Genomic DNA, 94,150 nt, shown 5'->3' with positions numbered 1-94,150 from the left:
CTCGGAGATGTGTATAAGAGACAGACTTCGACCAGGTCGTCTTCGCGGTGCTCGACCGGACGGCCGATTCGGCCACGCTGGCCGCTTTCCACCGCACGTTCGCGGACGACCTCCCGGCCGGCTCCCGGGTGCCGGCTCAGCGCCAGCCGTAACGCTCCCGCAGCCGTCGTACGACCCGGTCGAACCGCCCCCGGTCCAGCGCGCACGCCTCCCGCCGCATCCCCGCGTCGTGGATCCGCAGCACCCGGTCCAGATCCACCCACGACTCACGGCCCCGCCGGTCCCACGGCCCGACCCCGATCGGCACCCACTCGTGGTCGCGGTCGTGCCGCTTGCTGGAGAGCTGGACGGCGAGCAGGGTGCCGGCCGGCTCACGGGCCACCACGAGCACCGGCCGGTCCTTGCCGCGCCCGTCGTTCTCCTCGTACGGCACCCAGGTCCAGACGATCTCGCCGGGATCCGGGTCGCCGTCCCGGTCGGGCGCGTACGAGGTGCGTACGGGCCCGACCTCACGGGGCTCGGCCTCGGTGGTGGCCGACGGACCGCTCCGGCCGGGGAGTTCGGGCTCGGGGGAGTGGTCGGGGGCGCCGGAGTCGGTGAAGGGCTTCATCCGACCGAAGGTAGAGCCTGGGCACCCCCGGCCGCCCACCGGGTCCGTCCCGATCCCCCGAACGAATCCCCGCTCAGACCCAGCCCTTCAGCACGGCCATGAACGCGTCGAAGTCGTCGCGGTGCGCCGTGTGTCCCGCGCCCTCGACCGTACGGACCTCGAAACCGCGCGACCGCAGTTCCGCCGCGTCGGCGGGCGAGACCATGGGGCTCGGATCGGCGGTGGTCACCAGCGAGGGCACCACCGGCCCGGCCGGCCGCAGATCAGCCCCGAACGCCGGCGCGATGCCGTACGCCGTCGCCTCGTCCCATACGGCGAGACTCGCCAGCTCAAGGTCCACGTCCACCTCCTCCCAGCGGGGGTTGAGGGCGGATATCTCCTCGCGCGAGAGGGACTTGGCCGCCGCGAGCCGCGCGGGTCCCGCGCTCTCGGTGGCACCCTCCTCCGGGCCCGGCAGATGCCACGCCGGGTCGCAGTAGACCGCGCGGCGCGGCACCAGCCGCTCCACCGCGAGCGCGAGCGCCATCCCGCCCAGCGAGTGACCGATCGCCACCTCGGCCCCGGTGGGCAGCGTTTCCACGAGGTCGTCGGCGAAGTCCCCGGGCGCGTACGGCCCTTGGCCGCTGGAGCCGTGACCGCGCAGATCGACGGCGATCACGCGCAGCCCGCGCGCGGCCAGTTCGGGTCCCACCCGCCGCCAGGTCCGGTGGTCGGCCATGATGCCGTGGATCAGGAGCGCGACACGGTCGCCCTCGCCCCAGGTGTGCGTATGCAGTCGCAAGACGATCCCTTTCGTACGAAGGTGCGTTCCCTGTGCGGTGATCCGGACGGGACGACAGGCCCCGGCCCGGCCACCCACGACGTGTCTGGAAGGATGCGGGGGGCGATGAGCCAGTTACCCGAAGATCCCGCGCCAGAGCCCTTCCCGCAGCCCTCCCCGGCCCGTGTCGAACGTCCCGTCCCCACCAGCGCCGACGTCGCCCGGCTGGCCGGAGTCTCGCGCGCCACCGTCTCGTACGTCCTCAACAACACCTCCGCCGTACGGATCAGCGAGCCCACCCGCCGCAAGGTCCGCGAGGCCGCCGAGGAGCTGGCGTACGTCCCCCACGCCGCCGCGCGGAGCCTGCGCGCGGGGCACACCAGGATTGTCCTGCTCCCCACCGCGCACGTCTCCGTCGGCCCCCTCTACAACAGCTTCCTCAACGAACTCCAGTGGGCGCTGCGGCGGTTGGACTACACCGTCGTCCAGTACGGCAGCCTCGGCCTCGACGGCGACGAGGCGGCGCGCGCCTGGGCCGAACTGCGCCCCGTCGCCGTCGTCTCCCTCGGCGAGATCGCCCTCACCCCACAGGGGGTGGAGATACTCAAGCGCTCCGGCGCGAAGGCCGTCATCACACTCGGCCCGCAGGGGGTCGACGGCGCGCACGCCCTCGTCCTCGACCAGCGCGAGATCGGCAGCCGCGCCGTGGACCACCTGTTGGAGCGCGGCCGCCGCCGGATCGGCGTCGTGCTGCCCGAGGAGCCCGGCCTGGAACTCTTCTCGGCGCCCCGGCTCGCGGGCGCGCACGCCGCCGCGGCGGCGTCCTCCACCGGCGCCCACGTCGAACCGCTGCCGCTCTCGTACACCGAGGAGTCGGCCGCCGGGCTCGCCGCCCGCTGGGACGGCCTCGGCCTGGACGCCGTCTTCGCCTACAACGACGAGTACGCGATGCTCCTCATGCGGGCCCTCCAGGACGCGGGCGTCGACATCCCCGGCGCCACGGCGGTCATCGGCGCCGACGACCTGCTGCTCGGCAGGCTCCTGCGGCCCCGGCTCTCCACCGTGCGGATCGACCTCGTCACCGGTCAGCGGCTGGCGGCCCTGGTCGACCGCGTCGTACGCGATCCCGGCGGTGAACCGGAACGGCATGACCTGATGGGGGCGCGGGCCGTAGCACGCGAGTCGACCTGACGGCCGGGGCCGCGCGGACGACATGCGCGCCGTCCGCCTGTTGTCTAGCGTCACCAGCATGAGCACTCATTGGCACCCCTACCCGCGGCGCTTCGAGATCCTGCTGGTCCCGGAGCACACCGACGGCCGCGAGGGCCCGCCGGACGCGGCGACCGCCCTGCGCTCCGCCGTGGTCGAGGTGACCGGAGAGATCGGCGAGTCCGGATACCCGCGCTACGCGGGCGGCGGCATGGTCGCGGACATCGACCCGGAGACCCGTACCGTCGAAGGGCTGCTGATCGACGACCACGAGGTGGACTACGGGCTGTCGGCACGCGTCGTGGACGCCCCCGACAGCCCGGACGCGCCCGACGTCGCGGAGCCCCGGACGCGCTGAACGGTCCCGCCCGGACGTTCGCCCCCTCGGTCAGGCGCGCGCCTCCCATGAAAGAGTGCGCGAACGAACAGCTGACCGAAGGGGAGAGGGCCGATGAGTGATCCGATGACCATCCGCGACGTCTACGTCGTCGACGCCGTCCGCACACCGATCGGAAAGTTCGGCGGCGCGCTCTCCTCCGTACGACCGGACGATCTCGCCGCCCATGTCGTGCGGGCCCTCGTCGACCGGACGCCGGAACTCGACCCGGCCAGGATCGACGACGTGGTGCTCGGCGCGGCGAACGGCGCCGGCGAGGACAACCGTGACGTCGCGCGCATGGCCGCGCTGCTCGCCGGACTGCCCGTCTCCGTCCCCGGAGTCACCGTCAACCGGCTCTGCGGCTCGGGCCTCGAAGCGGTCATCCAGGCGGCGCGCGCCGTCGCGCTCGGCGACGCGTCGATCGTCGTCGCGGGCGGCGTCGAGTCCATGTCCCGCGCGCCGTGGGTGCTCCAGAAGCCCGAGCGCGCCTTTCCCGCCGGGCATCAGCAGCTGCACTCCACCACGCTCGGCTGGCGCATGACCAACCCCCGGATGCCCGCCGAGTGGACGGTCCCCCTCGGCGAGGGCGCCGAGCTGATCGCCGACAAGCACGCGATCACCCGGGAGGCCCAGGACGCGTTCGCGCTGGAGAGCCACCGCAAGGCGGCGCGCGCGTGGAGCGAGGGACTGTACGACGCGGAGGTCGTGCCGTACGCGGGAGTGGAACTCGCACGCGACGAATGCGTCCGCGACAACACGTCCCTCGAAGCGCTCGGCAGGCTCCGGCCCAGCTTCCGTAAGGAGGGCGAGGGGACCGTCACGGCGGGCAACGCCTCACCGCTGAACGACGGCGCCGCCGCCCTTCTCCTCGTCGACGAGGCGGGCCTGCGGGCGACGGGGCGCGAACCCCTCGCCCGGATCAGGACCTCCGCGGTCACCGGCATCGAGCCACAGCTCTTCGGCCTCGGCCCGGTCGAGGCGGTACGCCGGGCGCTCGCCAGGGCGGGCCGGGACTTCGCCGACCTCACCACCTTCGAACTCAACGAGGCTTTCGCCGCCCAGTCGTTGGGCTGCCTCGCCGAATGGCCCGAACTGGACCCGGCCCTGGTGAACCCGCGCGGCGGCGCGATCGCCATCGGCCACCCGCTGGGTGCCTCGGGCGCGCGCCTCGCGGGGTCCGTCGCCCATCAACTGGCGGCGGCCGGCTCGGGAACCGGTCTCGCCGCGCTGTGCATCGGCGTGGGCCAGGGCCTGGCCCTCGTGCTGGAACGCTGACGCGCGGGCGTCAGGCGCCGCCTCACGCGCTCTGCGAGCCCTCGCCGGCGCCGCCGCCGGCACCCGGCGCCTCCGCCTTGGCGGCGGCCTCCGCCTCGGCGACCGACTTGCGGACCTCTTCCATGTCGAGCGCGCGTGCCTGTCCGATCACGTCCTCCAGGGCCGTCTCGGGCAGCGCACCGGGCTGGGCGAAGACCGCGACGTTGTCCCTGACGATCATCAGCGTCGGGATGGAGCGGATCTCGAACGCCGCCGCCAGCTCCTGCTGCGCCTCCGTGTCGACCTTGGCGAAGACCAGGTCGTCGTGGCGCTCGGACGCCTGCTCGTACACCGGGGCGAACTGACGGCACGGACCGCACCAGGAAGCCCAGAAGTCGATCAGGATGAAGTCGTTCTCCGACACCGTCCGGTCGAAGTTCTCCTTGGTGAGTTCCACAGTGGCCATGACCTGTTACCTCTTCCTGTTCTCTCCGGATGAAGCCGCCTCGCACAACGGTGGTTACCACCGCCGTATTCCTCGCCCATTCCCGAAGATCGTGTGGCCATGCGGCGGGCACCCCACCAGACTGTCCCCATGACGGAAGCCATTGAGTACGACGTTGTGGTGCTGGGCGCGGGACCGGTCGGGGAGAACGTCGCCGACCGTGTCAGGGCCGCCGGGCTGAGCGCGGCGATCGTCGAGAGTGAACTGGTCGGCGGCGAGTGCTCCTACTGGGCGTGCATGCCCAGCAAGGCCCTGCTGCGCCCGGTGATCGCCCGTGCGGAGGCACGCCGTGTCCCGGGGCTGAGCCCGTCCGTACAGGGCCCGCTCGACACGCGTGCCGTCCTCGCGCACCGGGACGAGTACACCTCGCACTGGAAGGACGACGGCCAGGTCGCCTGGCTCGACTCGATCGGCGTCATCCTGCACCGGGGCCAGGGCCGGCTCGACGGCAAGAAGAGAGTGACCGTCACCGACGCCCAGGGCGGCGTACGGGTCCTCACCGCCCGCCACGCGGTCGCCGTCTGCACCGGCACCAGCGCCGTCGTGCCGGACCTGCCGGGCCTGGCGGGAGCCAAGCCCTGGACGAGCCGCGAGGCGACCAGCTCCCCGAGCGTGCCGGACCGGCTCGTGGTCGTGGGCGGGGGAGTGGTCGGCGTCGAGATGGCCACCGCCTACCGAGGGTTCGGCTCCGACGTCACCCTCCTTGTACGGGGCGACGGTCTGCTGCCACGTATGGAGCCATTCGTGAGCGAACTGGTCACGGAGTCGCTGACGGAAGCGGGCGCCTCCGTACGTATGGGCGTCTCCGTCGCCTCGGTCGAGCGCGACGGCGGCAGCGGACCGGTCACGGTGACCCTCGACAACGGCGAGCGGATCGAGGCGGACGAGATCCTCTTCGCCACCGGCCGGGCGCCGCGCACCGAGGACATCGGTCTGGACACCGTCGGACTGAAGGCGGGCTCCTGGCTGACGGTCGACGACAGCTGCCGGGTGGAAGGCAGCGACTGGCTCTACGCCGTCGGCGACGTCAACCACCGCGCGCTCCTGACCCACCAGGGCAAGTACCAGGCCCGTGTCGCGGGCGCCGCGATCGGTGCCAGGGCGCAGCACGTACCCCTGCTGGAGACCGACCGCTGGGGCGCCCACACGGCGACCGCCGACCACGACGCGGTCCCGCAGGTCGTCTTCACCGACCCGGAGGTCGCCTCGGTCGGTCTCACGCTCAAGGAGGCCGAGGCCGCGGGCCGCCGGGTCCGCGCGGTCGACTACGACATCGCGAACGTCGCGGGCGCCGGCCTGTACGCGGACGGCTACCGGGGCCGCGCACGGATGATCGTGGACCTGGACACCGAGACGCTGCGGGGCGTGACGTTCGTGGGCCCGGGAGTCGGCGAACTGCTCCACTCGGCCACGGTGGCCGTCGCCGGGGAAGTCCCGATCGACCGCCTGTGGCACGCGGTGCCGTCCTACCCGACGATCAGCGAGGTGTGGCTGCGGCTCCTGGAGACGTACCGCGGCTGACGGTCGCGCCGCGACATCCGGCCGATGACCGAGGCCGTTCCCTGCGCAGGCCCTCGACCACGCGGTGGGTTCGGCCGGATCGACGTCCGTGTCGACGAGCGCGCGGAGCGCCCCCTCCAACTACGCCCCCGTACCGACGTACTCCCGCAGATGCCGCGCCGTGACCGTGTCCGAGTGGGCCACCAGATCGGCCGGCGTCCCCGTGAAGACGATCTGCCCGCCGTCGTGCCCGCCACCCGGTCCCAGGTCGATCAGCCAGTCCGCGTGGGCCATCACCGCCTGGTGGTGCTCGATCACGATCACCGTGTTGCCCGCGTCCACCAGCCGGTCGAGCAGCGCGAGCAGCTTGTCCACGTCCGCCATGTGCAGCCCGGTCGTCGGCTCGTCCAGGATGTAGACGGAGGACTTCTCGGCCATCTGGATCGCCAGCTTCAGCCGCTGCCGCTCGCCGCCCGACAGGGTGTTCAACGGCTGGCCGAGCCGCAGATAGCTCAGCCCCACGTCGTTGAGCCGGCCGAGGATCGCGTGCGCCTGCCCCGAGGTGAAGGAGTCGTACGCCTCCGCGACCGACAGGGAGAGCACCTCGCTGATGTTCCGGCCGTTCAGCCGGTAGGTGAGCACCTCGGGAGTGAACCGCTTGCCCTCGCACTCCTCGCACACCGAGGCGACGCCCGCCATCATCGCGAGGTCGGTGTAAACGAGCCCGAGACCGTTGCAGTTGGGGCAGGCGCCCTCCGAATTCGCGCTGAACAGCGCCGCCTTGACGCCGTTGGCCTTGGCGAAGGCTGTCCGGATGGGGCTCAACAGCCCCGTGTACGTCGCCGGGTTGCTCCGTCGTGAACCCCGGATCGGCGACTGGTCGGCCACCACCACGCCGTCCCTGTTGGAGAGATAGCCGTGGATCAGTGAGGACTTGCCCGACCCCGCCACCCCGGTGATCACGCTCAGCACACCGGTCGGGACGTCGACGGCCACGTTCTTCAGGTTGTGCAGATCGGCGCCCTCGATGGACAGCCGCCCGTTCGGCTCACGCACCGACTCCCGCAGCCGCGCCCGGTGTTCGAGGTGCCGCCCGGTCAGCGTGCCCGACGCGCGCAGCCCCGCCACGTCGCCCGTGTAGCAGATCTGCCCGCCCGCCGTACCGGCCCCGGGACCCAGGTCCACCACATGGTCGGCGATCGCGATGACCTCGGGTTTGTGCTCGACGACCAGCACCGTGTTGCCCTTGTCCCGCAGCCGTAGCAGCAGGTCGTTCATCCGCCGGATGTCGTGCGGGTGCAGCCCGATGGTGGGCTCGTCGAAGATGTACGTGGCGTCGGTGAGGCTGGAGCCGAGATGCCGCACCATCTTCACGCGCTGCGCCTCACCGCCGGAGAGGGAGGACGAGACGCGGTCCAGGCTCAGATAGCCGAGCCCGATCTCGACCAGCGACTCCAGCAGGTCACGCAGATTGCCGAGCAGCGGCGCCACGGCCGGGTCGTCGATCTTCCGCACGTACTCGGCCAGATCGCTGATCTGCATCGCCGAACACTCGGCGATGTTCACTCCGTTGACCTTCGAGGACAGCGCGGCGGCGCTCAGCCGGCTGCCGCCGCAGGACGGGCACTCGGCGAAGACCACGGCCCGGTCCACGAACGCCTTGACGGGGGCCTGCATCGAGTCCCGGTCCTTGACCAGGACCGTGCGGTTGACCTTGGTGACGAGACCTTCGTACGTCATGTTGTTGGAGCCGACCTTGACCTTGGTCGCGGTCCTGTGGAGGAAGACCTCCCACTCCTCGGGTGTGAAGGCCTTGAGCTTCTTGTCCGGGTCGTAGAAGCCCGAGGCGACCATGATCTGCCAGTACCAGGCGCCCACCTGGAAACCGGGAACGGTGATCGCGCCCTCGTTCAGGGAGAGTTCGCGGTTCACGAGCTGGTCGATGTCAATCTTCGACACCTGACCGATCCCCTCGCACTCGGCGCACATGCCGTCGGCGGCGTTGAAGCTGAAGGCGGTCGAGGTCCCGATGTGCGGGGTGCCGAGCCTGCTGAAGATGATCCGCAGCATGGTGTACGCGTCGGTCGCCGTGCCCACCGTGGAACGGGAGTTGGCGCCCATCCGCTCCTGGTCGACGACGATCGCGGCGCTCAGATTGTGGAGCGAGTCGACGTCGGGCCGGCCCATGCTCGGCATGAAGCCCTGGACGAAGGCGCTGTACGTCTCGTTGATCAGGCGCTGCGACTCGGCGGCGATGGTGCCGAAGACGAGCGAGGACTTGCCGGATCCCGAGACACCGGTGAAGACCGTGAGCCGGCGCTTGGGGATGTCCAGCGAGACCTCTCTCAGGTTGTTCTCGCGAGCCCCGCGGACCTTGATCACGTGGTGACTGTCGGCGGCTGGGATGTTCACGGACTGCTCCTCGTGCTTCTCGGCGAGCGGCTAGCGTACACCGTACTCAGAGGGAGTCGCACATACATTCGATAATGTACCTCAGCCTGTCCTGGTCGGGTGCGCGGTGCGCGTTGTGTGATGGGCGGCCGTAACAGCAGGCCGTAACAGCAGGCCGTTACAGCCAGCCGTTGCGCCGGAAGCTCCGGTGCAGGACGTAGCACGCCGTGGCCATGAGAGCGATGGCGGTCGGATAGCCGTACGTCCACCCCAGGCCGGGCATGTGCTCGAAGTTCATCCCGTAGATCCCGCAGACCATGGTCGGCACGGCGATGATCGCGGCCCACGCGGTGATCTTGCGCATGTCCTCGTTCTGCACGACGGTCACCTGGGCGAGATGGGCCTGGAGGATCGAGTCCAGCAGGTTGTCGAAGGCCGCGATCTGCTCGGTGAGCCGGGCCAGATGGTCGGCGACGTCGCGGAAGTACGGGCGTACGTCGGGGGTGACACCCGGCAGCGTCCGGTTGGCCAGCATGTCGAGCGGCCTGTCCAGCGGCGCCACGGCCCGCTTCAGCTCCAGCAGCTCCCGCTTGAGCTGGTAGATACGCCCGGCGTCACCCTTGCCCGCCCGGCCCGCCGATTCGTTGAAGACGGCGGTCTCGACATGGTCGATGTCGTCCTGGACGGCGTCGGCGACGGCGAGGGAGTCGTCGACCACTTGGTCCGCGATCGCGTGCAGCACGGACGACGTCCCCATCGCCAGCCGCTCGGGCGCGGCCTCCAGCCGCTCCCTGAGAGGGCCGAGCGAACCGTGCCTGCCGTGCCTGATCGTGATCACGAAGTCCGCCCCCGTGAAGACCATCAACTCGCCCGTGTCCACCACTTCGCTGGTGGCGGTGAGCGCCTCGTGATCGACGTAGCGGCAGGTCTTGAAGACCGCGAACAGCGCCCCGTCGTAACTCTCGACCTTCGGCCGCTGATGCGCGTGCACGGCGTCCTCGACGGCCAGCGGATGGAGCCCGAACAACTCGGCGAGACCCTTGAACTCGGCCTCGTCGGGCTCGTGCAGACCGATCCACACGAAGCCCCTGCCGGACTTGCGGACCCGCCGGACCGCTTCCTCGGCCGGCCAGTCGCCCGGCTGACGTATGCCGTCCTCGTAGACCACGCAATTCACTACCGCGCTGCCGAGCGGCGACCGGGCCGGGTGGCTGAGGTCGACAGTGCTGCGGTAGACGCGCCGCACCGCCCGGCGGAGGCGACGGATCATGGGCACGAGGAGGCTCCGTTCGATGGATCGGCGGCCAGTCTGCCACCACCCACGGGGCGCCGTCCCCGGTCCCCGGCCCCTGGTGCCGGAGGGGACCGGGAAGGGCCTCAAGAGCGCGGTGGGCAGGGGCTGTTGGCAACGGCCGACTGCCGTGGCCGACTGCCGTGGCCGGCGTCCTGCGGGCCGGTGTTCGGCCACGGCGGACGTCGGCCTCGCAACAGCGCGGACCCGCACCGCTCGGCCGACCGCATCACCGGGCCCAGCCAGGCTTACGCGCCTCCCTCCGGCGGGGCCTCCGTGATGTCGAGGAAGACCTGGTCGGCCTCCGGCCAGGTCTCGACCACCGAGCGCTTGATGCGTACGCAGATCAGCTCGATGTCCTCGCTGTCGAGCCCCGGCACCAGATCGATCCGGGCCGCGATGAGCGCCGAGTCCATGCCGAGCCGCATCGTCAGCAACTGGGCGACGTTGTCGATCTCCGGCTGGGCGTCGAGGAGCGAGGCGATCCTGCCACGCAGCTCGGGATCGACGGACTCGCCGACGAGTTGAACGCGCGCCTCGGCGCCGAGCCGGTACGCGACGTACACCAGCAGCAGACCGATACCGAAGGACGCGCCCGCCTCCCAGACCACCTCGCCGGTGATCAGATGCAGGACCATGCCCGCCATGGCGAGCAGCACGCCGAGCACGGCGGTCGAGTCCTCGGCGACGACGGTCCGTACGGCGGGGTCCTTGGCGCTGTCCTTCTGCTTGCGCAGTTGATGGAGGGCGCGGAGCAGCGAGCTGCCCTCGGCGACCAGTGCGACGGCGAGGACGATCAGGCCGACCGCGTAACCGCTCGGCTTCTCCCCGTCGTCCGTGACCAGGGCGTGATAGCCCTGGTAGACGGAGAAACAGCCGCCCATGACGAAGATCCCGACCGCCGCGAGCAGGGACCAGAAGTAGCGCTCCTTGCCGTAGCCGAAGGGGTGACGGCGATCGGCGGGGCGCCTGCTGCGGCGCAGCGCGGTGAGCAGGAAGATCTCGTTGGTGCTGTCGGCCACGGAGTGCGCCGCCTCGGAGAGGAGCGCGGGCGATCCCGAGAGGAGACCGCCGATGGCCTTCGCGACGGCGATGACGATGTTCGCGGCGAGGGCCACGAGGATGGTGACCCGGGTCTTGGCGTCGGATTCCTTCTGGTTCAAGTCGGCCCACCGTCGATGAGAGTGAAGCGGAAACCGGCGGTCACCTGTGGAGACGGTGACCGCCGGCGGTGCGGAACGTGGATTGCGCGTGCGGACTGAGCGCACGGGTGTGGCGTCAGTCCGGGCGGGCCGGTCCTCACGGACCGGCCGCTGCGGCGCGTGTACCCCGCCCGTCCCGGCCGAATCGGTGCCGGGATCAGCCGTACGGCTCTGGCGGGCCGCCCCCTCTCCCGGAACCGGGCGACATGCGGGCCGCGCGCTCTGCTGGCACAGTCGTCAGGGAGCGGAGGGGAGCGCGGGGGCATCCACTGGCACGACCGGAGTGAGGCGAGCGGCCATGGCGGCGAGGCATCCTGTGTTCGGGGCCCCGTGCTGGGCGAGCCTGCTGGCCCGCGACCTGGCGGACGCGCAGAACTTCTACGGCGCCGTACTCGGCTGGACCTTCCGCCCGGCGAAGCTCGGCGACCAGTTCGTCGTGGCCGAGACCGACGGCGTACCGGTCGCGAGCATCGGCGCGCTGGCCCCCGCCCTCCAGGTGGCCGTCGCGTGGACGCCGTACTTCGTGGTGAGCGACGTGGACGCGACAGCCTCCCGAATCAGGGAGCGCAGCGCGACGGTCGCCGTGGGTCCCCTCGCCTTCGAGATGGGGCGGGCGGCGCTCGCCGCCGACCGGGACGGGGCGGTCTTCGGCTTCTGGGAGGGCGAGCCGCTGCCCGACGCCACCGTCGAACTCGGCTCACCGCCCTTCCGGCTGGAACTGCGTACCTATGACGCCATCGCCTCGGCGATCTTCTACGGCGAGGTGCTGCACTGGGCCGAGGACCGACCCGGCGGCATCGACGTCAGCTACGAGGAGGACCATGTCGTGCTCCGTACGGGGCACGGTTCCGGGTATGTCGTGGCGCGAATAAGCAGCGGCGGCATCGAGGCGGCGGTGGACCCGCATCTGCGCCCACGCTGGCACGTGTCGTTCCCCGTGGACGGCGTGAAGGCGGTCAGAGCCGCTGTCGAGGCCGCCGAGGAGCGGGGCGGCGTCGTGGTCGCGGCGGAGGAGACGGCGTACGGCGACGGGGAACAGGTCACGCTGCGGGATCCCGACGGCGGGCTTTTCACCCTGACGGACCGCTGACCGACAGCTGATCGGGCCGCTGCCCGAGGGGCCCCGGATCAAGGCCGGGCCCGCCCGGTATCCAGGCCCGCCGAGTGGGTAGGCGGCGAGGACATCGGCGAGGACATCGGCGACGAAGGGAATCACGTGAACCAGCGACATCCGGACGACTCCGAGGGCAACGGCTCGGCCGTGCCGAGGGATCTGCCCGACCAGCACGCCCGGCCCGGAGACGATCCGCTGGACGTGGACATCGAGGGGCTGGACGACGCCGGGGACGCGTATGACGACGCCGATGACTCCGACGGCCCGGACGAGGCCGGTGCCGGCCGGCGCGGCAACCCCCACACGGGCGGGGTGCACCCCGAGCAGCCCGTCCCCGACGAACCTTCGGGCTGACCGGCCCGGCACCCACTTCCCAGTGGAGGAACCCATGGCGAAAAGCACGCAGAAGCCCACGCGGAAGCCCACGGCGGCACACAGCGCCGACACAGAAGTGACGGTGGAAATCAGCGGCTGCGAGTCCTCGGACGCCCACGCCGTCTTCGGCGCGCTGCGCACCGCCTTCGCCTCCGACCGCGCGTCCGACGACAGACCACAGGAAGTGGCCGGCGCCCGCCCGACGGTGTGGAGTTCCACCTTCGACGTGTCGGAGGTACGGGACCAGGCCGCCCCGACCCCGCTGACCAGGCCGGTGACGGCGGACATCCAGGGCGGCTACTGGGCGGTCGCCAGACTGCAAGAGGCGCTGACCGGGGCATTCGCCGTGGAGGTGCTGGGTACGGCCGCGGGTGACCAGGAGCAGGAGGCCCAGCTGCGGCTGGACACGCGTCGCCCCTGAGCCGCCCCAGGCCCCCCCCAGGGGCACTCCTGCGGTAAACGTGGCCTCCGGCCTCCCGGAGCACCGTCCCGCTCGGTGTCCGGGAGCGGCCGTGAGCACCGGCGGGAATCCGAGAAGTTGCGCATTCGGCTCCGTCGGGTCAGTCTTTTCAGTGACCCAGAAGTGGCAAATGCTCACGCTTCGTATTCGGGGGTCGTTGCGACAACGTGGTGAAGCACGTGGGCCTCTGTGTGTGAGGAGCCTCGACCATGACGATTCCACTCGCCCGTTACTACGTGGTGGAATTGCACGCCTCTCCGGAGCGCGTATCGCAGATACGGCGCATCGTCGCCGCACACCTTCGGCACTGGAATCTCGACCCGCACGTCGACCCGGTCTGCTCGGGCATCGACGAACTGCTGACCAATGTCCACCGTCATGTCGGTGGGGACAACAAGTGCATGGTCGAACTCCGCTGGACCGGCCGGTATCTCACGGCCGCCGTCTCGGACAACGGTCCCGAGCTGCCCCGACTGCCGTCGGCCGGTGGCGGTGGACTCGCCCGCCTGGCCTCGGTCAGCGACACCTGGGGCACATGTGGCACGGCGGAGGGCAAAGTCGTCTGGTTCACCAGGAGCGTCGAGGCGCCGCAGAACGTTCCGCGCCTGCCCGTTGTCCCGGTGGGCGGGACCGACGCCGCGGCGAAGGAGCCGGTGTCGGCCCTGGCCCTGGTGCCGACGTTCGCGCCGTCACTCGCATCGGCCTGACGGCGTTCACGCCGTAGCCCGTAGCCCGTAGCCCGTAGCCCGTAGCCCGTGTCTCGCGAATCGTAACTCGCAACTCGTGCTGGGCCGGGTCGCTCGGAGCCGTATCGCCGGCCCGTCCCGGCTCGCGCTTTTCGGCCCGGGGACGACGGGTACGCGCTCGGGTGAGATCCCGCGCCCCTTGCGGCGCGGAGACAAGGAGTCAGAGATGAAATCCGACCGGGGCCCATCAGGCGCCCGCAGCCGATCGGCCGAGCACGAGGGCCAGTTGCGTACGTGCCTGCCGGCGCGCGTCACCAGACGCGAACGCGAACGCGAGGCGAGAGACGCCGGCGCGGAACGTCAGGAGACGGTGGATCAGGACTGGAATGTGGTGCGGGGAGAGGACTGAATGACTGCGCGGCTGCACATCGATCAGACAGGTCAGACAGGTCAGACAGGTCAGACAGGTCAGACAGGTCAGACGGGACAGACAGGAACGACGGACGAGGGCTGGACGGGCTCCGGCGCGGACGCGTGGGAATGGCTGCGGGACGCGGCCTGCGTGGGCGCCGATCCCGAACTCTTCTTCCCGGTGGGGGATTCCGATCCCGCCGCCGAGCAGGTGGCGCGCGCCAAGGCGGTGTGCCACAACTGCCCGGTGGAGAGCCAGTGCCTCGAATGGGCGCTGAACACCGGCCGTACGTCCGGGGTTTGGGGCGGTACGGACGAGGAGGAGCGCCGCAAGCTCCGCCGCAACGGCCGGCGCAGGGTGCCCGCGCCGCGCGGCAGGCAGCCATCGGGGCCGGGCGGTACGCGCCGTCCCCGTACCCACTAGGCCGGCGCGGCCCGAGGAGGCGTGAGTGCGATGAGCGCAGGCCCCGCGGGCGCGGAGGCGGAAAGCGTACGGGCGGGCCGCCGGACCGTACAGATCCACCGGCCGCGGAAGGTACTCTTCCCGCGCTCCGGCCGATGGGCGGGGTTGACGAAGGCGGATCTCGTCGAGCACTACCGCACCGTCGCCCGCTACATGCTGCCCGAACTCAAGGGCAGGCCACTGATGTTGGAGCGGCACCCGGACGGTCTCGACGGTCCGCGCTTCATGCAGAAGAACATTCCGGGGAACTACCCCGACTGGGCGCGGCGGGCCGAGATGGCGAAGAAGGGCGGGACCGTCACGCACCCCGTGTGCGAGGACACCGCGACGCTCGTGTACCTCGCCGACCAGGCGAGCATCACCCTCCATCGCTGGCTGTCGCGGGCGGACCGCCCGGACTTCCCGGACCGGCTGGTGTTCGACCTGGACCCGGCGGAGGACGACTTCGAGCCGGTACGAGCTGCCGCGCTGCTGCTCCGCGAACTGCTCGACGAGTTGAGCCTGCCCGCCATGCCGATGACGACCGGCTCCAAAGGGCTGCACGTGATCGTCCGGCTGGACAGACGTACGGCATTCGACGAGGTACGGGCCTTCGCCACGGACGTGGCGCGCGTACTGGCGGCGCGGGACCCGGACCGGCTGACGACGGAGCAGCGCACGGACGCCCGGGGCGGCCGGCTCTATCTGGACGTCCAGCGCAACGCGTACGCGCAGACGGCCGTCGCCCCCTTCTCCGTACGCCCGGGGGAAGGGGCTCCGGTCGCGACGCCGATCAGCTGGGACCAGGTGAAGGACCCGGCGGTCACGGCGCGGCGCTGGACGGTGGGGGACGTGCTGGAGCAGGCGCGCACCCGCCCCTGGTCCGATGTTCCGACCAGGGGCAGGTCGCTCGCCCCGGCACGGCGCCGGCTGGACGCCCTGCGCTAGATGCCCCGCTTCGGACGTCCCGCTTCGGACGTCCCGCTTCGGACGTCCCGCTTCGGACGTCCTGCTTCGGACATCCCGCTTCGGACGTCCCGTTTCAGACGGTCGTGGGGAACTCGCCCGCCAGCGCGGCGGCCATCCGCAGATGCGGCGCGGCGTCGCCGGCCCGTCCCTGCCGCTCCAGCGTGCGGCCCAGCATCAGGCGCGCGTACTGCTCGACGGGGTCACGCTCCAGTACGGCGAGCAGTTCCGTCTCGGCCTTCCGGAGGCGGGCGGAGTGGTAGTAGGCGCGGGCGAGCAGCAGCCGCGGCCCGACCTGCTCCGGTACTTCGGCCACCAGCCCTTCGAGGATGGCGGCGGCCGTGACGTACTCCTGGGCGTCGAAGAACTGCTGAGCACGCGCCCAACGCTCCGCGGCGGTTCCGAAGTCGAAGTAGTCGCTGTTCACTTGCCCTCCCTGGGTCCCGGTGATGTCCGGTGACTGCTTTCACCACCCCACAACACCCCAAGATTGTTGAACATTCCACTACTGCTCCGACCGTTATCGCGTGGATGCTGCCCTCGGGCACCTGGCGGGATTAAGTTGGGCGCCATGAGCAATCTTGATCGTCAGGCGACGCTCTCCGTCTGCGGCGGCCGTGGCTTCGTCGTCGCCGAGCCGGTGCGTGAACTCCTCAGCCCCCGTCACGTCAAGCTCGGCGAGTCCACGGAAGTGCGCCGGCTGCTGCCCAACCTCGGACGCCGCATGGTCGGCGCGTGGGCCTTCGTGGATCACTACGGCCCCGACGACATCGCCGACGAGCCCGGCATGCAGGTGCCACCCCACCCGCACATGGGCCTGCAGACGGTCAGCTGGCTCCACGACGGCGAGGTCCTGCACCGAGACAGCCTGGGCAGCCTCCAGACCGTACGTCCCCGAGAGCTGGGCCTCATGACCTCGGGCCGCGCGATCAGCCACTCCGAGGAGAGCCCCCGCCCACACGCCCGGCTTCTGCACGGCGCCCAGTTGTGGGTCGCGCTCCCCGACGCCCACCGCGACGTGGACCCGCACTTCCAGCACCACGCGGACCTCCCCGAGGTCACGGCCCCGGGCCTGACGGCCACCGTCATCCTGGGCACCCTGGACGGCACCACCTCGCCGGGCACGACGTACACCCCCCTGGTCGGCGCCGACCTCACCCTCACCCCGGGAACCGACGCGCGACTGCCCCTCGACCCGGACTTCGAGTACGCGGTGCTGGCGATGTCGGGCGAGGCGAAGGTCGACGGCGTCCCGGTCCCGGCGGGCTCGATGCTCTACCTCGGCTGCGGCCGCACGGAACTCCCGATCCGCACGGACTCCGCGGCGGGCTTGATGCTGCTGGGAGGCGAGCCGTTCGAGGAGGAGATCGTGATGTGGTGGAACTTCATCGGCCGCTCGCACGAGGAGATCGAGGCGGCGCGCAAGGACTGGATGGAGGGCCCCCGCTTCGGCGAGGTCACGGGCTACGACGGCACCCGCCTCCCCGCCCCGGAACTCCCGCCGGTAGCCCTGAAACCCCGCGGCCGGGTGCGCTGACCTGCCCTGATTGATCCTGCCGCAGCCCACCGCGTGGCCTTCGCCGTGCCCCCTCACCAGAGTGGTGAGGGGGCACGGTTGTGCCCGCTGTCGGGCGCTCTCTTGGCGGAGGCTGCGGTTGCAGGTGTCGGCACCTGTGACCAGGACTGATCAGACACTTGCTGACCCTTTGCTGACCTTACTGATGAGTAATCAGATCCCGCGCTGAGAGATTCAAGCGTTTCCTCAAGCCAGGCCCACCCGTTCTTGAGCAGGTCGGGCGTGAAGCCGGGATCGAACAGACGCAGGTCGTGTGAGCGCCGGTCGAGCCAGGAGTCGCCCGGCGTACGAGTGTCGGGCAGCAGCACCTGGACCACCCCTGGGGGCAGTTCGCCCGACCAGCATGGGTTGCATCTCGGAAGTGCCTTGCCGATCGTGCCTGATGTGGTCCTAGAAAAACCCCACCATCGCAGGCCGCAAGGCACTTCTTCATTTCTGGGTGAACCATCCACCGGCATCAAGCCGGTGGATCCGGACTCAGCCCACTACGGAAGGGGGGTTCTGACAGTACCTGTATCACCAGGGTCTCCCGGATGAGCACAACGCCTGTCAACCTGGTTGAGTCGAAAGCGCCGACAACACTCCATGGACACGTACTGCAGCTTTACCCCCATCAGCTCAATTCAGCTGCTGCCCCGAATGCGTGACCGTGTCGGCGCATTCTGACACGACAGAAGGAACGGATACCAATGACGGACAACCAATTCACCACTCACACAGAACTTTTCGATCTGAGTGGGAAGTACGCACTTGTCACTGGCGGCACCAAGGGCATTGGGATGATGATTGCGCGCGGCCTTCTCCAGGCGGGCGCCCGCGTCGTCATCAGCTCACGCAATGCGGACACGTGCGCGGAGGCACAGCGGCTGCTATCCGAATTCGGCGACGTCCAAGCAATTCCCGCCGACCTGTCCAGGCACGACGAGTGCCAGCGCCTCGCTGGTCTTGTCATGGCCGACTCGGAACGTCTGGACATCCTCGTCAACAACGCGGGAGCGATGCGTAGCGAGCCGCTGGAGACGTTCCCGGACGAGGCCTGGGACTCAGTGATCGACCTCAACCTCAAGTCGCCGTTCTGGCTGGTGCAGGCGCTGCTACCCGCACTTCGCAGGGCGGGAACCGCTGATGATCCGGCACGGATCATCAACATCGGCAGTATCGCCGCCATCCACGTCGCCCAGGCGCCCACCTACTCGTACGCCAGCAGCAAAGCGGCACTCCATCAACTCACCAGAGTGCTTGCCCGGGAGCTGGGCCCACAGCACGTCACGGTGAACGCGGTAGCACCGGGAGTCTTCCCGTCGCAGATGATGGGGGCCACGCTCGATGCCATCGGCGACAAGATCGCGGCGGCGGCCCCACTGCGCCGGCTCGGCCGCGACGACGACATGGCGGGTATCGCCGTGTTTCTCGCCAGCCGGGCTGGGTCCTACCTCACGGGCGCCATCATCCCGGTGGATGGCGGCACCGCGACGACTGCAACGGGTACACCCCCCGTCAGGGGCCACTGATTAGTACGGCTGAACGGGCCTATGGTAGGGGGATGGCCACGATGGATCCACGCACCGAGATCCGGGAGTTTCTCAGCTCGCGTCGCGCCCGCATCGCACCCGCGCAGGCGGGCCTGCCCGCTTACGGCGGCAACCGTCGGGTCAAAGGTCTGCGCCGCGAGGAGGTAGCGCTGCTCGCGGGGGTATCGGTCGACTACTACGTGCGCATGGAGCGCGGCAGCCTCGCAGGTGCCTCCGACGGCGTGCTCGACGCGTTGGCCTCTGCGCTGCAACTCGACGAGGCCGAGCGCGACCACCTGTTCCACCTCGCCCGCCAATCCAGGACGCCGAGCGGTCCGCGCCGGCGTAAGACTGCCGTGACGGTGCGCTCGACACTGCAGCGGGTGCTCGACGCGATCTCCGACGCGCCGGCCTGGATCGGTAACGGCCGTTACGACGTGCTCGCCATGAATCAACTCGCTCGCGCGCTGTATTCACCGGTGCTGGCCGATTCGCGACGGCCCGCGAACACAGCGCGGTTCGTCTATCTGAAGCCCGAGGCGGCCAGAGATTTCTTTGTCGATTACGACCAAGTCGCCGGTGCCGTGGCTGCGAAGCTACGCATGGAAGCCGGCCGCAATCCGCACGACGAGGAGCTGATCGCCCTAGTCGGCGAACTGTCAACGTGCAGTGAGCTGTTTCGGCAGCGGTGGGCATCTCAGGACGTGCGGCTGCACCGCTCCGGCCGCAAGCGTATGCGCCATCCGATCGTGGGCCGGCTCGACTTGGACGTCGAGTCCCTGGAACTGCCCGCCGAACCCGGCCTGCACCTCAACGTCTACACCGCACCCGCGGGCACACCGACCGCTGACAATCTGGCGCTCTTGGCGTCGTGGGCGGCCACCCAACAGACGCTGGCGACCGAGCTCGAAGCACACAATGGATAGTCCAACCCCTTTAGCCGTACTAGGGTCCGTTTCCCCGACCAGCGCGGGCAGACCGCACCGCTCGGCCAGCCGCACCCGGCTCCAGCCCGCCGTACGCGATCAGGTTCGGATCATCGAACGCGGATGAGACCGCCGCCGCGGCAGGGGAACTTCGCATCTCGGAAGTGCCTTGTCGATCGTGCCTGATGTGGTCCTAGAAAAACCCCGTCATCGCAGGTCGCAAGGCACTTCTTCGTTTCTGGGTGAACCATCCACCGGCATCAAGCCGGTGGATCCGGGCTCAGACATCACAACCGCAGTTCGCGACCGGTTATAAATCTGAGAGCGTTCCGCCGCGTGACCGGTTTCTCGCCCAAACATTTTCGGAAGGCATCAAACCGTGCGGGGTGACACCCGGCTCCGCCGACGCGGCAACACGCTTGGACACCAGACGCTCGGGGACGGCGAACAAGGCCGTGAGCGGCCATGACCGTTTCGGTGGCCCGGAAGTGCGGGGGAGGGCGAAGTCACAAGGTTGACGCGCTCGGTCCACGGGCCGGTGGGGCTGACCGGCGCGGGCGCGCCACGCCATGGGTACTGGTGGGGCGTCGTCGCCGCGCGGTGCTATCAGCCCGCAGCGAGGTGACATCGAGCGGGTACGGGCGCGCTGGGGCGCGTCGGAAGGCGCCGGGGCCGGAGATCGAGATCTCCGGCCCCGGGTCCCGTACTCCATCAGTGGGTCGGGTGCGGTTGAGGCCACCGATCAGCCCGTCCTCTGGACGACCCCGAACCCCTGGCCCGCCCATCGGTGTTCCGCCGGTCGATTTCCCCGACCGAGTTCGGGCAGCCCGTGTGGTGATCGGCGGGGACCTGTGATCGCCGCCGCCGATCTCCCACCCGTCCGGCTCGCTCTGCCCGCCATACTTTGATCTGTCGGTGAACGCGTACCGGCCCCTCCTGGGCGGAAGGTGATCCGGCGCGGACGCAGGGGCTGACGATGTTCACGCCCCGCACTTGAGGCGCTTGGGTATGAGGTGGCGTCAGGGGCGTACGGTACAGACCGCCAGCAGGCAGATATTCGCCCCCTGCGTCTGGCTGGAGCCGCCGCTGCCCGCGGAATCCCCGACGGTGCAGTGTGCCAGCAGGCACAAATTCCCGCCCTGTATTCCGCGGTAGACGTTCGACAACGGTCCTGTCCCGGTGCCCTGTTGGCCGCTCTTCTCCGATATCGCCGTGCCACGGGACGAATCCGAGGCGCTGAAAGCGTTCGCGCCGGTCGACGCCGACAGCAGCAGGGCGCCGGCGGCCGCCGTCGCGACGGTCAGGCGGGTGATGGATGCGGGAATCTTCAACTGCGCTCCAAGTCTCGTACGGAACTGTTGCGTTGCGCGGAGATTCGAGGCCGAGTGCTGACGGGCTTGGTGTCCCGCCGATCTGTGACGCAGGTCTCACTCGGTGAGCTTTGTGCAGTTGTGAAGTGCGAATGGCCGGATGGTGTGTGCTGGGTCACACCGGCAATCCGGTTGATCCACGACTCCGAACCCCTTGTTGTCAGCGCGATTTCGGCGATGTCCATCACAGAGGGCGGTGTCTGTGTACTCGAACGGCACATCTGCTTCGCGAGCGTGTACGGCGATCGGAGCGCTTTCAGGGTGGTGGGGGCCGGACTGAGCGGCCCGTGAACGACTCCCTGCCCCGGCGGCTGCCGATGCCATCCAGCCGCTCCTTCAGGCCCAGCGCAAAGGTGATACCGGCGTGACCGCACCGCACACCCCCACTTCGGCGGACACTTCCACCCGCACTCTTCCTCTTACCGCCGCGCAGCGGGGTTTGTGGTTCGCCCAGCAGTTGGATCCTGCCAATCCGGCGTACAACATCGCCGAATACGCGGATGTGCGAGGTGATTTGGACCAGGCGCTCCTCGGCAGGGCCGTGCGGCATGTCTGCGAGGAGTCAGAGGCGCTGCGGGTGACGTTCGGTGAAAGCGACGGCGTTCCTTTCCAGGAAATCCACCCGGACATTCGAATAGATCTTCCCCTGGTTGATCTCTCCGCCCATCCGGCCCCCTGGCGCGAAGCCCTGCGCCTGATGGAGGCGGATCTCGCGCGGCCCGCCGACATCGCCACCGGACCGCTTGTGCGGATGACGCTGTACCGGCTCGCAGACGCGCGCCACCTCTTCCACCAGCAGGTGCACCACCTCGCTCTGGACGGCTACGGCGCGGCCCTCGCGCTCGCCCGGATCGCTGAGGTCTACACGCACCTGGTGACCGCCCCCGGCGAGCCCGTCGAGCACCGTGCCGCCCCTCTCGGTCCCGTCATCGACGACGAGGCCGCCTACCGGTCCTCCGAGAAGTACGCGGCCGATGGGCGCTACTGGGCGGATCACTTCGACGGTGCCCCCGCTCCGACGAGCCTGCACGACGGCTCGGCGGTGTCCGGACCGGGGCGCCGATTCCTTGCCGTACGCCGGGAGTTCGACGCCGGCGGCAGTGAGCGGCTGCGTGCCGCGGCCAAGGCCGCCGGTGTGGCGTGGCCGACCTTCTTCATGGCCGCGATGGGCGTCTACCTGCACCGCAGCCGGGGACTGGGCGAAGTCGTCATCGGGCTGCCGGTGACCGGCCGCCGCACCGCCGTTGCCCGCACCACCCCCACCATGCTGTCCAATATTCTGCCGATGCGGCTGGAGATCTCTCCCTCCGACCGGGTGGCGGACGTCGCCAAGCGCGCCTCCGCCGAGGCCAGGAGCGTGCTGAAGCACCAGCGCTACCCCTCGGAGAGCCTGCGCCGCGACCGCAGGCAGGACGACGGAGCCGCGGGAGGATTCGACGGCGGACTCGGGACCTCACGCCGGCCGTTGACCGGCCCGTCCGTCAACGTTCTCGCCTTCGACGACCGGCTCCTCTTCGGCCCGCACACCGCGACCCTGCACAACCTCTCCATCGGACCGGTCGAGGACCTGGCGGTCGCCGTGCACGCGTCGTACGCGGACGGAGGTCTGCGTGTCGATCTGCTGGGCAACCCCGCTCTGTACACCGAGCGCGAGCTGGAGCGGCACCACGACGCCTTCTGCCGGCTCGTGGAGGCGTTCGCCGACGACCACACCCGTCAACTCGGCTCACTGACCATTGTTCCCGAGGACGAGCACCGGCGGATCATCGGACTCGGCGCGGGGGAGCCGGTCGCCGCCCCGCAGGACGGAACGCGACCTGCCTCGCTTCCCGAGCAGTTCGCCGAGCAGGCCCGGCGGACGCCGCACGACACGGCCGTCGTATGCGCCGACACCCGTCTGACCTTCGCCCAACTGGACACGCGTGTCTCGGCGCTCGCCACCGAACTCGCCGGGCACGGCGCCGGACCGGGTACCCGCGTGGCCGTCGGACTGCCCCGGTCCACCGACCTTGTGGTCGCCCTGCTCGCGGTGATGCGCTGCGGCGCCGCCTACCTGCCGCTGGACCCGTCCTACCCGGCCGACCGCGTCGCCTACATGCTCGCCGACTCCCGGCCGGTGGCGCTGGTGGCCACGGCCGACACGGCGGCCACCACCGATCCGGGACGCACCCTGCCGTTGGTCGACCCCGCCGAGTCGGCATCCATGGCGGGCGGCGCGTACGTACATACCGATCCGCCCGGCCCCGGCGATGCCGCGTACGTCATCTACACCTCCGGATCGACCGGCCGTCCCAAGGGCGTCGTCGTCGAACACCGTTCACTGACCAATCTCCTGGAGCACCACCGCGGCGAGGCGCACGCGCACGCCGAACAGTCCCTCGGGCGCCGACTGCGCGTCGCACTCACCGCCGCGACGTCGTTCGACGCCTCCTGGGACCCGGTGCTGTGGATGGTCGCTGGACACGAACTGCACATCGTGGACGACGACACGCGCCGCGATCCCCAGGCACTGGTGGAGTTCCTGGTCGAGCGGCGCATCGATGCCATCGAGACCACCCCCACCTACATGCGGCAGATGATGACCGCCGGGTTGCTGTCCGCGCCCGCTCACCGGCCCCGGGTCATTGCTCTTGGCGGCGAGGCCGTCGACGACGCGCTGTGGAACGAACTCGCCGCCCACCGCGACCTTGTGGTCTTCAACTTCTACGGCCCCACCGAAACCACCGTGAACGCCGTCACCTCACGCATCGCGGGCGGCACCCCCGTCATCGGCCGCCCCGTCGCGGGCGCACGGGCGTACGTGCTGGACACCGCACTTCATCCGCTTCCGGTCGGCGCCCCGGGGGAGTTGTACGTCTCCGGCGAAGGCGTCGCGCGCGGGTACGCCGGACGCCCCGGGCTCACCGCCGAGCGATTCCTGCCCGACCCGTTCGGCCCGCCGGGACGGCGGATGTACCGGACCGGCGACCTCGCGCGGTGGAGCGAGAACGGCATGCTGGAATTCCTCGGGCGCGGCGACAGCCAGGTCAAGATCCGGGGCTACCGGGTGGAGACCGGCGAGATCGAGGCCGCGTTGCGGTCGCTTCAAGGCGTGGCGGACGCGGCGGTCGTTCTCCACCCGTCGCGCGGGGGCGTGGAGCGGCTGGCTGCTTACCTCGTCACCGAAGGCGGGTCCGGCAGCGACGCGGACGCGCCGGAGATGTCCGACCCGTCCGGCCTCCACGCCTTGCGTGAGGCGCTCGCCGAGGTGCTGCCCGAGCACATGGTGCCCAGCGCTTACGCCGTCCTCCCGCGGCTGCCGCTCACTCCCAACGGCAAGCTCGACACGGATCTCCTCCCGGCCGCGACCCCCCTCGCCGCACGTGGTGGCGGTGTACCGCGCACGCCCGAGGAGGAGTTGATGTGCACGGTCTTCGCCGAGTGCCTGGAGGTGCCGGCCGTCGGCAGGGACGACAACTTCTTTCTCCTGGGGGGCCATTCACTGCTGGCGACACGGCTGGTGAGCCGCGTCAGGGACCGGTTCGGCTCCGAGGTGCCCATCCGGGCGCTGTTCGACCACCCGACTCCAGCCGGGCTGGTCACCGCCCTGGACATGAGCGCTCCGGTACGGCCACCGGTCGCTGCCGTCGAGCCACGCCCCGCGCGTGTGCCGCTGTCCTTCGCACAGCAGCGGCTCTGGCTGCTGGAGCGGATGGGAGAGGTGGGCGCCGCCTACCACTTGCCGATCGCACTCCGTCTGTACGGCAGCCTCGACCGTGCCGCGCTGGCGGACGCCCTGGGGGATCTCGTCGGGCGGCACGAGAGCCTGCGGACGGTTTTCGGGGAGGACGAGCACGGGCCCTACCAGCGCGTACTGCCCGCGGAGCAGGTCCGTATCCCGCTGGTGGCAAAGGCTTTCCCGGCCGGTGGTGGTCCGGTACGTCCGGACGACTCCGCCTTCGCGCTCGGCTCCGAACCGCCCCTGCGGGCAGAGCTGTTCACCGCCGGCCCCGGCCCCGGCGCTGGCCCCGGCGCTGGCCCCGAACTCGGCGCCGACGGACCCGTCGATGAGCACCTGTTGGTGCTGACGCTCCATCACATCGTGGCCGACGGCTGGTCCATGCGCCCGCTGATGCGCGACCTGTCCGACGCGTACGAGGCACGCCGCCGCGGTACCGCTCCCGCCTGGGCGCCTCTGGCGGTCCAGTACGTTGACTACACCCTCTGGCAGCGGGACCTCCTCGGGGATCCCCGCGAGGCCGGCAGCCTCGCCGAGGGGCAGCTCACCCACTGGTCCGCCGTTCTCGACGGCCTCCCGCCCGAGGTGACCTTTCCGGCCGACCGGCCGCGCCCCGCCCGGCACTCCGGCAAGGGCGGCGCCGTACCGGTCCGGATCGACGCGGTCACCCATCAGGCGCTCGTACACCTCGCGGCCGACTCGGGCACCAGCACCTTCATGGTCCTGCATGCCGCACTCACCGCACTGATGACCCGGCTCGGCGCCGGTGACGACATCACCGTCGGCACACCGGTCGCCGGCCGCACCGACGACGCGCTGTCCGACATGGTCGGCTTCTTCGTCAACTCCCTGGTGCTGCGCACCGACACCTCCGGCGACCCGGACTTCCACGAACTACTGCGGCGCGTCCGCGCCGCCGACCTGGCCGCCTACGCCCACCAGGACCTGCCCTTCGAGCGACTGGTGGAGGAACTGCGGCCGTCCCGCTCGTCGTCCAGGCACCCGCTGTTCCAGGTGATGCTCAGCCTGAACAACACTCCCGGCGCTCGCGGCTCGCTCGCGGATCTCACTGTCCGACACGACACGTCGATCGGCCGGTCGGGCGCGAAGTTCGATCTCACCTGGGACCTGGCCGAGCGCCAGGACGCCGAAGGAGAACCGGCCGGTCTCACCGGCGAGCTGGAATTCGCCGAGGACCTCTTCGACCGGCGGACCGCCGAGCGGTTCGCGGCTCACTTCGCCGCGCTCCTGAGCACCCTGGTAGGGCGGCCGGACCAGCCCGTCACCGACTCGTCCTTCCTGTCAGGAGAGGAGCGCGGGGCAGCTGTCGACGAACTGCCGAGGGCGACGGCCGAGCCGTCCACCTCCGGGATGCTCGTCAACTCGGGAGGGCAAGGACCCGACTGGACCATCTCGGACGTCTTCACCTCGCGGGCCACCGCCGATCCCGGCCGTACCGCCGTGGTCGACGCGGAAGGCTCCCTCACCTTCGGTGAACTGCTGGCACGGAGCGAACAGGTGGCCAGGACGCTGTACGAGGCGGGTGTCGGGCAGGGCGACCGGGTGGCCGTCGCCCTGCCCCGGACCGCGCACTACATCGCCGCGCTGCTGGGTGTCCTGCGTGCCGGCGCCGTCCACGTACCGCTCGACCCGGCCCACCCCCACTCCCGGAACCAGCTCATTCTCGACACCGCCGACCCACGGCTGGTGCTGACCACCCGGGCGACCGACGACGCGCTGCCCGCGACGGGGCACCGCAGGCTCGTCCTGGACCACCCGGCCCCTCGCGGCCCGGTCGGCCGGCTGCCCGAGCCGCCGCGCGCCGGGGATGCGGCGTACGTCCTCTACACCTCAGGCTCCACCGGCCGACCCAAGGGTGTCGTGGTCGAGCACCGCTCACTGGCGAACCTGTTCGCCGGTCACCGGGAGAGGCTGATGGGCCCGGCGGAGGCCGCGAACAACGGCCGTCCGCTGCGCGTCGCCCTCACGGCGGCCACCACCTTCGACGCGTCCTGGGACCCACTGCTGTGGATGGTCGCGGGCCATGAACTGCACCTCGTGGACGACGTGACCCGGCGCGATCCGGAAGCTCTCACCGCCTTCCTGCACCACCGCGCCGTCGACGTGGTCGAGACCACCCCGTCCTTCCTCGAACAACTGCGCGCCAGTGGGCTGTTCGCCCACGGCAGGCCGCGCCTTCGCGTGCTCGCTCTCGGCGGCGAGCCCGTCAACGACGCCCTGTGGGACGAACTCGGCGCTCTGCGCGACGTGGCTGTATGGAATCTGTACGGGCCCACCGAAGTCACCGTCGACAGTGTCATGGGCCGCATCACGGCGGGCACCCGCCCGCACATCGGCCAACCGGTCGCCCACACCCGCGCACGGGTGCTCGACGCCCGGCTCCAGCCGGTGGCGCCCGGCACGACGGGCGAGCTGTACCTGGCGGGAGCGGGTCTGGCCCGGGGCTACGAGAACGCGGCGGGCGCCACCGCCGCGCGGTTCCTGCCCGACCCCTACGGCGCCCCCGGCACCCGTATGTACCGCACCGGCGACCTCGTGCGGCGCCGCGAGGGGCGCCTCGAATTCGTCGGCCGCGCGGACGGCCAGATCAAGGTGCGCGGCTTCCGCGTGGAGACCGGCGAGGTCGAGGCGGCGCTGATCCGCCACAGCGATGTCGCGCAGGCGGCTGTCGCCGTACGGCCCGACGCCGGCGGCACGGGACGGCTCGTCGCCTGGGTCGTGCCCTGCGACGGACAGCAGCTGAAAGCCCGCGCGCTGCGGGCCTTCGCCGCCGACCGGCTGCCCGAATACATGGTGCCGTCACTGATCGTGCCCGTGCCGGGGCTGCCGCTGACCGTGCACGGCAAGGTCGACTTCGACGCGCTGCCCAGGACGGCCGAGGACCGGGCGGGGCTCGAAGACCGAGGCGGCGCTCCGCGCTCGGCGCGCGAGGAGATCCTGTGCGCGCTCTTCGCGGAGTGCCTGGACCGCGAAGAGGTCTTCCGCGACGACGACTTCTTCGAACTCGGCGGTCACTCGCTGCTCGCCGTCCACGTCATCGGCCGTATCCGGGGTGCCTTCGGTGTCGAGCTGCCGGTGCGCACGCTCTTCGAGGCGACCACCCCGGCCGCGCTCGCCGAGCGGCTGGACGAGGCGGGCGCCGCGCGCCCCGCGCTGCGGCGCGCCAACAGGCCCCTGCGACCGCCGCTGTCACCGGCCCAGCGCCGGCTGTGGTTCCTGCACGGCATGACCCCGGACGAGACTGACGCCGCCTATCACATCCCCATCGCCGTACGGCTGTCGGGACTGCTGGACCGCGACGCGCTGCGTTCCGCGCTCGGCGACGTCGTCGCCCGGCACGAGAGCCTGCGCACCCTGATCCGCGAGAGCGAGGGCGAGCCCTTCCAGGCCGTGCTCGACCCCGGCGACGCGCGCCCCGAAATGCCCGTGACCCCCGTGACCCCCGTGACACCGGCGCCGTCGGCCGGCGACGAACCGATCGACGGCATGTCCGACGAAGCCCTCGGCGCGGCTCTGCGGGCCTCAGCCGGACGCCGGTTCGACCTGGCGGCCGAGATACCGCTGCGCGCCGAGCTGTTCGCGCTCGCCGCCGACCGGCACGTACTGCTTCTGACGGTGCACCACATAGCCGCCGACGGCTGGTCGATGGGACCCCTTGCCCAGGATCTCGCGGGCGCCTACGCCGCCCGTACGGGGGGCCGTGCCCCCACCTGGGAGCCTCTGCCGGTCCAGTACGCCGACTACACGCTCTGGCAGCGGACCCTTCTCGGCGCCGAGGGCGAGCCCGACTCCTTGGCGGCACGGCAACTGGCCTACTGGGCCTCGCAGATGCGGGGGGCACCGGAGGAGACGGTGCTGCCCGTCGACCGGCCGAGGCCCCAGTGGTCCACCGGCCGCGGCGGCACCGTCGGCATCGACCTTCCGGCCGGCACGACCCGTGCCGTCGCCGTGCTGGCCAAGGAGTCCGCCACCAGTACCTTCATGGTGCTGCACGCCGCACTGGCGGCGCTGCTGAGCCGGATCGGTGCAGGGGACGACGTCACGATCGGCACTCCGGTCGCCGGGCGTACGGACGAGGCACTGGACGGGCTGGTCGGCTTCTTCGTCAACACCCTTGCGCTGAGGGTCGGCTGGGACAGCACGGCGAGCTTCCGTGAACTGCTGGGCCGGGTACGGGAGACGGACCTCGCCGCATACGCGCACCAGGAACTGCCCTTCGAACGGCTGGTGGAGGAAGTCCGGCCCAGCCGCTCACTGAGCCGCCACCCCCTCTTCCAGGTCATGCTCACCCTCAACAACACCCGCCCGCCCCGGCTCGACCTGCCCGGACTGCACGCCACGATGGACGGCGTCGAGACGGGCGGGGCCAAGTTCGACCTGTCGTTCAGCTTCACCGAGCGGCCCGGGGACGACGGCAGCGGTGACCGGCTCGGCGGCACGCTGGAGTTCGCCCGCGACCTGTTCGACGAGCCGACGGCTCACCGGATCGCCGACTGGTTCCGCCACCTGGTGGACGCGGCGGCCACCGCGCCCGGAACTCCGGTACGCGACCTGCCGCTGTACGGCCCCGCCGAAGAGGCGGCACTTATCGGCGACACGGAGGCACCGTCCGCGGTCGAGCACACCGTGCTCGACCGTTTCGCCGCGACGGTGGCACGCTCGCGCAGCGGCGACATCGCCGTGACCGCGCCCGACGGCCGGCTCTCCTTTCCCGAACTGGCCTCCCGCTCGGACCGCATCGCGTCACTGCTCACGTCGGCGGGAGTGGCGACCGGCGACCCGGTCGCTGTGCTGCTGCCCCGTTCGACGGACTCGATCGCGGCGCTGCTGGGCGTACTGAAGGCGGGCGCGGTCTACACGCCCATCGACCTGAGCCTCCCCGCGGCCCGTATCGAGACGATCCTCGACGACGCCCGCCCGCCCCTGGTCCTCACCGCCGCGTCCACCGACGACCGGATCCCACCGGACCGGGCCCGCCTGGTCCTCGGCCCCGACTCGATGGCCGGTAGGCCCAGGGGCGCGGCCGACGCCGGGAGCCCGGGGAGTGACGCCACCACCCCCGCCCCCACGGCCGGTGATCCCGCCTACCTCATCCACACCTCCGGATCCACCGGGCGGCCCAAGGGCGTTCTCGTCGGACACCGTTCACTGGCGCGGCTGCTGGAGCATCACCGGCGGGACCTCTACGCCCCCGCGATGCGCCGCACCGGCAGGAGCCGGCTCACCGCCGCCCTCACCGCCACTCTCTCCTTCGACGCCTCCTGGGACCCAGTGCTCTGGATGATCGAAGGTCACGAACTGCACCTGGCCGACGACCTGACCCGGCGCGACCCGGAAGGGCTCGTCGCCGCCGTCCGCGCCCGCCGACTCGATGTACTGGAGACCACGCCCACCCACGCCCGCCAGCTCCTCGACGCCGGACTCCTCGACGGCGACCACCGGCCCGCCGTTCTGATCCTCGGCGGAGAGGCCGTACCGCCCGCGCTCTGGACCGAGTTGCGCGAGGTCCCCGGCCTGGACGCCCGGAACTTCTACGGGCCCACCGAAGCCACCGTCGACACCCTGACCGCCCAACTCGGGGACTCCGAGAAGCCGGTACTCGGCACGCCCGTCAGCGGGACGCGGGTCCGGCTCCTCGACGCCGGACTGCGGCCCGTACCGCCGGGCGTCACCGGAGACCTCCACCTCGCCGGCGACAGCCTCGCCCACGGCTACCTCGGCCGTCCGGGCGAGACCGCCGCCCGCTTCCTGCCCGACCCCTACGGTCCGCCCGGCACCCGGATGTACCGCACCGGGGACCGGGCGCGGCGATCCGCCGACGGCGCACTGGAGTTCGCCGGACGCTCGGACGGCCAGATCAAGGTGCGCGGCTTCCGGGTCGAGGTCGGCGAGATCGCCGCCGTACTGCGCAGACACCCGAGCGTCGCCGAGGCGGTCGTCGTCCCGGTGCCGGACGGCGCGGACGGTGGGGTGGGCATCCAGCTCATCGCCCACGTCGTACCCGCCGAGGCCCCCGGAACGGGCCCAGCCGACCTCGAAGCCGTCCGCGCCCACGCCGCCCGCCACCTGCCCGCCTACATGGTCCCGTCCGCCTGGACGACCCTGCACACGATCCCGCTCACCCCCAACGGCAAGCTCGACCACGCCGCGCTGCCCACCCCCGTCACCACGCGACAGACGGACAGCACCGGCCGCGGGCCCCGCAACCCCCGCGAGGACATCCTCTGCACCCTCTTCGCCGAAGCCCTCGGCGTCGAACAGGTCCTGATCGACGACGACTTCTTCGCGCTCGGCGGTCACTCCCTCCTCGCCACCCGGCTCATCGCCCGGATCCGCGCCACCCTCGGCGTGGAGGTGAGCATTCGCGCGCTCTTCGAGGCCCCGACCGTCGGCGCCCTCGCCGAACGCCTCCAGGAAGGAGGCGCGAACGCCACCGAGGGCAGCTCGCTCGCGACGCTGCTCCCGCTGCGCACCACCGGCGCCCGGCCGCCACTGTTCTGCGTCCATCCGGCGGGCGGCCTCGCCTGGTCGTACGCGGGACTGCTGCCCCACCTGGACGCCGACCAGCCCATGTACGGCCTCCAGACCCCGAATCTGGACGGAACCGCGCCCTTCCCCGACAGCATGGAGGAGATGGCGGCGGTGTACGTGGCCGAGCTGCGCCGGGTACAGCCCCACGGCCCCTACCATCTGCTCGGCTGGTCCTTCGGGGGCAACCTCGTTCAGGAGGTCGCCGTCCAACTCCAGGAGGCGGGCGAGCGGGTGGCGCTGCTCGCCATCCTGGACGCGTTCCCGCTCGCGCCGCTCGATGACCTCGACAGCGCGGGGCGCGACACCGTCTTCCGGGCGCTGCTCAGCAACCTGGGCGTCGACGCCGGCGCACTCGACGGCGCGGCAGCCGTCGACGCGGCCTCCGTACGCGACGAGTTCCGCCGCATCGGCAGCCCGCTCGGCGCACTGGAGCCGCTCACCATCGACGCGATGGTCGACAACTTCGCCGGCCAGGCACGGCTGATGCGGATCTACACCCCGCGCGTCTTCCAGGGACCCGCCCTCTTCTTCACCGCCACCGAAGGCCGTCCCCGCGACACCTTCGGCCTCGACCTCTGGGCCCCGTACATCACCGGCCCCATCGAGAACCACGACGTGGCCTGCACCCACGCGCAGATGATGCAGCCCGCCGCGCGGGAGCAGATCGGCGCCACCGTGGCGGCAGCCCTGCGCGCCCCCCACCGCACCACACAAGGAGAACTGTCATGACCAACCCCTTCGACGACCCCCGCACCCAGCACCGCGTGCTCGTCAACGACGAGGGACAGCACGCCCTGTGGCCCTCCTTCGCCGCGCTCCCGGCCGGCTGGGAAGAGGTCTTCGGGCCGGCCGACCAGACCGCCTGCCACGACTACGTCGAACGGAACTGGACCGACCTCACGCCCAGGAGCGCGCGCATCGCGGCCGTATGACTCCCGCGACCGCCGCCCGTCGCCTGCCGCACGCCGCCGCCCGCTGAAAAGAGGCTGAGATGACGTCCTCACCGATGCCCCCCATGTCACCGATGCCACACCCGCACAACCCGGCGGGACAACCGCCCGGCACGGACCACGGCCCCGCGATCCGCGCCGAGGGGCTGACCAAACGGTTCGGCGACAAGCAGGCCCTGGCCGGTGTCGACCTGGAAGCGCAGCCCGGGACGGTCCTGGGCGTACTCGGCCCCAACGGCGCGGGCAAGACCACCACCGTGCGGATCCTGTCCACTCTGCTGCGCCCCGACAGCGGCCGGGCCTGGATGGCGGGCCGCGACGTACTGAAGGACCCGGAAGGCGTACGGAAGAATCTCGGCCTCTCCGGGCAGTACGCGGCCGTCGACGAGAAGCTCACCGGCCGCGAGAACCTGTACCTCGTCGCCCGCCTTTACGGCATGCGCCGCACCACCGCGAGACGCAAGGCGGCCGAACTCCTCACCCGCTTCCGGCTAGAGGAAGCGGCGGACAAACCCAGCGGCACCTTCTCCGGCGGCATGCGGCGGCGTCTCGACCTGGCGGGCGCACTCGTGGCGCGCCCCGCCGTGGTGGTCCTGGACGAGCCGACCACGGGCCTTGACCCCCGTGGCAGGGCCGACACCTGGGTATCGATCCAGGAACTTGTCGCGGCCGGCACCACCGTTCTCCTCACCACCCAGTACCTGGAGGAGGCCGACCAACTGGCCGACTGCATCGTGGTGATCGACCAGGGCAAGGTCATCGCACGAGGCTCGGCAGCCCAGTTGAAGGCGCGGGTCGGCGGCGAGCGGCTGACCCTGACGGTCAAGGACCCGCAGACGCGCACCAGGGCCTACGAAGTGCTGGACGCACTCGGCCCTCACCACCCCGAACTCGACCCGCGGACCGGCCGGTTCACCGTCACGACCCTGCACGGCGTGCGGACTCTGGAATACGCGCTGAGCTGTCTCCGGCTGGCGGACGTGGCCGTGCAGGAGATCGAACTCGCGCCCCCCACGCTCGACGACGCCTTCCTGGCACTGACCGGACAGACCGCCGGTCCGCAGAAGCCGGCGGAGACACCGACCGGGAAACCACCCACCGCCTCGCCGCCCGACGCGTCTCCCGAGACCCCGGCCGAGCGGACCGTGCCGCTCCTCGTCACCGGCCCGCGCCCGTGAACCGGGTGGCGCGCGACGCGTGCATCATCGCCTGGCGGAACCTGCTCAACCTGCGGCGCACACCCGGCTCGGTCATCGCCGCGCTCGTCCAGCCGGTCATGTTCGTCCTGCTGCTCGCCTACGTCTTCGGGGGCAGCCTCGGGGGCGCCGACTACCGCACCTTCCTGATGGGCGGCATCTTCGCCCAGGCCGTCACCTTCAACGCCGCCTTCACGGCCCTGGGACTCGCCAACGACATGGACAAGGGCATCGTCGACCGGTTCAGATCACTGCCCATGCCACGCATGGCCGTGATTCTCGGCCGGACCCTGTCCGACCTCACCATGAGCGTCGTGACACTCGCCGTCACCTCACTGTGCGGCCTACTGGTCGGCTGGCGCATCGGGACCTCGTTGCCAGAAGCCGCACTGGCCTACCTCCTGATCCTGCTCTTCGCCTTCGCCATGTCCTGGGTCGGCGCCACCATCGGGCTGATGGCACGCAGCGTCGAGGTGGCCCAGAGCGCCGGGCTGATCTGGCTGTTCCCGGTCACGTTCGTCTCCTCCGCGTTCGTCTCAACAGCCACGATGCCGGGCCCGCTGCGCACGGTCGCCGAGTGGAACCCGGTATCGGCCACCGCGACGGCCGTACGACAGCTCTTCGGCAACCCGCCACCCGCCGGCATCCCACTCGGCGACGCATGGCCGGTCGTGCACGCACTGCCGTACGCCCTGCTGTGCGCGGCCGTCATCACCGCCACGTTCATGGCGCTGGCACTGGGCAGATTCCGCAGGATCGTGGTCGGATGAGACTGCGGCGGGCGTCGCGTGTTCCGCCTTCAGGTGTCCGCGACTCGCTGCAGCGTCAGGGCGCGGTCATGATCCCGATCCCGAGCGGCGTTGCCACCGAGGTCGATGCATTCTCCAGGAGCCGTCAGGTCTTCGACGTCGCCCTGCCGCTCGCCCAGCGTGGAAAGGCGACGACAGCAGCGGGGGCGGGCTGCTCGGGGGCATGCTGAGCGGCTGGTCCGGCACCCAGAACAACGGCGGCCCCTCGTACGCGGAGACCGGCCGCATGGTCGGCCCGGACGGTGCGTCGTCCGGCTTCACCGCCAGCGGCGTCGACGCACGCGGCGAAGCCTTCTATGCCAAGGGCCACCAGCACGCCGGCCCCGACGGAGCCGGTTCAATGACGGTCGCCTCCCGCTCCTGACACCGCACCCCTCCCGTACCCGGGTACGCGTAGAGCGGGAGCGCGTGTCCGTTCCGGACCGGGTGCTTGCCCGCTCCCAGCGGGTCACCGGCGTGAAGGCCCTGAACTTCCCCAAGTCAGGGCCTTCACTCATGTGCTGAAGAGGCGAGGCGGCCCGGTTTCTGTGACCGTCGTTGAAGTGACGGGTGATGGGGCTTGAGAGGTAGGACGGGTCGAGCGAGGAGAATCCGCCATCACGGGGCCCCCGTCCGTCCGCGACTTTCTCCTGAAGACCGCAACAACCCTCTACCGCCTCGAAGAAAGACAACCGGTGAACCGCTGCGGCAGGCCGCCTGAGTGCACTGCGGTCGTTGGCCGTACGTCGGGCAGCCGCGTCAGTGGTGCGCCTCTTCGCGTGACGGGGCGCAGTGGGAGTCCCCCGGCCGGGTGTCCGGCCTTCGGCTGAGTGCTCCGGGCCACCAGGCGGTGGGGCCGATGTCCCTGACCAGCGCGGGCACGAGTAGCGAGCGGACGACGAGGGTGTCGAGCAGTACGCCGAACGCGACGATGAACGCGATCTGGAGGAGGAACGCCAGCGGGATGACTCCCAGCGCGGCGAAGGTGGCGGCGAGTACGACGCCGGCCGAGGTGATGACACCGCCGGTGGCGGTCAGCCCGCGCAGGACGCCCAGCCGGGTGCCGTATGCCAGTGACTCCTCGCGGACGCGCGACATGAGGAAGATGTTGTAGTCCACGCCGAGGGCCACGAGGAAGACGAAGCCGTAGAGCGGTACAGACGAGTCGGTGCCGGTGAAGCCGAACAGATGGCGGAAGACCAGCGCGGAGACACCGATCGTGGCGAGGAAGTTGAGGGCGACCGTGGCCACGAGGAGTACGGGCATGAGCAGTGAGCGGAGCAGCCCGACCAGGATGATCAGGATGATCGCGAGGACCACGGGCACGATGAGGAGCCGGTCGTCCTCGGCAGTGCTTTGGGTGTCGTACCGCTGCGCCGTGTAGCCGCCGACGAGCGTGTCCGAATCCGGTACGGCGTGTACCGCGGCGCGCAGCCGGGCCACGGTGTCCTTGGCCGCGTCGCTGTCGGCGGCGCCTTCGAGCGTGGCGTCGATCCGTACGCGTCCGTCGACGATCAGCGGCGGGCCGCCGGGCCGGCCGGAGGCCGTCGCGGGGCTGACGTCCGCCACACCGTCGGTCCGTTCGATCGCCGCGCTCACCCGGGGCAGCGCGGCGGCATCGGCGATCACCACGGCCGGATTGCCGGAGCCGCCGGGGAAGTGCCGACCGAGCGTCTGCTGCGCGGCCACCGAGGGGGCGTCGTTGACGAAGATCTCGTCCAGGGGCACCCCCTTCGCGGTGAGCGTGGGGGCGAAGGCCGCGCAGACGATCAGGGCGGCGAGGGTGCCGGACCACACCTTGCGCGGCGCTCGGTCGACCAGTGCGGCGACCCGCGTCCACACGCCGTGGCCTTGGTAGCCGGCGCGCTCGTCCTGGCTGTCGCTCGTGGGACGGGGCGGCTTGGCGGGCCAGTACGCGGCGCGGCCGAGGAGCACCAGGACGGCGGGCAGAAAGCTCAAGGTGCTCATTACGGCGCAGACGATGCCGATCGCGCCGACGGGGCCGAGCGCACGGTTGTTGGTGAGGTCGCTCAGCAGCAGGGCGAGCAGACCGAGGGCGACGGTGGCGGCGCTCGCCGTGATGGGCCCGGCGGACTGCCGCAGGGCGGCACGCATCGCGGCGAACCGGTCCGGCGTGTGCGCCAGTTCTTCCCGGAAGCGGGCGGTGAGCAGGAGGGCGTAGTCCGTGGCGGCGCCGATGACGAGGATCGAGAGGATGCCCTGCACCTGGCCGTCGACGCGTACGACGTCCCGGTCGGCGAGCGCGTACACGACGGCGCAGGCCAATCCCAGGGCGAGGACGGCGCCGAGAATGATGATCAGTGGGAGGAGCACGCTGCGGTAGACCAGCAGCAGGATGACCAGGACGGCGAGGAGGGCGACACCGAGCAGCAAGCCGTCGATTCCGGCGAACGCGTCGGAGAGATCGGCCTGGCTCGCGGCGGGCCCGGCCAGTTGGACGGTGGTGCCCGGTACAGCCGCCGCCGCGTCATGGATCCGCGCGAGGGCGCCGGGCAGTCCGTCGCCGAGACCGGGCCGGAGCTGGACGACTCCTTGGAGTGCTTCGCCGTCCTTGGACGGCAGCGCGGGGGACGCCGTGCCGACAACTCCCGGACTGCCGGTGAGGGTGGCGAGGGCGCGGGTCGCGGCGGCGCGGCGGTCGTCACCGAGCGGCGTACCGGCTTCGCCGTCAGCCGTCCAGACGACGACGGCGGGCAGCGTCTCCTCCTGGTCGAACGCCCGCTGTGCGTCGATCACTTGGGTGGACTCGGCGTTCTGCGGCAAGAAGGCGGCCTGATCGTTGGTGGCGACCTCGCCGAGTTTCCCGGCGTAGGGGCCCAGCGTGCCGCCGATGCCGAGCCAGGCGATCAGAAGGACGGCGGGGGCAAGCCATCGGACGACGCGGTTGGTGGTGGGCATACCTCTCCCTGAGGAACGGGGACGGACAGACTGACCAGATATCTCGATGATGAACAATCTCAATTGTCAAAGTACTTTAGATGATGGCTCGCCCGACACCCGGGTGGCTGATGGGGGTCGAAGAGTGACGGCCTGCAGGGCTCAGCGGCGGGGCGAACGCACCTCGGTCAGTTCGTCGTTCACCGAGACGAGGAAGCGCAGGACCACGGCCAGCTCGGGCTCGCTGAAGCCCGCCCGCGCGTGTTCTGTCGCCTCGGCCAACGGCAGGAAGTGGCTCCGGGCGACCGACCTGGCGCCCGCCAGATAATGCAGATGGACCACCCGGCGGTCAGCGCTCTCCCGTGATCTGCGGATGTGCCCCGCCCGTTCCAGCCGGTCCAGGCACGCGGTCACCGCGCCCGACGTCAGACCCAGATGGTCACGGAGCCGACCGGGGGTGAGAGGCGTCTCCGCGTCCAGAATGGCGGCCAGCGCCTGGACGTCCGTCGCGTGCAGACCCTGGTCGGCGGCGAACCCGTGGACCAGTCGGTTGATCTCACCGTTCATCCGTCGCAGTTCGACCGCGAAGGCCCGCAGGTCCGCGCCGGGCATCGGCGCGCCATCATCTGAACTGGTCACGCCGTCAGCCTATAGATAGCTCCAGAGGTGCGGACTGCCGTCGTCCTGGAACACGATCCCGGCTGAGGCGGCGGAGAGCCGTGACGGCTGCCAGCTCAACCCTTCCGGTAGTGGGCCGTCGGCCTCGATCCGGCGGACGGTGTCACACCTGCGGCGAGGCCCTCCTCGATGCGGCACGGGACTCCCCTCAGGTGGACGGCAATCGCTTAGCTCGTCGGTGGCCGTTGGCCGAGGCGTGAGACTCCGGTGCCTCCGCGTGGACCGCGCGGCGGCCTGATGCGTGTCCGCGCCCAGGCGGGCGCGAAGGTCACCCTCTCCGGCACCGGTTTCTCATCGACCCCAGCCTCGAACTCGGTGAGTTCGGTACGGCAGAGGCAATGGTCACCTCTGCCACCGCGACCCGCTTGGTGGTGACGGTCCCGGCCGGCGCGGGCAACGGCAAGGTTTCGGTGACTACGGGCGGCGCGACGGTCCAGTCGCCGGAGTCGTTCACCCTGGCCGCACCGGCGCCGTCGATCACGACGGTCGCCCCGGCCTCCGGCATTGCCGGTGCCACGGTCACGCTGACCGGTGGGCGGTTCGCCACCGCGCTGACCGACAACGTGGTGGGCTTCGGCGGGGGCATCGTGGTCCGGGTGACCGTACGCACCGCCACTACGCTGGTGGTGGAGGTGCCTCCGGGCGGTCACCGCACCGGTCGAGGTCGAGGTCGAGGTCGAGGTCGAGACGGCCGACGGCCGACGGCCGAGGCGTGTCGGCGGGCACCTTCCGGGTGACCTCGGGCAGTGGGGCGGGCGAGATCGAGTCGTCGCTGGTGACGTGGCTGACGGACGAGACCCCGCCGACAATCACGGTTACCACACCCGGCAACCGTGCGGAGATCCGTTTCGACGCCGACGCCGACGCCTTCGACCGCACTCCCTCCACCTTCGCCGCCACCGGCTCCTAGCCTGTGGCAGCCGGGGCCGGAACGCGGTGGTGCGGGGAGAGGAGGGCAGGGTCCGACCGCGGGTGCCGCTTCCGTGGTCGGTTCGGCCGGGGCGCCGTCCTCAGCGGTGGGCAGGCGCCTGGCAGCGGTTCAGCCGTGTGGCGAAGTCGCGCAGGTACTCGTGGCGCCATTGGCTAACATGCTTCGCTCCGACCCAGACGCCCTCGGTGAACGCCGGATCCTGGTCATCGGTCCACCAGTGGGGGTGGACAACCGACGGCCTGGCGGCGCGCTCGGCGGAAGGCGGGCTGGCGGTGACCGCGCCGGACAGACCGTCGAGGGCGGGGTGATCGCTCTGGATCACGTAGGGCCACACCTTCGGATCACGCGGCGAGAAGCGGAAACGCAGGATTTCTCCCTCCTTGACCGCGGTGGGGAATGGGCCGCCGGTCCGGTTGTCGATCATCATCCTGGCAGTGTTGTTTGCGCCGTACCCTTCAGGGACCGGAAGCGCGAACTCGACGACGCCGTAGACCTCCGCGGTGTCCTCCGCTGTGGTCAGACGGTTGAAGACCGTCTTGCGCTCGTCCCACACGCGGACGTACTTCCCGCCCCAGCTCGGCCGCTCCGGATTCTGAGTGCCGTTCAGGTACCAGGCCACGGACGGGGTGTCGCCCATCTTGACCTGCGCGGCCTGTGCGGCGAAGAGGTCACCGAGTGCGCCGTGACCTGAGACATAGTCCGCCACGAAGGCCGCGTTGCCCCACTCACCGATCTGGTTGCCGCCGGTGAAGAAGCCGCGGTAGGTCGAGTTGGACTCGATCATCCACAATTCGGGATGGTGCGTCTCGATGTAGTTGTAGGCGTCCACGGACCACAGCTTGTTCGGCCCGCCGATGTAGTGGACACGCAGCTTCGGCAGGATGTCGGGCGCGTCGTGCAGTGCCTGGGCGAGATCGTCGATGCCGCCCCAGATCAGGACGTTGAGCGGCCGGTTGTTCTTTTTCCGGGCGCACTTGACGATCCACCGGGAGCCTTCGGTCGGCTCGGCGAAACCCTTGCTCGGTGCCGTGTCCGGCGCGCCTTGCTTGCTGATCAACCGGAGCCGCTCCGGGGACGGGTAGTGCGGCGAGTAGGTCTTCAGGTTGCGGTAGTCACTCTCATAGGCGTCGATGACGCGGAGGATGTCCTCCTTCCTGCCCGGGCCCCACGGCGAGGACACCAGCCCCTCGATCTCCAGTCGGTCGGCGTACAGGAAGAGATGGACCATGGACTGGAAGTCGTCGAAGTCCGAGCCGCCGATGTCCGTCGACACCAGTACACGCGGGCGGAGCCCGCCGCCCCCGGTGCCGCCGGGGTGGGCCGGCTTCGTCGCTGCGGAAGCTTCCGCAGCGATCCAGAGTCCGCCCCCCGTCAGGATCAGGGCGCCTGCCGTCGATTGGGCCGCTTGGCTCAGGAACGTGCGTCGATTGGTTGCCATGCCAACGCCTCTCCGAGATCGGAATAATGATTCGCGAATGACTGGGCATTCGGCAAGGTAGTGGGCCCGGGAAACGGCGTCAAGGAGTCCGGTAACAACCTCCGCTCCGCATTCCCCGTGGGCCACCATGCGGACGCCGGGGATGTTGCCGTATCGCCCACCCAGACGGAGAACTTGCGGCAGGCGGTCTCCTCACGTCTCCACCAGCCCTGCGCCACCAGACGGGCAGTCGCTATCAGCGTCAGGTGAAAACGCCCAGAAGCCGTGTACCGATCATGGAACGTGCAGGTCGAACTAGGTTCCTGGTCGGGTGAACTTGCGGTGGTGCGGACACGAAGGCGGGGCCTCTTGGTAGCTCGGTGGTGCGAAGCTGACCGAGCGGTCCAAGGAGGCCCCGTTGTCGTTGTTGTACGGGATCTCCTAGCGGTCAATGCCCGTGGACTTCCCCGGGTGGAACCGCGTCTACGCCTTCTTCCGCCGTTGGCGGCAGCACGGACTGATCACCGAGTTCCACGACCGGCTTCGTGACTGGGTCCGGGTCCGCGAGGGCCGCGAGGCGGAACCGACGGCCGGGATCATCGACGCGCAGTTGGTGAAGGCCGCCGGTGAAGGCCGCCGCGACAGTCCCCGCCGGCTCACGCGCCTACGACGGAGGCAAGCAGATCAACGGGCGGAAGCGGTACATCGTGACCGACTGCCTCGGCCTGCTCCTGGTCGTCGCGGTGACCGCCGCGAACGTCGGCGACCGCGAGGCGGCCGTGCCCCTGCCGCAGTGGTTGCGGAACGTGCACCGGGACATCTGCCTCGTCTGGGCCGACGGCGGATACTCCGGCCAACTCGTCGACTGGTGCCGTCAGAAGCTCGTCTTCGCCCTCGAAGTCGTCAAGCGCACCGACGACATGGAGGGGTTCGTGGTGCTGCCGAAACGCTGGGTGGTGGAGAGAACACTGAGCTGGCTGATGCATTCGCGCCGTCTGTGCCGGGACTACGAGACGCTCACCGCGACCAGCGAGGCGATGGTCCTGTTCTCGATGATCACGCGGATGAGCCGCCGCCTGGCCCGGCCACGAGCCGACGGCCGGCACTGAACGCCCCCGACGCCTCCTGGAGCAACCACCCGCGCTCGCCAAGGCGCCTGGCCATCGACCGCACCCCTTCGACCTTCGCCGGACGGCGTCATCCATGCCCAGTGCCGCCGCGATGTCCTTGGCCCGTGCCGGCTCACGGTCCGGTCGGTCCTGGAGCACGTTCAAATCCGCTGGTTGTCGAGCGAGAGCACCGACACCGACAGCCCCTCCCACCACGGCGGCACGATCGATCCCGGCACAGACGCGGACACAGCAACAGACGCTTCCTTGCCTTCGGCCTCCACCGCGACGGTGCTCTCTTCGGCAGACGCGGCCAGGGCATCTACGAGCTCTTCGCGTGCGATCACTCGCCGGTCCAGCTCAATCTCGGCGGCCTCCAACGCCGCAGCCGCACGGGCCGCCGCCTTCCCGCAGGCCCTCCACCCGCTCACGGGCGGCCGTTTCCCGTGCCTCCAGCAACCCCAGCATCAGTTATGAGGTCGTGCGGGTGATCCGTTTCGCGACTGAGTTGTGGGACAAGGACTCTGTCGATGAGCAGGTGCGGATTATGGGTCGCCGGCGCGATGGGAGATGGCTGGACGGGACGCCTGTCGGTGAAGAGCCGAACTTCGCCGCTTACCCGAACGGGCGGCGGACGCCGCTCGATTCGCACGTGCGGCTTGCCGCCCCCGACCGCCGCAATCCACCCCAACTCGTGCGCCGCAGTTACAGTCATGATCGCGGCAACGGGGACTCCGGCATCGTCTTCAACTGCTTCCAGCGGGACTTGACTGAAGGCTTCGAGGCAGTCCAGAAACAGCTGGAGGGCGAGGCGCTGGCGAAGTACGTTCTCACCAACCGGCGGTGGCTACTTTTTCGTACCCCCACCCGGCGACTCCTGGATCGACGCCCTTAGCTAGTACTCCAGTCGTAGATCGCGATCATGGATGCGAGGTTCGCTCATCGGTAACCTGCGCGTGTGGTTGAGACCTGGGATGAAGTGCAGTTGATCGCGGACGGCTTCGAGCGCGTGTACGTCGAGCTGGAGTGGTACGACGGACCTCGCGTCGGGCTCACTGCCATCGACGGGAAGTCCCACTACTTCGACGGCTACGGCCAATACTTTGGCGACGAGGCCGATGAGTTCCGAGTCTGGCCCGCGAGCCCAGCTGCTGTGGAGTGGGAACGCGAGCAGTGGGCGCTCTACGTCGGCTGGAACGAGCGCCATGGTGCGGGGACGGCTCATCCGGACTACCCGGGCCAGAGCGGAATCGACGCCCGCTATGACGAACTGGACGCGTTGCTGGCGCCGCACCGTCAGGTACCGGACGCCGCCGCTCGGCTTGTGGGTGAGCTTCGGCATTGCGGCACTGGCCACCAGGTCGAAGGGACGGGCTACTGGTTCCGGTGGCGTCCGAGCACGCGAAGCCGCCGTTGATCATTAGGTGTTGTGCGGACAATCATGATCATGCGACAGCCTCAGAGGCCAGGGTAGGGCCGGTACTGTGGCAGGAAGGCTTCGACAGCCTGATGTGCCGAATCGCGGGCCGCTTCTCCCGAGTTGAACCCCGCCGCCGGGTGCGGCGGTTTGTCTCCGGACTACTGGCTGACCTGCCACGCAAGAGCTGCTGGACCCTGGCCGAGCACGTAGGCGACACCACTCCCGACGGCATGCAGCATCTGCTCCATCGCGCGAACTCCGCCGCCTGTGGACACGCTGCCATCGACCGAGCCCTGGTATGTGCCGCGCTCGTGGACCGAGGACCCGGACCGCTGCCGGACGCGGGCATCCCAGCTGATCTGGCGTTCGCTGCGGCGGCGGGAGGTGTTCGCGAAGAACTCATCCAAATGGGGCGACCCGCGGGTGAAGCTGCTGGCCGGTCAGGCGTGGGAGCAGGCCAAGCCCACCGTCCTTGCGTCCCTGGGCCCTGCCCGGAAGGGCGGGCGAGCACCTGGCGGCGCGGGCCGCACTGCTGGACGGCACCTACCGGGAGGTCGGGGGCAGCCTGCCGGCCAACACGCAGATCACCTTCGACGACGACGGCCGTCTGCACTTCGCCGCGGTGGAGCCGGAGCCCGAACCGGCCTCCCTGCGGGAGCCGCGGGCGGCGGTGAACGCAATGCTGCCCCGCGTCGACCCGCCGGAGGCGCTGCTGGAGGTGTTCTCCTGGACCGGCGCCGACCAGGCATTCACCTCGGTCACCGGCGGTGAGGCCCGGCTCAAAGACCTGCCCGTCACGATTGCGGCTTCGCTCGTGGCACTGGGCTGCAACGTCGGCCATATCCCCGGTGATCGGCGGGATCGATGCACTGAAGTACGGTCGGCTGCCCCACGTCGACCTGACGTATCTGCGGCTGGCGACCTACCGGGCCGCGAACGCCACGCTGATTCAGGACCAGGCGGCGATCGGTCTCGCTGGCGCGTGGGGCGGCGGCCTGGTCGCCTCGGTCGACGTGATGCGGTTCGTGGTGCCGGTGCAGTCGGCCTACGCACGGCCGAATCCAAACTTCTTCGGGCGGCGGGGCGGTGCCACCTGGTTGAACATGATCAATGACCAGTCGGCCGGGCTCGGCGGGAAGGTCGTGGCGGGCACCCGCGCGACTCGCCGTATGTGCTGGACGTGCTGTACGACCGGGACGGCGGCAGGCGTCCCGACAGATCGTGACCGATACCGCCTCGTACTCCGACATTGTCTTCGGGCTCCTGACCTTGGCGGGGTTCACCTACGCGCCGCAGTTGGCGGACCTGCCGGAGCAGAAGATGTGGCGCATCGACCGGACGGCGGACCACGGCGCGTTCCAGGACGCGGCCCGCGGCCGGGACGACCTGGCCCGCATGCTGGGCCGGTACTCCTTCCAGCTGCCGGAGCTGCCCGGGGGCCTGCGGCCCCTGCCGGATTCGGACGCCGACGGCGACCGGTAAGTCGGTCCGGCTACGGGCCCGTTGGCGCTGAGGCTCAAGAACTCTCACGGGTTTCGGTGTTCACCGGTGTGCTCGGAAGAACTCGGTGATGTCGTGCGCGAGGAGTTCGGGTTCTTCGTGGGCGGCGAAGTGTCCGCCACGGGGCATGCGGGTGTACCTCGTGATGTTGTACGTGCGCTCGGCCCAGCTGCGGGGCGGCTGGGTGAGGTCGGCCGGGAACAGAGCGAGGGCTGTGGGCACATTGACCCGCTCCACCCGCCTCGTCAGCCGCTGGGCGTATTCGTAGTAGGGCCGGAAGGAGGTCGAGATGGTGCCGGTGAACCAGTAGAGCGACGCCTGCGTGAGGAGGAAGTCGTCGCTGAACCGGGACGACAGGTCACCGCCGCAGTCGCTCCACGCCCGGTACTTCTCGACGATCCAGGCAAGCAGCCCGGTCGGTGAGTCGGCCAGACCATAGCTCAGCGTGAAAGGGCGGGTGCTCTGTTGGTGCTGGTACCCGCCCTCTTCCGCGGACCACACCGCGACGGAGTCGAGGTACGCCTGCTCCTCGGGGGTGACACCGGCCGCGTCATAGGCGACTGGGCTGGCGATCGCCATCAGATGGATGCCCACCACGGCCTCGGGGTGAGCTTCGCCGAGCCGGGAGGTGATGCCGGCACCCAGGTCGCCCCCGTGCGCGACGTAGCGCTCGAAGCCGAGTTCGTCGTGCATGAGCCGGTGCCAGATCTCATGTGTCTGCGGCGGCTCCGCGAGCGAGGGCCGCTGAGGTGAGAAGGCGAATCCGGGCAGCGAGGGGACAATGACGGTGAACGCGTCGGCGGCGTCACCCCCGTACCGCGACGGCGTGGCCAGCCGACGGGCGAGGGTGGTCAGTTCGAGGAAGGAACTGGGCCACCCGTTGGTCAGGACGATCGGCAGGGCGCCGGGGTGTTCGCCGTCGAAGCGGAGGTAGTGGACGGGAGTTCCGTCGATATCTGCGAAATGGGACGGTAGGGCGTTGATGGTGGCTTCGTGGGTACGCCAGTCGTATTCGGAGGCCCAGTAGGTGACGAGGCGTCGCAGTTCGCCGGAGTCGGTGCCGGCCTCCCAGCCGGTGGCGGGCCAAGGGGTCGGCCAGCGTGTGTTGAGCAGCCGTGAGCGCAGCTCGTTCAGCTCGGCCTCGGGGACGGTGATCGCGGGCGCGTGGTGGGTCACGGGGGTCTCCAAGAGGTTCGTTCTCACATGACAGCGGTGCGTTCCTGGGTGTCGGAGCCGCTCTGTGCGCGGCTGTCGGGGGACCGGCGGGTGGTCCCGGCGATCACAGCGGACAGGGCCATGAGGATTGCGATGACGAGCAGGGCATGCCCGACAGTGGTCTGGTTTCCGAGGAAACCGATGAGAGGCGGTCCGCCGACGAACCCGCAGTATCCGATCGAGGTGATGACGCTGACGCGGCCGGCGGCACGAGCGGGCTCGTCGGCCCCGGCGCTCATGCTGACCGGAAAGCCGAGCGCCGCGCCCATCCCCCAGAGCAGACTTCCCGCGAACGCCAGTCCAGGGGACGGCCCAAGCGCGAAAAGGGCGACGCCGGTGGCGGTGACGGCGGCGGCTGTCCGAAGGACCGCGACCCGTCCGAACCGGTGGAGGACCGCCGGCCCGAGCCAACGGCCGGCGGTGAGCGCGGTGAGGAAGGAGGCGTACGCCAGCGTGCCGATCGTGGCGGTGACGTGGTGACGGTCGATGACCGAGACGCTGACCCAGTTACTGCCGGCCCCTTCCGCGACCGCGAAGGCCAGTGCGACGAGCCCGACCGCCACGGTGCGCGGTTCTCGCCACGGGCCCCGACCCCCCGGACGGGACGTTTTCACCGGCGGTGGCATTGCGATGGGGCGCGCGGCGTGTTCAGGAAGGAAGTGCCGTGCCGCCGCGGGTACCGCCCCGGCGATGACCGTTGCGACCACGGCCACATGGATGCTTACCGGGACCCGCAGTGCGGTCATCAGCACACCGACCGCGGCACCGGCGACCGTACCGAGGCTGAACGCGGCGAAGAAGCGCGGCATGACGGGACGGCCAAGCCGCCGTTCGACCGCTGCGGCGTGCACGGTCATCGCGACGTCCCAGAAACCCGTAGCCGCGCCGAGCAGGAACAGCCCGGCCACCAGCAGGGATGTTGAGAGGGCGTATCCGAGTGAGATGACGCCGAGGCTCGCGCTGACGAACAGGGCGACGACGGTGACGGCCCGGCGGGGGCCGATGCGTGTGACGACCGTCCCTGACAGAGGCAGCACGATCACGCCACCGACGGCGATGGTGAGCAGCAGGAGTCCCAGTGATGCCGAGTCGAGATCCAGTTGCGTGCGGACCTCGGGGAGCCGGGAGGACCAGGTCGACCCCGCGAGCCCCAGACCGGCGAAGACCGCGTAGGTCGCCCTCGCGCCCGCCGTCACCTCCCGCGCTGTCGGCGCCGCCGGGACGGCGGCAGGCGCCACGGTCACGATCCCGGCCGACCGGCCGGGCCGAGCGTCTGGTCGATCGCCTCCCGCGTCCTCTCGCGCGACTCCGGAGCAGTCGTGAGCAGAGCGTGCATGATCATTCCCTCAAGCAGGGCGTCCAGGCGGCCGGCGCTGTCCGGGCCGGCGAAACGGGCCAGAACGGTGCGGCTTTCCTGCGTCCATGCCTGCGTCAGGGCTCGCAGTCCGGGGTTGCGGAGGGCGGCCAGGTGCAGCTCGAATCCGAGGACCGCACTGCGGTGCCTGGCGGGACCTCCGTGGACGAGATCGACCAGGACATCAACGAATTGCTCGCGCGTATTGACATCCTCGAACAGACCCTCAAACACCGCGGACTGCAATTCGACATACCGGGCGAACGCCTGCGTCTGGAGATCGGTCAAGCTGGCGAAGTGGTAGGTGATCGATCCGAGCGGCACGCCGGCCCGGGCGGCGATGTGCCGATGCGTCGTCCCGGCCACCCCATGATCCGCAATGACGTCGAGGGTGGCGTCCAGGATGTGCGTCTTGCGGCCGGGGTCGTTGCGACGCGTCCGTCGCCGCCCGCCCCCCGATTCGGCGGAGGCCTGGCGCTCGCCACCGGCCATTTCCTTGGCCGTTTCACCTTCGGGAGGGTCCGCCGACGGCGGTTCGATGTGCAGCATGCGCACAAACGTATAGGCCTTAAGAACAGATGTACAAATCAAGGATGCTCATCGCCGCCACGCCGCGGCAGCACACCCCGCACCTACCGCATCCCGCACAAACCGGCCGCTCGCCATCCTCTGCGGTCCGGACGGCTACCCTCGTGATCGCCTCAGCCCCGGCCGGCCGAAGGAAGCACTGCGACTTCCGGTTTGGGCGCACTCGCCATCCGCATCCGCAACCACTACACGATCCAAGCTCCGCCAGCGGCCGCCCGGATCAGCGTCGGCGGTCGCCCGGCGCGAGCAGGCTGGTGACTTCGGCGATCGCCTCGGGGGAGGGGTGGAAACACTTCCGTACGTTCTCCGCCTTCTTGTGCCGGGACTTCGCCATCAGCATGAGCAGGCTCGTCCCGCTCTCGCCGAGGTGGGTCAGGCCGGAGTGCCGCCACTCATGTGGATCCCAGCCCGTGCCTGTCCGCGGGTCTGGACGCGGCGTCAGTTGGTAGACGGCATACGGTGGCGGACCCGGACCGGTGCCCCCCTGGCGCGACGTGCCTGATCGCTACGGACCCTGGGACCGGGTCTACGACCTGTTCCGGCGCTGGCAGCGGCACGGCACCTGGGCCCGGATCGTCACCCAACTCCAGGCAGAGGCCGATGCGAAGGGCCTGATCAGATGAGAGGTGAACGTCGACTCCACCGTCTGCCGGGCCCACCGGCACGTGGCCGGGGCGGCAGAAAGGGGGACCTTCAAAAGGAGCCGCCCGGCGGCATGGCCATTGGGCCGCCCGACCATGGCCTCGGACGCTCCCGGGGCGGGCTGACTACCAAGATTCGCCTCGCCGTCGAGCAGGGGCAGAAGCCGCTCTCTATCGTGATCACGGCCGGTCAGCGGGGCGAATCCCCGCAGTTCAAGCCGGTCTTGGAGGCGATCCGGGTGCCACGACCCGGAGGTGGCCGGTCACCGAAGTTCGACAAGGCCGACCAAAAAGCTCTCCACGCGGTCGAGTGCGGGATCAATCGCCTCAAGCGTCACCGTGCCGTGGCCACGAGATACGACGAACTCGTCGTTCGCTACGAAGCCACTGTGCTGGTCGCGGTGATCAACGAATGGATATGAGTAGCTCCGGCACGCTCGTGATCGCTAGCCGCGCTAGCCTCGCCGGATATGAAGCAGCGTCAACAGAAGAAGTTCTCCCTCCGCCTCTTCGAGGCGGTCCTGAGAGGCGACGCCAGGAGCACGAAAGCCCTGTTGCGCAGTGGAGCAAGTCCGGAGAGGAGGGACAGCGACGGCACCACTCCGCTGTACCTGGCATCGGTGGAGGGCGAGGCCGAGATAGCTCGCCTGCTCATGGAAGCCGGAGCGTCCCCCGACACGGAAAGCAGCGGTCCCGGCTCGGAGGGCACACCTCTGTGCGCAGCCGCAAGCTGGGGACACACCGAAACAGTCCGGCAACTGTTGGCGCATGGGGCCGATCCCAACCTCCGCGAGGACCACGGCACAGGGCTGTCTCCACTGGACTGGGCAGACAACGGCCCCCATGCCGACACCGCCGAAATCCTTCGGACAGCAGGAGCGCAACCGACGCTTCACCAGGCTCGGTAGCTAGCAGCGACCTCAATACTCACTTTCGCAACAGGCCCAGGGACCCGCAAGACAGATCGTGCCGACGCGCGCCTGCTCGCCGCCATGACCCTCGCGGGGGGAAGGGCGCCCGGTCGTCGTGAACTCCCCCGTGGCCGAGGCGCTTCGGGTGGTGGCGCACGCCCACCGGTCGGCTGTGGCTGACCGAGTCGAGGCCGTGCACGTGCCGCGTGCGTCTGTCCGTCCAACAGCGATAGATGACGCCCCGTCACTCGTTGGCAGGGGGCATGGCCCGGCGTTCGCTGACAGCCATGGTGTTCTGCGAGTCGACGATTCCGGCTGCGAGCTCCCGATCGTGTCGGGCTGCTGTGCGGTAGCGGTGCACGGTGGCCGACGGCGCCCTCGGTGTCGCCGCCGGGGACGCTCCGCAGATCGGCCCGCCTGCAGGTTCGGCTGTACGACAACGGTTGCCCAGCCGAACCCTCGCGAGTTATCCCTGCGCGGTGGGGCGGATGACGATCTCGCCGACGTCCACCCCGTCCGGCTGGTCGATCGCGAATGCGATGGCGCGGGCGATCGCGGTCGGAGGCATGGCCATGCTGTCCAGCGAGGCCTGGAGGCTGGCACGGATCTCCGGGTTGGTGACCGCTCCGGCGCCCTCGGTCGACGTCATTCCGGGCGTCACGACGGTTACGCGCAGGTCGGCGCCGGCCTCCTGCCGCAGGCCTTCCGAGATCGCTCGGACCGCCATCTTCGTGCCCGAGTACACCGACATGTTCGGCACGACCTTGAGGGCCGCGGTGGATGCTGTGTTGATGACATGCCCGGACTTCTGCGTCCGGAAGACCGGCAGTGCGGCGGCGATGCCGTAGAGAACGCCCTTGATGTTGACGTCGATCATCGCCTCCCAGTCCTCGACACGGAGCTCGTCGAGCGGGGAGATGGGCATGACGCCGGCGTTGTTGACGAGCACGTCAAGACGGCCGAAGCGGTCGAGTGCGAGCTGGACGAGGGCGTCGACGTCGGCGCGCCGCCGGACGTCGACGCTTGCGAACACCGCCTCCCCGCCGGCCCCCGCGATCTGCGCGGCCAGAGCCTCCAGGCGTTCTGTACGCCGCGCCCCTAGGACGAGCTTCGCTCCGCGCTCCGCGAGGAGCAGCGCGGTGGCCTCCCCGATGCCGCTGCTGGCACCGGTGATGGCGATGACCTTGTTTTCGATTCCGGACATGGTCGCGTTCCTTTCCTTTGCCGTCTCTCAGACCTGTGCCAGGCCGCCGTCGGCGAACAATTCGACGCCATGGATGAAACTTGAGTCGTCGCAGGCCAGGAAGGCGACGGCTTTGGCGATCTCGCCGGTCTGGGCGATGCGGCCGATCGGGCTTCCCGCGCCCATCCGGTCGATTTCACTCTGGACGCGGTCGGCTCCCTGTGCCCTGGCGAGGGCGTTGCGCAGCGACTCCGTGTCGACCGCTCCGGGGCTGAGCACGTTGATGCGGATTCCGGACCCCTTCGTGTCCTGGATCCAGCTGCGGACGAAGCCGCGGACGGCCGCCTTCGCGCCGCCGTACATGCTCATTCCGCGAGGAGGGTCGATCGATCCGGTCGAACCGATGATGACGACGGTGCCGCCGCTCGGCAGGAACGGCAGCGCGGCCTGGACCGTGAACAGCACGCCCTTGGCGTTGGTGTTGAACGTCTGGTCGAACTCCTCCTCCGTGATGGCGCCCAGGGGCGAGTGGTAGCCGGCTCCCGCGTTCGCGATGACGGTGTCGAGACGGCCGTGCCGCGCCATCACCTGCGCGTAGAGGGCTTCGACATCGGAGGCGACCGCCACGTCGCCCTTGAAGGTCGAGCAGGATGTGCCGATGCCGGCGGCCGCGTCGTCGAGCGCTCCCTGTCGGCGTCCCGTGATCACGACCTTCGCCCCGCGCTGGGCAAACTCCTCGGCGATGGCCAGGCCGATGCCCGAACTGCCTCCGGTGATGACAGTGACCTTGTCCTTCATGTCCATGCCCGACATGGGTTCCCATCATTGGTGCGTAGGTCCCACCCTGGGCAGTGCCCTAGAATGAGAGCAAGCGGACATGCGTCCGCTTGCAAGAACGGTAGCGGACACATGTCCGATTGGCAAAGGTGAACTCGATGACGCCGCGAACGGTTCGCGCGACAGGGGGGCGGACCTCATGACGGCCTCCGACGGACCCGCACAGGGCGAACGTCCCGGACTGCGCGCTGACGCCGCCCTGAACCGGCAGCGCATCCTGGCCGCAGCCCGCGAGGCACTCGCCCTCTCGGGCGACGCCTCAATGCAGTCGATCGCGAAGAAAGTGGGCATCGGACAGGGCACCATGTACCGCCACTTCGCCACCCGCGAGGCCCTGATCCTCGCCGTACACCGCAAAGACGTCCAAGAGCTCGTCGAGGCCGCACCGAAGCTCGTCGCGTCACGCCCCGCACCGGTCGCGCTCCGCGAATGGTTCGACCGACTCGCCTCCTACGGCCGCGTCAAGCACGGTCTGGCCGGCGCGCTCTACTCCGTTATGCGGGAGACCCTGGCCGACGAGGGCTACGCGTCGATCGTCGACGCGATCACGCTGCTCCTCAACACGGGCAAACAAGCGGGCACGGTCCGGCAGGACATCGACGCGGAAGAGATGCTGCTGCTCGTAGGATTTCTCTGGCGGATCGAGTACGACGAGCAATGGGAAGCGAGGACGAGCCACCTCCTTGACCTGGTGATGGACAGCCTGCGCCCGAGGGCGATCGAATAGCCGGTAAACCCAAGGGCTCACAGAACAGGGCATCAGGCCGGACACTCGGCTCAGCCGTTCGCCACAAGCCCGACAGTCCCTCTCCCCGGCCCGACCCGCGCCCTTGGACACCACGCAGGCGAGGCGATGCGGCCTTGGCTCGGAGGCCGGCGGCGGATTGGACCTGCTGGAGCAGACGCTCGCATGTCCCGTCGGCCGACCATGGCCGGTGGCGTTCATTGACGGTCTTCCACGGCCCGAACCGCTCAGGCAAGTCACGCCACTGCACACCGGTCCGCACCCGGTGCAGAATCCCGTCGATCACCTGTCGTGATCCCGCCACCGACCACAACGCCTCTTGCTGACCGGCAGGAACGGCCGCAGCCGTTCCCACGCGGCATCCGTCAGATCGCCCCGCCCCATGACCACATCAAGGACCCCGCGCGGAGTAGTCACATGTTTGGCCGGACAAGTCCTAACCGACGAGGAGATGGAATCGGGACATCGACCGGCGTGCGGAACTGGGCCAAGAGGGGAAGTCCTGTTCCATGAGGAGCTCGCAGGGACCACAGCGTCTATCGAGGACACCACCTGACTCCGACGCCTTCGTTCTCACCGGGCACGTGTGTCCTTGACCGACCCCACCGGCGGCAGGTCGCCCGGTCGGCATGACCGCGGCGCGCTGAGTTCGCGGGCCGATCTGCGCCACTTGATACGCGTCATGGAAATGCCCACCAAGTCAGCGACTCGGCACAGGAAAGGACCGGTTTTGGACAGCGCACCCGGAATCCCGCCCGTAGTCCCAGGGCGCCTTCCGCTCCTCGGCCACGGTCTGTCCATGGCAGGGAGCAGCAACCGGCTGAAGTTCATGCAGGACGTTCGCGCCTACGGTCCGATCGTGCGTATCCGGCTGGGTCCCAAGAGCGTGGCTGTCGTGAACGACCCCACCCTGATACACGAGATGCTCACCCGACAGGCGGACGCCTTCTCCAAGGGCCTCCTTCTCGAGGGACTGAAGCTCTTCAACAAGGATGCTCTGCCTGTCACCGAGGGCCGGGTGCATCTGGCACGGAGGCGGCAGATGCAGCCGCCCTTCCATAGAGAGATGGTCAGGAGCTACGTCGAGAAGATGGTGAGCACCGCCGCGCCGACCATCGACTCGTGGGACTCCGCCACGACACTTGACATGAAGACCGAGATGCAGCTGATCACTCAGAACGTGGTCATGTCGGCCCTGTTCTCATCCGTCCCGGCACGCGAGCCCGCACGGGTCATCCTGGAAAGTGTCGACACCGTTTTCCGCGCCGCGCTACTCAGAGTCCTGCTGCCGATACGTGCGCTGGAGAACTTGCCCACACGCGGGAACCGGAAAATCGCGGCTGCGAGTTCCGCGCTGCGGAACGGAGTCACAGAGATCATCGAGGATCACCAGAGGCGGCCCGACTCGTATCAGGACGTCATCTCGCTGCTGATGAACACTCAGGACGATGCCGGCAAAGCCCTGGACAGCAACGACATCCTCTCCGAGGTGACAGCGCTGCTCGCGGCCAGCTCCGAGACCACCGCTGTGGTGCTCTCATGGCTGTTCTACGAACTCAGCCGCAACCATGACCTGGAGCGCCGCCTGCACGAGGAGGTCGACAGCGTGCTCGCCGGCGACGAACTCACCGCCGACCATCTCGGCGACCTCCCCTTCACCGGGCGGCTTGTCCAGGAGACTCTGCGGCTGTACGCGCCGTGGCTCCTCACCCGACAGGCCCTGCGTGACGTCCGGCTGGGCAAGACCGTGCTCCCGGCCGGAACGGACGTGATTTTCAGTCCCTACGCCGTGCACCGCGATCCGAGCTTGTACGCCAACCCTGACCGGTTCGATCCTGATCGCTGGCACCCGGACCGGCCGCAACCCCCCAGGGAAGCCTTCCTCCCGTTCGGGGCGGGCAAGAGAATGTGTATCGGCGACGTCTTCGCGGAAACGGAGGCGAAGGTCGTCACGGCTCTCATCGCGTCGAGACGGCGCCTCAAGGCCGCGCCCATGAGGGGTTCGGTAAAGGCCGTGGGCGAGATGACCACGCAACCGTCACGGCTTCGCATGATCCCTGAGCTCAGGACCGACGCCCCGGATCGGTCTGCACAGTCCGTCTGACGACAAGCACGGGCCGCAGTGTCGCGGACCTGCTGTTGAACGCGCGTAGCTCACGCCCGAATCAACTCCAGCTCCTCCGCAGCGCCGTGACGAAGGATCTGATCGCACTGACCAGGTGGTGGGCCTTCGACGCGGCCGGTCCCGCCCCGAGCCGGATGGCGATGCCGCCCTGGCACCGGCTGGGCGTCGACGACTTGCTGCCCGCCACCGCAGTCGCGAGGAAGGGCGAGCATCACCGAGCCGATCTCGCCGGCCACTATGGGGCCGTTGCTGATCTGGGCGCTGCGCGTGGTCGATGACTTCGCCGATGACATCGTCGCCGCCTGCACGGAAAGCCGTCGGATGGCCGAGCTTCCTTGCGCTGCGTCTCGCTGACCTGCGTAATGCGTGGGCTCGGCTCATTGAGATAGACCACAGTTGTCCGTCTTACGTGGTCTCAGCTGCCCCGGCTTGGGAAGCGGCGTCGATAGGGTGTCGCCATGCCGTATTCACCGATGCCGCTCCAACTGGACACCGCTCGGCTGGCATTGAGTCAGTGGACCGAGCCCGGCATCGACGCCCATCGCGTGCTTGTCGAACTCGCCCGCAAAGGCGAGGAGAGGTGCTGGAGATGTTCGCTGGGGGAACCACGCGGCTGCTGGTCAGAAATGACGGTGAAGCGCCGCTGGAGCTGACCGTGGAGCCGTGGGCGGATACCTACCAGATCCTGCCGGGGCAGACCTGCGTCGTAGTCACTCACTCGGCAGCAGGCGACGGTTCTTGGTCCGGGACGTTGCGTGGGGACGAGCCTTTCCAGGTCGACCATCGGCGGGATTCGGTCACGGTGTGGGCCAACGGCAATTGCTTTCACCTCAGTGACATGGTGGGCAACGCGATCGACGCGGCCGACTGGCAGTGCCCTGCCCAGAGTCCGGATTCCTGAGGGCAGCTCCGAGCGGGACCCGATCACGTACCGGCCGGTTTCAAGACTCGGGGGAGGTGGGCGTGCATGTGCTGGACCTCGATGTCGCGGCCGAGGTCTTGAACCCGGTGTCCAAGGATTTCAGTCAGTCCGCATGCCCTTTTCCGGACTAAGAAATGATCAGGAGTGAACTCACCAGGAATGCGCTCTCGCCTGCCGTTAGGGATACGGCCGGGGCCATCGGGGACGGCCGCGGCCGGAAGCCGCCTGGCCTACGATCCTCTTGGGGAGCGACGCAACGGCACTGCCAGAGATAGGTGTTGGTCCTTCCCTCCCAAAGTGTCGATCATGGGAGTGATTCGGTTGTTACTGTCCATCTGCGGCATGGGCGCTCTATGGCTGTTCTTCTTTGCGTGGGTGGGCTGGCGTCGGCGTAGGCATGGCGGCGCCGGCGGGACGGCTACGGAGGCATGGAACGAGCTCTTCCAGCCGTCCCACCGACACGTTCAAGAAGAGCGGGAACGTCGGCTCGCCCTCCGAGACGACACGGAATCCGGCGCGCCACGAAGCACTGTGGACTTGGACTCGGGCAAAGCTGTCATCCGCTCGAAAGAGCATTGATTTACCTGTAGTAGGCGTGTGAGCAAATGGCGTCGAGGTCGAGGATGTCCACCTGGTTAGCGGTCGGCGGGGGGCCGCCCTTGAGGGGGAGCATCCGAACGAGATCCCGCGTATCGGGTGCATGGTCCGGTTCTCCTGCTTCTGGTGGTGAGGGTGCTTGGTCGGTGAAGACGGGCATGCAAAGGTCGACCAGTTGGGGTCTGCGCGTCGTCCCGCAGTCCGGTCAACATCTCTGGGGCTCCGGGGGTGTTCAGGACGATCTGTTGCCCGGCCCACACGCCTACCGGTGCCTGCGGTGGCATGGCGAATGGTGGCGCCGACGCCTCTACGACGGTGAATTCCGGTGGTGAGGGGCTGAAGCGCCCGCCCCCCCCCGGCAGCGCTCAGGAGCATGTCTGGCGGAGCAGACGGCCCACTACGGCACGGAACCTCTCCCGCCCTGCCATGACACTCGTGTCCCACAGGCCTCCGACGTCACCGCTCAGCGAGAGGCACTGGAGCCGTTGTTCCTCAGCGAGGAAACTGGCGCCCGCCACGTTCTGGTCCAGCATCCCCATCGCGGTGAGCGCCACATGGCCGCAGGACACCGCGTCATCAGCGTTTCCCGAGCCGTGTGCGAGCACGGCATACCGCAAGCTGAGGACAGCGAAGAAGGCGTAGGTGTCCGCAACATCGATAATCTCCTCCTCGTTCTGCTGAAGCTCCGGGAAACGCTCCAGCAGGCGTACGCGCTCAGCGGCCTCGGCGAGCGGGCGGTCGGCATACCAAAGGTCACGTACGGACTCCGCGTAGAGGTCCAGGTCGGACTCCCGCCCGGGCACCTTCGCGCGCAGGCCCATGAACAGTGGCGCCATGCGTTCGGTGCAGGCGGCGACGTACAGACAGATCGCCTCGCCGCCCCCGTCCCTAAGCGCCTCCGCGACGGCACCCTCGACCAGCTTCTCCACGTCCCACCCTCCCGTTCGAAAAGATCAACAGGGTACATACAGCCCGGGGCTCCGAAGCTTGACAAGCCAACGCCCTGAGGTGTCTGTCCGGTCCTCGCCCGCCCGTGTTCAAGTGGGCGAGGACCAGGCAGGGTAGCCGGTACGGGCAACAGCTCCGCCCCGTAAGCGTGTTCGTGTCGGCGGGGCGCAGCGGTACGGGGCGGGGTGGGTGTGGTCAGAGCTCGCCGCGTGCCCGTGCCTGGGCGTCCGCGAGCATCACGGCGTGGTCGAACGCGAGGTCCGGGAGCGCGTCCAGCGGCCACCAGCAGGCGGCGGTCGCGTCGTCCCCCGCCATCGGCGGAACGGCCGTAGACAGGGTGGCGGTAAGGGAGACCCTGATGCCGGCCTCTTCCTCCAGATTGGTCCAGAATCCGGGCGGCTCGCACCGCGCGCGATGGAACCCCGCTGGAGACGAAGCGTGCGTGGAGGTAGAAGTCGCTGACGGGCTCGGTGGTGCTGGCTCTCTGCTGGGTGATGAGCAGGTGGGGATTGGAGGTGCGTGGCCATCGCCGGTGTCGGTAGCGCAGCCAGACGTGCAGCAGATCGGTCGTGGTCTCGTCGAGATGACCACGTGCCGGCCGGGGGGAGGGGGAGGAGTTGGCCGCGGGCGAGCCGAAGTTCAGTGAGGGTGAGGGTATGCGGGTCGGTGCCGTTGGTTGCGTGGAGGGCGGTCAGCACCACCGAACCGACGGCGCCGCGAAGCCGCCGGCCTGCTCCAGGTGGCGGGAGACACCGAGCCCGGAGAGTTGATCCCCGGCACCGGTGGGGCCCTCCGTAGAGCCATCGCTCCGAAGGCCGCAGGCCACCTCACGTGAGCCGAGGAGACTCCAGCGGGCGCCGGCGGAACCTGTCTCATGAATACCGAAGCGGCCCGCCGCTCCTCCGCGGTCGATCTCAGCATGCCGGCCTTCGCCGAACATCGCCATCCGCACCACCACTACGTCGACGGACAAGCACCGTCCCAGAAATCCATGGTCGCCACGAAGCTGAACTGCCTACGCTCCAACCCATGCGAACTGTCTTCGTGTTTCCCACAGGTGAGCGAGCCGAGACCGTCGCCTCGCTTGATCGGCATCTGCCCGAGCAGAGCGATCCGTGGACTCTGGACGGCAACCTCTACATCGACATCGACGATGAGCAGACCGGGCACCTCTTCTCCGACTGGGATCCTGAGGATGTGGCGATCCTCGAAGCAGCCCTCGGACATCACCCCACTTGGGCGGTGCAGATCGACATCTCCGGGCGGATCGACGGCACCGCAGAGGTTCACCAAATGATCGCTCTGCTCCTTGAACATGGCGGTGTGGCGACGGACGACTACACCACCCACCCGTGGACCCTGCTGGAAGTCCTGTCTGGAGCAGTGACCGACGGCTTGCGCTTCTTCGACTTTCGCGGCTACCACGAACTCAGCCGCGAACACGGGTACTCCTGACTTGATCAACTCACCAGCGCAGGTTCAGAGAAGCCTGTTTCCGTTGTCCCGTCCTCATCGTCCACGCGACAGAACGTCCGCGACTCGTCGAGATCCGCGACAACCTCCTCGCGCGCATCCTGGAAGCCGAACGCGAAGGTTGGCTCGGCGAGAGGGTTCGCGACGCGAATCGTTGCCCGAAAAGTGACGGCTTCACATCCCTCGGCGGTCGTCTATTTCGATGGAGAGGTGTTGCCACGACTGGGTCAGCCATGCCAGGTCGTCGAACGTGGTGCTGCTGATGGTGCGCAATGGCTCGTCTGGGAGGAAGTGCACGGTGGTCCCGGTCGTGAGGTCATCGGCGATCGGCTGCAGGTCAGTAGTAGGCACGCCGTGTTCGTACCGCTGGGTCCAGGAGCCGTTGAGACGGCGGTTGGTATGGATGAGCCATGTGCTGAGTGCAGCGACGACAGACATGCCTCGGCGAATGTGCGTGTCGGGGAGGGGCGGCGCATCAGGGTTGTCGAAGAACCGGAGGTCCTCCGTGGCCATGACCGGCTTCTTCAGGATGTTCCCAAGCTCATCGAGGCGTGTGTCGGTGCCCCGTCCGTTGTCGGTGACGGCCACCGAGCCGTCTGGATAGAGGGCAATTTGGCAGCGGCCACCGTGGCCGGATTCGGCCTCGTCTGCCACATAGGCGACGATCTCCAGGGTCAGGTGCAGGATGCCGTCGGGGGCGAAGGCGGCTGAATTCTGGCGGATATGCTCAAGATGGTCGAGGTCGACACTGCCGGCCCAGTCGTGAGTGGTGTTGCGCCAGGAGGCCCTTGGTGTGTCCATCGGAGAAGTATGCGAGACCGCAGTCACGGGCTAACAACGGGTGTCAGCGGGAACGTTCGGACGTGATGCGGTTAGTTCCCAGCTTCTCAAGCTCGCCGGGCAGGGGCACGGTCCCGGCGATGGTTCGCCGAACTGCTGTGTATGAAGGGGCGAATTGGGTCCCTGAGACCTTGGGGCTGGGATCTGAGTACGTGTACTCATGTGCCCGGCCCTGCCTCAACGGAAGGTGGAGCAGGGGTGCGGAAATGAAGAAGACCAAGGCGGCCCGGTGGGGGCGGGGCTACAGGCGGTGCACGCAAGTGGGCGGACTGCTGCTGACATTCGCCCTGGTGGGACTGACTGCGGCGTGCTCCCGCGAGCCGGCGGACAAGGAACTGCGTACGCAGGCCACGTCATCCGAAGCGGAATCTCGCCGGGGAATGGAAGAGCAGAAGATGCGCGCCCTGATCGCGCGCTTGACTGCTGTCGAAGGCCTGGAGCACTTGCTCACCCGCTCTATCGACTCCTGTCACGGGCCCCAGAAAGGCTCGATATTCGAGAACAACTGGTCTCCGTACGCCCTCACGTGCAGCATGCGGGCCGACGCCTACTTCGGCGTCCGGGGAGAGATCACCGACGTGTTGTCCCGGATCCGCGCGGCCGGCATCGCGACCTGGGGACCGCAGGACGGCGAGGGGCGGGATATGCCGTACGCGGCCGGCACCGTGACCTACGCGCTCGACTACCACCGCGCTCGAGGCACGTTCCAGGACGGCACCTTGATGCCCGCGCCGACACTCGAAGCCCCTGGGCTCCGACTCGACTGGGACCGGCCGGACCCGCCACTCCCGAATCGGGTTGAGGAACCCGCCCCGTGCCCCGAGACCGGGTCCGCCGCGATTTATTGGCGCTGCTCGATCACACCAGATGACCCGGTGACAGTGGCAGGCGCACGAGCCCGCTACGACACCGTTCTAACTCTCGGGAACTCCTCCGCAGACGACTACTTCACCGTGCCCCGCCGAAAATGATCTCTCGAGCGCCAGCGGTGAACAGCGGTGAGTCGGCCGTATCCCAGTCAGGCTGAGCTTCGGTGGTCACGTCCGAGCATTTGAGGGCGCGCTCATGTCTGATGCGAAGGAGGCCGGCGGGAGAGCCACTGCCGCCCGAGACACGGACCCACCCCCGCACGACGCGATACCCGCTGTCCTGTCCGCGCCACCACCGCGGCCACCGGCCGACGACATGCTCAACGTGCTCTTTGAAGAGAGCCAGGACCTCAGGTGCTGGACACTGCTGCCGGCCACGTCAGGTTCCGCGCTCGGAGCGAACGGCAACGGGTCCCTACCGAGCCGGGGCCCGAGCCCAGCTTTCTGTCCGGCATGTCAGAAACGAGTGGGAAGCCGGACCGCAGGTGGCAGCGGAGCCGCGTTGGTGGTTGCGTGGAACGACTGGATGATCAGCCCAGCGAGTCGGCGAGTGGCCGCTGCCTGTGCCGCGGGAGACCCTGCCCGGACCCCGTGGGCCGCCTGCATAGCGAGAACGACGTCCTCCAGGACGATCTCCGCGCGCAGTGCGCCGCTCTCTTTGGCGCGCCGGATCAGCTCAAGCATTCCACGCACTGTCCGTTCGTGCCCGGCCGTGAACTCTGGTTCACGGGAAAGCTGCACCAGGATGGGCTGCACCCGTGGATCACCGCCGTACGCAGTCACGAGCTTCTCGACCACCCGGGAAAGTCCCTGCCACGGGTCCCTCGCCGCGAGACCCTCCTTGATGGCCGTCGAGCACACAGCCATGTCCTCGGCGAAGGCCGCGAGGAGCAGCGCCTGCCTGGTCGGGAAGCGCCGGTAGACGGTGGCGGTGCTCACCCGGGCACGGCGGGCGACCTCGCGCACCGGCACGGCAAGGCCCTCGGCGACGAAGGACAGCCGGGCCGCCGCCAGGATGCGCCCGCGGTTGTCGTCTGCGTCTGCGCGTAAGTGACGCACTTCGACCACCTCTTCTTTCACTTTCGTCGCACGGGCAGAGCGTTTGCCTAGGTTCGAAGCCATGAGAGCAGTTCAGTACACCGAGTACGGCCCGCCCAGCGTCCTTTCGATCGTCGACGTACCGCCACCCCACGCGGGCCGGGGACAGATCCGCATCGCCGTCCGGGCATCCAGCGTGGCACCCGGAGAGGTCAAACAGCGATCAGGAGCGATGCGGGAGGTGCTGCCGACAGTCTTCCCGGTCCGCACCGGCTACGAGGCCGCGGGGGTGGTGGACGAGGTGGGTGAGGGTGTCTCTGACGTCAACGTCGGGGACGAAGTGTTCGGCACGACGAGCAGCGAACGCGGCGCCAACGCCGACCATGCGGTCCTGGCCGTATGGACGCCCAGACCGGCCACCTGGACGTGGGAGGAGGCAGCAGGCGCGACGGGCGCCGTCGAGACGTCGTTCCGCGTGCTCGACCGGCTCGCGGTAACCCGCGGGGACACGGTGCTGGTGCAGGGGGCAGCCGGCGGGACAGGGACTGTCGCCGTCCAGATCGCAGTCGAGCGCGGCGCCACGGTGATTGGCACCGCGAGCGAGCACAACCACGACTTCCTGCGCTCCCTCGGCGCGAAACCGACTACCTACGGACCGGGACTGGTGGAGCGGGTCCGTGGCCTCGCGCCGTCCGGTGTGAACGCGGTGTTCGACTGCGCGGGGGGCGCGCTGCCCGACCTGGTGGCCATCGCCGGCGACCCGGCACGCGTGGTGACCGTTGCTGACATCGACGCCGCCACCCATGGCGTGCACCTGTCGATCGCCTCGGCGGCCACGACACTGGGCCCCGGCGACCCGCCCGCGGTGTACGGTCTGCCGATCGCCGTCGAGCTGGCCGCACAGGGCCGATTGCAGATCCCTCTCGCGGGGACGTTCCCCCTTGCCGAGATCGTGGCCGCCCACACGCTCAGCGAGACCGGGCATGCCCGCGGCAAGATCTCGCTGCTGCACTGAACCCGGTGGCCCAGCTCGCCCACGGGGCCGGGACGCACCGGACGGGGGCAGCCCGCAACAGGGCTGCCCCCGTCCTTGCCAGCTCAGCTCGCAGCGACGACCGGCTCGCCCTGTGGACTTCGCGGGCCGGGCACCGTGGCCGCCCCGGTGGCCGCAAGGTCCAGGTCGAGACGGCTGTTCATTCCAGTTCGAACCGGCCCTACGGGTTCACGTGGGTCCGGAACAGCGGAGACAGTCCCCGCCGGTCCGCCTCGGTGAGCTTGTCCGCCCACCTCGGTCGGCCAGAACCTGCTGTACCAGCACTGTGCCGTGGACGGAGCGGCGGGCCTCGCCGCTCTGCCCCTCGCGGGCGACATGGCCGGGACGGTGACCGCGTGACGACCGAGCTGAGCGGAGTCGACCTCGCGCGCCAGGCGCCGATCGCCGCCCAGGAAGCGGCGGGGAAGAACGATGCCGGCCAGAACCCGAGTTTTGACGGCGCTTCACGTTGCAGTCGTGTCCGCCGCCAGGCAGACCCATGGCGGGACCATCCCTGCGGGCGCGGGGAGCAGATTCGGTGACCAGGCAGTTCACCGCTTTCCGGCCCGTGCCCGCGGAGGCTTGAGCTAGCGGCGAGAAGCGATCACATCACCGGGATTGACTTCATGGCTAATGCTGATAGCTTTTAGGTAATGCAGCTAGCCAAACGGCTAGCAGGCCACATGGAGGTAGTCGTGACCGAGTTCCTGAACGTCAACGGTGGGACCATCGCCTACGAGATGAGCGGCGCCGCCGGCCCCCTGGTGGTGGTCGCCCACGGCATGGGCGACAGCCGCGAGGCCTTCCGGTTCTTCACCCCCGCCCTGGTGGAAGCCGGATACCGAGTCGCCGCGGTGGACCTGCGCGGCCACGGTGAGTCCAGCGTCGGTTGGGCCTCCTACACACGCACCGACCTCGCGGGTGACCTGGTCGCCCTGGTGAAACACCTCGGCGAACCGGCGGTGCTCGTCGGCCACTCCATCGCCGGCGGTGCGGTCACGATCGCCGCGGCCCAGGCCCCGGAGCTCATCACCGCGCTGGTCGAGCTCGCGCCCTTCACCCGCAAGCAGCAGGTCAGGCTCGGTGACCTGCGGGTGGCCGGCTACCGTCGCGGCGCGACCCATCTCATGGGCACCACCATCCTCGGCAGCACCCGACAGTGGGCCAAGTACCTGGACGCCGCCTACCCCGGCTCCAAGCCCGCGGACTTCGACATCCGCATGGGGCAGATCACCGCGATGCTCCAGGAGCCCGGCCGGATGAAGGTCCTGCAGGCGATGGGCAAGATCTCCCCCGCCGACGCCGGTGAGCAGCTGGGCAACGTCACCTGCCCGGTGCTCATCGTGCAGGGCACCCTCGACCCCGACTGGGTCTCGCCGCAGGCCGAGGGCGAGGCGATCGTCGCCGACCTGCCGACCGGTCTGGGCCGACTGGAGATGATCGAGGGGGCCGGTCACTACCCGCACGTCCAGTTCCCCCAGCAGACCCTCGCCGCGGTCCTGACCTTCCTGGCCGGCGTCGATGCCTAGGGCCGGCCTGGACGCGGCCACGATCGTCGCCGCCGCCGCCGAGCTCGCCGACGAGATCGGCTTCAGCGAGCTGACCATGAGCCGGCTGGCCGAGCGGGTCGGGGTGCGCGCCCCGTCGCTCTACAAGCACATCGCCAGCCAGGACGACCTCCACCGGCGCATCGCGGCGCTCGCCTTCGACGAGGCCGCCGACGCGATCGGCACGGCCATCCAGGGCCGCGCCGGCCGCGACGCCCTGGCCGCCGCGGCCGGCGCACTCCGCGACTTCGTGCTCACCCACCCCGGCCGCTACGCGGCCACCCTCGGCCTCACGCCGACCGGTCCCGACGACCCGATCATGCTCGCCTCCAGACGGGGGATCGGCCCCTTCGAAGCGGTACTGCGGGGATACGACATCGACCCACAGGAGATGACCCACGCGCTGCGGGCGGTGCGCAGCGTCTTCCACGGCTTCGCCAGCCTGCAGGCATCCGGCGGATTCCAGTGGTCCACCGACGTGGGCGAGAGCTTCGAATATCTCATCGACCTCGTCGACCGCGGCCTTCGCCCCGCCGCGGTCGCGGACCCCGCCGATCACCACAGGTAGACCACTCGCTCGCCGGACTGCCAACCCCTCCTCCCCACAACCCGTCAGAAGTGGAAACCGTCATGGACGCAGTGCTCACCGCCGTCATCGACATCGACGCCACCCCGGAAGAGGTGTGGAACGTCCTCACCGACTTCGCCACCTACGGCGAGTGGAGCAACTTCTCCGCAGCCGAGGGAACCGCTCAAGTGGGAAGCAGACTCACCATGCGCATGCCGGGCATGACCTTCAGACCCACGGTCACCGTCGCGACACCCGGCCAGGAGTTGCGGTGGGCAGGCACGCTCGGCACGAAGCGGCTGTTCCACGGCCAGCACTCCTTCGTCCTCTCGCCCAACCACGACGGCACCACCCACCTGACCAACTGCGAGGAGTTCTCCGGCGCGTTGACCACCCTGACCCGGCGGTTGCTGAGGACGCCCAAGCACGACGGGTACGCCGCGTTCAACACGGGCCTCAAGCAGCGGGTGGAAGGACTCACCGACAGCACACGCTGACCACGCCCTCATCTGTCAGGGCGACGCGATCTCGCACCTGCGGTCACCGTCCTCGTCGGTGAGCAAAACGCACAGTCGGTGGTGTCCGTACCCTCACCGTAGTGTCGAGCCACGGCGCCGAGCTGTCCGCCGGCACTGCGGCCGCCGACGCCCGCGACAAGGTCCTCGCGCTCCTGGAGGAACTGCACACCGCCCGGCACGGCACGGGCCTGTCCGACGGCGACCGTGGTTGACCCTGTTGGGTCCAACGGCTCCAACCGTCGCTGAGCCGGCCGTCTTCTGCCGTCTGCCGGGGGAGGCCGACCAGGTCGGCGGTGGCGGCGGCCGCTCCCCGAAGACCTGTACCGATCGGTGCGGCTGCTCCGACCCGCCTCCGGGGGCCACACGATGCAAGGGCTACCAGCTCGACCACCGAGACGGGTCCATGTCCTGCACACGAGGCATGAGCTGCCCTGGGGGCGCACTCCCTCACCTCGGATGGCGCGACCGCACCGGCGGCGACGGATGCCCCGCCTGCTCGGGCCGGATCACCTGGGCCTGCGCGAGCTGACCAGCGAAGAGCCATCACATCCCGCCGCCCGTGAGCCTGCCTCGTGCGCAGTTCGCGGACGAGACGCCGACGGAACCATCGTGGCGGGTGTCCCGTGGCGAGTCCACGCGGAACCTCGGCGCCTTCGCATATCTGACGCGGCAGTCGGCGGCACCCCGCCGATCGGCTGAAGACGCCCCCGGACCAGGCACATTCGGCCCTCCCGGGGTCGCCCGTCGGCACACGCCCGCCGAGGATCGTGCTGACAGCACAAGGGCGGCACACGGGCAGCACGTGGGCAGGATGCGTGGGACGGGCCGATGGGCGACGACGACGTAGAGCACCGTGACCACCGGGAGCCTGAGCACTCCGGGCGACTGGACCGTCGGCGCTTTCTGGGTGCTGCCGCCGCGGGGGCCGCCGGGATCGCCGTGGGCACGGTGGCCGGCTGCGACTCACCGGCGGGCGGGGGCCCCGAGGCCGCGCCCAGCCGTACCGGCGCCGCCGCGACGGCCGACGCGGCGGCCGAGCGGGCGCGGTCCGGCAGTCCGGACTGGCGCATCCGGTCCGTGGGACCGCCCGAGGCGGTCGAGGGGTACACGGACACGGTGAGCGTGGGGCCGGGCGACGAGTTCGGGCTGTACGTCTCGACCACCGCACCCCACTTCCGGGTCTCCGCCTACCGGGTCGGCTGGTACGGCGGGGCCCAGGCCCGGCTGGTCTGGCGCTCCGACCAGGTGGCGGGCCGGGTCCAGCGCGACCCGCGCACGGCGACCTTCACCGACACCGTGCGGGCGGACTGGGAACGTACCCTCGCCGTCCGCGCCGACGGCTGGCCGGAGGGCGCGTATCTGCTGCGGCTGGACGCTTCGAGCGGACACCAGCGATACGTCCCACTGATCGTCCGCTCGCCGAGTGCCACCGGCCGGACGGTGTTGATGCACGCGCCCGCGACCTGGCAGGCGTACAACCTGTGGGGCGGTCGCAGTCTCTACGAGGGCGAGGACGGCGCGTACGGGAGCCGTTCACTGGCCGTCAGCTTCGACCGGCCGTACGACAAGAACGGCGCCGAGAAGTTCCTCGTCTACGAACGCGCCGCCGTGGTCCTCGCCGAACGCCTCGGCATCCCGCTGGCGTACACCACGGGCGTGGACGTCCACCTCACCCCCTCGGTCCTGCGCGGCGCCTCGGCCGTGGTCTCGCTCGGGCACGACGAGTACTGGACCCCCGAGCAGCGGCAGCACGTCACCCGGGCCCGTGACACCGGAACCAATCTGGTCTTCCTCGGCGCCAACACCTGCTTCCGCCGCATCCGGCTGGAGCGGGACGGCGACAGCGGTCCCGTCCGTACGGTCGTCTGCTTCAAGACCGACTACGAGAAGGATCCGTACCTTGTCGAGCACCGGACCATGGTGACCACCGACTTCCGCGTGCCCCCCTCCGCCGACCCGGAGTCGTCGCTGACGGGGGTCCTGTACGAGGGCTTCCCCACCGACGCCCCGTACGTCGTCCACGGCGCGGACCACTGGATCTTCGAGGGGACCGGGGTGCGGCGCGGCGAATCCTTCGACCATCTGGTCGGCGTGGAGTACGACCGGGTGACCCCGGATCAGCCCACGCCGTCGCCGCTGGAGATCGTCGCCCACTCCCCGCTGGTCTGCAACGGCCGCGACAGCCACGCCGATTCCGCGTACTACACCGTCCCCAGCGGCGCGGGCGTCTTCGCCTCCGGGACGATGCGGTGGGTCGAGGGCCTGATGGCGGGGACCGGGGAGAACGGCCGCAATCACGGGATGGACGCACGCACCGGCGCCTTCGTCACCCGTAGCACCGAGAACGTGCTCCGCGCCTTCGCGGCGGGTCCGGCCGGGCGGACCAGACCGGCGCCGAAAGACAACGTGCGGAGCGTGTACGGGCACGCGGCGACGGAAAGCCGGTCATCGGCCACGGTGACCTGAGCGATCTCGCAGCCGTTCGGTCGTTTCGGATCAACGGAGAACATTGTGCTGCCGCCCGCGGCCGACGACGGGCAAGGGCCTTCATCTGTGCCAACTGCCCCCATTGGATTGATAGATCAGTGGGGCAAACGGCCGCACGCCTCGTTGAACCGGTGGCAGGAGTATCGACCGGCGCCACCTGGACGGCAGGTGGCTCGTGGAGCCCGGCGACGACACCGGCGGCGCACCCGCCCCGACACCTGAGGGCCACCCACCAACCGCGACCAGCGGCACTTCTGTCTGGTGGGCCCTCGCCCAGTGTTCCTCGAACTCGGCTGTCCGTGAGCGCGCCGAAACCCTCACGCCCACGCTGCGCGTCGCGCTCGGCGCGCAGGCCATCCAGCCTCGCATCGCGTCGCATGATCGCGACGCGTGTGACAACCGACGCGGAATCGCCGTCGGGTGGCTCGTTCTCGCTGACTCGTCTGCCGGCCCTCGGATGCAGGGCCCGGACCCGGGCTGACCAGCGAAACGTTGTCCAGGAAGCCCCCCAGATCACTTGGGGCACCCCGGCCCCCGTCGTCCTTGCTGCCCGCTCGGCGTTGACAACCGCCCTCACATCCCTCCATCATCATTCCACTAAGCAAGTAGTTGAATAGTGGTGGTGATTGTGGAGTACCGCATCGACAGGCGGAGCGGGGTCCCCGCCTTCCAGCAGATCGTGCAGCAGACCAAGCAGGCCATGCGGCTGGGCGTACTGGTGCCGGGTGACCGGCTGCCCACCGCCAAGGAAGTCGCCGAGACCAGCACGGTCAACCCGAACACCACCCTCAAGGCGTACCGCGAGCTGGAGCGCGAGGGCCTGGTCGAACCGCGACCGGGCCAGGGCACCTTCGTACGCCGCACGCTGGGCCGCCCCGAGACGGGCACCGACTCGCCGCTGTACGCGGAGCTGGTGGCGTGGATGTCGAAGGCGGCCGGGGCCGGTCTGGAGCAGGAGGACGTGGCCGCGCTGGTCGCGTCCGCGATGGAGAAGCAGTACGCCGCCGGGACCACGGCGGCAACGAGATCCACGACAACGGGGCCCACGGGGGCCACGACAACCAGGAGCACAGGTGAGTGACGGTATGTACGCGGGGGAACCGGCGATCGAGGCGTACGGGCTGGGGATGCGCTACCGGCGGGGCTGGGCGCTGCGGGACTGCTCCTTCCGGCTCCCGGCGGGACGGATCTGCGGGCTGGTGGGACCCAACGGGGCGGGCAAGACCACGCTGCTGAGCATCGCGGCCCATGTCCTGGAGCCGACGAACGGCTCGGTCAGCCTGTTCGGTGAGACGCCGGGCTCGGTGGAGTCCGGCCGGCGCACCGCGTTCCTCGCCCAGGAGAAGCCCCTGTTCCGCCGCTTCACCGTGGCGGAGACCCTGCGTCTGGGCCGGGAGTTGAACCCCGGCTGGGACCAGCGCGCCGCCGAGGACATCATCCGCGCGGGCAACGTGCCCTTCGAGGCGAAGATCGGCACCCTCTCCGGCGGTCAGCGCACCCGTGTCGCCATCGCCCTCGCCTTCGGCAAGCGCCCCGACCTGCTGCTGCTCGACGAGCCGATGTCGGACCTCGACCCGGTCGTGCGCCACGAGATCATGGGCACCCTCCTCGCGGAGGCCGCCGAGCGCGGCACCACCGTGCTGATGTCCACCCACGTCCTCGCCGAGCTGGAGAACGTGTGCGACTACCTCGTCGTCGTCTCCGGCGGCGGAGTACGCCTCGCCGGTGACGTGGACGAGTTGATGTCCTTGCACATGCTGGTCACCGGGGTCAGGGAGGGCGACGGTCTGCCCGCCGCCCTGGGGCACCACACCCTCGTCGAGTCCCGGACCAGCGGAAGGCAGTTCACCGCCCTCGTCCGCCCCGAGGGCCCGGTCACCGGCCCCTGGGACATGGGCGCCCCGAACATGGAGGAACTCCTGCTCGCCTATCTCCGCTCACCCGACGCACCACCGCTGATCACCCCCACCGCACAGGTCCAGGGCCAGGGGTTCGGCACCGGGGCGGTGGCGGCATGAGCACCTTCACCCGCAGCTCGACCAGCAGCTCGACCAGCAGCTCGACCGGCTCCACGAGCGACGGCAGGAACGGGACGATGAACGGGACCACCGGCGGGACCTTGAAAGCGACCGGGGCCAACCGGCGCCCCCACCTCAGCGGTATGACCTGGCTGGTCTGGCGTCAGCACCGGGCCGCGTTCTGGACGATCCTCGCCGCCACCGCGATCTCCGTGGCCTGGATCGTCTACCAGCGCGGCCAGCTGGTCGACTTCCTCGACGGCTACGGCTATCCCGGCAAGAGCCTCGACGAGGCGGGCGGCACGCTCCCGCAGTACGTTGACGCGTTCTCCTTCATCTCCATCGGTCTCCAGGCGATACCCATCCTGCTCGGTGTCTTCCTCGGCGCCCCGCTCATCGCGGGCGACCTGGAGAACGGCACCGCCAAGCTGGTCGCCGCCCAGTCCGGGAGCCGGACCCGCTGGCTCGCCACGAAACTGGCGCTGGCCGGACTGGTGGTCGTGGTGAGCACGGGCGCGTTGTCGGCGGTGTTCGGCTGGTGGTGGAACCCCGTCAAGTCCGAGTCCGTGGTCATGGAATGGACCTCGGGCGAGGCGTTCAACACGACGGGCCCAGTGCCTGTCGCCCTCACCCTCCTCTCCGTCTTCGGCGGGGTGGCGCTGGGTGTGGTGCTTCGGCGCACGCTGACGGCCATGGTGGTCACCTTCGGTTTCACCGTCGCCCTCCAGCTCGCCTGGGGCTACTTCATGCTGTCGCTCGGCAACGCTGTCACGGTGACGACGAACAAGGGTGTGACGGGCGACAGCGTGTCCCCGTCGCTGCCCCACGGCGCCTACGAAATCGACCAGTCGTTTGTCACCGGCAGCGGGGATCTGCTGGGCTGGGGCACCTGTTCGGGGTCGGGGACCGAAGCGGCACGGCAGGTGTGCCTGGACAAGGCCGATGTCGTGGGCTGGGCGACGGAGTATCTCCCGTTGTCGCAGATGAACGCCATGCAGTGGTTCGGGGCGTCGATTCTGTTCGCCCTGACCGCCGGTGTCGTGGCGTTCCTCTTCCTCTGGGGCCGCAAGCGGCTCGTCTGAGTCCGTGCGCCCGCGCCCCTTCACGAAGGGGCGCCTCTTTCCCCTCTGTTTCTCTGTCCCGTCCGCCGGGCTGCTTCGCCATGCCCGAAGGTCCGGAAAGAAAGGCATGCCTTGAATCACCGTAAGAGGCGAGCGAGTGAGGCTTCCGCTCTCGCCACGCTCATCGCCGCCGCCCTTACCGCGGCCCTGCTCGGTGCCCCGGAATCCGGGGCAGCACAGTCCGACAGCGGTACGGCAGGTACGGCCGGCGCCGTCAGCAAGGCCAGGACAGTCACCCTCGTCACCGGCGACCGGGTCACCCTGGACGCCACCGGACAGGTTGCCGGTGTGCGGCCCGGCAAGGGCAGGGAAGGCACGACCTTCCGAATAGCGCGGCACGCCGACCGCACCTACGTCGTCCCGCGTGACGCCGAGCGGCTGCTCGCGAACGGTACCGCCGACCGGCGGCTGTTCGAGGTGACACAGCTGGTCAAGTGGGGGTACGACGACGCGGCCCGCCCCGACCTCCCGCTGATCGTGACGTACGCCGAGGGCCGCGCTCTCGCGCCGAGCGCGCTGTCCGCCGCCGGAGCCCGGGTCAGCCGGGACCTGCCCAGCGTCAACGGGGACGCGCTGAAGGCCCGTAAGTCCGAGGGCGCCGAACTGTGGGAGACGCTCACCGGCAGCGGGGGGACGGCACGGGCGAAATCGGCCGCCGCCGACCGGGTCGAGAAGATCTGGCTGGACGGCAAGGTCGAGGCGGCCCTCGACCGGAGCACCGCGCAGATCGGCGCCCCCGAGGCATGGGAGGCCGGGTACGACGGCAAGGGCGTCAAGGTCGCCGTGCTGGACACCGGGGTCGACGGCACGCACCCGGATCTGAAGGACCGTATCGACGCGGCGAAGAACTTCTCCGACGCGGCGGACACCGTCGACCGGGTGGGGCACGGCACGCATGTGGCCTCGACGGTCGCGGGCTCGGGCGCGCATTCCGCGGGCAAGTACAAGGGGGTCGCGCCGGGCGCCCGGCTGATCAGCGGCAAGGTGCTCGACGACGACGGCTACGGCCAGGAGTCCGGTGTCATCGCGGGTGCGCAGTGGGCCGCCGACCAGGGCGCCAAGGTGGTCAACCTCAGCCTGGGCGGCCCCGACAGTCCCGGTGACGATCCGGTCGAGCAGGCGGTGAACGAGCTGTCCGCCTCCTCCGGCGCCCTCTTCGTGGTCGCGGCCGGCAACGAGGGACCTGCCGCCGGCACCGTCGGATCGCCGGGCAGCGCCGCCGCCGCGCTCACTGTGGGCGCGGTGGACCGCAACGACGCCATGGCCGACTTCTCCAGCCGCGGCCCGACAGCGGACGGTTCCCTCAAGCCCGACCTCACCGCCCCCGGCGTCGACATCGTCGCCGCGAAGGCCGCCCAGGGCACGCAGGGCGACCCGGCCGCGGACGGCTACGTCTCGATGAGCGGTACGTCGATGGCGACCCCGCATGTTGCGGGCGCCGCCGCGATCCTCGCCCAGCGCCACCCCGACTGGACCGGTGAGCGCATCAAGGCCGCGCTCACCGCATCCGCCGAGCCGACCGCCGGTGTCTCGGCGTTCGCGCAGGGCACGGGCCGTACGGACATCGTCCGCGCACTCGGCCAGCAACTCACCACCACCCCCGCCAACCTCGCCTTCCCCGCCCAGCAGTGGCCGCACACCGACGACCAGCCGTCCACCAAGGAGGTCACCTACCGCAACGTCGGCGACCGCCCCGTCACCCTCGACCTGACCACCGAGGCGTACGGCGAGGACGGAAAGCCCGCCGCCGAGGGCATGTTCGAGGTCTCGCCGAAGCGGCTCACCGTCCCGGCGGGCGGGACCGCGACCGCCCAGGTCACCGCCGACAGCGGCGCGGGCACGGCCGACGGCCGCTTCGGTGGCGCGGTCACCGCGACGGACGGCGCCGGCATCACCGTACGGACCGGTGTCGGCGTACAGCGCGAAGTCGAGTCGTACGACCTGACCGTCAGGCATCTCGACCTCAAGGGGAAGCCCGCCGGGCGGTCCGAGACCGGGGTGCAGGGGCTGGACAACGAGATCTGGAACGACTACTCGGACGACACGGACGGCGAGTTCACCGTGCGGCTGCCCAGGGGCCGTTACAGCCTCGAAGGCCGTATCGAGACGGGCGCGACCCCGGACGCCGGGGGCCTGGCCCTCCTCCTCAACCCCAAGTTCTCGCTCACCCGTGACACCACCCTCGTCATGGACGCCCGCAAGGCCGATCCGGTCCGGATCACCGTGCCGGACGCCAGGGCCAAGCACACCGACGCCACCTTGAACTACGGGTTCGACATCGACGGGAACCAGAGCGTCACCACGTACGAGGTGGGCAGCTTCGGCAAGCTGCGCGTCGGTCAGTTCGGCGCCCGGCTGCCCGCCCGCGAGGCATTCGCGCAGTACAACGGCACCTGGACGCACGGGAGTACGAGCTACCGGCCGGCGATGAACCGTACCGGCGATCTGGCCGGCTTCACCGCGAACCTGAAGCGCTCGCAGTTCGCCAAGGTCACCATCCCCGTCGGTGAGCCCGCCAAGGACAAGGAGGGGTCGCTCGTCGCCGCGCCCCTCACGCCAGGGGGCGGATTCTGGGCCGACTTCAACCCGACCGAGTTCTCCCTGCCCGCCACCCTCACCGACTACGTTCTGCCGGGCGTGCGGTGGCAGTACTCCGTGTGGCAGACGAGTGGCACGGACGCGGACGGCGAAACCGTGCACGACGCCGGCCAGTGGACCGTGAACCCCCGGGCGTACAGCGCGGGCAAGCAGTACACCGAGCGCTTCAACACCGGCGTCTTCGGCCCGCATCTCACGGGCCCGCTGACCGGCAACGAGGACCGTCCGGGCGCGGTCCGCGTCGGTGACACCTTCATGGCCTACCTTCCGCTCTTCTCCGACGGCGCCGGGCACGTGGGCGACTCCCGTTACAGCAAGGCCAGGAGCACCCTCTACGCGGGCAGCACGAAGATCTTCGCCACCAACACGGACCTGGCCGGCGTCTCGTACGAACTCCCCGCCGCCAAGCGCACGTACCGCCTGACGACGGACGTCTCCCGCCCCACCTCCCTCTCGTCGGTCTCCACCCGGGTCACCGCCGAGTGGACCTTCACCTCCGCGCACGCCACCGGCGTCGGGCAGCGGCTGCCGCTGTCGGTGGTCCGCTTCACGCCGCGGCTGTCCACGGCGAGCACGGCCAAGGCGGGTACGAGTCTCTCCGTACCCTTCACGATCGAGGGCGCGGCCACCGCGCGCACCGCCCGCGAGCTGGCCTTCTCCGTCTCGTACGACGACGGCCGGACCTGGCACCCGGCGAAGGCGATCGGAGGCAAGCGCCTCGACCTGCGCCACCCGGCGAAGGCGGGCCCGGTCTCCCTGCGCGTGACCCTCACGGACGCGGCCGGCAACACCCTGAAGCAGACGATCCACCGGGCCTATCGGACCGTCAAGTAGACGACAACAGTTCACAACAGAGCGCCCGGGTCGGCTTCGGTCGGCCCGGGCGCTCTGTTGTCAACTGTTGTGGACCGTTGTGAACTGTTGTCGGTCGGGAACTGCGAGTGGCCTGCGGGGGGCACGGCGGGCAGGATGTCCTCATGACAAATCTGTCCGAACAGTCGACCGGGTGTGCCTCTTCTGGTTCGGTGCTGTCGTTGTGGTCACAGGACTCCGTGTTGTCGATCGGCTCGGTGGGATCGGTCCTGTCCGTGGGGTCCGTCGGTTCGGCCTTGTCGATCGGCTCCATCGGAAGCGCCCTGTCGGTCGGCTCGATCGGGTCCGCCCTGTCGCTGATCTCAACCGGGTCGTGGCTGAGCACGGGGTCGTTGTTCTCCGCGCAGTCGCGGTGGTCGGTGCTGTCCTGGCGCTCCTCCGGCGGTTTCCTGGCCGCGGGAGTGGTGGGGGTGGGAGTGGCGGCCGGAAGCGCCTTGTTGCTGGCCCAGATGCTGCACAAGGCGGAAACCGGCGGTGAACAAACCTGATCGGGTTCTGCGACTCCTGACCCTGCGCTGCTGGGCAGCCCGCACATCCTCGCCGCCGACGCCGAACCCGGCGACGACACCGTCCGCTTCACCACCGTGGCCGGCATCAACTACTCCCTCACCCTGCGGACCGACGCGGCCGAGAGCGACCCCAGCGAGCCCTGACTCAGGACCGACGACGCTCAATGGGGTTGCGGGCAAGCCCCTCAGGGTCGTCCGTGGTGTCCTCGCAGTCAGCGATGAAGAGATGGTCAGCGGGTCTGACGGACCCCGCGCCGCCAGACGGCGGTGAGGGAGGCGAGGGCGGCGACGTCCCGGGTGGGGTCTCCCTCGACCAGCAGCAGATCCGCGCGCAGACCGGGGGCGATACGGCCCCGATCGGCGAGGTCGAAGTGACGGGCCGGGACGCCGGTCGCGGAAGCGAGCACCTCCTCGGCGCCGAGGCCGGCCTGGGCGAGCAGCCACAGCTCACGGTGGAGGCCGGCACCGTGAGCGGGCGCGAACGGGGTGGCGTCGGTCCCGGCGAGGAGAGGGACGCCCGCCCGGCGCAGCGCCCGCAGCGCGCCGACGGCGTTGGCGTAGTGGCCGGCGTGTGCGCAGTGGGCGGTCCGGGGGTGGCGGGCCGCGACCGCCTCGAAGTACGCGAGTGTGGTGACGACGAAGACACCCTGGGCACGGACCCGCTCGGCCAACCGCCGTGAGGCCGGGGCCTTGGGCGCCAGGTCGGCCCACACGTGGGCGAGGCCGTCCACACCGGCGTCGAGCGCGATGTTCACCTCGGCGGCGGTGATCGTGTGGGCGATGACCCGCAGGCCGACATCGTGCGCCGCCGCGGTGAGGGCGGTGGCGACCACCGGGGTCATGGCCGGGAGGTCGGCGCCGTGCATCGCGCCGTCGTCAATGACGATCTTGAGGTAGTCGGCGCCTTCGTCGAGTCGGGCCTTGACGAAGGCCGGGGCCTGCGCGGGATGGGTGACGAAGTCGATCTCCGTCACATCGCTCGGGTCGAGGACGGTGCCGATCAGGGCGGCCAGCAGCTGGGTCGGGTGCCCGCCGGGTGCTGTGGCCACGGTGCCGGCGCTGCGCAGGTCGGCCACGTCGTCGTGGTCCGCGAGCCGCCGGTGCCGGGCCAGCGGCCGCGGCATGCAGAACATGTCGAGCTCGGTGGTTACCCCGTACCGCAGCGCCTCGGCCAGACTGCCGTCGAACGTGTGCGTGTGGGCATCGATCAACCCCGGCAGCAGCGTTCCGCCCCGCCCGTCGACCTCAACGTCGGCCGCTCCGACCGCATCGGCGCCGACCGCTGCGATGAGACCGTCCTCCAGCATCACATCCGTGGCGACGATGGTGCGTTCACCGTCGAACACGCGGGCGCCATGAATCCGTGTACGCATTGAAGTCCTCCTGCGCGTGTCGAGGAGGCCATTCCTCCCCGGACACCACCACAGAGAGGAGGTCGGGCGCGCCCTGTGACATCGGCGGGCGCGATCGTGATGTGGCTCACAATTGGGCCGTCTGTGTCACACTCACGGCGTGACGGCTCTCTTCGGTCCGGCAGACGAGGAGGCACATATGACACCCGCCCCACATCCGCACCCGACGGTCGACGCCGTCACCGACCAGTTCCTTGGCCATCGCGCGCTTCTGTTCTCGGTGATCTACAACATGCTCGGCAGTGTCGCCGAGACCGAAGACGCGCTCCAGGAGGTATGGCTGGCCTGGTCCGCCCGGCACCGCAAGCCGGACGCCGAGCCCGTCCACAACGCCCGCGCCTATCTCGTCCGCATCGCGGCGAATCGCGCTCTCGCCCGCCGCGCGGACATGATCCGCAGGCGGGAGACCTACATCGGCTCCTGGCTGCCTGAACCCCTGGTGACGGCCGAAAGCGATGTCACGGACAGTACTGAACGCGCCGAGGCGCTTTCCATGGCCGTGCTGGTTGTGCTGGAGACCCTGTCGCCGCTGGAACGCGCCGTGTTCGTGCTGCACGAGGTGTTCGGGTTCGCCCACCCGGAGATCGCGCGCATCCTGGACCGCTCGCCGACGGCCGTGCGCCAGACCGCCACTCGTGCGCGCCAGCATGTTCACATGCGCCATCCCCGCCACCAGCCCGAGCCGGCCCTGCATGCCCAGGTCACCGAGCGGTTCGCCGCGGCCGCGCTCGGCGGCGATCTCCGCGCGCTTCTGGAGCTCCTGGCACCCGACGTGACGCTCTGGACCGACGGCGGCGGCAGCGGACCTGCGGTCAGCCTGCGTCCCGTCCACGGCCGCGACCAGGTCGCCGCGGTATTCATGGCGGTCGCCCAGGCACTGCCTCCGGAGGGACTGGACATCCACTATCGGCGGGTGGCTCAAGACCCTTGTGTGCTCGTCTTCTCCGGCGGCGGTCCGCTCGCTGCCGTCATCGTTGATCTCACTCCCGGCGGAGACCGGATCGCCGCCGTATTCTCCGTCACCAACCCGAACAAACTCTCCGGTGTGCGGCCTTGTCGTCGGGGATCGGGGCTGCCTGTAGTCGACGAACGCTGGTGACGACGGCGTGCGGAGCCGTGTGGACGTCCTCGGTCCCGCTCCGGCAGCTTCATACCCGGCCCAACGACTGGGGCTCGGCCGCGTACCGCATGAGTGCCGGCCGACGCCCGCATCCGTGCTTCCGCACGCCCTTGGCCTGATTGATCGTGTCGCAGCCCGCCGCGTGGTCTTCGCCGTGCCCCCCTCACCAGGCTGGTGAGGGGGGGCACACTGTGCGGCAGGGGGCGCGGTTCCTCCGGTCGGTGCCGCGTCGAGAAAAAGGGGCGCTCGCCGTCACACGGTGAATCCGTCGAGGGTGCTGTACTGACCGGACAGCTTGGTCACCACGATGGTGTGTCTGCCCGAGGAGAGTGGACCGGACGTGTACACCGCGACGTTCGCGTGTCGTACGCCGTCGCTCGGCACTGTGCTGACGACCTGCTGCGGTCCGCCGTCGATGCTGATGCCGATGTTTCCCTGGTCGGTGTTCTGCTCGCCGTACACCGTGACTCGGGTGCCGGTGAAGGTGAGTGACGCGGTCGATCCGTTCGCCGTCGCGTAGTGGACGTCGTTCTGGTGGTCGCCGTACGAGCGGCCGTCCGCGTAGGCGTATCCGCTGTAGCTGATGTTGCTGTCGTTGTCGTTGAGACGGATGGTTCCGGGGACCTGCGGAGTGACGGAGATCTGCCCGGCCGAGGTGCCCGCCGGGATCGGGACGATCATGAATCCGCTGGACAGACGGGTCACATTGGCGACCGGAGTGGTGCCGATGTACACCGGTGTCGCCGGGCCGAAGCCCTCGCCGGCGACGAGGACCTCCGTCGCGTTGGCTGTGGGCGACACGTAGAAGATCCTCGCGGGGACGGAGAGGACCGGTGTGAAGGAGCCGGAGCCCGTGCCCGCGGCGCGCAGCAGGGCGTTGGGAAGGTCGGTCGGCCTCGGGGTCGCCGGGATGGTCGTGTTCCCACTCGCGTGGGTGTCGACCGGCTGGGCACATGGGTACGACTGGATCCCGGCGGAGAAGTAGTTGCCGGTGATCCAGAAGTGGCCCGTCGGGCTGCAGCCGCCGTGTGATTTGTCGCCGGCGCGGAAGGCGATGTTTCCCTGCCAGTTGATCCATTCCGAGCCGGCGTCGTTGTAGTAGGTGAAGTTGGTCGTGGGGCCGTTGTAGGCGATGTTGCCGGTGACCTGCAGGCCCTTGGCCAGAGTCTTCACCGGGTCGATCGTCGTCCCGTCCGCCTGGTACACGTACTGCGCCTGGTGTCCCTCGACGTAGACGGCGCCGCCGTCGCTGCGGACGGACAGGTAGTCGTGGAGGATGTTGTTGCTGATGGTGTTCGAGCTGTTGATGTTCGTGGTGTTCTGCGGGGTGGTCGCCTGGTTGACGTGACCCTGGATGACTCCGGCGGTGATGCCGGTGTACGGCAGGTCGTACAGGTTGTTCCGGGTGATGGTCGTGCGCTGTGAGAACAGCAGGGTGATGCCGCTGGCCGAGGAGTAGTCGGTACCGATGTGATGGATGACGTTGTCCGCCACGGTGGTACCGGTCAGGATTTCGTTGGTGCCGATCGCGGCGGTTTCGTTCGCTCCGTTGGGGGTGCAGTTCTGCTTGATCCCCGCGGCGTCGGACGGGTTGGTCGGCAGCGGGTCGTAGGTGCAGCCGAGGAGGATCGCGGTCGAGGCGATGTCGGTGAACTCGTTGCCCTGGATGAGGGTGTTGGTCGCCCCGTACATGACGCCCAGTCCGGCTCCGCCGAGTCCGGCGAATCGGTTGCCGGTGAGCGTGATGTTCTTGGCAGCGGTGAACGAGACGTTCGCCAGTGGCTGGGTCAGTGATCCCCAGGGGCAGCTTCCCGCGGGATTGGAGAACCCGCACATGCCCTGGTTGTTCGCGCCGGTCATCCGCAGATTGCTCTGCACGTCGGCGAACCCCGCGCTGGTGGAAGGGGCGTTCCAGGTCGCGTACGAGAACTGAAGACCGCTGAAGGTGATGTCGTGAATGGGCGCGGCGAGCGTACCGGCGCCCTGGACCAGGGTTTCGAGGCGCGGCAGTTCCACGTCGAGAGCGGACATCTGCTGGCCTGCGGAAGGCTTGTAGTGCAACGTGCCGCCGGCGCCGTCCAGGAACCACTGCCCGGAACCGATCAGGGCCTGCGCGTTCTCGATCCGCGCGGGCATCGTGTGGGGCGACATGGACGGCAGGCCACCGCTGGCCTGGGCGTAGGACGCCCGGGCGGTCACATTGGTCCAGCACGGCTGGGTCATCCTCAGCGTTCCGGCCGCCGCGGAGAAACTCGCCACGCGGCATCTGGACTCGGTCCAGGGCCCGTTGCCACCTGGGTAGCCGAACTCGACCCCCGCCACCTGGCTCGCGGTCAGCGAGCCGAACCACGCCATCGCCGCCTGGTCGCCGGAGATCGTGTAACCCGTCGACGTCCCGGTCCACGAGCCCCGGAATCCCAGGCTCGCCGGGGTCGCCTGCGCCACCGGGACCTTGCGGCCGTCGATGTACAGCTGGCGGCTGTTGCTGGAGCCGGGTACCGGAGCGGACCACACCCCGCTCGATCCGCGCTGCGTCCATCCGGTGACCTGTGAGGCCCCGGAGATCACCGGACGCGCCCCCGGCGCGGCCCGCCACACCACCGGGTGCCCCGGCGTGCCCGAGTCCGCCGGGCCGAGGGCCCAGGTCTTCGACAAGCGATACACGCCGTCGGCCAGCAGTACGGTGACGTCCGCGGATGCCTCCGCGGCGAGCTGAGTTCGAACGGCCTCCTGGGCACCGAACAGGGAACACGGGGCCGTGGAGGAACAGGTCGAACCCGTTCCGAGGGGCGACGCGTAGAGCGTCACGGAGGCCGCGGCCGTGGCGGATTGGACCACGGGCGCCGTCAGGATCAGACCGAGGGCCGCCACGATCGGACCGAGGCGGCGCAGCAGCCTGCGAGTGATCGAACCTTGAGATGACACGGGCGGGTCCTTCCCCTGTACGAAGATGAGACGACTCCGGGTGACCGGAGTTCGGCGTGGAGGGCAGGGCGGCGCGAATATCCGTGCAGGGCGTGCAGGGCGTGCCGGCGTCGGGAGCAGGGGCCCGGTGCTGAAGGACGAACGGGTGCTGCGTCCGCTGGAACACTCGCGTGCGTCCGAGAGGTGCTTCCGGCGTAACTGTGGTCCTGGACCGTTCACTTACATCCCATGTTTGGTGCATAGTCGAGCTGCCCACCCCTTCCTGTCAAGGGTCTGTGCAAGCCTGCCGTACCAACGCCTGTGTCCAAAAAGGGTGTTGAGTGTGTGGTTGTCACCGCACACTGACAACGCCCCCTGAACTGCCCACAGGGGAAGATTCATCGGGTGTCTGGTTGAGGTGAGGGGCCTGCCGACAGGCTCCACCGCGCCGGGCGCGTTGTCCCGTTGACGTTCGGTGGAGGTGGGGGCGGTGCGTCATCGCGCGTGGCGGCGCGGACCTGGGCTACCGCGTGGAGCCGGGGGTGGCGACATCGCCGACGTGTACGTCTCGTCGGGCATCTCGGCGCCTTCCCGGCGGGGCACCCACCCTCGCGCGGTCCGCGCCGATGTTGGCGGGCCGATGCGGTGAAGACACGGCCCCCTGCTCCATGGCTGCTCTCAACCAGGCGCCTTTGTGGGGGAGTTGGGGCCGTGTCGATGACGCGTACGGGAGGGCCCCGGAGCCACCGCCGTGGTGCCAGGGCCCTCAGTCGTGTCGGGCGTCCGGCTACTTGGCCTCTTCGTAGGCGACCCAGACCTGGCCGCGGTCGAAGGCCATCGGCTCGCCGTTCGCCCGGGTGAAGGTGGTGCCCGCCTCCGCGGTAGGCCGGTCCCAGGTGGTCTCGTACGCCTGGCCGTTGCGCAGCACGGTGGCCGAGCCGGTGCCGACCGTCTCCTCGTACGGGGCCTCGCCGCTGGAGTCCGGCGGCATGGCGACCTTCTGGACCACGATGGTCTTCCCGCCGAGCCGGTCGCCGTCGCTGCTCGTCGCGGGGGCGTCGTCGAAGGACGTGAGCCAGCGGTCCTCCTCCGCCGACCAGGTGAAGGAGGTGGTGGCGGCGCCGTAGTTCACGGCGCGATCCGTGGTCGGCGTCCCGCCCGCGGGCGCGTCGTCCGCGAAGCGGAAGCCGATGTCATCGCTCGTGCCGACCGCGGGAGCTTCTTGGAGGATCTTGTCGGGGTACCCGTAGAGGTTGTGAGGTGCTTCGTGGTCGGTGCCCCGGAAGTAGTCGTCGGGGAAGTCCTCGTGGGACACGCTGTAGAGCGTGGACGCGTTGATCATGTCCACGACTTCGGCCCGTGTGCCGGAGCACGCGAGCGCGGGACGGCCGAACATGCGGAGCTGCTCGATGTTGTACTCGCGAGCGCTGCGCACGGGCCCCACGGTCGGGGGTAGTTTGCTGGAGTAGAGGCCGAGCAGTCGGCTCAGGCCGCCCTCCACCTTCTCGACGAAGACGATGTCCGCGTCCTCCAGGGCGGTTTGCGGGCGGGCGCCCTTGTGGTTGTCGATCTTCACCGCGAGGACGGGCGCCGGCTCGGCGGGCAGTGGGGACCTCCGCGCACCTCGGGTCTTTCCGGTGTGGGTCGGTGAGGCGGTGTTGCCCAGCGTGAACAGCCTTCCGTCGTGGGGGAGTCGGATGGGCAGCCACCTCATCTCCTCGGGGCCACGTCGTCAATACCGTTGTATGACTTGTCCTCACTTCGCGAATGCGACTGCTGGCGGACGTCTTCGGCCGTACGGGCGAGGACATCCACCATCACCCCCTTCGCCACTGCGCGCCGCGCGTGGCCCTCGTCGCTCCGAACAATTCGAGGCGACCGGATCGCAGCGGATCGCAGCGGCGCGGAACGGCGCGGTACGGCGCGGAACGGTGCAGTACGGCGCGGAACGGTGCAGTACGGTGCGCAGCGGCGCGGCGGCGCGGGGTGAGCCATGCCGCCGGTGAATCAGGTCGATTCGCGCACCACGAGTTCGTTCGGCATGATCACCGGCCCCGTGGGGCCGCCGTCGATCAGGCCCAGGAGCAGGTGGACGGTCGCGGTCGCCTGGTCGGCCATCGGGCTGCGCACAGAGGTGAGCGCGGGACTGGTGTAGGACGCTGCTTCGATGTCGTCGAAGCCGATGACCGCCACGTCCTCGGGGACGCGTCGGCCCGTTCGATGGAGGGTGCGCAGGGCTCCGATCGCCATCAGGTCGTTGGCCGCGAACACCGCGTCGAGATCGGGATCGTCCTCCAGGAGCTGCCGCATGGCTTCGGCGCCGGAGGCTCTGGTGAAATCGCCCAGTGCCACGATGGAGCGACGGCCGGTGTCACGCAGCGTCCGACGGTAGCCATCGAGACGCTCACGCGCCTCGTACAGTTCGAGTGGTCCGGTGATGGTGGCGATCCGGCGCCGACCGCGCTCCAGAAGATGACGTACCGCCAGAGCCGCTCCGCCGGCGTTGTCCAGCGCCACGTACGGGACGTCCTGTGCGGAGGTGCGGTTGAACGACACGACAGGCAGGCCCTGCCGGGCCAGCGCGCCCGGCAGGGGATCCGTACCGTGCAGGGCGACCAGGAGCACGCCGTCCACATGCCCGCCGGCGATGTACTCCACCACTCTCGTCCGGCTCTGGTCCGATTCCGCGAGCATGAGCACGAGCCGTTTGCCCGCCGTCTCGAGTTCTCTGCTGACGGCGCGGACCACGGCGGAGAAGAGGGGGTCGTCGGAGACGACTCCTTGAGGCGGGTCGGAGACCACCACGGCGAGTGTGTCCGTGCGGCGGGTGACGAGATTGCGTGCCGCCCCGTTGGGCACATAGCCCAACTCCCGCACGGCGCGCATGACGACGTCCCGGATCTGCGGGGCGACCGTCGTCTCGCCGTTGATGACACGGGAGACGCTCGATTTGGACACGCCCGCTCGGGCGGCGACCACTTCCAGAGTGGGGCGTTTCATGCCTGTCCGTCCCCTGTGCCGCCGCCCGGATTCGTGCGCGGAGCGGGTTTCTTCATCGGGGCGACCTCCGGCTCTGCGGCATGACGATGTGAGCAGCGTATCCGCAGGCCGGGGCGGCATGACCATGCTCGGGAGTGCGTCCCCCTCAGCGCCACCCTCGTGGCTTCCGGTGTGCCAGCCCAGCTTCTGAGAGACCGCTCCCTGTGTTTCTCGTAGGTGGTAAGTCGCTGTTTTTTCAAGGTGAATGAGCCCTTGACAGCCTTTGCCGCCGCCTCCATTGTCCCTCTCAGGGAGCGCTCCCTCACCTCCCCCCATTTGAGGAGTCGCCCATGCGATCGCTGCTGCGCCGCTTCAACTTATTCCTGGCCCTCGCGGCCTCACTGCTCGCTTTTGTCGCTCTCCCCGCCCCTTCGGCTCAGGCCGCGGAGGTCTTGCTCTCCCAGGGAAAGCCCGCCACCGCGTCGAGTACCGAGGGAGCCTTCAGCGCTCGGAGCGCCGTCGACGGCGACCCCGGGACGCGCTGGTCCAGCGCCTTCGCCGACCCGCAGTGGATTCAGATCGACCTCGGAGCAAGTGCCGAGATCACCCGAGCCGTCCTCAACTGGGAAGCCGCGTACGGCACGGCGTTCAGGATCGAGGTATCGAGCGACGCGCAGAGCTGGACAGTCGTCCACCAGACGGCGACGGGCACGGGCGGCACCCAGAACCTGGCCGTCTCCGGCACCGGCCGCTATGTGCGTATGTACGGGACGCAGCGGGCCACCGCTTACGGCTTCTCGCTCTGGGAATTCCAGGTGTACGGCACCGCCGGGGCCGGCGGTCCCGGCGGCGGCGCCGACAGGCTGCTCTCCTACGGCAGGCCGGGCGCGGCCTCCTCCTCCCAGGGTGACCAGAACTGCTGGGAGTGCACACCGGCCAGGGCTTTCGACCGGGATCCGGCCTCTCGCTGGGCCACAAGCTCCACCACGGGATGGACAGATCCCGGCTGGATCTCCGTCGATCTCGGCGCGACGGCGCAGATCGACAAGGTCGTCCTGCAGTGGGATCCCGCCTATGCCAAATCCTTTCAGATCCAGGTCTCGTCGAACGGAGCCGACTGGACGCCGATCTATTCGACGACGTCCGGAACGGGCTTCAAACAGACGCTGACCGTCTCCGGCACCGGCCGCCATGTACGCATGTACGGGACCGAGCGTGCCACCCCATACGGCTACTCGCTGTGGGAGTTCCAGGTGTACGGCACGGGCGGCGATCCGATACAGGCTCCGCCTCTGCCGAGCGACCCCGCGAACCCGCCGCGACTGGTGTGGAGCGACGATTTCGACGGTGCCGCGGGCGGCAGACCCGACCCCTCGAAGTGGAGGGCGGATCCGGGCACCGGGCCGAACAACGAGCTGGAGTACTACACCGACAACCGCAACGCCGCACTGGACGGGGCGGGACACCTGGCGATGGAAGCCCGCAAGGAGGTCACCGCCGGATCGTCGTGCCCGCGTGACCCGTTGAGCGGCAGCACCACCTGCCAGTACACCTCGGCGCGGATGAACACCGGCGCGACGTTCCAGTTCACCTACGGGCGCGTCGAAGCACGCATCAAGGTGCCCAAGGGCAACGGTCTGTGGCCCGCGTTCTGGATGATGGGCGCCGACTTCCTGACGGGCCGGCCGTGGCCGTACAACGGCGAGATCGACATCGTTGAAGTCCTCGGCAAGGACGTGAAGACCGCCTACTCGACCGTGCACGCGCCCGCCTACAACGGCGGAGGCGGAATCGGCGCGCCGTACACACTGCCCGGGAACGCCGACTTCTCCGACGACTTCCACACGTGGGCCGCCGACTGGAACAGCAGAGGCATCACCTACAGCCTGGACGGCCGGACGGTCTTCTCCCTCGACAAGGACCAGGTGGAGCGGACACGGGGGCCATGGATCTTCGACCACCCCCACTACATGATCCTCAACCTGGCCGTCGGAGGTGACTGGCCGGGACCGACAGACGCAAGCACTCCCTTCCCCTCCAAGATGCTCGTCGACTACGTGCGCGTCTACCAGTAGCCCCCCCCCGGCGCCCCGGCGCCCGGCCGTCCAGCGTTCGCGAAGTTCCCGGGCCGCTCCGCCCGCTCCCTCCGGGCGGCCCGGGACACCCGCAGCAACGCCGCGTGCACGGCCGCCGTTTGGCTGACGCTCTCCCCGTCGCTCCGCTCCCGCAAGAAGAAGGCCCTTCACCCCCCGATGTCCGTGAGGAAGTGAGATGCGTAGAGATCCCGCACATCTGTACACCTTGTTGGTGAACGCTCTGGTGGTCGTGCTGGCCGCCGCCCTGAGCCTGACCGTCTCGACCCAGCAGGCGCAGGCCGCGACAGTCACCGTCCAGGCCGAGTCCTACGCGGCCCAGTCGGGTGTCGCGTTGGAGGCGACCTCGGACACCGGCGGCGGGCAGAACGCCTCGTATCTCGCCGACGGCGACTGGATGCGCTTCGACAACGTCGACCTCGGCGCGGCCGGCCGGCTGACGGTGTCGGCCCGGATCGCTTCCGCCGTCGGCTCGGGAACGTTGGAGTTACGCACCGCGGGCCTGACCGGACCGCTGCTCGCGGTCATGCCGATCTCCCCGACCGGCGGTTGGCAGAACTGGGCGACCAGGACCACCCAGGTCACCACGCACCCCACCGGTTCCCAGACGGTGTTCGCTGTGCTCCGTAGCACGACACCCGGTGACTTCGTCAACATCAACTGGTTCTCGTTCGTCGGCGAGGGGGACAGCGCGGCGGCTGGATGGATTCCCATCGACCAGGCCAAGTGGAACGCTCAGTTGGCGCAGTTCCGCGCGATGACGCCGGCCGCGGTGCCCGCCGGTGTGGTCCGGGTTCCGGAGTTCAACGCCACCTGCACCTACAGCCACTCCAAGCCGGACGACCCCATCGTCTTCCCGGGTCTTCCCGGCGCGTCCCACATGCACAGCTTCTTCGGCAACAAGAGCACCGACGCGTTCTCCACGACCGAGTCGCTGCTGGCCAACGCGCCGACCAGTTGCACCCCTGCCAACGACCTCTCGGCGTACTGGATCCCCACCCTCTACGAGAACGACAAGGCCGTCGAATCCGAGGGCATGATCGTTTACTACGGTTCCCGGCTACCCGACCCCTCAGTGACTGTGCCCTTCCCGCAGGGATTTCGCATGATCGCGGGTGACGCCAGGGCGCAGACGCCTACCCCGGCAGGATCGCCGGGCCAGTTCTGGTGCGCCGGCGAGGGCGGCGAGACCGGCAGAAGTGCCGACGGCAACTGGCCGGTCTGCGCCCCGAAGGCCCACCTCACCCACCAACTCGTCTTCCCCGACTGCTGGGACGGCAAGAACCTCGACAGTCCCGACCACAAGTCGCACGTGGCGTTCACCTACGACGGCAAGTGCAGCGGCGCCTACCCCGTCGCCATTCCCAACCTCTCCTTCGTCACCAGCTACCCGACCAGCGGCAGCACCCAGGGCTTCCGGCTGGCGTCGGGCATGCCATCGTCCATCCACGGTGACTTCTTCAACGCCTGGGACAACGCCGCTCTCGGACATCGCGTGAAGGACTGCATCACCCAGAAGGCCAAGTGCAACTCCGCGGGCACGTTCTGACCCTGTCGTCTGCATGCGCCGTGACCATGGCGCTGTTGGCTGTCGGCCGCACCGCGCGGCCGACAGCCAGCACGTCGCCGAGATCAGCCTTCAACGCGCGACGCAACTTGGATCCTCTTGATGATCCCCATGGCCGAGCGTGCGCGGCTCCCGACCGATCTGGCACCCTCCCGCACGGCGTACCCGGCCCTGGCCACGCCGGCGGCGGAGACCGGATCGACACCGCGCGCGGACCTGCGCCGCCTGCGCGCCATGCCGTGCTGAAGGTCTCAGACGTCCCCGACACCCACCCCCACGCGGGGCACAGTTGGCCGGCCTCGGCACCCTGGCCCTGACGAACGGAGGGACGTTACGACCGGATTCTCACCGACGCGCTGCGCGCGCACTCCACGCAGTCCCGGATGCCTTTGCGCCGGCGCGCGGACCCAAGGCCGCGCCGACAAGGCGAAGGAACTGGCCGCGGCTGTCGCGAAGCGCACAGCCGAACGGTCGTCGAGCTGGCGGGTCGCGGTATCACCGCGACCGCGGCCGCGACCCGTTGGGTGCTTGAGGTCGGGAAGTCCTCCTTGGACGGCTTCACACTCGCCGACAAGCTGATCGACTCCGGCGAGAAGGAGGATCAGCTCGTCCAACTGTGGGAGGAACATGGAGCCGACGGGGTCGACGTGGCGGCCTTGGAGTCCCGACTGGCGGAGATTGGGGCCGCAGGTTCAGTGGCCCGAACTCGTCCACGTACACACCACCCGGTCATCGGACCGGCGGGGTGTCTGCCAGGAGACCTTGCCCTCGCGCAGTATCCGGCGCCGTCACCGTGCCCGGGCCGCCGTTTCCACACCCCGTAGGACGCGAACCCGACCGTGGGGCCATCCCCGCACGCGCGGGAAGCGCCAGTTCCATCTCCCGCTCTGTGGCGGGGCGATGGACCATCCCCGCGCGGGCGTCCTGCCGCAGTGAGAGTTGAGCGGTCTCACCGGGGTTCGATTGGTGAGGGTCTCATTCCGGGGTGGGTTCCTCGGCGATGATGTGGGTCAGCAGCGTGCGGGCCTCCTTGATGCGGGGGTGGGCCGGATGCAGAAACTGCTCGCAGGCGGCCAGTGCCTGACGGGCGGTGGCCTCCGCCTCGTCGCGACGACCCAGGCCGTGCAGGGCCCCGGCTGTCACGATCTCCAGAGTCCCGCTCGCCGTGCGACCCCCGGCCGGTGTGTACCGGCGGACCTCGGCCAACGCCTCCTCATACCGGCTCTGCCCGTTCAGGCTGCTAACCAGCGCACGATGCAGGAAGGCGGCGGTTCGCCCGTCCGCCCGCGGCAGGTTCCCGCGGGCGATGGCCTCCGCTTCTTCGTAGCGGCCTTGTCCGTTCAGTGCGGCAGCCAGGTTGGTCAACGCGTTCAGCTCGATCCTCCACATCTTGGCGAGATGTGCGATTCGAGTTGTGCCGCGCAGGATGTCCTGCGCCTCGACCTCGGCCTCGGCGTGCCGGTCCTGTTGCACGAGGACCGCCGCACGATTCGACCGGACCGCAAGAAGCAGTTGCCGGTCGGCGCCGACTGTCTGCTCCAAATCCGTGATCAGGGTCTCGAGCTCGGGCAGCAGTTCCGCCCCCCGGCCGTGGGCGATCGCCGCCCCAGTGGCAAGGGATCGGGCCAGCCACGAGACCAGTTCGGGGTCGCCGTCCCGGGCGCGCGGCGAAGCGGCGAGAGCCCGCGCCTCTGCCTCGGCTTGCTCGAAGCTGCCCGCCTCAAGGAGTTCTCGGATACGGTCCAGGACAACCCGTTGCGAAGAGGCCGCCCTCCCTCTGGCCCGCCCGTGCCGCGCCCGTTCCCACCCCGTACGTATGGATCTCACAAGCCGCAAGGCTATGGGCCCGAGGAAGCCTGGATCCTCGTGGGTGCCAAGTGGGCACAAGCCGCCCCACCGCCAACCTCTGTTTTCCTCGCAAGCACCCGGCACTCAAAGTTCGGTGAGACAACTCAACTTCCGATGGGACGGGACACCGTACGTCGCCGAGACCATCCCCGCGCGTACGGGAACAGACTCTGCGGCACCGTTGCGGAACAGAAGGAGGTATACGTCGCGGTCGGTCCCGCGCAGCCTCACATCCGGGATCTCAGCACGTCGACCTCGCAGCCCGGGGCGGACGGGTCGAAGCCGTGCTCGACCAGCCAGCGAACCCCCAGCAGGCTTCGCAACGACCACCACGCGCGGATCACTTCGAGGTCGACGTCGGTGCCGTAACCGGCGATGACGTCGTCGAGGTGCTCCTCGTGTCCGAGCGTCAAGGTGGCGAGGTCGAACAGGGCATCACCCCGGCCCGCCTCGGACCAGTCGATGATGCCGGTGACCTCGTCACCGTCGACGAAGACGTGCTCGATCTGCAGGTCGCCGTGCGTGAACACCGGAGTCCACGGCCGGATCGCGGCCTCGGCGACCTGGCGGTTGCGGGTGACCAGATCGGCGGGCAGGACGCCGTTCGTCACGAGCAACTCGCACTCCCTGTCGAGTTCCGCCACCAACTCGTCGGGACCCCGGCGGCGCCGGCCGGCCCAGGGCGGCAACGGCGCCTCGTGCAACTGCCGGATGGCGGCACCCGCCGCGGCCCACGCCGCCGCTGACGCGGTCGACGGCTCACCGAGACGGCCGAGCACCGTCCCCGGGACGGCGGCGATCGCGAGCACGGGCGGCTTGCGCCACAGGACCTCCGGTGTCGGGACCGGTACCAACGCCATCGCATCGACCTCGACGTCGATGCGCGCCTGATCGGCGTCCACCTTCAAGAACACGTCGCCGACGCGCAGGGTCGCGCGCTCGGAATGCGCGACGACGACTTTGACCTCATCCATGGGCGCTCAGTATCCCGGAGATGATCGCCGCCGTCCCCGGGATTGTCGCGTGCGATTGCGCGGCTGACCGCGTCCCGCTACCCGGCGGCCTCGTGCACCACACCAACCTCTGACCAGGTCAAGGCGTCGTGGGGGAGCAGACCGGGGGTGATATCGGCCTGGCGTGTGGGAGGTGGTCAGTAACCTCAAGGGCCATGGGAATTCAAATCGATGTAGTGGCGGGTTACCCGATCGACGATGAGATGGAGAGGGTGCTCGGGCTGGCCGAGGCGGTCGGCGAACCCGTCACTGTCACGTTCATCTGGGAGGGGCGTGAAGAGGCGGAGCGCGCCGTTCTGGTGCCTGCGGCCACGCTGGCGCTCTGGGAGCATTGGGCCCCCACCGCCTACTCGACGGGTGACGCTGGGAACGAGAACCGGGATGAAACGGCGAAGCCGGAACTGGCCTACCCGGCGGAATTCGGCACGTTCACGCTCTTTCGTCGTCGCGTAGGAGGGCGCACCGCGGTCGCTCGCGGAGGCGCGGTCGTCGCCGAGCTCCTGGGCCCCGAGGAGGCGCACTGGCTCCAAGAGCAGGCCCGCAACGTCCGTCAGGGCTTTATGGATCCGAAGCAGAAGGCGGCGTTCGAGGAGTTCCTCGCCCGACAGCCACCCCTCGATGACCGGTGACGCGACAACTCGCGTGGGGAGTAACCCAGAATGGATAGAACCGGACGCGCCGGACTGGGACCACCCCCGCGGGTGCGGGGAACGCCCCGACGACCTGTCCGAATGAGCTTCGGCTGACCCTCACCGGTCACCGGGCCCGCAGTAGTCAGGCCACCGATCGCAGTTGGTCCAGTTCGCTGCTGATCGCTTCCCGCAGCACGTCATGCTGCGGACCGATCCTGAACCGCTCGTCGCTCCATCGTTCACGCGGATGGAGCCACACCGGAGCACGCACCACGTCGGCCGGCTCCCATTCGAACCGCGGCCAGACATGTGCGTGCAAGAACGGGTCGGTGTTCCCCAGGATCTCCAGGTTGACCCGGCGGAAAGCCGGGTCAAGCCGCCGACAGGCACGCTCGACCGCTTCGCCGAGCTGGTCCATGTCGGACAGGAAGGACAGCCGCTTCGCCCTCGGCAGGTCCGACAGCCGCTGCACATCCGGCTCGTCCACCAGCAGAACCGAGTAGCCCGGCAGGAACTGAACGTCCCCGATTACCGCGAACCCCGCCGTCAGCCGTCGCAGCACGGTCGGGTTCTCGCCCCTCAGCGCAGTCCCGATTCGGTCCATCCGCCAGTTGCCAGTCATGGCCAGAACCTACATTCCGCTGATCAAGGCCGCTCTTCGATCCCCACCCTCCTCACGCAGTTCAAAGACCGAGCAAGTGGGGGTGAGGAGCGGCCCCGGCCGGTTTTCAGGGATCCCCGCCAACTAGGACTACGCGACGGCTGATCCCCGTACTGGCATCACGCCGTCCCACGTGCGATACCGGCGTGGCAGCATGCGGCAATGGTCTTTCGACACCCCGACGGCGACTACGCGATCACCACGATGTACTCCGTGCCCGATGACGCCTGGTATCTGGAACTGGATCGAGTGGCCGAGCAACGGACTCTCGTGACCGCAATCGTCCCCGACGAGGATCCGGCACGGGAGCCGACGGTGTGCTTCAACCCGCACGCAGGGCACGCTGACGTTCCGTACGAGGTCATGCGCTGGTTCATGCACCAGGTCGATGAAGAGATCCGTACCTCCCGTGCCTGGATGCGGCTGGGACCGGACCTCGTCGAGATCATCCACCAACTCCGTCAGGAGCATATGGGCGTCATCGACGATGACGACTTTCCCCAGGTTCTGGCGGACGTGCGCACCACGGTCCCCGAGGAAGACCTCCCCGCCGTTCTGGAGGCCGCCTTCGGGCGGAATCCTGACGGCACCACCATGGACCACCCGCAAACGCCCCAGCCTGTGGACGGTCAAGGAGACAGGACCTAGTACCCCAGCAGTGTTGTCCGTTCAACGATGTTGTTCAACAGCCCATTGCCGTAACTCGGCAGAGAAGCCCGCTCCCCGATGCCGGGTTCGCTTCGGGCCAGGCGTACGGGAGGATGGCCGCGTTGCCGGCCGGCGGCCATTGACGGCTGTACCGCGCACGCCTACGTTGCCCTCACCCGTACGCCGGACATGTGCCGGTCTTGACGGATCCCGAGGACATGGGGGCAGGGCGATGAAGGCAGTGCTCCAGGAGCGGTTCGGGCCGCCGGGCATCCTGCGGCTGACGGAAGTCGACCGGCCACAGGCCGGGGCCGGCCAGGTGCTGGTACGTGTGCACGCCGCCGCGCTCAATCCCTACGACTGGCACATGATGCGCGGCGACCCCTACGCGGCGCGACTGATGGGCGGCATGGGGCTGACCCGTCCGAAGTACCGCGTGGCCGGCATCGACGCGGCCGGAGTGGTGGAGGCTGTCGGTGCCGGCGTGGGAGGGCTCCGGCCCGGCACCCCGGTACTGGGCTTCTGCGCGGGGGCGTTCGCCGAATACGCGTGCGCTGCACCGGAGTTGCTGGTACCCAAGCCCGAGCGTCTCTCCTTCGAGCAGGCAGCGGCCACGCCGATGGGAGCGGTGACCGCCCTGCGCGGCATCCGGACGGTGAGCCGGGTCCGGGCCGGGCAGCGGGTGCTGGTCAACGGGGCGGGGGGCGGCGTGGGCACCTTCGCCGTACAGATCGCGGCCGGGCTGGACGCAGAGGTCACCGGGGTGTGCAGCGCCGGCAGCACCGAGATGGTGCGCTCGCTGGGCGCCGCGCACGTCATCGACTACGCCCGCGCGGACTTCACCGAAAGACACGTTCGCTACGACGTGATCCTGGACAACGTGGGCAATCTGCCGCTCAGTCGGCTGCGTCGGGCGCTCACCCCGACCGGAGTCCTGGTGGCCAACGGCGGCGGCTCACCCGGCCGGGTGTTCGGGGCGATCGGCTCCATGCTGAGACTGGCCCTGGTCAACACAGTCACCCGGCAGAGCCTGCGCCCGATCATCCCGGCAACCCCGAGCGGTCCGGCCCAAGAAGATCTACTCGCCGTGACCACGCTCATCAACGCCGGTCGGGTCACCCCCGTAGTCGGCCGGACCTACCCCCTGACCGACACGGCCGAGGCCATGCGGCATATGGAGGAAGGCCACTCCCGCGGCAAGACTGTGATCACTGTGCACTGACGCGCGGCCTGCGGGCCCGGCTCGCCCGCCGGGGGGCAGCTGATCCGACCGGTCTGTCGACGGCATCCGTCCGACTGCCCGTCCGCCTGCCCGGCATCAATCCCGGTCACTCAACTGCCCCACTACTCAGTCGGGTTGGGTGGGGATACTCATGTCTCGTGCCTCCACGCGGGATGAGGATGGGTGCACCGGCGGCGCAGTGGGCGCCGATCGGGATCTCGCTGAGACGATGGTGGAGTGCCTTTATGTCCCGACGTACGGTTGTTCTGTCCGTGGCTGCCGCAGTCGCCGTTGTAGGGGGAGCGGGTGCGTTCGCTCTCGTGCACGCGGGAGAGCGGCAGTCTCTGTCGCAGGCGCACGGCACGGCTCGTTACACCGCACCTGACGGTGACCGTGACGGCTCACTGGTCTTCACCACCGATGTGACGGCGCCATCCGGCGTGACGGGTGTCAGGGTTCTCGCTTGGCCCGCGGATTCGTCCTTCGCGGGCCAGGAGCCGACCGCCGAGGACTTGGCCGCCGCGGAACCGGCCAAGTGCCTGCCATCCGGTGAGGAGACGGTGCGCTGCGTTTACACCGTCCCCGTCACGCGTACCGATGCCGAGGGTTCCCCGCGCGGCGTCTGGCACGTCGCGGTGCTGGCAAGCGCCGCGGACGGCTCGACACAAGTGGACGCGAAGGCGGCGGACTTCACCGTCGGGTGAGTGGTTGAACGATGCAGGGGCGATACAGGGGCCACGTGTGAGCGATCGAGCAGGCTACCGTCCTGCCGTCCTGCCGCACGTCCGCCCTACCGTACGCCCGCCCCAACGCCCGCGCGCCCGGTGTGTGGTGGGGGTCGAGCGTGAGGCTGCCGCCGTCGTACTCGACGATCTTCATGCGCAGGCCAGGCCGATGCCGGGGGAACTGCTCGCTGGTGAGCAGGCGTTGGAAGACGACGAAGGCGCTGGCGGTCAACTCGGGCGCGATGCCGATGCCGTTGTTCCCGACGCCGACCGCCGAGGGCGACCGCACCCAACTCGGCATGCCGCTCCAGAACCTGCTCACCAATGCGGTCTAGTTCCGCGCCCTCGACCACACCCACACATCGTGTTCTGCCTCCAGGCGTCCGCGACTTCACGCACCGTCAGGGCGCGTTCATGCCCCTGTGCCCCTGTGCCCTTGTGTCGTCTCGGCGGCGGTCGGCGAGGACTGTCGGCAGATCCTCGATCGAGGCGATCCGGGCCCGCAACGCCCCGATGTCACCGCGGGTGGCACCCCGCTGGGCGGTCGATCGGAATCCGGACGGTGAGCGTGCTGCGCTGACCTGGCCTGAACAATCCCCCCACGGCTCGTCGCTGTGCGGTCGGGGCGGCCTGAACTCCCTTGCTTTGGAGATGGCGAGGCTGGAAGATCATTCAATATCCTGCACATTTCTTCCCAGGGGGGATCATGCACGTGAGATACCGCGCCATGTCCGTCGTGTTGAGCGCCGCCGCGCTCTCGCTTACGCTCGGCATGCTCCCCAGCGCCGCCGCCGACGCCGACAGGAAGCACGGCACCCGGGCCGAACAGACGTCGCTGAGCCGAGAGGGTTATTGGCCCCTCGATGCGGCACCCGGCGGAATTGCTCCCAATGTGGAGCCCCAGGGCCTGCCCCTCACTCTGAACGGTGATTCCTGGATCTACCAGAATGACGACATCTTCGGAGACGCCGCATTGGTCGGTCGGGGCGAACTCAGGCTCGACGGCGACGGCGACTGGGCGGCGACGTCCGCGGCACCGGTCAGTGGGGACGGAAGCTTCACTCTCGCCGTTCGCGCCCGATTGGCCGCGGCGGACGACAGGACCCAGACCGTCCTGTCACTTCCGGGCTCCGAGGCCGACCGCCTCGCGATCCGCTACCAGGCGGCGAGCGGGAAGTGGGAAGTCGTGGTGACCACCAAGGACGAGGCGACTGCCCCGCAAGTGGTCATCGCTGAGGAGCAAGCTCTCCCCAACGACACACCCTTCAGCCTGGGCGACCACTTGGCCGTTGTTTTCAACGCCTCTGCCCAAGAGCTGCGCTTCTACGTGAACGGCCAGCTGTCCGATACGTCCACCGCGGTGGACAGCACGTCCTGGACAGCCTCGGCCGGTCTGCAGGTGGGCCGGTCGGCGATCAACGGTGAGTACTTCTCAGGCTCCGTGGACGAGGTACGCGCCTACTCCGACGCGGCAGACCGTACATCGGTCATACAGATGGCCAACCCGATGTCGCTTCCCGACCTGTAGCCACCAAGCGGGCCAGACCCAGCGCCGGAGCGCTACGGCAATTTCGTGGCCCCGCGTCGCCGGCCGTCCGGCGTGTGCCGCGCTGCCGGTGTGTCACTGACGGACGCCGGTTCGAGCGGCCTGTTCGACGCGTTCGATCAGGCGG

81 protein-coding genes and 4 pseudogenes are annotated in these 94,150 nt (G+C 69.4%); 56 read left to right on the top strand and 29 right to left on the bottom strand.

All coding sequences use genetic code 11. The annotated features are described in order from the left end of the window. Nucleotides 1-136: 136 nt before the first annotated feature. Both P3L51_RS03290 and P3L51_RS03285 read right to left on the bottom strand, forming a co-directional pair. Entirely contained in the window at nucleotides 137-610 is a 474-nt protein-coding gene (locus P3L51_RS03290; protein ID WP_354603478.1) for a type II toxin-antitoxin system PemK/MazF family toxin, read from the bottom strand. Nucleotides 611-683: 73 nt separating this feature from the next. After that, a complete protein-coding gene (locus P3L51_RS03285) occupies nucleotides 684-1,391 on the bottom strand; it encodes an alpha/beta fold hydrolase (RefSeq protein ID WP_354603477.1) in 708 nt (235 codons plus the stop codon). Nucleotides 1,392-1,496: 105 nt separating this feature from the next. Here P3L51_RS03285 and P3L51_RS03280 point away from each other — a divergent pair, with 105 nt between their 5' ends. From P3L51_RS03280 to P3L51_RS03270, 3 genes are all read left to right on the top strand, one after another. After that, nucleotides 1,497-2,561: a LacI family DNA-binding transcriptional regulator gene (locus tag P3L51_RS03280; protein WP_354603476.1), complete on the top strand. Its 1,065-nt coding sequence runs from the start codon at nucleotides 1,497-1,499 to the stop codon at nucleotides 2,559-2,561. A gap of 58 nt (nucleotides 2,562-2,619) precedes the next feature. Beyond that, nucleotides 2,620-2,937: a hypothetical protein gene (locus P3L51_RS03275; RefSeq protein ID WP_354603475.1), complete on the top strand. Its 318-nt coding sequence runs from the start codon at nucleotides 2,620-2,622 to the stop codon at nucleotides 2,935-2,937. Nucleotides 2,938-3,042: 105 nt separating this feature from the next. After that, nucleotides 3,043-4,233 carry a thiolase family protein gene (locus P3L51_RS03270; RefSeq protein WP_354603490.1) on the top strand — a complete coding sequence of 397 codons (1,191 nt, stop codon included), beginning with the start codon at nucleotides 3,043-3,045 and terminating at the stop codon, nucleotides 4,231-4,233. Between the two features lie 22 nt (nucleotides 4,234-4,255). Here the strand turns inward: P3L51_RS03270 and trxA are convergent, their stop codons facing one another. Next, a complete protein-coding gene (trxA, locus tag P3L51_RS03265) occupies nucleotides 4,256-4,678 on the bottom strand; it encodes a thioredoxin (protein ID WP_354603474.1) in 423 nt (140 codons plus the stop codon). Between the two features lie 129 nt (nucleotides 4,679-4,807). Here trxA and P3L51_RS03260 point away from each other — a divergent pair, with 129 nt between their 5' ends. Then, on the top strand, nucleotides 4,808-6,238 hold the full coding sequence (locus P3L51_RS03260; RefSeq protein ID WP_354603473.1) for a dihydrolipoyl dehydrogenase family protein: 1,431 nt from the start codon (nucleotides 4,808-4,810) through the stop codon (nucleotides 6,236-6,238). A gap of 120 nt (nucleotides 6,239-6,358) precedes the next feature. On the opposite strand, the gene P3L51_RS03255 is transcribed toward P3L51_RS03260, so the two are convergent. The 3 genes from P3L51_RS03255 to P3L51_RS03245 form a co-directional block, all read right to left on the bottom strand. Beyond that, nucleotides 6,359-8,599 carry an ATP-binding cassette domain-containing protein gene (locus P3L51_RS03255; protein WP_354603489.1) on the bottom strand — a complete coding sequence of 747 codons (2,241 nt, stop codon included), beginning with the start codon at nucleotides 8,597-8,599 and terminating at the stop codon, nucleotides 6,359-6,361. A 187-nt stretch (nucleotides 8,600-8,786) separates the two neighbouring features. Then, a complete protein-coding gene (locus tag P3L51_RS03250; RefSeq protein ID WP_354603472.1) occupies nucleotides 8,787-9,878 on the bottom strand; it encodes a magnesium and cobalt transport protein CorA in 1,092 nt (363 codons plus the stop codon). Between the two features lie 269 nt (nucleotides 9,879-10,147). Continuing rightward, nucleotides 10,148-11,062: a cation diffusion facilitator family transporter gene (locus P3L51_RS03245; protein ID WP_354603471.1), complete on the bottom strand. Its 915-nt coding sequence runs from the start codon at nucleotides 11,060-11,062 to the stop codon at nucleotides 10,148-10,150. Between the two features lie 337 nt (nucleotides 11,063-11,399). On the opposite strand from P3L51_RS03245, the gene P3L51_RS03240 reads away from it, so the two are divergent. The 7 genes from P3L51_RS03240 (at nucleotide 11,400) to ligD (ending at nucleotide 15,537) form a co-directional block, all read left to right on the top strand. After that, a complete protein-coding gene (locus P3L51_RS03240; RefSeq protein WP_354603470.1) occupies nucleotides 11,400-12,191 on the top strand; it encodes a VOC family protein in 792 nt (263 codons plus the stop codon). A 126-nt stretch (nucleotides 12,192-12,317) separates the two neighbouring features. Continuing rightward, complete coding sequence (locus P3L51_RS03235) at nucleotides 12,318-12,569, top strand: hypothetical protein (protein WP_354603469.1); 252 nt, start codon at nucleotides 12,318-12,320, stop codon at nucleotides 12,567-12,569. Nucleotides 12,570-12,603: 34 nt separating this feature from the next. Next, on the top strand, nucleotides 12,604-13,011 hold the full coding sequence (locus P3L51_RS03230; RefSeq protein WP_354603468.1) for a hypothetical protein: 408 nt from the start codon (nucleotides 12,604-12,606) through the stop codon (nucleotides 13,009-13,011). Between the two features lie 248 nt (nucleotides 13,012-13,259). Beyond that, nucleotides 13,260-13,757 (top strand): ATP-binding protein, encoded by a 498-nt coding sequence (locus P3L51_RS03225; RefSeq protein WP_354603467.1) that lies wholly within the window; start codon nucleotides 13,260-13,262, stop codon nucleotides 13,755-13,757. Nucleotides 13,758-13,962: 205 nt separating this feature from the next. Next, entirely contained in the window at nucleotides 13,963-14,145 is a 183-nt protein-coding gene (locus P3L51_RS03220) for a hypothetical protein (RefSeq protein WP_354603466.1), read from the top strand. Continuing rightward, nucleotides 14,146-14,571 carry a WhiB family transcriptional regulator gene (locus P3L51_RS03215; RefSeq protein WP_435594361.1) on the top strand — a complete coding sequence of 142 codons (426 nt, stop codon included), beginning with the start codon at nucleotides 14,146-14,148 and terminating at the stop codon, nucleotides 14,569-14,571. A gap of 30 nt (nucleotides 14,572-14,601) precedes the next feature. Continuing rightward, nucleotides 14,602-15,537, top strand: a complete 936-nt coding sequence (gene ligD / locus P3L51_RS03210; protein ID WP_354603465.1) for a non-homologous end-joining DNA ligase — start codon at nucleotides 14,602-14,604, stop codon at nucleotides 15,535-15,537. 94 nt (nucleotides 15,538-15,631) lie between these two features. Here the strand turns inward: ligD and P3L51_RS03205 are convergent, their stop codons facing one another. Continuing rightward, the gene (locus tag P3L51_RS03205) at nucleotides 15,632-15,982 is read right to left on the bottom strand and encodes a tetratricopeptide repeat protein (RefSeq protein ID WP_354603464.1); all 351 of its coding nucleotides are present in this window, start codon (nucleotides 15,980-15,982) and stop codon (nucleotides 15,632-15,634) included. Between the two features lie 144 nt (nucleotides 15,983-16,126). Here P3L51_RS03205 and P3L51_RS03200 point away from each other — a divergent pair, with 144 nt between their 5' ends. The 3 genes from P3L51_RS03200 (at nucleotide 16,127) to P3L51_RS03190 (ending at nucleotide 19,568) form a co-directional block, all read left to right on the top strand. Further along, complete coding sequence (locus P3L51_RS03200; protein ID WP_354603463.1) at nucleotides 16,127-17,092, top strand: pirin family protein; 966 nt, start codon at nucleotides 16,127-16,129, stop codon at nucleotides 17,090-17,092. Nucleotides 17,093-17,820: 728 nt separating this feature from the next. Continuing rightward, entirely contained in the window at nucleotides 17,821-18,642 is an 822-nt protein-coding gene (locus tag P3L51_RS03195) for an SDR family oxidoreductase (RefSeq protein ID WP_354603462.1), read from the top strand. Between the two features lie 41 nt (nucleotides 18,643-18,683). Continuing rightward, a complete protein-coding gene (locus tag P3L51_RS03190) occupies nucleotides 18,684-19,568 on the top strand; it encodes a helix-turn-helix transcriptional regulator (protein WP_354603487.1) in 885 nt (294 codons plus the stop codon). Nucleotides 19,569-20,587: 1,019 nt separating this feature from the next. Here P3L51_RS03190 and P3L51_RS03185 read toward each other — a convergent pair. Further along, entirely contained in the window at nucleotides 20,588-20,899 is a 312-nt protein-coding gene (locus tag P3L51_RS03185; protein ID WP_354603461.1) for a hypothetical protein, read from the bottom strand. A 403-nt stretch (nucleotides 20,900-21,302) separates the two neighbouring features. On the opposite strand from P3L51_RS03185, the gene P3L51_RS03180 reads away from it, so the two are divergent. The 5 genes from P3L51_RS03180 (at nucleotide 21,303) to P3L51_RS03160 (ending at nucleotide 34,527) form a co-directional block, all read left to right on the top strand. Continuing rightward, nucleotides 21,303-31,937, top strand: a complete 10,635-nt coding sequence (locus tag P3L51_RS03180; protein WP_354603460.1) for a non-ribosomal peptide synthetase — start codon at nucleotides 21,303-21,305, stop codon at nucleotides 31,935-31,937. Beyond that, a complete protein-coding gene (locus P3L51_RS03175) occupies nucleotides 31,934-32,140 on the top strand; it encodes an MbtH family protein (RefSeq protein WP_354603459.1) in 207 nt (68 codons plus the stop codon). The genes P3L51_RS03180 and P3L51_RS03175 overlap by 4 nt, the downstream gene beginning before the upstream one ends. Nucleotides 32,141-32,232: 92 nt before the next feature. Further along, on the top strand, nucleotides 32,233-33,336 hold the full coding sequence (locus P3L51_RS03170) for an ATP-binding cassette domain-containing protein (RefSeq protein ID WP_354603458.1): 1,104 nt from the start codon (nucleotides 32,233-32,235) through the stop codon (nucleotides 33,334-33,336). Further along, nucleotides 33,333-34,124 (top strand): ABC transporter permease, encoded by a 792-nt coding sequence (locus tag P3L51_RS03165; protein ID WP_354603457.1) that lies wholly within the window; start codon nucleotides 33,333-33,335, stop codon nucleotides 34,122-34,124. Before P3L51_RS03170 ends, P3L51_RS03165 begins: the two co-directional genes overlap by 4 nt. A 202-nt stretch (nucleotides 34,125-34,326) precedes the next feature. Then, nucleotides 34,327-34,527: a hypothetical protein gene (locus P3L51_RS03160; protein WP_354603456.1), complete on the top strand. Its 201-nt coding sequence runs from the start codon at nucleotides 34,327-34,329 to the stop codon at nucleotides 34,525-34,527. A gap of 374 nt (nucleotides 34,528-34,901) precedes the next feature. Here the strand turns inward: P3L51_RS03160 and P3L51_RS03155 are convergent, their stop codons facing one another. Both P3L51_RS03155 and P3L51_RS03150 read right to left on the bottom strand, forming a co-directional pair. Next, nucleotides 34,902-37,061 carry an MMPL family transporter gene (locus P3L51_RS03155; RefSeq protein WP_354603455.1) on the bottom strand — a complete coding sequence of 720 codons (2,160 nt, stop codon included), beginning with the start codon at nucleotides 37,059-37,061 and terminating at the stop codon, nucleotides 34,902-34,904. A gap of 141 nt (nucleotides 37,062-37,202) precedes the next feature. Further along, the gene (locus P3L51_RS03150; RefSeq protein ID WP_435594360.1) at nucleotides 37,203-37,679 is read right to left on the bottom strand and encodes a MarR family winged helix-turn-helix transcriptional regulator; all 477 of its coding nucleotides are present in this window, start codon (nucleotides 37,677-37,679) and stop codon (nucleotides 37,203-37,205) included. A gap of 377 nt (nucleotides 37,680-38,056) precedes the next feature. Here P3L51_RS03150 and P3L51_RS03145 point away from each other — a divergent pair, with 377 nt between their 5' ends. Both P3L51_RS03145 and P3L51_RS03140 read left to right on the top strand, forming a co-directional pair. Further along, nucleotides 38,057-38,455: an IPT/TIG domain-containing protein gene (locus tag P3L51_RS03145; RefSeq protein WP_354603454.1), complete on the top strand. Its 399-nt coding sequence runs from the start codon at nucleotides 38,057-38,059 to the stop codon at nucleotides 38,453-38,455. Further along, on the top strand, nucleotides 38,452-38,628 hold the full coding sequence (locus P3L51_RS03140; RefSeq protein ID WP_354603453.1) for a hypothetical protein: 177 nt from the start codon (nucleotides 38,452-38,454) through the stop codon (nucleotides 38,626-38,628). Before P3L51_RS03145 ends, P3L51_RS03140 begins: the two co-directional genes overlap by 4 nt. Before the next feature lie 100 nt (nucleotides 38,629-38,728). On the opposite strand, the gene P3L51_RS03135 is transcribed toward P3L51_RS03140, so the two are convergent. Next, a complete protein-coding gene (locus tag P3L51_RS03135) occupies nucleotides 38,729-40,087 on the bottom strand; it encodes a DUF1593 domain-containing protein (protein WP_354603452.1) in 1,359 nt (452 codons plus the stop codon). Nucleotides 40,088-40,692: 605 nt separating this feature from the next. Here P3L51_RS03135 and P3L51_RS03130 point away from each other — a divergent pair. Then, entirely contained in the window at nucleotides 40,693-41,175 is a 483-nt protein-coding gene (locus P3L51_RS03130) for a transposase (protein ID WP_354603451.1), read from the top strand. Nucleotides 41,176-41,336: 161 nt separating this feature from the next. On the opposite strand, the gene P3L51_RS03125 is transcribed toward P3L51_RS03130, so the two are convergent. Beyond that, nucleotides 41,337-41,555 (bottom strand): hypothetical protein, encoded by a 219-nt coding sequence (locus tag P3L51_RS03125; protein ID WP_354603450.1) that lies wholly within the window; start codon nucleotides 41,553-41,555, stop codon nucleotides 41,337-41,339. A 107-nt stretch (nucleotides 41,556-41,662) separates the two neighbouring features. Between P3L51_RS03125 and P3L51_RS03120 the strand changes: the two genes are divergently transcribed. The 4 genes and pseudogenes from P3L51_RS03120 to P3L51_RS03105 form a co-directional block, all read left to right on the top strand. After that, nucleotides 41,663-42,070, top strand: a complete 408-nt coding sequence (locus P3L51_RS03120; RefSeq protein ID WP_354603449.1) for a hypothetical protein — start codon at nucleotides 41,663-41,665, stop codon at nucleotides 42,068-42,070. A 63-nt stretch (nucleotides 42,071-42,133) separates the two neighbouring features. After that, nucleotides 42,134-42,592, top strand: coding sequence for a hypothetical protein (locus tag P3L51_RS03115; protein ID WP_354603448.1), 459 nt, complete (start codon nucleotides 42,134-42,136; stop codon nucleotides 42,590-42,592). Nucleotides 42,593-42,684: 92 nt separating this feature from the next. Next, nucleotides 42,685-42,934 (top strand): annotated as a pseudogene (locus P3L51_RS03110) (hypothetical protein); the annotation flags it as partial. A 24-nt stretch (nucleotides 42,935-42,958) separates the two neighbouring features. Beyond that, a pseudogene (locus tag P3L51_RS03105) lies at nucleotides 42,959-43,993 on the top strand (Tn3 family transposase); the annotation flags it as partial. A gap of 144 nt (nucleotides 43,994-44,137) precedes the next feature. Here P3L51_RS03105 and P3L51_RS03100 read toward each other — a convergent pair. The 4 genes and pseudogenes from P3L51_RS03100 to P3L51_RS03085 all read right to left on the bottom strand — a co-directional run. Further along, on the bottom strand, nucleotides 44,138-45,271 hold the full coding sequence (locus tag P3L51_RS03100; RefSeq protein WP_354603447.1) for an epoxide hydrolase family protein: 1,134 nt from the start codon (nucleotides 45,269-45,271) through the stop codon (nucleotides 44,138-44,140). A gap of 23 nt (nucleotides 45,272-45,294) precedes the next feature. Continuing rightward, the gene (locus P3L51_RS03095) at nucleotides 45,295-46,554 is read right to left on the bottom strand and encodes an MFS transporter (protein WP_354603446.1); all 1,260 of its coding nucleotides are present in this window, start codon (nucleotides 46,552-46,554) and stop codon (nucleotides 45,295-45,297) included. Continuing rightward, complete coding sequence (locus P3L51_RS03090; protein ID WP_354603445.1) at nucleotides 46,551-47,213, bottom strand: TetR/AcrR family transcriptional regulator; 663 nt, start codon at nucleotides 47,211-47,213, stop codon at nucleotides 46,551-46,553. Before P3L51_RS03090 ends, P3L51_RS03095 begins: the two co-directional genes overlap by 4 nt. A gap of 259 nt (nucleotides 47,214-47,472) precedes the next feature. Beyond that, a pseudogene (locus P3L51_RS03085) lies at nucleotides 47,473-47,667 on the bottom strand (site-specific integrase); the annotation flags it as partial. Between the two features lie 79 nt (nucleotides 47,668-47,746). Here P3L51_RS03085 and P3L51_RS03080 point away from each other — a divergent pair. The 3 genes from P3L51_RS03080 (at nucleotide 47,747) to P3L51_RS03070 (ending at nucleotide 48,801) form a co-directional block, all read left to right on the top strand. Continuing rightward, complete coding sequence (locus P3L51_RS03080) at nucleotides 47,747-47,875, top strand: hypothetical protein (RefSeq protein ID WP_354603444.1); 129 nt, start codon at nucleotides 47,747-47,749, stop codon at nucleotides 47,873-47,875. A gap of 92 nt (nucleotides 47,876-47,967) precedes the next feature. Continuing rightward, on the top strand, nucleotides 47,968-48,315 hold the full coding sequence (locus P3L51_RS03075) for a hypothetical protein (RefSeq protein WP_354603443.1): 348 nt from the start codon (nucleotides 47,968-47,970) through the stop codon (nucleotides 48,313-48,315). 48 nt (nucleotides 48,316-48,363) lie between these two features. After that, entirely contained in the window at nucleotides 48,364-48,801 is a 438-nt protein-coding gene (locus P3L51_RS03070) for an ankyrin repeat domain-containing protein (protein WP_354603442.1), read from the top strand. 469 nt (nucleotides 48,802-49,270) lie between these two features. Here P3L51_RS03070 and P3L51_RS03065 read toward each other — a convergent pair whose 3' ends face one another. Beyond that, nucleotides 49,271-50,008 (bottom strand): SDR family oxidoreductase, encoded by a 738-nt coding sequence (locus P3L51_RS03065; RefSeq protein WP_354603441.1) that lies wholly within the window; start codon nucleotides 50,006-50,008, stop codon nucleotides 49,271-49,273. Between the two features lie 27 nt (nucleotides 50,009-50,035). After that, nucleotides 50,036-50,800 carry an SDR family NAD(P)-dependent oxidoreductase gene (locus P3L51_RS03060; protein ID WP_354603440.1) on the bottom strand — a complete coding sequence of 255 codons (765 nt, stop codon included), beginning with the start codon at nucleotides 50,798-50,800 and terminating at the stop codon, nucleotides 50,036-50,038. A 163-nt stretch (nucleotides 50,801-50,963) separates the two neighbouring features. On the opposite strand from P3L51_RS03060, the gene P3L51_RS03055 reads away from it, so the two are divergent. Further along, nucleotides 50,964-51,551, top strand: coding sequence for a TetR/AcrR family transcriptional regulator (locus tag P3L51_RS03055; RefSeq protein ID WP_354603485.1), 588 nt, complete (start codon nucleotides 50,964-50,966; stop codon nucleotides 51,549-51,551). A gap of 157 nt (nucleotides 51,552-51,708) precedes the next feature. On the opposite strand, the pseudogene P3L51_RS03050 reads toward P3L51_RS03055, so the two are convergent. Beyond that, nucleotides 51,709-51,953: pseudogene (locus P3L51_RS03050) on the bottom strand (transposase); the annotation flags it as partial. A gap of 298 nt (nucleotides 51,954-52,251) precedes the next feature. Between P3L51_RS03050 and P3L51_RS03045 the strand changes: the two are divergent. The 3 genes from P3L51_RS03045 (at nucleotide 52,252) to P3L51_RS03035 (ending at nucleotide 55,195) form a co-directional block, all read left to right on the top strand. Beyond that, the gene (locus P3L51_RS03045) at nucleotides 52,252-53,673 is read left to right on the top strand and encodes a cytochrome P450 (protein ID WP_354603439.1); all 1,422 of its coding nucleotides are present in this window, start codon (nucleotides 52,252-52,254) and stop codon (nucleotides 53,671-53,673) included. A gap of 610 nt (nucleotides 53,674-54,283) precedes the next feature. Then, nucleotides 54,284-54,595 carry a hypothetical protein gene (locus P3L51_RS03040; RefSeq protein WP_354603484.1) on the top strand — a complete coding sequence of 104 codons (312 nt, stop codon included), beginning with the start codon at nucleotides 54,284-54,286 and terminating at the stop codon, nucleotides 54,593-54,595. Nucleotides 54,596-54,775: 180 nt separating this feature from the next. Then, complete coding sequence (locus tag P3L51_RS03035; protein WP_354603438.1) at nucleotides 54,776-55,195, top strand: DUF6191 domain-containing protein; 420 nt, start codon at nucleotides 54,776-54,778, stop codon at nucleotides 55,193-55,195. A gap of 383 nt (nucleotides 55,196-55,578) precedes the next feature. On the opposite strand, the gene P3L51_RS03030 is transcribed toward P3L51_RS03035, so the two are convergent. After that, nucleotides 55,579-56,142 (bottom strand): hypothetical protein, encoded by a 564-nt coding sequence (locus P3L51_RS03030; protein ID WP_354603437.1) that lies wholly within the window; start codon nucleotides 56,140-56,142, stop codon nucleotides 55,579-55,581. 1,048 nt (nucleotides 56,143-57,190) lie between these two features. Here P3L51_RS03030 and P3L51_RS03025 point away from each other — a divergent pair. Beyond that, nucleotides 57,191-57,616: a hypothetical protein gene (locus tag P3L51_RS03025; protein WP_354603436.1), complete on the top strand. Its 426-nt coding sequence runs from the start codon at nucleotides 57,191-57,193 to the stop codon at nucleotides 57,614-57,616. Between the two features lie 192 nt (nucleotides 57,617-57,808). On the opposite strand, the gene P3L51_RS03020 is transcribed toward P3L51_RS03025, so the two are convergent. Continuing rightward, nucleotides 57,809-58,435, bottom strand: coding sequence for a DNA topoisomerase subunit B (locus tag P3L51_RS03020; RefSeq protein ID WP_354603435.1), 627 nt, complete (start codon nucleotides 58,433-58,435; stop codon nucleotides 57,809-57,811). Nucleotides 58,436-58,680: 245 nt separating this feature from the next. Between P3L51_RS03020 and P3L51_RS03015 the strand changes: the two genes are divergently transcribed. Beyond that, on the top strand, nucleotides 58,681-59,445 hold the full coding sequence (locus tag P3L51_RS03015; RefSeq protein WP_354603434.1) for a hypothetical protein: 765 nt from the start codon (nucleotides 58,681-58,683) through the stop codon (nucleotides 59,443-59,445). A gap of 354 nt (nucleotides 59,446-59,799) precedes the next feature. Here P3L51_RS03015 and P3L51_RS03010 read toward each other — a convergent pair whose 3' ends face one another. Next, on the bottom strand, nucleotides 59,800-60,465 hold the full coding sequence (locus P3L51_RS03010; protein ID WP_354603433.1) for a TetR/AcrR family transcriptional regulator: 666 nt from the start codon (nucleotides 60,463-60,465) through the stop codon (nucleotides 59,800-59,802). On the opposite strand from P3L51_RS03010, the gene P3L51_RS03005 reads away from it, so the two are divergent. From P3L51_RS03005 to P3L51_RS02955, 11 genes are all read left to right on the top strand, one after another. After that, a complete protein-coding gene (locus P3L51_RS03005; protein WP_354603432.1) occupies nucleotides 60,464-61,396 on the top strand; it encodes an NADP-dependent oxidoreductase in 933 nt (310 codons plus the stop codon). The genes P3L51_RS03010 and P3L51_RS03005 overlap by 2 nt on opposite strands. Before the next feature lie 713 nt (nucleotides 61,397-62,109). After that, a complete protein-coding gene (locus P3L51_RS03000) occupies nucleotides 62,110-62,943 on the top strand; it encodes an alpha/beta fold hydrolase (RefSeq protein ID WP_354603431.1) in 834 nt (277 codons plus the stop codon). 22 nt (nucleotides 62,944-62,965) lie between these two features. Further along, nucleotides 62,966-63,529 (top strand): TetR/AcrR family transcriptional regulator, encoded by a 564-nt coding sequence (locus P3L51_RS02995; protein WP_354603483.1) that lies wholly within the window; start codon nucleotides 62,966-62,968, stop codon nucleotides 63,527-63,529. Nucleotides 63,530-63,591: 62 nt separating this feature from the next. Further along, complete coding sequence (locus P3L51_RS02990) at nucleotides 63,592-64,026, top strand: SRPBCC family protein (protein ID WP_354603430.1); 435 nt, start codon at nucleotides 63,592-63,594, stop codon at nucleotides 64,024-64,026. A 101-nt stretch (nucleotides 64,027-64,127) separates the two neighbouring features. After that, the gene (locus tag P3L51_RS02985; protein WP_354603429.1) at nucleotides 64,128-64,259 is read left to right on the top strand and encodes a hypothetical protein; all 132 of its coding nucleotides are present in this window, start codon (nucleotides 64,128-64,130) and stop codon (nucleotides 64,257-64,259) included. A 616-nt stretch (nucleotides 64,260-64,875) separates the two neighbouring features. Continuing rightward, entirely contained in the window at nucleotides 64,876-66,513 is a 1,638-nt protein-coding gene (locus P3L51_RS02980; protein WP_354603428.1) for a N,N-dimethylformamidase beta subunit family domain-containing protein, read from the top strand. A 634-nt stretch (nucleotides 66,514-67,147) separates the two neighbouring features. Then, nucleotides 67,148-67,615 (top strand): GntR family transcriptional regulator, encoded by a 468-nt coding sequence (locus tag P3L51_RS02975; protein ID WP_354603482.1) that lies wholly within the window; start codon nucleotides 67,148-67,150, stop codon nucleotides 67,613-67,615. Between the two features lie 4 nt (nucleotides 67,616-67,619). Next, nucleotides 67,620-68,552, top strand: a complete 933-nt coding sequence (locus P3L51_RS02970; protein WP_354603481.1) for an ABC transporter ATP-binding protein — start codon at nucleotides 67,620-67,622, stop codon at nucleotides 68,550-68,552. Next, nucleotides 68,549-69,634 carry an ABC-2 membrane transporter-related protein gene (locus P3L51_RS02965; protein ID WP_354603427.1) on the top strand — a complete coding sequence of 362 codons (1,086 nt, stop codon included), beginning with the start codon at nucleotides 68,549-68,551 and terminating at the stop codon, nucleotides 69,632-69,634. Before P3L51_RS02970 ends, P3L51_RS02965 begins: the two co-directional genes overlap by 4 nt. Nucleotides 69,635-69,745: 111 nt before the next feature. Continuing rightward, nucleotides 69,746-73,105 carry a S8 family peptidase gene (locus P3L51_RS02960; protein WP_354603426.1) on the top strand — a complete coding sequence of 1,120 codons (3,360 nt, stop codon included), beginning with the start codon at nucleotides 69,746-69,748 and terminating at the stop codon, nucleotides 73,103-73,105. A 143-nt stretch (nucleotides 73,106-73,248) separates the two neighbouring features. Further along, nucleotides 73,249-73,632 (top strand): hypothetical protein, encoded by a 384-nt coding sequence (locus P3L51_RS02955; protein ID WP_354603480.1) that lies wholly within the window; start codon nucleotides 73,249-73,251, stop codon nucleotides 73,630-73,632. Nucleotides 73,633-73,883: 251 nt separating this feature from the next. Here the strand turns inward: P3L51_RS02955 and P3L51_RS02950 are convergent, their stop codons facing one another. Then, the gene (locus P3L51_RS02950) at nucleotides 73,884-75,026 is read right to left on the bottom strand and encodes an amidohydrolase family protein (RefSeq protein WP_354603425.1); all 1,143 of its coding nucleotides are present in this window, start codon (nucleotides 75,024-75,026) and stop codon (nucleotides 73,884-73,886) included. 139 nt (nucleotides 75,027-75,165) lie between these two features. Here P3L51_RS02950 and P3L51_RS02945 point away from each other — a divergent pair, with 139 nt between their 5' ends. Next, nucleotides 75,166-76,164, top strand: a complete 999-nt coding sequence (locus P3L51_RS02945; RefSeq protein WP_354603424.1) for a sigma-70 family RNA polymerase sigma factor — start codon at nucleotides 75,166-75,168, stop codon at nucleotides 76,162-76,164. A gap of 273 nt (nucleotides 76,165-76,437) precedes the next feature. Here P3L51_RS02945 and P3L51_RS02940 read toward each other — a convergent pair whose 3' ends face one another. The 3 genes from P3L51_RS02940 to P3L51_RS02930 all read right to left on the bottom strand — a co-directional run bounded on the left by P3L51_RS02940 (nucleotide 76,438) and on the right by P3L51_RS02930 (nucleotide 82,089). Beyond that, on the bottom strand, nucleotides 76,438-79,110 hold the full coding sequence (locus tag P3L51_RS02940) for a hypothetical protein (protein WP_354603423.1): 2,673 nt from the start codon (nucleotides 79,108-79,110) through the stop codon (nucleotides 76,438-76,440). A gap of 766 nt (nucleotides 79,111-79,876) precedes the next feature. Then, a complete protein-coding gene (locus P3L51_RS02935; protein WP_354603422.1) occupies nucleotides 79,877-80,803 on the bottom strand; it encodes a DUF3048 domain-containing protein in 927 nt (308 codons plus the stop codon). Nucleotides 80,804-81,096: 293 nt separating this feature from the next. Then, nucleotides 81,097-82,089: a LacI family DNA-binding transcriptional regulator gene (locus P3L51_RS02930; RefSeq protein ID WP_354603421.1), complete on the bottom strand. Its 993-nt coding sequence runs from the start codon at nucleotides 82,087-82,089 to the stop codon at nucleotides 81,097-81,099. 329 nt (nucleotides 82,090-82,418) lie between these two features. Here P3L51_RS02930 and P3L51_RS02925 point away from each other — a divergent pair, with 329 nt between their 5' ends. The 3 genes from P3L51_RS02925 to P3L51_RS02915 all read left to right on the top strand — a co-directional run bounded on the left by P3L51_RS02925 (nucleotide 82,419) and on the right by P3L51_RS02915 (nucleotide 85,974). Continuing rightward, nucleotides 82,419-84,143, top strand: coding sequence for a discoidin domain-containing protein (locus P3L51_RS02925; RefSeq protein WP_354603420.1), 1,725 nt, complete (start codon nucleotides 82,419-82,421; stop codon nucleotides 84,141-84,143). A gap of 232 nt (nucleotides 84,144-84,375) precedes the next feature. Continuing rightward, nucleotides 84,376-85,710: a DUF1996 domain-containing protein gene (locus P3L51_RS02920; protein WP_354603419.1), complete on the top strand. Its 1,335-nt coding sequence runs from the start codon at nucleotides 84,376-84,378 to the stop codon at nucleotides 85,708-85,710. A 129-nt stretch (nucleotides 85,711-85,839) separates the two neighbouring features. After that, nucleotides 85,840-85,974 (top strand): hypothetical protein, encoded by a 135-nt coding sequence (locus P3L51_RS02915; RefSeq protein ID WP_354603418.1) that lies wholly within the window; start codon nucleotides 85,840-85,842, stop codon nucleotides 85,972-85,974. A gap of 729 nt (nucleotides 85,975-86,703) precedes the next feature. Here P3L51_RS02915 and P3L51_RS02910 read toward each other — a convergent pair. Both P3L51_RS02910 and P3L51_RS02905 read right to left on the bottom strand, forming a co-directional pair. Beyond that, nucleotides 86,704-87,555 (bottom strand): tetratricopeptide repeat protein, encoded by an 852-nt coding sequence (locus P3L51_RS02910; RefSeq protein ID WP_354603417.1) that lies wholly within the window; start codon nucleotides 87,553-87,555, stop codon nucleotides 86,704-86,706. Between the two features lie 248 nt (nucleotides 87,556-87,803). Next, nucleotides 87,804-88,550, bottom strand: a complete 747-nt coding sequence (locus P3L51_RS02905; RefSeq protein ID WP_354603416.1) for a phosphotransferase family protein — start codon at nucleotides 88,548-88,550, stop codon at nucleotides 87,804-87,806. A 194-nt stretch (nucleotides 88,551-88,744) separates the two neighbouring features. On the opposite strand from P3L51_RS02905, the gene P3L51_RS02900 reads away from it, so the two are divergent. Continuing rightward, nucleotides 88,745-89,218, top strand: a complete 474-nt coding sequence (locus tag P3L51_RS02900) for a hypothetical protein (RefSeq protein ID WP_354603415.1) — start codon at nucleotides 88,745-88,747, stop codon at nucleotides 89,216-89,218. Between the two features lie 145 nt (nucleotides 89,219-89,363). On the opposite strand, the gene P3L51_RS02895 is transcribed toward P3L51_RS02900, so the two are convergent. After that, complete coding sequence (locus P3L51_RS02895; RefSeq protein ID WP_354603414.1) at nucleotides 89,364-89,843, bottom strand: HIT family protein; 480 nt, start codon at nucleotides 89,841-89,843, stop codon at nucleotides 89,364-89,366. Between the two features lie 201 nt (nucleotides 89,844-90,044). Between P3L51_RS02895 and P3L51_RS02890 the strand changes: the two genes are divergently transcribed. The 5 genes from P3L51_RS02890 to P3L51_RS02870 all read left to right on the top strand — a co-directional run bounded on the left by P3L51_RS02890 (nucleotide 90,045) and on the right by P3L51_RS02870 (nucleotide 94,005). Beyond that, nucleotides 90,045-90,530 (top strand): hypothetical protein, encoded by a 486-nt coding sequence (locus P3L51_RS02890; protein ID WP_354603413.1) that lies wholly within the window; start codon nucleotides 90,045-90,047, stop codon nucleotides 90,528-90,530. A gap of 232 nt (nucleotides 90,531-90,762) precedes the next feature. Further along, nucleotides 90,763-91,752, top strand: a complete 990-nt coding sequence (locus P3L51_RS02885) for an NAD(P)-dependent alcohol dehydrogenase (protein WP_354603412.1) — start codon at nucleotides 90,763-90,765, stop codon at nucleotides 91,750-91,752. 245 nt (nucleotides 91,753-91,997) lie between these two features. After that, complete coding sequence (locus P3L51_RS02880) at nucleotides 91,998-92,456, top strand: DUF5707 domain-containing protein (RefSeq protein ID WP_354603479.1); 459 nt, start codon at nucleotides 91,998-92,000, stop codon at nucleotides 92,454-92,456. A 212-nt stretch (nucleotides 92,457-92,668) separates the two neighbouring features. Continuing rightward, nucleotides 92,669-92,812, top strand: coding sequence for a hypothetical protein (locus P3L51_RS02875; protein ID WP_354603411.1), 144 nt, complete (start codon nucleotides 92,669-92,671; stop codon nucleotides 92,810-92,812). A 392-nt stretch (nucleotides 92,813-93,204) separates the two neighbouring features. Beyond that, entirely contained in the window at nucleotides 93,205-94,005 is an 801-nt protein-coding gene (locus P3L51_RS02870; RefSeq protein WP_354603410.1) for a LamG-like jellyroll fold domain-containing protein, read from the top strand. Nucleotides 94,006-94,150 lie beyond the last annotated feature (145 nt).

Origin of the sequence: Streptomyces panacea (genome assembly GCF_040560175.1) — a bacterium.
Lineage (GTDB): Bacteria > Actinomycetota > Actinomycetes > Streptomycetales > Streptomycetaceae > Streptomyces > Streptomyces panacea.
The sequence above is the reverse complement of the archived record's forward strand: the minus strand, read 5'-3'. Positions and strand labels throughout refer to the sequence as shown.

Bases quoted from the DNA above. Each gene is read 5' to 3' on its own strand.
- P3L51_RS03290 (WP_354603478.1), bottom strand. From the start codon at position 610: ATGAAGCCCTTCACCGACTCCGGCGCCCCCGACCACTCCCCCGAGCCC.
- P3L51_RS03280 (WP_354603476.1), top strand. From the start codon at position 1,497: ATGAGCCAGTTACCCGAAGATCCCGCGCCAGAGCCCTTCCCGCAGCCC.
- P3L51_RS03275 (WP_354603475.1), top strand. From the start codon at position 2,620: ATGAGCACTCATTGGCACCCCTACCCGCGGCGCTTCGAGATCCTGCTG.
- P3L51_RS03270 (WP_354603490.1), top strand. From the start codon at position 3,043: ATGACCATCCGCGACGTCTACGTCGTCGACGCCGTCCGCACACCGATC.
- trxA (WP_354603474.1), bottom strand. From the start codon at position 4,678: ATGGCCACTGTGGAACTCACCAAGGAGAACTTCGACCGGACGGTGTCG.
- P3L51_RS03260 (WP_354603473.1), top strand. From the start codon at position 4,808: ATGACGGAAGCCATTGAGTACGACGTTGTGGTGCTGGGCGCGGGACCG.
- P3L51_RS03250 (WP_354603472.1), bottom strand. From the start codon at position 9,878: ATGATCCGTCGCCTCCGCCGGGCGGTGCGGCGCGTCTACCGCAGCACT.
- P3L51_RS03240 (WP_354603470.1), top strand. From the start codon at position 11,400: ATGGCGGCGAGGCATCCTGTGTTCGGGGCCCCGTGCTGGGCGAGCCTG.
- P3L51_RS03230 (WP_354603468.1), top strand. From the start codon at position 12,604: ATGGCGAAAAGCACGCAGAAGCCCACGCGGAAGCCCACGGCGGCACAC.
- P3L51_RS03225 (WP_354603467.1), top strand. From the start codon at position 13,260: ATGACGATTCCACTCGCCCGTTACTACGTGGTGGAATTGCACGCCTCT.
- P3L51_RS03220 (WP_354603466.1), top strand. From the start codon at position 13,963: ATGAAATCCGACCGGGGCCCATCAGGCGCCCGCAGCCGATCGGCCGAG.
- P3L51_RS03215 (WP_435594361.1), top strand. From the start codon at position 14,146: ATGACTGCGCGGCTGCACATCGATCAGACAGGTCAGACAGGTCAGACA.
- ligD (WP_354603465.1), top strand. From the start codon at position 14,602: ATGAGCGCAGGCCCCGCGGGCGCGGAGGCGGAAAGCGTACGGGCGGGC.
- P3L51_RS03200 (WP_354603463.1), top strand. From the start codon at position 16,127: ATGAGCAATCTTGATCGTCAGGCGACGCTCTCCGTCTGCGGCGGCCGT.
- P3L51_RS03195 (WP_354603462.1), top strand. From the start codon at position 17,821: ATGACGGACAACCAATTCACCACTCACACAGAACTTTTCGATCTGAGT.
- P3L51_RS03190 (WP_354603487.1), top strand. From the start codon at position 18,684: ATGGATCCACGCACCGAGATCCGGGAGTTTCTCAGCTCGCGTCGCGCC.
- P3L51_RS03175 (WP_354603459.1), top strand. From the start codon at position 31,934: ATGACCAACCCCTTCGACGACCCCCGCACCCAGCACCGCGTGCTCGTC.
- P3L51_RS03170 (WP_354603458.1), top strand. From the start codon at position 32,233: ATGCCACACCCGCACAACCCGGCGGGACAACCGCCCGGCACGGACCAC.
- P3L51_RS03160 (WP_354603456.1), top strand. From the start codon at position 34,327: ATGCTGAGCGGCTGGTCCGGCACCCAGAACAACGGCGGCCCCTCGTAC.
- P3L51_RS03155 (WP_354603455.1), bottom strand. From the start codon at position 37,061: ATGCCCACCACCAACCGCGTCGTCCGATGGCTTGCCCCCGCCGTCCTT.
- P3L51_RS03145 (WP_354603454.1), top strand. From the start codon at position 38,057: ATGGTCACCTCTGCCACCGCGACCCGCTTGGTGGTGACGGTCCCGGCC.
- P3L51_RS03135 (WP_354603452.1), bottom strand. From the start codon at position 40,087: ATGGCAACCAATCGACGCACGTTCCTGAGCCAAGCGGCCCAATCGACG.
- P3L51_RS03090 (WP_354603445.1), bottom strand. From the start codon at position 47,213: ATGCTGCACATCGAACCGCCGTCGGCGGACCCTCCCGAAGGTGAAACG.
- P3L51_RS03075 (WP_354603443.1), top strand. From the start codon at position 47,968: ATGGCCATTGGGCCGCCCGACCATGGCCTCGGACGCTCCCGGGGCGGG.
- P3L51_RS03070 (WP_354603442.1), top strand. From the start codon at position 48,364: ATGAAGCAGCGTCAACAGAAGAAGTTCTCCCTCCGCCTCTTCGAGGCG.
- P3L51_RS03065 (WP_354603441.1), bottom strand. From the start codon at position 50,008: ATGTCCGGAATCGAAAACAAGGTCATCGCCATCACCGGTGCCAGCAGC.
- P3L51_RS03060 (WP_354603440.1), bottom strand. From the start codon at position 50,800: ATGTCGGGCATGGACATGAAGGACAAGGTCACTGTCATCACCGGAGGC.
- P3L51_RS03055 (WP_354603485.1), top strand. From the start codon at position 50,964: ATGACGGCCTCCGACGGACCCGCACAGGGCGAACGTCCCGGACTGCGC.
- P3L51_RS03045 (WP_354603439.1), top strand. From the start codon at position 52,252: ATGGAAATGCCCACCAAGTCAGCGACTCGGCACAGGAAAGGACCGGTT.
- P3L51_RS03040 (WP_354603484.1), top strand. From the start codon at position 54,284: ATGTTCGCTGGGGGAACCACGCGGCTGCTGGTCAGAAATGACGGTGAA.
- P3L51_RS03035 (WP_354603438.1), top strand. From the start codon at position 54,776: ATGCGCTCTCGCCTGCCGTTAGGGATACGGCCGGGGCCATCGGGGACG.
- P3L51_RS03025 (WP_354603436.1), top strand. From the start codon at position 57,191: ATGCGAACTGTCTTCGTGTTTCCCACAGGTGAGCGAGCCGAGACCGTC.
- P3L51_RS03020 (WP_354603435.1), bottom strand. From the start codon at position 58,435: ATGGACACACCAAGGGCCTCCTGGCGCAACACCACTCACGACTGGGCC.
- P3L51_RS03015 (WP_354603434.1), top strand. From the start codon at position 58,681: ATGAAGAAGACCAAGGCGGCCCGGTGGGGGCGGGGCTACAGGCGGTGC.
- P3L51_RS03005 (WP_354603432.1), top strand. From the start codon at position 60,464: ATGAGAGCAGTTCAGTACACCGAGTACGGCCCGCCCAGCGTCCTTTCG.
- P3L51_RS03010 (WP_354603433.1), bottom strand. From the start codon at position 60,465: ATGGCTTCGAACCTAGGCAAACGCTCTGCCCGTGCGACGAAAGTGAAA.
- P3L51_RS02990 (WP_354603430.1), top strand. From the start codon at position 63,592: ATGGACGCAGTGCTCACCGCCGTCATCGACATCGACGCCACCCCGGAA.
- P3L51_RS02980 (WP_354603428.1), top strand. From the start codon at position 64,876: ATGGGCGACGACGACGTAGAGCACCGTGACCACCGGGAGCCTGAGCAC.
- P3L51_RS02970 (WP_354603481.1), top strand. From the start codon at position 67,620: ATGTACGCGGGGGAACCGGCGATCGAGGCGTACGGGCTGGGGATGCGC.
- P3L51_RS02965 (WP_354603427.1), top strand. From the start codon at position 68,549: ATGAGCACCTTCACCCGCAGCTCGACCAGCAGCTCGACCAGCAGCTCG.
- P3L51_RS02955 (WP_354603480.1), top strand. From the start codon at position 73,249: ATGACAAATCTGTCCGAACAGTCGACCGGGTGTGCCTCTTCTGGTTCG.
- P3L51_RS02950 (WP_354603425.1), bottom strand. From the start codon at position 75,026: ATGCGTACACGGATTCATGGCGCCCGCGTGTTCGACGGTGAACGCACC.
- P3L51_RS02935 (WP_354603422.1), bottom strand. From the start codon at position 80,803: ATGAGGTGGCTGCCCATCCGACTCCCCCACGACGGAAGGCTGTTCACG.
- P3L51_RS02930 (WP_354603421.1), bottom strand. From the start codon at position 82,089: ATGAAACGCCCCACTCTGGAAGTGGTCGCCGCCCGAGCGGGCGTGTCC.
- P3L51_RS02925 (WP_354603420.1), top strand. From the start codon at position 82,419: ATGCGATCGCTGCTGCGCCGCTTCAACTTATTCCTGGCCCTCGCGGCC.
- P3L51_RS02915 (WP_354603418.1), top strand. From the start codon at position 85,840: ATGGCCGAGCGTGCGCGGCTCCCGACCGATCTGGCACCCTCCCGCACG.
- P3L51_RS02905 (WP_354603416.1), bottom strand. From the start codon at position 88,550: ATGGATGAGGTCAAAGTCGTCGTCGCGCATTCCGAGCGCGCGACCCTG.
- P3L51_RS02900 (WP_354603415.1), top strand. From the start codon at position 88,745: ATGGGAATTCAAATCGATGTAGTGGCGGGTTACCCGATCGACGATGAG.
- P3L51_RS02895 (WP_354603414.1), bottom strand. From the start codon at position 89,843: ATGACTGGCAACTGGCGGATGGACCGAATCGGGACTGCGCTGAGGGGC.
- P3L51_RS02890 (WP_354603413.1), top strand. From the start codon at position 90,045: ATGGTCTTTCGACACCCCGACGGCGACTACGCGATCACCACGATGTAC.
- P3L51_RS02885 (WP_354603412.1), top strand. From the start codon at position 90,763: ATGAAGGCAGTGCTCCAGGAGCGGTTCGGGCCGCCGGGCATCCTGCGG.
- P3L51_RS02880 (WP_354603479.1), top strand. From the start codon at position 91,998: ATGTCCCGACGTACGGTTGTTCTGTCCGTGGCTGCCGCAGTCGCCGTT.
- P3L51_RS02870 (WP_354603410.1), top strand. From the start codon at position 93,205: ATGTCCGTCGTGTTGAGCGCCGCCGCGCTCTCGCTTACGCTCGGCATG.